The organism is Streptomyces sp. NPDC051310, assembly GCF_044455245.1.
Lineage (GTDB): Bacteria > Actinomycetota > Actinomycetes > Streptomycetales > Streptomycetaceae > Streptomyces.
In genome coordinates, this window is sequence record NZ_JBITEO010000009.1 from 168,340 (window position 1) to 280,216 (window position 111,877).

At 74.2% G+C, this 111,877-nt stretch carries 98 protein-coding genes, 1 rRNA gene and 1 pseudogene (1 of these 100 cut by a window edge); 34 read left to right on the forward strand and 66 right to left on the reverse strand.

Annotated elements, in window-relative coordinates:
* From ACIA79_RS15660 to ACIA79_RS15680, 5 genes and pseudogenes are all read right to left on the reverse strand, one after another.
* Window positions 1-706, reverse strand: the 5' end (the start) of a protein-coding gene (locus ACIA79_RS15660; protein ID WP_399428788.1) for a molybdopterin oxidoreductase family protein. It extends 1,505 nt beyond the left edge of the window; 706 of the gene's 2,211 nt are visible here — the first part of the coding sequence; the start codon lies at window positions 704-706; its stop codon lies beyond the left edge, outside the window.
* 144 nt (window positions 707-850) lie between these two features.
* Window positions 851-1,627, reverse strand: coding sequence for a TetR family transcriptional regulator (locus ACIA79_RS15665; protein WP_399428886.1), 777 nt, complete (start codon window positions 1,625-1,627; stop codon window positions 851-853).
* Window positions 1,628-1,660: 33 nt separating this feature from the next.
* Window positions 1,661-2,959: a hypothetical protein gene (locus ACIA79_RS15670; RefSeq protein ID WP_399428887.1), complete on the reverse strand. Its 1,299-nt coding sequence runs from the start codon at window positions 2,957-2,959 to the stop codon at window positions 1,661-1,663.
* An 86-nt stretch (window positions 2,960-3,045) separates the two neighbouring features.
* A complete protein-coding gene (locus ACIA79_RS15675) occupies window positions 3,046-3,786 on the reverse strand; it encodes a hypothetical protein (protein ID WP_399428888.1) in 741 nt (246 codons plus the stop codon).
* A 423-nt stretch (window positions 3,787-4,209) separates the two neighbouring features.
* Window positions 4,210-6,264 (reverse strand): annotated as a pseudogene (locus tag ACIA79_RS15680) (right-handed parallel beta-helix repeat-containing protein); the annotation flags it as partial.
* Between the two features lie 157 nt (window positions 6,265-6,421).
* On the opposite strand from ACIA79_RS15680, the gene hmgA reads away from it, so the two are divergent.
* The 3 genes from hmgA to ACIA79_RS15695 all read left to right on the forward strand — a co-directional run bounded on the left by hmgA (window position 6,422) and on the right by ACIA79_RS15695 (window position 9,819).
* Window positions 6,422-7,738 carry a homogentisate 1,2-dioxygenase gene (gene hmgA / locus ACIA79_RS15685; protein ID WP_399428889.1) on the forward strand — a complete coding sequence of 439 codons (1,317 nt, stop codon included), beginning with the start codon at window positions 6,422-6,424 and terminating at the stop codon, window positions 7,736-7,738.
* 47 nt (window positions 7,739-7,785) lie between these two features.
* Entirely contained in the window at window positions 7,786-8,547 is a 762-nt protein-coding gene (locus ACIA79_RS15690; RefSeq protein WP_399428789.1) for a GntR family transcriptional regulator, read from the forward strand.
* A gap of 75 nt (window positions 8,548-8,622) precedes the next feature.
* Window positions 8,623-9,819: a type ISP restriction/modification enzyme gene (locus ACIA79_RS15695; RefSeq protein WP_399428790.1), complete on the forward strand. Its 1,197-nt coding sequence runs from the start codon at window positions 8,623-8,625 to the stop codon at window positions 9,817-9,819.
* A 22-nt stretch (window positions 9,820-9,841) separates the two neighbouring features.
* Here ACIA79_RS15695 and ACIA79_RS15700 read toward each other — a convergent pair whose 3' ends face one another.
* A complete protein-coding gene (locus tag ACIA79_RS15700; RefSeq protein ID WP_399428791.1) occupies window positions 9,842-10,549 on the reverse strand; it encodes a TetR/AcrR family transcriptional regulator in 708 nt (235 codons plus the stop codon).
* Between the two features lie 63 nt (window positions 10,550-10,612).
* On the opposite strand from ACIA79_RS15700, the gene ACIA79_RS15705 reads away from it, so the two are divergent.
* Genes ACIA79_RS15705 through ACIA79_RS15715 form a run of 3 tightly spaced genes read left to right on the forward strand, consistent with a single transcriptional unit; the run spans window position 10,613 to window position 13,560 of the window.
* Window positions 10,613-11,551: an ATP-binding cassette domain-containing protein gene (locus ACIA79_RS15705; protein ID WP_399428792.1), complete on the forward strand. Its 939-nt coding sequence runs from the start codon at window positions 10,613-10,615 to the stop codon at window positions 11,549-11,551.
* Complete coding sequence (locus ACIA79_RS15710) at window positions 11,548-12,330, forward strand: ABC transporter permease (RefSeq protein WP_399428793.1); 783 nt, start codon at window positions 11,548-11,550, stop codon at window positions 12,328-12,330. Before ACIA79_RS15705 ends, ACIA79_RS15710 begins: the two co-directional genes overlap by 4 nt.
* A 33-nt stretch (window positions 12,331-12,363) precedes the next feature.
* Window positions 12,364-13,560: a CaiB/BaiF CoA transferase family protein gene (locus tag ACIA79_RS15715; protein WP_399428794.1), complete on the forward strand. Its 1,197-nt coding sequence runs from the start codon at window positions 12,364-12,366 to the stop codon at window positions 13,558-13,560.
* Window positions 13,561-13,863: 303 nt separating this feature from the next.
* On the opposite strand, the gene ACIA79_RS15720 is transcribed toward ACIA79_RS15715, so the two are convergent.
* Complete coding sequence (locus ACIA79_RS15720) at window positions 13,864-14,127, reverse strand: hypothetical protein (protein WP_399428795.1); 264 nt, start codon at window positions 14,125-14,127, stop codon at window positions 13,864-13,866.
* A gap of 223 nt (window positions 14,128-14,350) precedes the next feature.
* Between ACIA79_RS15720 and ACIA79_RS15725 the strand changes: the two genes are divergently transcribed.
* Window positions 14,351-15,964, forward strand: coding sequence for a protein kinase (locus ACIA79_RS15725; protein ID WP_399428796.1), 1,614 nt, complete (start codon window positions 14,351-14,353; stop codon window positions 15,962-15,964).
* On the opposite strand, the gene ACIA79_RS15730 is transcribed toward ACIA79_RS15725, so the two are convergent.
* Window positions 15,948-16,754 carry an SGNH/GDSL hydrolase family protein gene (locus ACIA79_RS15730; RefSeq protein WP_399428797.1) on the reverse strand — a complete coding sequence of 269 codons (807 nt, stop codon included), beginning with the start codon at window positions 16,752-16,754 and terminating at the stop codon, window positions 15,948-15,950. The two genes, ACIA79_RS15725 and ACIA79_RS15730, sit on opposite strands and share 17 nt — an antisense overlap.
* A 332-nt stretch (window positions 16,755-17,086) precedes the next feature.
* Between ACIA79_RS15730 and ACIA79_RS15735 the strand changes: the two genes are divergently transcribed.
* From ACIA79_RS15735 to ACIA79_RS15755, 5 genes are all read left to right on the forward strand, one after another.
* Window positions 17,087-17,314 carry a hypothetical protein gene (locus tag ACIA79_RS15735; protein ID WP_399428798.1) on the forward strand — a complete coding sequence of 76 codons (228 nt, stop codon included), beginning with the start codon at window positions 17,087-17,089 and terminating at the stop codon, window positions 17,312-17,314.
* Window positions 17,315-17,861: 547 nt separating this feature from the next.
* A complete protein-coding gene (locus tag ACIA79_RS15740; RefSeq protein WP_399428799.1) occupies window positions 17,862-18,695 on the forward strand; it encodes a glycosyltransferase family 2 protein in 834 nt (277 codons plus the stop codon).
* Window positions 18,692-19,786 carry a glycosyltransferase family 2 protein gene (locus ACIA79_RS15745; protein ID WP_399428800.1) on the forward strand — a complete coding sequence of 365 codons (1,095 nt, stop codon included), beginning with the start codon at window positions 18,692-18,694 and terminating at the stop codon, window positions 19,784-19,786. Before ACIA79_RS15740 ends, ACIA79_RS15745 begins: the two co-directional genes overlap by 4 nt.
* 65 nt (window positions 19,787-19,851) lie before the next feature.
* On the forward strand, window positions 19,852-20,658 hold the full coding sequence (locus ACIA79_RS15750; RefSeq protein WP_399428890.1) for a polysaccharide deacetylase family protein: 807 nt from the start codon (window positions 19,852-19,854) through the stop codon (window positions 20,656-20,658).
* Between the two features lie 40 nt (window positions 20,659-20,698).
* Window positions 20,699-21,802, forward strand: coding sequence for a DUF5925 domain-containing protein (locus tag ACIA79_RS15755; RefSeq protein ID WP_399428801.1), 1,104 nt, complete (start codon window positions 20,699-20,701; stop codon window positions 21,800-21,802).
* Window positions 21,803-21,858: 56 nt separating this feature from the next.
* On the opposite strand, the gene ACIA79_RS15760 is transcribed toward ACIA79_RS15755, so the two are convergent.
* Complete coding sequence (locus ACIA79_RS15760) at window positions 21,859-23,052, reverse strand: hypothetical protein (protein WP_399428802.1); 1,194 nt, start codon at window positions 23,050-23,052, stop codon at window positions 21,859-21,861.
* Window positions 23,049-23,696 (reverse strand): RNA polymerase sigma factor, encoded by a 648-nt coding sequence (locus tag ACIA79_RS15765; protein ID WP_399428803.1) that lies wholly within the window; start codon window positions 23,694-23,696, stop codon window positions 23,049-23,051. The genes ACIA79_RS15760 and ACIA79_RS15765 overlap by 4 nt, the downstream gene beginning before the upstream one ends.
* 200 nt (window positions 23,697-23,896) lie before the next feature.
* Here ACIA79_RS15765 and ACIA79_RS15770 point away from each other — a divergent pair, with 200 nt between their 5' ends.
* On the forward strand, window positions 23,897-24,274 hold the full coding sequence (locus tag ACIA79_RS15770; RefSeq protein ID WP_399428804.1) for an antibiotic biosynthesis monooxygenase family protein: 378 nt from the start codon (window positions 23,897-23,899) through the stop codon (window positions 24,272-24,274).
* 26 nt (window positions 24,275-24,300) lie between these two features.
* Here the strand turns inward: ACIA79_RS15770 and ACIA79_RS15775 are convergent, their stop codons facing one another.
* Window positions 24,301-24,675, reverse strand: coding sequence for a GntR family transcriptional regulator (locus tag ACIA79_RS15775; protein ID WP_399428805.1), 375 nt, complete (start codon window positions 24,673-24,675; stop codon window positions 24,301-24,303).
* Between the two features lie 72 nt (window positions 24,676-24,747).
* On the opposite strand from ACIA79_RS15775, the gene ACIA79_RS15780 reads away from it, so the two are divergent.
* On the forward strand, window positions 24,748-25,671 hold the full coding sequence (locus ACIA79_RS15780; RefSeq protein WP_399428806.1) for a GNAT family N-acetyltransferase: 924 nt from the start codon (window positions 24,748-24,750) through the stop codon (window positions 25,669-25,671).
* A complete protein-coding gene (locus ACIA79_RS15785) occupies window positions 25,652-26,152 on the forward strand; it encodes a DUF402 domain-containing protein (RefSeq protein ID WP_399428807.1) in 501 nt (166 codons plus the stop codon). The genes ACIA79_RS15780 and ACIA79_RS15785 overlap by 20 nt, the downstream gene beginning before the upstream one ends.
* An 84-nt stretch (window positions 26,153-26,236) precedes the next feature.
* Here the strand turns inward: ACIA79_RS15785 and ACIA79_RS15790 are convergent, their stop codons facing one another.
* Genes ACIA79_RS15790 through ACIA79_RS15800 form a run of 3 tightly spaced genes read right to left on the reverse strand, consistent with a single transcriptional unit; the run spans window position 26,237 to window position 29,231 of the window.
* On the reverse strand, window positions 26,237-27,733 hold the full coding sequence (locus tag ACIA79_RS15790; protein WP_399428808.1) for a tripartite tricarboxylate transporter permease: 1,497 nt from the start codon (window positions 27,731-27,733) through the stop codon (window positions 26,237-26,239).
* On the reverse strand, window positions 27,733-28,251 hold the full coding sequence (locus tag ACIA79_RS15795) for a tripartite tricarboxylate transporter TctB family protein (protein WP_399428810.1): 519 nt from the start codon (window positions 28,249-28,251) through the stop codon (window positions 27,733-27,735). The genes ACIA79_RS15790 and ACIA79_RS15795 overlap by 1 nt, the downstream gene beginning before the upstream one ends.
* Entirely contained in the window at window positions 28,248-29,231 is a 984-nt protein-coding gene (locus ACIA79_RS15800) for a Bug family tripartite tricarboxylate transporter substrate binding protein (RefSeq protein ID WP_399428811.1), read from the reverse strand. Before ACIA79_RS15800 ends, ACIA79_RS15795 begins: the two co-directional genes overlap by 4 nt.
* A gap of 125 nt (window positions 29,232-29,356) precedes the next feature.
* Here ACIA79_RS15800 and ACIA79_RS15805 point away from each other — a divergent pair, with 125 nt between their 5' ends.
* Together ACIA79_RS15805 and ACIA79_RS15810 are read left to right on the forward strand one after the other, a co-directional pair.
* The gene (locus tag ACIA79_RS15805; RefSeq protein ID WP_399428812.1) at window positions 29,357-30,025 is read left to right on the forward strand and encodes a response regulator; all 669 of its coding nucleotides are present in this window, start codon (window positions 29,357-29,359) and stop codon (window positions 30,023-30,025) included.
* Window positions 30,026-30,546: 521 nt separating this feature from the next.
* Window positions 30,547-31,581: a lytic polysaccharide monooxygenase gene (locus tag ACIA79_RS15810; protein WP_399428813.1), complete on the forward strand. Its 1,035-nt coding sequence runs from the start codon at window positions 30,547-30,549 to the stop codon at window positions 31,579-31,581.
* Window positions 31,582-31,652: 71 nt separating this feature from the next.
* Here ACIA79_RS15810 and ACIA79_RS15815 read toward each other — a convergent pair whose 3' ends face one another.
* From ACIA79_RS15815 to ACIA79_RS15825, 3 genes are all read right to left on the reverse strand, one after another.
* Window positions 31,653-32,516 carry an esterase/lipase family protein gene (locus ACIA79_RS15815; protein ID WP_399428814.1) on the reverse strand — a complete coding sequence of 288 codons (864 nt, stop codon included), beginning with the start codon at window positions 32,514-32,516 and terminating at the stop codon, window positions 31,653-31,655.
* Window positions 32,517-32,829: 313 nt separating this feature from the next.
* Window positions 32,830-33,789 (reverse strand): hypothetical protein, encoded by a 960-nt coding sequence (locus tag ACIA79_RS15820; RefSeq protein ID WP_399428815.1) that lies wholly within the window; start codon window positions 33,787-33,789, stop codon window positions 32,830-32,832.
* Complete coding sequence (locus ACIA79_RS15825; protein WP_399428816.1) at window positions 33,786-37,316, reverse strand: DNA polymerase III subunit alpha; 3,531 nt, start codon at window positions 37,314-37,316, stop codon at window positions 33,786-33,788. The genes ACIA79_RS15820 and ACIA79_RS15825 overlap by 4 nt, the downstream gene beginning before the upstream one ends.
* Window positions 37,317-37,457: 141 nt before the next feature.
* On the opposite strand from ACIA79_RS15825, the gene ACIA79_RS15830 reads away from it, so the two are divergent.
* Window positions 37,458-38,480, forward strand: coding sequence for a DUF3533 domain-containing protein (locus ACIA79_RS15830; protein WP_399428817.1), 1,023 nt, complete (start codon window positions 37,458-37,460; stop codon window positions 38,478-38,480).
* 179 nt (window positions 38,481-38,659) lie between these two features.
* On the opposite strand, the gene ACIA79_RS15835 is transcribed toward ACIA79_RS15830, so the two are convergent.
* Window positions 38,660-39,745: a S1 family peptidase gene (locus ACIA79_RS15835; protein WP_399428818.1), complete on the reverse strand. Its 1,086-nt coding sequence runs from the start codon at window positions 39,743-39,745 to the stop codon at window positions 38,660-38,662.
* 232 nt (window positions 39,746-39,977) lie between these two features.
* On the opposite strand from ACIA79_RS15835, the gene ACIA79_RS15840 reads away from it, so the two are divergent.
* Window positions 39,978-40,844: an alpha/beta fold hydrolase gene (locus ACIA79_RS15840; RefSeq protein WP_399428819.1), complete on the forward strand. Its 867-nt coding sequence runs from the start codon at window positions 39,978-39,980 to the stop codon at window positions 40,842-40,844.
* A 94-nt stretch (window positions 40,845-40,938) separates the two neighbouring features.
* On the opposite strand, the gene fxsT is transcribed toward ACIA79_RS15840, so the two are convergent.
* The 4 genes from fxsT to fxsA all read right to left on the reverse strand — a co-directional run bounded on the left by fxsT (window position 40,939) and on the right by fxsA (window position 48,732).
* Window positions 40,939-44,871: an FxSxx-COOH system tetratricopeptide repeat protein gene (gene fxsT / locus ACIA79_RS15845; RefSeq protein ID WP_399428820.1), complete on the reverse strand. Its 3,933-nt coding sequence runs from the start codon at window positions 44,869-44,871 to the stop codon at window positions 40,939-40,941.
* Window positions 44,855-46,186, reverse strand: a complete 1,332-nt coding sequence (locus ACIA79_RS15850; protein ID WP_399428821.1) for a TIR-like protein FxsC — start codon at window positions 46,184-46,186, stop codon at window positions 44,855-44,857. Before ACIA79_RS15850 ends, fxsT begins: the two co-directional genes overlap by 17 nt.
* Window positions 46,187-46,308: 122 nt before the next feature.
* Window positions 46,309-48,555: a radical SAM/SPASM protein FxsBH, inactivated beta-hydroxylase extension form gene (fxsBH, locus tag ACIA79_RS15855; protein ID WP_399428822.1), complete on the reverse strand. Its 2,247-nt coding sequence runs from the start codon at window positions 48,553-48,555 to the stop codon at window positions 46,309-46,311.
* Window positions 48,556-48,585: 30 nt separating this feature from the next.
* The gene (gene fxsA, locus ACIA79_RS15860) at window positions 48,586-48,732 is read right to left on the reverse strand and encodes an FxSxx-COOH cyclophane-containing RiPP peptide (RefSeq protein WP_399428823.1); all 147 of its coding nucleotides are present in this window, start codon (window positions 48,730-48,732) and stop codon (window positions 48,586-48,588) included.
* A 220-nt stretch (window positions 48,733-48,952) separates the two neighbouring features.
* On the opposite strand from fxsA, the gene ACIA79_RS15865 reads away from it, so the two are divergent.
* Window positions 48,953-49,882, forward strand: a complete 930-nt coding sequence (locus ACIA79_RS15865; RefSeq protein ID WP_399428825.1) for a DUF4231 domain-containing protein — start codon at window positions 48,953-48,955, stop codon at window positions 49,880-49,882.
* 17 nt (window positions 49,883-49,899) lie between these two features.
* Here the strand turns inward: ACIA79_RS15865 and ACIA79_RS15870 are convergent, their stop codons facing one another.
* From ACIA79_RS15870 to ACIA79_RS15880, 3 genes are all read right to left on the reverse strand, one after another.
* Window positions 49,900-50,379, reverse strand: coding sequence for a hypothetical protein (locus tag ACIA79_RS15870; RefSeq protein ID WP_399428826.1), 480 nt, complete (start codon window positions 50,377-50,379; stop codon window positions 49,900-49,902).
* A 119-nt stretch (window positions 50,380-50,498) separates the two neighbouring features.
* Window positions 50,499-51,401: a S1 family peptidase gene (locus ACIA79_RS15875; RefSeq protein WP_399428828.1), complete on the reverse strand. Its 903-nt coding sequence runs from the start codon at window positions 51,399-51,401 to the stop codon at window positions 50,499-50,501.
* 535 nt (window positions 51,402-51,936) lie between these two features.
* Entirely contained in the window at window positions 51,937-53,220 is a 1,284-nt protein-coding gene (locus tag ACIA79_RS15880) for a DUF5685 family protein (protein ID WP_399428829.1), read from the reverse strand.
* Between the two features lie 296 nt (window positions 53,221-53,516).
* Between ACIA79_RS15880 and ACIA79_RS15885 the strand changes: the two genes are divergently transcribed.
* Entirely contained in the window at window positions 53,517-53,951 is a 435-nt protein-coding gene (locus tag ACIA79_RS15885) for a cell division protein SepF (protein ID WP_399428830.1), read from the forward strand.
* A 38-nt stretch (window positions 53,952-53,989) separates the two neighbouring features.
* Here the strand turns inward: ACIA79_RS15885 and ACIA79_RS15890 are convergent, their stop codons facing one another.
* Window positions 53,990-55,180 carry an acyl-CoA dehydrogenase family protein gene (locus ACIA79_RS15890; protein ID WP_399428832.1) on the reverse strand — a complete coding sequence of 397 codons (1,191 nt, stop codon included), beginning with the start codon at window positions 55,178-55,180 and terminating at the stop codon, window positions 53,990-53,992.
* 140 nt (window positions 55,181-55,320) lie between these two features.
* Window positions 55,321-57,090: an MFS transporter gene (locus tag ACIA79_RS15895; protein ID WP_399428833.1), complete on the reverse strand. Its 1,770-nt coding sequence runs from the start codon at window positions 57,088-57,090 to the stop codon at window positions 55,321-55,323.
* A gap of 411 nt (window positions 57,091-57,501) precedes the next feature.
* Between ACIA79_RS15895 and ACIA79_RS15900 the strand changes: the two genes are divergently transcribed.
* Window positions 57,502-58,539 carry a phosphatase PAP2 family protein gene (locus tag ACIA79_RS15900; RefSeq protein ID WP_399428834.1) on the forward strand — a complete coding sequence of 346 codons (1,038 nt, stop codon included), beginning with the start codon at window positions 57,502-57,504 and terminating at the stop codon, window positions 58,537-58,539.
* Window positions 58,540-58,602: 63 nt separating this feature from the next.
* Here ACIA79_RS15900 and ACIA79_RS15905 read toward each other — a convergent pair whose 3' ends face one another.
* The 6 genes from ACIA79_RS15905 to ACIA79_RS15930 form a co-directional block, all read right to left on the reverse strand.
* Window positions 58,603-58,818 (reverse strand): I78 family peptidase inhibitor, encoded by a 216-nt coding sequence (locus ACIA79_RS15905; protein ID WP_399428835.1) that lies wholly within the window; start codon window positions 58,816-58,818, stop codon window positions 58,603-58,605.
* A 337-nt stretch (window positions 58,819-59,155) separates the two neighbouring features.
* Entirely contained in the window at window positions 59,156-60,163 is a 1,008-nt protein-coding gene (locus ACIA79_RS15910; protein ID WP_399428836.1) for a helix-turn-helix transcriptional regulator, read from the reverse strand.
* A 107-nt stretch (window positions 60,164-60,270) separates the two neighbouring features.
* Window positions 60,271-61,068: a hypothetical protein gene (locus ACIA79_RS15915; protein ID WP_399428837.1), complete on the reverse strand. Its 798-nt coding sequence runs from the start codon at window positions 61,066-61,068 to the stop codon at window positions 60,271-60,273.
* A complete protein-coding gene (locus ACIA79_RS15920; RefSeq protein ID WP_399428891.1) occupies window positions 61,065-62,348 on the reverse strand; it encodes a glycosyltransferase family 4 protein in 1,284 nt (427 codons plus the stop codon). Before ACIA79_RS15920 ends, ACIA79_RS15915 begins: the two co-directional genes overlap by 4 nt.
* A gap of 99 nt (window positions 62,349-62,447) precedes the next feature.
* The gene (locus ACIA79_RS15925; RefSeq protein WP_399428838.1) at window positions 62,448-63,704 is read right to left on the reverse strand and encodes an ABC transporter substrate-binding protein; all 1,257 of its coding nucleotides are present in this window, start codon (window positions 63,702-63,704) and stop codon (window positions 62,448-62,450) included.
* Between the two features lie 10 nt (window positions 63,705-63,714).
* Window positions 63,715-64,242, reverse strand: coding sequence for a hypothetical protein (locus ACIA79_RS15930; protein ID WP_399428839.1), 528 nt, complete (start codon window positions 64,240-64,242; stop codon window positions 63,715-63,717).
* Window positions 64,243-64,334: 92 nt separating this feature from the next.
* On the opposite strand from ACIA79_RS15930, the gene ACIA79_RS15935 reads away from it, so the two are divergent.
* The 3 genes from ACIA79_RS15935 to ACIA79_RS15945 are packed head-to-tail and all read left to right on the forward strand — an operon-like array spanning window position 64,335 to window position 68,221.
* Window positions 64,335-64,739, forward strand: coding sequence for a hypothetical protein (locus tag ACIA79_RS15935; RefSeq protein ID WP_399428840.1), 405 nt, complete (start codon window positions 64,335-64,337; stop codon window positions 64,737-64,739).
* Window positions 64,740-64,742: 3 nt separating this feature from the next.
* Entirely contained in the window at window positions 64,743-67,568 is a 2,826-nt protein-coding gene (locus ACIA79_RS15940; protein WP_399428841.1) for an ATP-binding cassette domain-containing protein, read from the forward strand.
* Window positions 67,565-68,221, forward strand: a complete 657-nt coding sequence (locus ACIA79_RS15945; protein ID WP_399428842.1) for an ABC transporter ATP-binding protein — start codon at window positions 67,565-67,567, stop codon at window positions 68,219-68,221. Before ACIA79_RS15940 ends, ACIA79_RS15945 begins: the two co-directional genes overlap by 4 nt.
* Before the next feature lie 18 nt (window positions 68,222-68,239).
* Here ACIA79_RS15945 and ACIA79_RS15950 read toward each other — a convergent pair whose 3' ends face one another.
* Entirely contained in the window at window positions 68,240-68,791 is a 552-nt protein-coding gene (locus ACIA79_RS15950; RefSeq protein ID WP_399428843.1) for a transglycosylase family protein, read from the reverse strand.
* A 186-nt stretch (window positions 68,792-68,977) separates the two neighbouring features.
* Between ACIA79_RS15950 and ACIA79_RS15955 the strand changes: the two genes are divergently transcribed.
* Complete coding sequence (locus ACIA79_RS15955) at window positions 68,978-69,781, forward strand: hypothetical protein (protein ID WP_399428844.1); 804 nt, start codon at window positions 68,978-68,980, stop codon at window positions 69,779-69,781.
* Between the two features lie 44 nt (window positions 69,782-69,825).
* A complete protein-coding gene (locus tag ACIA79_RS15960) occupies window positions 69,826-70,149 on the forward strand; it encodes a hypothetical protein (protein ID WP_399428845.1) in 324 nt (107 codons plus the stop codon).
* A 214-nt stretch (window positions 70,150-70,363) separates the two neighbouring features.
* On the opposite strand, the gene der is transcribed toward ACIA79_RS15960, so the two are convergent.
* The 5 genes from der to aroH all read right to left on the reverse strand — a co-directional run bounded on the left by der (window position 70,364) and on the right by aroH (window position 74,794).
* Window positions 70,364-71,812: a ribosome biogenesis GTPase Der gene (der, locus tag ACIA79_RS15965; RefSeq protein ID WP_399428846.1), complete on the reverse strand. Its 1,449-nt coding sequence runs from the start codon at window positions 71,810-71,812 to the stop codon at window positions 70,364-70,366.
* Window positions 71,813-71,869: 57 nt separating this feature from the next.
* A complete protein-coding gene (locus tag ACIA79_RS15970) occupies window positions 71,870-72,556 on the reverse strand; it encodes a lysophospholipid acyltransferase family protein (RefSeq protein WP_399428847.1) in 687 nt (228 codons plus the stop codon).
* Window positions 72,514-73,176 (reverse strand): (d)CMP kinase, encoded by a 663-nt coding sequence (gene cmk, locus ACIA79_RS15975; RefSeq protein WP_399428892.1) that lies wholly within the window; start codon window positions 73,174-73,176, stop codon window positions 72,514-72,516. Before cmk ends, ACIA79_RS15970 begins: the two co-directional genes overlap by 43 nt.
* A gap of 173 nt (window positions 73,177-73,349) precedes the next feature.
* Window positions 73,350-74,435, reverse strand: coding sequence for a prephenate dehydrogenase (locus tag ACIA79_RS15980; RefSeq protein WP_399428848.1), 1,086 nt, complete (start codon window positions 74,433-74,435; stop codon window positions 73,350-73,352).
* Window positions 74,432-74,794, reverse strand: coding sequence for a chorismate mutase (gene aroH, locus ACIA79_RS15985; RefSeq protein ID WP_399428849.1), 363 nt, complete (start codon window positions 74,792-74,794; stop codon window positions 74,432-74,434). Before aroH ends, ACIA79_RS15980 begins: the two co-directional genes overlap by 4 nt.
* 74 nt (window positions 74,795-74,868) lie before the next feature.
* Here aroH and ACIA79_RS15990 point away from each other — a divergent pair, with 74 nt between their 5' ends.
* The 3 genes from ACIA79_RS15990 (at window position 74,869) to ACIA79_RS16000 (ending at window position 76,424) form a co-directional block, all read left to right on the forward strand.
* Complete coding sequence (locus ACIA79_RS15990; protein ID WP_399428850.1) at window positions 74,869-75,195, forward strand: DUF952 domain-containing protein; 327 nt, start codon at window positions 74,869-74,871, stop codon at window positions 75,193-75,195.
* A 62-nt stretch (window positions 75,196-75,257) separates the two neighbouring features.
* Window positions 75,258-75,713, forward strand: a complete 456-nt coding sequence (locus ACIA79_RS15995; protein ID WP_399428851.1) for a Rieske (2Fe-2S) protein — start codon at window positions 75,258-75,260, stop codon at window positions 75,711-75,713.
* 9 nt (window positions 75,714-75,722) lie between these two features.
* Complete coding sequence (locus tag ACIA79_RS16000) at window positions 75,723-76,424, forward strand: DNA polymerase beta superfamily protein (protein ID WP_399428852.1); 702 nt, start codon at window positions 75,723-75,725, stop codon at window positions 76,422-76,424.
* A 55-nt stretch (window positions 76,425-76,479) separates the two neighbouring features.
* Here the strand turns inward: ACIA79_RS16000 and ACIA79_RS16005 are convergent, their stop codons facing one another.
* The 12 genes from ACIA79_RS16005 to ACIA79_RS16060 all read right to left on the reverse strand — a co-directional run bounded on the left by ACIA79_RS16005 (window position 76,480) and on the right by ACIA79_RS16060 (window position 90,001).
* A complete protein-coding gene (locus ACIA79_RS16005) occupies window positions 76,480-77,241 on the reverse strand; it encodes a DNA polymerase beta superfamily protein (RefSeq protein ID WP_399428893.1) in 762 nt (253 codons plus the stop codon).
* A gap of 66 nt (window positions 77,242-77,307) precedes the next feature.
* Window positions 77,308-78,330 (reverse strand): ADP-ribosylglycohydrolase family protein, encoded by a 1,023-nt coding sequence (locus ACIA79_RS16010; RefSeq protein ID WP_399428853.1) that lies wholly within the window; start codon window positions 78,328-78,330, stop codon window positions 77,308-77,310.
* A complete protein-coding gene (locus tag ACIA79_RS16015) occupies window positions 78,327-79,088 on the reverse strand; it encodes an NUDIX hydrolase (protein WP_399428854.1) in 762 nt (253 codons plus the stop codon). The genes ACIA79_RS16010 and ACIA79_RS16015 overlap by 4 nt, the downstream gene beginning before the upstream one ends.
* 209 nt (window positions 79,089-79,297) lie before the next feature.
* A complete protein-coding gene (locus ACIA79_RS16020; RefSeq protein ID WP_399428855.1) occupies window positions 79,298-80,419 on the reverse strand; it encodes a pseudouridine synthase in 1,122 nt (373 codons plus the stop codon).
* A complete protein-coding gene (gene scpB / locus ACIA79_RS16025) occupies window positions 80,419-81,021 on the reverse strand; it encodes an SMC-Scp complex subunit ScpB (RefSeq protein WP_399428856.1) in 603 nt (200 codons plus the stop codon). The genes ACIA79_RS16020 and scpB overlap by 1 nt, the downstream gene beginning before the upstream one ends.
* Window positions 81,021-82,130 (reverse strand): segregation and condensation protein A, encoded by a 1,110-nt coding sequence (locus tag ACIA79_RS16030; RefSeq protein WP_399428857.1) that lies wholly within the window; start codon window positions 82,128-82,130, stop codon window positions 81,021-81,023. Before ACIA79_RS16030 ends, scpB begins: the two co-directional genes overlap by 1 nt.
* An 87-nt stretch (window positions 82,131-82,217) precedes the next feature.
* A complete protein-coding gene (locus ACIA79_RS16035; RefSeq protein WP_399428894.1) occupies window positions 82,218-82,709 on the reverse strand; it encodes a hypothetical protein in 492 nt (163 codons plus the stop codon).
* Window positions 82,706-83,731 carry a ParA family protein gene (locus tag ACIA79_RS16040; protein WP_031075687.1) on the reverse strand — a complete coding sequence of 342 codons (1,026 nt, stop codon included), beginning with the start codon at window positions 83,729-83,731 and terminating at the stop codon, window positions 82,706-82,708. The genes ACIA79_RS16035 and ACIA79_RS16040 overlap by 4 nt, the downstream gene beginning before the upstream one ends.
* Before the next feature lie 466 nt (window positions 83,732-84,197).
* A complete protein-coding gene (gene ald, locus ACIA79_RS16045; RefSeq protein WP_399428895.1) occupies window positions 84,198-85,313 on the reverse strand; it encodes an alanine dehydrogenase in 1,116 nt (371 codons plus the stop codon).
* Between the two features lie 143 nt (window positions 85,314-85,456).
* Window positions 85,457-87,490: a tetratricopeptide repeat protein gene (locus ACIA79_RS16050; protein ID WP_399428859.1), complete on the reverse strand. Its 2,034-nt coding sequence runs from the start codon at window positions 87,488-87,490 to the stop codon at window positions 85,457-85,459.
* 142 nt (window positions 87,491-87,632) lie between these two features.
* Entirely contained in the window at window positions 87,633-88,256 is a 624-nt protein-coding gene (locus ACIA79_RS16055) for an NUDIX domain-containing protein (RefSeq protein ID WP_399428860.1), read from the reverse strand.
* An 80-nt stretch (window positions 88,257-88,336) separates the two neighbouring features.
* Window positions 88,337-90,001 (reverse strand): CTP synthase, encoded by a 1,665-nt coding sequence (locus ACIA79_RS16060; protein WP_399428861.1) that lies wholly within the window; start codon window positions 89,999-90,001, stop codon window positions 88,337-88,339.
* Window positions 90,002-90,368: 367 nt separating this feature from the next.
* On the opposite strand from ACIA79_RS16060, the gene ACIA79_RS16065 reads away from it, so the two are divergent.
* Window positions 90,369-92,174 carry a glycoside hydrolase family 15 protein gene (locus tag ACIA79_RS16065; RefSeq protein WP_399428896.1) on the forward strand — a complete coding sequence of 602 codons (1,806 nt, stop codon included), beginning with the start codon at window positions 90,369-90,371 and terminating at the stop codon, window positions 92,172-92,174.
* Between the two features lie 15 nt (window positions 92,175-92,189).
* Here ACIA79_RS16065 and ACIA79_RS16070 read toward each other — a convergent pair whose 3' ends face one another.
* Together ACIA79_RS16070 and ACIA79_RS16075 are read right to left on the reverse strand one after the other, a co-directional pair.
* Complete coding sequence (locus tag ACIA79_RS16070) at window positions 92,190-93,809, reverse strand: flavin monoamine oxidase family protein (RefSeq protein WP_399428862.1); 1,620 nt, start codon at window positions 93,807-93,809, stop codon at window positions 92,190-92,192.
* A gap of 11 nt (window positions 93,810-93,820) precedes the next feature.
* Window positions 93,821-95,335 (reverse strand): APC family permease, encoded by a 1,515-nt coding sequence (locus tag ACIA79_RS16075; RefSeq protein WP_399428863.1) that lies wholly within the window; start codon window positions 95,333-95,335, stop codon window positions 93,821-93,823.
* A gap of 151 nt (window positions 95,336-95,486) precedes the next feature.
* On the opposite strand from ACIA79_RS16075, the gene ACIA79_RS16080 reads away from it, so the two are divergent.
* Window positions 95,487-97,115 carry a PucR family transcriptional regulator gene (locus tag ACIA79_RS16080; protein ID WP_399428864.1) on the forward strand — a complete coding sequence of 543 codons (1,629 nt, stop codon included), beginning with the start codon at window positions 95,487-95,489 and terminating at the stop codon, window positions 97,113-97,115.
* 422 nt (window positions 97,116-97,537) lie between these two features.
* Here the strand turns inward: ACIA79_RS16080 and ACIA79_RS16085 are convergent, their stop codons facing one another.
* The 6 genes from ACIA79_RS16085 to ACIA79_RS16110 all read right to left on the reverse strand — a co-directional run bounded on the left by ACIA79_RS16085 (window position 97,538) and on the right by ACIA79_RS16110 (window position 103,657).
* Window positions 97,538-98,632: a glycosyltransferase family 4 protein gene (locus tag ACIA79_RS16085; protein ID WP_399428865.1), complete on the reverse strand. Its 1,095-nt coding sequence runs from the start codon at window positions 98,630-98,632 to the stop codon at window positions 97,538-97,540.
* Window positions 98,633-98,722: 90 nt separating this feature from the next.
* Window positions 98,723-99,484: a hypothetical protein gene (locus ACIA79_RS16090; RefSeq protein WP_399428866.1), complete on the reverse strand. Its 762-nt coding sequence runs from the start codon at window positions 99,482-99,484 to the stop codon at window positions 98,723-98,725.
* A gap of 186 nt (window positions 99,485-99,670) precedes the next feature.
* The gene (gene recN / locus ACIA79_RS16095) at window positions 99,671-101,389 is read right to left on the reverse strand and encodes a DNA repair protein RecN (protein ID WP_399428897.1); all 1,719 of its coding nucleotides are present in this window, start codon (window positions 101,387-101,389) and stop codon (window positions 99,671-99,673) included.
* Window positions 101,390-101,650: 261 nt separating this feature from the next.
* Window positions 101,651-102,562 carry an NAD kinase gene (locus tag ACIA79_RS16100; protein ID WP_399428867.1) on the reverse strand — a complete coding sequence of 304 codons (912 nt, stop codon included), beginning with the start codon at window positions 102,560-102,562 and terminating at the stop codon, window positions 101,651-101,653.
* On the reverse strand, window positions 102,559-103,374 hold the full coding sequence (locus ACIA79_RS16105) for a TlyA family RNA methyltransferase (protein ID WP_031075717.1): 816 nt from the start codon (window positions 103,372-103,374) through the stop codon (window positions 102,559-102,561). The genes ACIA79_RS16100 and ACIA79_RS16105 overlap by 4 nt, the downstream gene beginning before the upstream one ends.
* Before the next feature lie 7 nt (window positions 103,375-103,381).
* Window positions 103,382-103,657 (reverse strand): hypothetical protein, encoded by a 276-nt coding sequence (locus tag ACIA79_RS16110; RefSeq protein ID WP_399428868.1) that lies wholly within the window; start codon window positions 103,655-103,657, stop codon window positions 103,382-103,384.
* Window positions 103,658-103,699: 42 nt separating this feature from the next.
* Here ACIA79_RS16110 and ACIA79_RS16115 point away from each other — a divergent pair, with 42 nt between their 5' ends.
* Window positions 103,700-104,047, forward strand: coding sequence for an SCP2 sterol-binding domain-containing protein (locus ACIA79_RS16115; protein ID WP_399428869.1), 348 nt, complete (start codon window positions 103,700-103,702; stop codon window positions 104,045-104,047).
* Here the strand turns inward: ACIA79_RS16115 and ACIA79_RS16120 are convergent.
* The 4 genes from ACIA79_RS16120 to ACIA79_RS16135 form a co-directional block, all read right to left on the reverse strand.
* Entirely contained in the window at window positions 104,036-104,893 is an 858-nt protein-coding gene (locus tag ACIA79_RS16120) for an ABC transporter ATP-binding protein (RefSeq protein WP_399428898.1), read from the reverse strand. The genes ACIA79_RS16115 and ACIA79_RS16120 overlap by 12 nt on opposite strands.
* 5 nt (window positions 104,894-104,898) lie before the next feature.
* Window positions 104,899-105,912: a FecCD family ABC transporter permease gene (locus tag ACIA79_RS16125; RefSeq protein WP_399428899.1), complete on the reverse strand. Its 1,014-nt coding sequence runs from the start codon at window positions 105,910-105,912 to the stop codon at window positions 104,899-104,901.
* Window positions 105,913-105,923: 11 nt separating this feature from the next.
* Window positions 105,924-106,979: a FecCD family ABC transporter permease gene (locus ACIA79_RS16130; RefSeq protein WP_399428870.1), complete on the reverse strand. Its 1,056-nt coding sequence runs from the start codon at window positions 106,977-106,979 to the stop codon at window positions 105,924-105,926.
* A 274-nt stretch (window positions 106,980-107,253) separates the two neighbouring features.
* The gene (locus tag ACIA79_RS16135) at window positions 107,254-108,309 is read right to left on the reverse strand and encodes an HAD-IIA family hydrolase (protein WP_399428871.1); all 1,056 of its coding nucleotides are present in this window, start codon (window positions 108,307-108,309) and stop codon (window positions 107,254-107,256) included.
* 160 nt (window positions 108,310-108,469) lie between these two features.
* Here ACIA79_RS16135 and ACIA79_RS16140 point away from each other — a divergent pair, with 160 nt between their 5' ends.
* The gene (locus tag ACIA79_RS16140) at window positions 108,470-109,759 is read left to right on the forward strand and encodes a DUF1015 domain-containing protein (RefSeq protein ID WP_399428872.1); all 1,290 of its coding nucleotides are present in this window, start codon (window positions 108,470-108,472) and stop codon (window positions 109,757-109,759) included.
* Window positions 109,760-109,843: 84 nt separating this feature from the next.
* Here the strand turns inward: ACIA79_RS16140 and ACIA79_RS16145 are convergent, their stop codons facing one another.
* The 3 genes from ACIA79_RS16145 to rrf form a co-directional block, all read right to left on the reverse strand.
* Window positions 109,844-110,503: a tetratricopeptide repeat protein gene (locus ACIA79_RS16145; protein WP_399428873.1), complete on the reverse strand. Its 660-nt coding sequence runs from the start codon at window positions 110,501-110,503 to the stop codon at window positions 109,844-109,846.
* Window positions 110,503-111,417, reverse strand: a complete 915-nt coding sequence (locus ACIA79_RS16150) for a hypothetical protein (protein ID WP_399428874.1) — start codon at window positions 111,415-111,417, stop codon at window positions 110,503-110,505. The genes ACIA79_RS16145 and ACIA79_RS16150 overlap by 1 nt, the downstream gene beginning before the upstream one ends.
* Before the next feature lie 368 nt (window positions 111,418-111,785).
* Window positions 111,786-111,877 (reverse strand): 5S ribosomal RNA (gene rrf, locus ACIA79_RS16155); the annotation flags it as partial.

Sequence of the window (111,877 nt, forward strand, 5' to 3'; positions counted from 1 at the left end):
CGAGGATCGTGGTGGCGAGGGCGGCCAGCAGCAGCGCGTCCGTACCCGGGCGGATGGCCACGTGCCGGTCGGCGAGGCGGGCCGTGCGGGTGCGGCGCGGGTCGACGACGGTAAGGGTGCCGCCGCGTTTACGCAATTCCTTGAGCCTGCCGGGGAAGTCGGGGGCGGTGCACAGACTGCCGTTGGACTCCAGGGGGTTGGCGCCGATCATCAGCAGGTGGGCCGTGCGGTCCAGGTCGGGGACCGGGATGGCGAACGCGTCCCCGAAGAGCAGCCCGCTGGAGACGTGCTTGGGCATCTGGTCGAGCGTGGAGGCGGTGAAGAGGTTGCGGGTGCGCAGGGCGCCGAGCAGCACGGGCGGGTAGAGGGCGCCGGCCATGGTGTGCACGTTGGGGTTGCCGAGAACGACGCCGAGGGCGTTCGGGCCGTACTGCTCGACGAGCGGCGGCAGGCGGCGGGCGATGGTGTCGAACGCCTCGTCCCAGGTCGCTTCCCGCAGCTCGCCGTCCGTGCGGACGAGGGGGGTGCGCAGCCGGTCGGGATCGGCGTCGACCTCGCCGAACGCGGCTCCCTTGGGGCAGATGAACCCCTGGCTGAACACGTCGTCCCGGTCGCCGCGGGCTCCGGTGACGCGGGTGCCGTCGAGGGTGAGGGTCAGCCCGCAGGTGGCTTCGCAGAGCGGGCAGATGCGCAGGGCGGTGGGCATGGGGCCTCCCGGGACGGCGGCAGCGGCGGTGGCGCACGGATACCGGGAGCATACCGACCGGTAGGCATGCTGGCGATGCCGTGCGCGGGGTGCGGTGATACGGGGGCGCGGTGGCGCCGGCGGGCGGGGGCGGGCCGGCGGGCGTCAGGCGAGGACGGGCGCGAGGTAGGCGTGGAGCAGGGCCCGGGTCTCGGCGACCAGCGCGGGGTCGCCCGAGGGGTGCGTGCGGAAGGCGAGCTGGAGGAGCGCGTCGGTCGCCTCGACGCCGACGAGCACCTTGCGGCGGAGCGCCGTGTCGGGGGTGCGCCCGAGGTGCGTGGCGAGCAGGTCGCAGAGCCGGTCGGCGACACGGTGGTTGGGGTGCTGCTCGCCGGTGTGACCGTGGTGCGCCCCGGTGGGCCCGGCGGCTCGGGCGGCCTCCGCGGCCGGGGAGGCACCGCGGCCGCCGGGGGCGTCGGCACCGGCAGGGCCCTCGACACCCGCAGGGCCGTCGGGTGCCTCGGCGGCGTCCGGATCCCGGGGCTCCCGCGGGCTTCCCACGGGCGCCGGGACGCCGAAGTCGACCAGCCCGAAGCCCGGGACGGTCCGTTTCATGGCGAGGTACTCGTCGAGCACGGCGTCGATGGCCGCGTACGCGCCCGGGCGGGGCAGCGCGGCGAGGCGGGCGGCGACGCGCTCGGCGTAACGGTCCAGGTTGCGGTGGGCGAGCGCGGCGGCCATCGCGCGCTTGTTGGAGAAGAAGCGGTAGACGGACCCGATCGGGACGCCGGCGCGGACGGCGACGGCCCGGGTGCTCAGGCCTTCGTAACCGGTCTCGTCGAGGAGTTCGGCGCACGCGTCGAGGATCCGGGCCAGGCGCTCGGCGCTGCGCTGCTGCACGGGGGTGCGGCGGAGGGAGCTGGGCTGGGGCACGGGCTCCATCATGCCCCGTGGGGCCCCGGCCCGGGACGGACGTCACGCGACGAGCAGGCCGATGCCGCCGAGGGTGTACGCGATCATCAGCGCGAGCAGCGGGAGCTGCCCCATGACGGCGCGGTGCGGCGGGAAGAGGCGGACGGCGCGGTCGTGCGCGGCGACGACGCCGAGGACGTGGCCGGTGACGACAGCGCCGATCTGCAGCGCGGCTATCCCGCCGGGGCCCAGGGGTGGAGCGGCCGGAGGTGGATGGTCGTAGCCGAGCGCCATGCTGACGGTGCGCGGCCCTTCGGTGACGAGGAGTGTGGCGTAGTGGGCGACGAGATAGCCGAGCGCGATGGGGAGGAGGGAGTGGGCGAAGGCGCCCAGCGGGTGGGCGAGCGGCCCGGAGAGGAGCCGTACGGCGCCGGCGCAGAGGCAGTAGAGCGTGGCGACGAGGGCGACGGCCGCGCACAGTCCGAGGGTGGCTGTGGCGGTGCGGCCGAGGGGTGAGGTCTGGAGCGTGGTGATCCAGGCGGGGGTGTCGCGGATGCCGTCGTAGGTGGTGGAACCGAGCAGGACGCAGACGGTGGCGACGAGGCCGGGGGCGGGCGGGGTGGAGTCGAGGCCGTGGAGGGGGTGGCGCAGGACGAGCAGGCCGTCGGCGCGGCGGCCGAACGGCGAGAGCCGGGCCAGAAGGGTGGAGTACGCCTCGAAGGGGTCGGCGTGCGTGAACCAGCGCTCGCCGTAGCGGGCGGCGCAGGCGAGGTGGACGACGGCGTGGACGGCCAGGAAGGCGAGGAGGGAGGCGCGGGACGCCGGGTGCGGGGAGGCCAGCTCCAGCCAGGTGAAGGCGAGCAGGCCGGTGGCGGCGGGCCACATGCCGAGGCGGGGCGGCAGCGGGCGGACGGCCCGCCGGCGGGGAAGGAGCGCGTGCAGGGTGCGCAGGGGGTTGAGGAGGCGCCAGACCGGTCCGAGGAGGAGGGAGGCGGGGACGAGACCGACCCAGAACAGGACGTGGACGGCGCCGGCGGCGGGGTTGCGGGCAGGGTCGTCGGGCCCGAGGAGGAGGTGGAGGACCACGAACAGGCAGGCCGCCGCCCCCAGTCCGCGCAGGGCGGCGCGCACGGGCCGTGCGTCGGCGGCGCGTTGCACCGGGGCGGGAAGCGCACGGCCCGAGCGGTCGCCGCGGAAGCGGGACACCGACCACAGCAGGCCCAGCGCGAGGAAGGAGACGAACAACGCGGCGAACGCACCGGCGAAGGCGTAGAACGGCGGGACCGGCAGGTCGTGCGCGGATCCCACCCCGTGGGCCAGCGGCAGGTCGTGCCCCTGTCCCGCCCCGTGGGCCGGCGGCAGGTCGTGCGCGGATCCCACCCCGTGGGCCGGCGCCAGGTCGTGCCCCTGTCCCGCCCCGTGGGCCGGCCGCAGCGGCGCCAACGGCGTCACCGTACGGCGAGTTGCACGAGGACCAGGCCGGACGCGTGGGTCTCGACCTCGAACAGCCCGGCGCGGTCCGCCGTGAGCGTGAGCGTGGTGGGCCGGCCGGCGCGCAGCGGCGCCTCCTTGTCGTAGCCGTGGACGTGGAGGGTGTCGTCGCGGTCGCTGGTGACGGTGAGGGCGAGGCGCTCCCCCCGCTCCACCTCGACCCGGCGCGTCGGCGGCTGCACGGCGCCTGCGGTGACGGTGATGTCCAGCGTCCGGTCGGCAGGGGCTTCGCCCGCGGGCCCGAGCACGGCCGTGGCCTCGACGGGTTTGCCGTGCACGGCCCAGGCGGTGTGGTCGTCGGCGTGCAGGCGGGCGGTGAGGGTGCGGGCGCCCGCCGGCAGCGCGCTGCTCGGCAGGTGGTGCCAGGGGCCGTAGACCCGGGCCACCGGCCGGCCGTCGAGGAGGAGGCGGGCGTGGCCGCGGCCGGGCAGCGCGGCGCCGCCGGCGCTCTGCGGCGTGAAGCGGAAGTCCCGTACGTCGAGGTGGACGTTCCAGCCGTCCTCGGAGTCGGGCCGGGCGGTGAGCCGTATCGCGGGCGCGCCCTCCGGCGGCACCTGCCGCAGCCGGTGCCCGGTCCCGTCCTCCGCGTCCAGCAGCGTTCCCGTGGAGCCGGTCGCCTCCTGGTGGCTCGTGCCGGGCTTGTGGTGCGTGGTGGCGGGGCCGCCGCACCCGGCGACCACGGCCATGGCCACCGCCATGGCCACGGCGGAGGCGACCACCGGCGAGGCGGCCGGCGACCAGGGCCGCCTGCCGGCGCTCCGGGCCGGGCGCCCGGGCCCCCGGTGGGCCCGGCCCGCCGGCGGCGGCGACCCGTTCGGGCCGCGCGGCCCGCCCGGGTCCCGGTCCGGCGCCGCACCGCGGGCAGGTTCCCGGTCCGGGGCCGGCGCCACGCCGCGGGCGGGGTGAGGGTCTCCGTCCGGAGCCGCCGCCCCGGGGACGCGATCCCGGTCTCCCTCCGGACCCGCCGCCGCGCCGGGGGCAAGCTCCCGGTCCGGACCCGCCGCCGCGCCGCCGGTGTGCGCGCCTCCGTCGGGAGCCACCGCCGCCCTGGGGGAAACCTCCCGACCCGCCGCCCCGGGGGCAGCATCCCGCTCTCCCCCCGGACCCCCCGCCGCCCCCGCAGCGGGGTCCCGGTCCGGAACCCCGCCGGGGCGCTCGACCGCCTCGCCGCGCCCCGGTCCCGGGGCCGACGCGGCGACCGCCCCGAGCACCCACACCACCGCGAGCAGGGTGCGCAGCCAGGCCGGGCTCACCGGGGTCCAGGGGATCATGAGGACTGCCTTGTCGAAGGCGTCGAGGAGCGTGAGGACGCCCAGCGCCACGGTCGTTCCGCCCAGGCCGCGGCGGCCGGCGCGCCGCAGTGCGAGGCCCAGCCCGGTCCACCCCGCGCCGAGGAGCACCAGCGCGAGGGCCGGGACGTACCCGGCGGTGAGGCCCGTCGTCGAGCCGGCGACGTCCAGCGCGAGCCCCGCCGCACCCGCCGCCGCGGCCGCCCCGGCGAGCCGGCCGGGGCGCAGCCGGCGCCACCACAGGACGCCCCCCACGAGGCCGAGGACGGCGGCGGCGCCGAGGGCGAGCTGGGTCTCGACACGGGCGATGCCGCGGGCGCCGTACCAGTCGCAGCCGGCCGGCAGCCGCCGCGCCTGGACGTCGTAGTCGGCGCAGACGAGGAGCTGGACGAGCTTGACGGGCTCCCCGACGAGCCGGTGGGACCCGCCGGAGACCTCGCCGCGCCGGGCTCCGCAGGTGGGCAGGGTGCGGGGCGTCGAGGAACCGGTGCCCGGCTGCCAGCAGTTGCCGGTGCCCTGCCCGTCCCACCACACGTCGGTGCGGTTCGGCCGCGGGTTGCCGGCCTTGTCGACGCCGAGCCGGTTGCCCGCGTACCGGTTGCGGTGCGAGGTGTCGGCCTGTTTCGACCAGGCGCCCTCGCCCCGGACGAAGGCCGGGACGGCGCTCAGGTAGAAGGCCGTGCGCCGGTGGCCGTGGATCCAGTTGTCCTCGTACAGGTTCCAGTTGCCGCCGGCGGTGATGATGCCGGAGCCGGGCGGCATGGAGATCTGCGGGCAGACGACGCCCTGTTCGTAGCCCCGTTCGGCGGGCGGCCGGGCGCAGGTGCCGTCGGCGACGTACCGGTAGTAGTCCTGGTTGTTGTCGTGGATGTCGTTGCGTGCGAAGCGGGCGTGGTTCTGCGGAAGTCCGGGATGCCCGGGGAAGGCGCTGTCCATCGAGGCGCCGCCCATGTTGTGGTCGAACTCGTTGTCGTGGACGTACACGGAGTCCCCGGCCGTGCCCGAGTAGCCGACCATGTTGTGGTGGCTCCGGCAGCCCGTGATCTCGATCGAGTAGCGGGGGACGTCGTAGCCGCGGCCGTCGTTGATGTCCGACGCGCTGCCCGGGTAGATGCCGGAGTCGCCGTTGCCGTACGACTCGCAGTTCTTGTACAGGCCGTGGTCGCTGGCGAAGGTGAGGAAGCCGTACTCGTCGTTCCACCGGGTCAGCACGTCGTCGATGACGAAGCCGTCGGCGGCGAGGACGTACAGGGAGTTGAAGGTGGTGCGCTGGGCGGTGAAGTTGCGGAAGTAGACACCGTCGGAGCCGTCGGCCCGGACCGCGTTGAGCTTGCGGTACTTCGCGTCGATGACGACGTCGGTGCGGTCCGCTCCGGTGCCCTCGATCTGGAGGTCCTTCTTGCCGAGGATCGCGACGAGGTTCTGATTGTGGGGGCACTGCCGCTGCTGGGCGTAGGACAGCACCTGGTAGCCGAACGACGACCGCGGGGCGTCCAGCGCGGCGCACGCCCCGGCGGGCGGCGGCAGGGAGGGCTCCTCCTCGTACAGCCCGGGCAGGATCGCGATGGTCATGCCGGGGCGGTCGACGGCGTCGACGGCCTGCTGCACGTGCCGGTACCCCTCGCGGAGGCAGCGGGCGAAGAGCCGTGCGTTGCGTTCCCGGAGCGGGGCCGGGAAGCGGGCGGTGCGGCGGGCGAAGCCGGCCCGGTCGGTCTTGCACACCAGCAGGTCGGGCTCCCCGGTGCGCAGCACGGGCACGCTGCCCGAGCCGTCGGGGAAGGCGACGGGGCGCTCCTCGTGGGCCCGGGCGGCGGGAGCGCCCGCCAGGACCAGGAGCGTGGCGGAGACGACGGCGAGGAGCCTGGCTGTCCACGGCGAGCGGGCCATGCCGGTGAGAGTAGAGCTTTGTTCATCTTTGGGAACCCCTCGTGCACGGGTTTCGTCCCAGCCCCACCCGAGCCGCGCCCCGCGCCGTTGACGTGGGCGCCACGGAATCCTACGGTTTTACATAGGATTCCTTCTGAGCAGGAAGCGGTCGATGACGATGAACGACACCGAACAGGCGCGGAAGCTCGCCGAGGGCCTGGAGTACTCCTCGGGCTTCGGCAACGAGCACAGCTCCGAGGCCGTGCCCGGCGCCCTGCCGCTCGGCCGGAACTCCCCCCAGCGGGCCCCGCTCGGCCTGTACGCCGAGCAGCTCAGCGGCTCCGCCTTCACCGAGCCGCGCGCCCACAACCGCCGCTCGTGGCTCTACCGGATCCGCCCTTCGGCCGCGCACCCGCCCTTCGTGCGCACCGACAACGGCGCCCTGCGGACCGCGCCCTTCACCGAGACCGTCCCCGACCCGAACCGGCTGCGCTGGAACCCGCTCCCGGACCCGGCGCCCGGCACGGACTGGCTGGCCGGCCTGTGGACCCTGGGCGGCAACGGCGACGCCGCGCAGCGCACCGGCATGGCCGTGCACCTCTACCACGCCGACACCTCCATGGAGCGGGTCTTCAGCGACGCCGACGGCGAGCTGCTGATCGTCCCCGAGCGGGGCGGCCTGCTGCTCCGCACCGAGCTGGGCATCCTCGCCGCCCGCCCCGGCGAGGTGGCGCTGATCCCGCGCGGCGTGCGCTTCCGCGTGGAGCTGCTGGACGAGACCGCGCGCGGCTACGTGTGCGAGAACTACGGCCAGCCGTTCCAGCTGCCCGACCTCGGCCCGATCGGCGCCAACGGCCTGGCCAACCCGCGGGACTTCCGGGCGCCGGTCGCCGCGTACGAGGACGTCGAGGGCGAGGTGGAGGTGGTCAACAAGTACTGCGGCAACCTGTGGACCGCGACGTACGGCCACTCCCCGCTGGACGTCGTCGCCTGGCACGGCAACCACGTCCCGTACGTCTACGACCTGCGCACCTTCAACGTCATCGGGACCATCTCGTACGACCACCCCGACCCGTCGATCTTCACCGTGCTCACCTCCCCGTCCGACACACCCGGCCTCGCGGGCGTCGACTTCGTCGTCTTCGCGCCGCGCTGGCTGGTCGGCGAGGACACCTTCCGGCCGCCGTACTTCCACCGCAACGTGATGAGCGAGTACATGGGCCTGATCGAGGGCGCGTACGACGCCAAGGCCGAGGGCTTCGTCCCCGGGGGCGGCTCGCTGCACAACATGATGTCGGCGCACGGCCCGGACCGTGAGACCTTCGACAAGGCGAGCGCCGCCGAGCTGAAGCCGCAGAAGATCGACGACGGACTGGCCTTCATGTTCGAGACGCGGTGGCCGCTGACGACGACCGCCCAGGCGGCGAACGCCGACCACCTGCAGCGCGCGTACGACGACGTGTGGCAGGGTCTTGAGCGCCACTTCCGGCCATAGGCCCGCCGCCCGCCGGGCCGCACTCGTCGCAGTCGTACGGAGTTGCCGTGACCGCCTTCGCCCCCGACTCGCTGGTCCTGAACCGCAAGCTGCCGCTCTGGTACCAGGTCTCGCAGTCCCTGCGCGCCTCCATACTCGGACGGGCGCCGGACGCGTCGCTGCGCCTGCCCACCGAGGAGCAGCTGGCCGCGCACTACGGCGTGAGCGTGCTGACCATGCGGCAGGCGCTCAAGGAGCTGGAGGCCGAGGGCCTGATCAGCCGGCACCGGCGGCGCGGCACGTTCATCGAGCCGGGCGCCCGGCGCTCCACCCCGCGCCGGCTGCTCGGCTCGATCGACGCGATCGTGGCCCAGCAGTCGGGTGAGCGGACGACGATTCTCGGCCACGGGACGGCGGCGGTGCCCGGCGGGCTCCCGGCGGAGCTCGCCGAGCACTTCCCGGACGTGGCGGAGGTCGTCACGTACCGGCGGCTGCGCTGCGACGGCGAGAGCGGTGAGCCCACCAACTGGGCGGAGAACGCCGTCCGCCCGGACGTCGCGGCCGGCATCGACCTCGCCGACCTGGAGCGGTGGCCGATGACGAAGGTCCTCCGCGACACGGTCGGGGTGCGGATCAGCCGCATCACCGACACCGTGGAGGCCCGGCTGGCCGACCCCGAGACGGCCGAGCTCCTGCAGGTCCCACTGCTGTCGCCGATCCTGCACTACACGGGCGTGACGTACGGCGAGGACGGCCGGGTGGTGGACGTGGCGCGGATCCGCTACCGCGGCGACCGGTTCTCCTTCACCGTCACGGTGGAGGCGGACTGACCCCCCTGGGGGGGGTGTCTTGCCGATCACGCCGGGCTCGCGACGCCCGGCGTGATCGGACCGACACCCCCTAGCATGCGGCGGGTGACGGATGACGTGCTCCTCGACGACGTGATGCCGTGGTCGGTGGCGCCGCTGCGGCCGGGGCGGGCCTGGGTCGTCGCCCCGGACGCGGCGACGCTGCGCGCCCGCTGGGACGCGCTGGTGCGGGCCGGCCGGGACGAGCGGGAGGCGCTGTTCCGTCCCAGCCGGGCGCGGACGCTGTCGAGTTCGGTCCCCGCGCTGCCCGGGCAGCGCACCGGGACGGCCCGGCTGGCGCGGGAGGCGGGGCCGTGCCCGGAGCCGGTGCGGCTGGCGCACGGGCCGTTCGACGAGCAGTGGCTGCTGCCCGACCACCGGCTGCTGGACGCGGCGAGGCCGGAGCTGTGGCGGGTGGCCGACGAGCGGCAGCTGTTCGCCGTCGAGCAGGGGTACGTCCCGCAGGCGCCGGGGCCCGCGCTGCTGGTGTCGGCCGTGCTGCCCGACGGGCGCTCCCCCGCGGGCCGCCCGGGCCGCATCCGGCCGCTGTACCGGCGCCCCGGCGGCCGGGAGCCGAACGTGGCACCGGGACTGCCCGAGGTGCTGAGCGGGCGGTACGGCACCGAGGTCACCGCCGAGGACGTGCTGGCGTGGGCGCTGGCCGCCGCCCGCCCCTCCCCCGCCGGGTGCGTCGTCCCGCTGCCCGCCGACCCGCTCGTCTGGGCGTCGGGCGTGGCGCTGGGCCGCCGCATGACGGCGGTGCAGGTGCGCGGCGCCCGGGGCGGCGAGCGCCCCCGGCTGCCCGGCGGGCGGCGGCCCTACGTGCGTGCCGCGCTGCCGCCGCACCCGCGGACGCTGGCGTACGACGCGGCCGGGGAGGTCCTCCTGGTGGGTGACACGGGCCGGGTGGCGCCCGTACCGGCCGAGGCGTGGGACTACCGCGTGGGCGGGATCCGGATGCTGGAGCTGTGGTTCGAGCGGCGCACCTCCCCCGCCGAGCCGGGCACCCTGGAGGCGATCGGACGGGCCGCCTGGCCCCAGGGGTGGACGTCCGAGCTGCTGGAGCTGATCACGGTGCTGGCGCTCCAGGCCCGGCTGGAGTCCGAACGGCCCGCCCTGTCCGGGGCCGGGACGATCACCGCCGCCGAGCTGCGCGCGGCCGGCGTGCTCCCCGTGCCCGGCGCGGCCCGCCGGCCCGCTTCCGTCCTGGACCGGGAGGAGGAGGGGCCGGAGGGCCAGCTGGCCCTGCTGTAGCGGGCTCGGCCGCAGGAGCGGCTCAGCCGAAGGAGTCCAGTACCCGCCGGAGCGTGCGCTCGAAGACCTCGTCGGCGTCGATGGCCGCCGGTGCCTGCGCGAGGACCTCCGCGAGCCGCGGGTACGCTCCGCTCGCCAGCTCCCGCGTCAGGTACGCGGCGCGCACCGCCTGTTCCTGCTCCTGCGACCACGGCAGCGAGCGGCTGCGCTCGGCCATGGCCAGCTCGTTGGCGACCACGGCCATGACCGTTCCGTTGACCGCCCCGATCACCTCCATCCTGGTGCCGCCCGGCACCTCCAGCGGAGCCAGGCAGGCCAGGCAGAACTCCAGGTAGCGCAGGGCGTTGGGGCTGAAGCCGTACACGGTCGACATCACCCGGGTCAGCCAGGGGTGGCGGTACATGATGCCGCGGGTCTGGCGCGCCAGGGCCAGCATGTCGGCCTTCCAGTCGCCGCTCGGCCGGTCCGGCAGTTCGTACTCGCCGCTGACCGCGTCGACCATCAGCTCGTACAGGTCGGCCTTGCAGGTCACGTAGTTGTAGAGCGACATCGTGCCGCAGCCCAGCTCGGTCGCCACGCGCCGCATCGAGACGGCGTCGATGCCCTCGGCGTCGGCGATCCGCACCCCCGCCGCCGCGATGTCGGCGCGGCGGTACGCGGGCCTGGGGCCCCGGCCCGTGCGCTCGGGGCGCGCCCAGATCACTTCCGGTTCGGCCGCTCGGCCCGCCATGGATCATCACCTCGCCCCCCATCGTAGTTACGTACACCGTACGTAGTGCGGTACGGTGCCGCCATGACTTCTACGTACGCTGTACTTAGTGAGGGCCTGGAGAAGCGGTACGGGGACGTGCACGCCCTGCGCGGGCTCGATCTCGCCGTCCCCGAGGGAACGGTGTGCGGGGTGCTCGGTCCGAACGGTGCCGGCAAGACCACCGCCGTACGGGTCCTGACCACGCTCACCACCCCCGACGCCGGCAGCGCCCGGGTCGCCGGACACGACGTGGTGCGCGACCCCGCCTCCGTACGCCGCCGCATCGGCGTCACCGGCCAGTACGCCTCCGTCGACGGCGACCTCACCGGCCGCGAGAACCTGCGGCTGTTCGCCCGCCTGCTGCGCGCCCCGCGCGCCCGCGCCGACGAACTGCTGGAGCGGTTCGGGCTCGTGGCGGCCGCGGGTCGCCCGGCCAGGACCTACTCCGGCGGCATGCGGCGCCGCCTGGACCTGGCCGCCAGCCTGCTCGTGCCGCCCACGGTGCTCTTCCTCGACGAGCCGACGACCGGCCTGGACCCGCACAGCCGGAACGCCGTATGGGACGCCGTACGGGGGCTGGCGTCCCAGGGCACCACCGTGCTGCTCACCACCCAGTACCTGGAGGAGGCGGACCAGCTCGCCGACGACATCGTCCTCGTCGACGAAGGACGGGCGGCGCACAGCGGCACACCGGCCCAGCTCAAGGCCATGATCGGCAGCTACGCCGAGGTCGTCGTCGCCGACCCGTCCGCCCTGGACGCGGCCGCTGCGGTGCTGGACCGGCTCACCGGCTCGCAGCCGGCCCTGGACGCCGATGCGCGCACCGCCGGGGCGGTCACGACGGACCGGACCCTCACGCTGCCCCGGCTCGTCCGCGCACTGGACGCGGCGGGCGTGCTGATCGTCGACGCCTCGCTGCGTCCGCCCACGCTCGACGAGGTCTTCCTCCGCCTCACCGCCCGACAGGGGCTCGCCGCATGAGCGCGGTCCTGCACGACGGCGCCGCCGTCCTCGGACGCCACCTCCGGCGCGTCCGGCACGCGCCGGCGCTGCTCGTCATGACGCAGACGATGCCGATCGTCTTCCTGCTCTTCTTCGGGTACGTCCTCGGCGGCGCGCTCGCCATGCCGGGCACCGAGTACCGCCCCTACCTGGTGCCGGGGCTGCTGGTCGCCACCGCCGCCAACGGCGTCATGACCGGCATGTTCGCCGCGGCACAGGACTCCCACCGGGGCGTGATGGACCGCTTCCGCTCGATGCCCGTGAGCCGGGCGGCCGTGCCGCTGGGGCAGGCCCTGGCCGACCTGCTGACCACGGCCGTGGGGCTGGTGCCGCTGATGCTGGTGGGGCTGGCGATGGGGTGGCGGATCGACGGCGGGGCGCCGGCCGCGGTGGGCGCCTTCGGGCTGCTGCTGCTGTTCCGGTTCGCCATGACGTGGGTGGGGATTCTGCTGGGCCTCGCCTCGCGCAGCGAGGAGGCGGCGGGCCAGCTCGGCAGCGCCACCTTCATGGTGCCGCTGCTGTCGAACGCGTACATCCCGACCGACGGCATGCCGGGCTGGCTGCGCACGGTCGCCGAGTGGAACCCGGTCTCGGCGGTGACGACCGCGCTGCGGGACCTGTTCGGCAACGCGCCCGTACCCGAGGGCGCGGCGTGGCCGGTGGCGCACCCGGTCGCGGGGGCGCTGTGCTGGTCGCTGGCACTGCTGGCGGTGTGCGTACCGCTGGCGGTGCGCAGGTACGCGGCACCCGGGGGGTGACAAAGGTGGTACGTACACGATAGGTACGGCTGCATGAGCACTCTGCCGCCGCCCCTGGAGGGCGTCACCGTCGTCGCCGTCGAGCAGGCCGTCTCCGCGCCCTTCGCCACCCGGCAGCTCGCCGACCTCGGGGCGCGGGTCATCAAGATCGAGCGCCCGGACGGCGGTGACTTCGCCCGCGGTTACGACACGGCGGCGGCAGGTCTGGCCTCCCACTTCGTGTGGTGCAACCGGGGCAAGGAGTCCGTCGCCCTGGACCTCAAGGACCCCCGCGGCCTGGAGCTGGCACGCCGGCTCGTGGCGGGCGCCGACGTCTTCGTGCAGAACCTGGCGCAGGGCGCGGCGGCGCGGCTCGGCCTGGACGCGGCGACGCTCTGCGCCGCCGACCCCAGGCTGATCGCGGTGGACATCTCCGGGTACGGGGCCGGCGGCCCGTACGCGCACAAGCGGGCGTACGACATGCTCGTGCAGTGCGAGGCGGGGCTGGTGTCGGTGACCGGGACGCCGGAGCAGCCGGTCAAGGCGGGGATCCCGGCAGCCGACATCGCGGCGGCGATGTACGCGTTCTCCGGAGTGCTGGCGGCGCTCGTGCGGCGGGCGGCGACGGGGCGCGGCGGACCGGTGGAGATCTCCATGCTGGAGTCGCTCGCGGAGTGGATGGGGCATCCGCTGCACCACGGGATGCACGGGGGCGAGGCCCCGGCGCGCACGGGGGTCGCGCACGCCGTCATCGCGCCCTACGACGCCTACCCGACGGCCGACGGGGGCCAGGTGCTGCTGTCGGTGCAGAACGACCGCGAGTGGCGCCGGCTGGCCGAGCAGGTGCTGGGGCGGCCGGAGCTGGGCGACGATCCGGCCTTCGCGACGAACACCGCCCGCGTGGCGCACCGCGGGAAGACGGACGCGGTGGTGGCGGAGGCACTGGCCCGGCTGGGCACGGCGGAGGCCGTCGAGCGCCTGGAGGCGGCGGGTATCGCGTGCGCCCGGCTGAACACGGTGGCGGACGTGGCGGCCCACCCGCAGCTCGCCGCGCGGGAGCGGTGGCGGGAGGTGGACACGGCGGTGGGGCCCCTGCGGGCGATGCTGCCGCCGATCACGCTGCCCGGCGGGGCGGAGCCCCGGATGGGGGCGGTGCCGGCCCTCGGCGAGCACACGGAGGCGGTCCTCGACGAGCTGGGCGTCCCGGCCGGGCTGCGCGCGGAGCTGCGCCGGGCGGGCGTGACCGCCTGACACGACGCACCGGCCCCGGCGGCCGCCCCTCGGCGGTCCGCCGGCCCCGCTCCGGCCGGATCCGGCGGCCCACCGGGCCGGAGGGACGTTTCACCGCGGCCGGCGGAGCGGACCGGCGCGCAGGCACGCGCGTTCGGCACGATGGACCCCGTCGGGGCCGGCCGGGCCGCGGCGTCGTACGGCGGCGCACCTGAGGACTGCTGGCTGTGCGCCGTGTCACCGGGGACGCGGGTGGGTTCCGGGAGCGTGCGGGCGGGCCGGGCGCACGGAGCCGTCAGGGCCGGGAGGGCCCTGCGCCCGGGGTCAGCCGTGGTTGCCGAACAGCGAGCGCCGCAGACGGCGCAGCGGAGCGAAGAGCCGCACACGCGCACTCTTGCTCATACGGGTGTGCGCGACATCACGCGTCGTCAGTTCCCGCATGAGCAGCGTCGCCTCGGCCGCCTCACGCTGCGGGACGGCCGGGCCGCCGAGCACCGAGAGGTGGCGGTCGAGCCGCGAACTGGTCGCGCTGCTCCCGCAGGTGATCGCGGGCACACGTGCCCTGCTGCGCACTGTTATCTGATCCATGTCACTCCCCACCCGTACGAAGTCACCCGGCCCGGGCAGGTTAACCCTATCTCCCCGGCCTCACACTCGTGTATCCCGGTGAACGTGATTCACCACCCACGTACGGGTGTTGACGATTACTCTCCGAATACATCTGATTCCAGGGCGAGTTGGACACGTTCCCCGCCGCCCCCACTTCGGCTAGCTTGGAAGGGTTTCCGCCACACCGTCTGAAGGGGGCGCTGTGACCGAAAGGCCCGGTGGGGAACGGCTGGTGGCGGGGCGTTACCGATTGCTGGACCCGCTGGGCGAGGGCGGGATGGGGGTCGTGTGGCGCGCCCGTGACGAGGTGCTGGGCCGCGAGGTGGCCGTCAAGGAGGTGCGCGCGCCGGCCGGTCTTGCCGCGGCGGACGAGCAGCGCCTGTACGCGCGGCTGGAGCGGGAGGCATGGGCGGCCGCCCGGGTTTCGCACCGCAATGTGGTCACGGTCTACGACGTGGCCACCGAGGGCGGCCGGCCGTGGATCGTGATGGAGCTGGTCCGCGGGGTGACCCTGTCGGACGCGCTCGACGCCGAGGGCCCGGTGCCGCCCCGGCGGGCCGCGCACATCGGGGCGGAGGTGCTGGCGGCCCTGCGCGCGGCGCACGGGGCGGGGGTGCTGCACCGGGACGTCAAGCCGGGCAACGTACTGCTGGCCAACGACGGCCGGGTGGTGCTGACGGACTTCGGCGTCGCGGCGGTGGAGGGCACCTCCCCCCTCACCATGACGGGCGAACTGATCGGCTCGCCCGAGTTCCTTGCGCCCGAGCGCGCGTTGGGGCGGACGCCCGGTCCCGCCTCCGACCTGTGGTCGCTCGGCGTCCTGCTGTACGCGGCGGTCGAGGGCAACTCCCCCTTCCGCCGGAACACCCCGCTGAGCACCCTGCGCGCCGCGGTGGACGAGGAGCTGCCGCCGCCGCGCCGGGCCGGGCCGCTGGCCCCGGTGATCGAAGGGCTGCTGCGCAAGGACCCGGCCGAGCGGCTCTCCGCCGACGAGGCGGCACACCGGCTGCGGGTCGTCGGCGCGGGCGGCGGCGCGCGTACCGGCCCGGTCGCGGCGTCGGACACGTCCGCGGCCACGGTCGCGGCGTTCCCGCCGGAGGGCACGGCGGGCCCCGCGGGACCGCGGGCTTCCGGCTCGACGGTTCCGGCGGCGCAGCAGTCGCGGCGCGCGGTCGCCGTCCTCGTGGCGGGGGCGGCCTTCCTGCTGCTGGCGGTCGGCGGCCTCGTGTACGGACTGCTGCGCGAACAGGACCCGGGCGGCACCGGGGGCGGCGGCGCGGCGGGGGGTGCGGGCGCGCCGGGGAGCACCGGCCCCACCGGTACGGCGCCGGCGCAGACGTCACCGGATGCGTCCGCCTCCGCCGGCACGCCCTCGGAGCCGGCTCCGTCCACCGCGACGCGCACTCCCCCGCCGCACCGGACGGTCCTGGTCCACGTCCGGGCGGAGCGCGGTGACCACAGCGGGACGTGCCCGCCGCCGGCCGGGCGCGCTCCGGCCTTCACCGGCACCATCACGGTGGGGCGCACCCCCGTCTCCGTCGGCTACCGCTGGGTGGGCGAGAGCCACGAGGAGTCCGGATCGGCGTGGCGGACGCTGGAGTTCGGCGCCGGCGAGCACACGGAGCAGCAGGTCGGGCACACCGTGGCGGCGACGCACGGCGAGGGCGGGACGTACCGCGACCGGGTCCGGCTGGAGGTCCGGAGCCCGGTCGCGGCACGGTCGAACTGGGTGGGGTTCTCGGTCACGTGCGACGACGGGAGCCCGACGGGCGGCCCGCCGTCGTCGCCCGGTCACACGGTCACGCCGTCGCCCTGAAGACGGGCAGGTAGCCACCGGACTGGCCGGCGGCGGTGGGGTGGTAGGACTCGCCGATGTTGAGCCAGTTCACGCTGTGCAGCCAGGAGGCGCCCGAGCAGATCTCGTGGCCGGTGAAGGCCGCGGCGACGTCCGCGTAGGCGAAGCCGTGGTCGGCCGCGCGTTTGGCGGTGGCGGCGTTGAGGTGGTCGGCGCCGCCGTTGATGGCGCGGCGTTCGTTCTCGGTGAGGCCGGCGACGCAGCTGCCGCCCAGTTTGTAGAAGCGCGGGTAGCCGAGGACGACGACCCGGGCCGATGGCGCCTTGCTCCTGATGGCCGTGTACACGGTGTCGAGGCGGGCGGGCAGGGTGCTGTCGACGTACCGCTTGGCCTCCTCGACCCGCGCGATGCAGGTGGCTTCGGACTGCAGGACGCAGGTGGTCATCACGTCGGCGAACCCGGCGTCGTTGCCGCCGACGGTGAGGGAGACGAGGTCGGTGGCGGAGGAGAGGGGGCCCAGCTGGTTGGCCGTCACGTCGTTCGTACGGGCGCCTGAGCAGGCGGTGAAGGCGAACGAGGAGGGGGAGTTGGCGGCCGCCCACAAGGCGGGGTAGGCGCGGGGGGTGCGCTTGCAGTTGCCGCTCGCACTGTCGTAGTTCCCGGCTCCGACTCCGGAGGAGTAGGAGTCGCCGAGGGCCACGTAGTCGACGGCCGCCGACGAAGCGGCCTGCGCCGCGCCCGCCCCGGTCAGGGCGAGGACGGCGCTCAGGAGGAGTGAGGAGGATAATGCCGCGGCTCGGGACAGTTTCATGGAACCTCCCTGTGAGCAGGATTTCTGCCTGAATTGTTCGTAGCAGCGTGGGGTGTCCATGCCAAGACTTGCGGGTAACTTGCGGCTGATCCCGGGAAGTCCGGTCGGCGCCACGGCGACTGACGGCCCGTCGGGCCGTTGTGGCCGCGGCCCCGCGGGGAGCCGGGCCCGCGTCACCGCGAGGACACCTCGGCCGTGCCGGGCGTGAGGTGCCGCGGCGACGCGCTGCACGTGCTCGCGGGCGCGGCGGCCGCCGTCGCGGGCACGGGTGCCGTACTGGCGCTGAGCGGCTCGACACGCCGCTGCGCGCGCCGTTCGGCCTCTTCTTCCTGGTGGCCGCACCGGCGGCGGGCCTCGCCGCGGCGCTGCACCGGCTGGAGCCGGCGACCCGCACGGTCCTCGCCGTGGCGGGCGCGGTCGCGGTGGACGTGCTCGTCGCCGCGGTGATGGCGGCGCTGCACATGTGGTCCGTACGGGGCGCGGTGGCGGCCGTCGCCGCCCTCTCCGTACTGCTCGGGGCGGTTTCCGGCGTGCGGCGCGCGAAAGGGCCCCGCACCTGAACGCAGAAGGGCGCGACGGAAGGATCTCCTTCTGTTTTTCCGGCGCATGATCGGGAATTCGGCCGGAACCGGGTGACCCTTCCCCTGCGTCTTTCGCCAAAGATCGAAGAAATGCGATCGGGATGGGCCAAAGAAGCAAAAAGGTGACCCAGGGCCCAGGTCTTGCCATACAGTCGCATTTATCAATACCGTCGTACATCACCCGCATCGGTCCCGCGTATGCCGGCTCAGGGGAGGGCCAGAGGCCGCGAGGGACACGGGCGGGGCGCGGTAGGGGGTTTCTTCCGCACCAGGCCGGTCCGACGAGCGTGCACGGTGTGCGCCCGCAGGTCCGGCAGGTCACCGGACGAGACCCTCCCGAGGGGGGTGCCGTGCACGGTGCGTATCTGTGCCGAGGCGTGTCCGCGTGCGGCCGGCAATATCAGCTCACCCCATTCCGTACGGAGATCCATTCCGTCATGACCGGGGTGAGACCCCCCCTTTCGAACCGGAAACTCATCGGGACCGCCCGGGGCGGGCGGTCCACCGGACGAGAGGGAACCGACTCATGAGCGACTCCGCCGTCGCGTCAGCCGAGTCCGGCCGGCGTGCACCGAGCCGAATATCCGCCCGCTACCGGGCGATCACGTCGCACCTGGCCATCGCGCCGCCGGTGAGCGTGGTCATTCCCGCCATGAACGAGGCGGAGAACCTTCCGTACGTCTTCAAGACCCTGCCCGACTGGATCCACGAGGTCGTGCTGGTCGACGGCAACTCCACCGACGCCACCGTCGACGTCGCCCGCGAGCTGCGGCCGGACGTCAAGGTCGTCAAGCAGGTCGGCAGGGGCAAGGGGGACGCCCTGATCAGCGGCTTCGCCGCCTGCACCGGCGACATCATCGTGATGGTCGACGCGGACGGCTCCGCGGACGGGCAGGAGATCGTCAGTTACGTCTCCGCGCTGGTCGGCGGCGCCGACTTCGCCAAGGGCTCCCGCTTCGCCAACGGCGGCGGCACGGACGACATGACCTTCGTCCGCCGCCTCGGCAACCGCGCCCTGTGCGCCATCGTCAACGCCAAGTTCGGCGCCCGCTACACCGACCTCTGCTACGGCTACAACGCCTTCTGGCGCCACTGCCTCGACAGGATCACCCTGGACTGCACCGGCTTCGAGATCGAGACGCTGATCAACATCCGGGTCGTCAAGGCGGGCCTGCGGGTCCAGGAGGTGCCCAGCCACGAATACCTGCGCATCCACGGCGTCAGCAACCTCAACGCCCTGCGCGACGGCATCCGCGTCCTGAGGGTGATCCTCCGCGAGAAGGGCGTCCGGGGCGCCGCGCGCCGCCGCACGGCCGACTTCTCGGTCGGCGTGCCGCGCGGAGAGGTGGCCGGACCGTGAGCGGTCGCCGGTTCTCCGTGGTGATCTGCGCGTACACCGAGGACCGCTGGGAGGACATCCTCGCGGCGGTCGGATCGGTGCGCCGGCAGTCCCGGCCGGCCCTGGAGACGCTGCTCGTGGTCGACCACAACGCGGCGCTGCTGGAGCGGCTCGGCCGGGAGTACGCGGACGCCGGGGAGGAGGTGCGGGTGCTCGCGAACGCGGGCCCCCGCGGCCTCTCGGCCGGCCGCAACACCGGCATCGCGGCGGCCCGCGGCGACATCGTCGCCTTCCTCGACGACGACGCCGTCGCCGAGCGGGACTGGCTGCGCCGCTTCGACGAGGCGTACGGCGACCCGCGCGTGGTGGCGGTCGGCGGCCGGACCGTGCCCGCCTGGGCGTCGGGCCGGCGCCCGGCCTGGTTCCCCGAGGAGTTCGACTGGGTCGTCGGCTGCACGTACCGGGGGCTCCCGCCGGGTCGGGTCCGCGTCCGCAACGTCCTGGGCGGCAACGCCTCCTTCCGGCGGACCGCCTTCGACGCGGCGGGCGGCTTCGCCACCGGCATCGGGCGGGACGGCGGCAAGCGGCCGCTGGGCTGCGAGGAGACCGAGCTGTGCATCCGGCTCGGCCAGGCCCTGCCGGACGCGGTCCTGCTCATCGACGACCGCGCGGTCATCCACCACAAGGTCCCGGCCGCCCGCGCGACGTACCGCTACTTCCGCGCCCGGGTCTGGGCCGAGGGCCTGTCCAAGGCGCTCGTGGCCCGCAGCGTGGGCGCGGACAAGGGCCTGGAGACCGAACGGCACTACACCTCGCGGGTGCTGCCCGCCGGAGTGGCGCGCGGCGTACGGGACTTCGTGCTCGGCCGGCCGGGCGGCGCGGGACGGGCGGGCGCGATCGTCACCGGTGTGGCGGTGGCGGCGGGCGGCTACCTCCGGGGGACGTGGCAGTTTCGCCGCCGCGGCGGCACGGCCTTCGCGGGCGGCCCGATCGGCGGCGCCCCCGCGGCGGACGGGCCGCCCGGAGGGGCTCCTGCGGACCGCGGACCGGCCGCGCAGGCACCCGCCGACGACGTACCGGCCGCGCAGGCGCCCACGGGAGTGGTGCCGTGAGCGCTTCCGGGTCCTGCTCGTGCTCCGTGCCCGGCGTGCCCGCCGCACCCGCCGTGCCGATCCTGATGTACCACGCCGTCGGCCACCGGCCCGCGCGGGCGGCGTACGGGCTGTCCGTCGCGCCGGAGGCGTTCGCCGCGCAGATGGAGCTGCTCGGCGCACGCGGGTTCACCCCCGTCACGACGGCGCGTCTGGGCGGCGCCTGGCGGACCGGGGCGGCGCTGCCGGAGCGCCCCGTGCTGATCACCTTCGACGACGGGTACGAGGGCGTGCACCGGCACGCCCTGCCCGTCCTGGCCCGGTACGGCTTCACCGCCACCCTGTTCGTCTCGACGGGGTGGCTGCGGGGCGCGTACGACGAGGGCGGCGCGCTGGACACCATGCTCGACTGGGACCAGGTGCGCGAGCTCGCCGCCGCCGGGACGGAGATCGGCGGCCACACCCACACCCATCCGCAGCTGGACCAACTCGACGACCGGCGCCTGGCGTTCGAGACCCTACGATGCAGGGAGATCATCACCGGCGAACTCGGCACCGCGCCCGTCTCGTTCGCCTACCCCTACGGCTACTCCAGCCGCCGGGTGCGGCACGCGGTGCGGGCGGCCGGCTTCGCGCAGGCGCTCGCCGTGGGCAACGCGCTCGCCCGGCGGGCGCAGGGGCCGTACGCGCTGCGCCGGGTGACCGTGCGGCGCGCCACGGGCATCGAGGAGTTCGGGCGGCTCCTGGAGGGCGTGGCGATCGGCCGGTCCTTCGCCAAGGACCGGGCGCTCACCAAGGGGTACGCGGTGGTGCGCCGCGCCCGGTGGGCCGCCCGCCGGACCGGGGGCGTGCTGCGCGGCGTCCCGGAAGGGAGCGCACCGGCGCGCGCATAAACACCGTGCGGGGAGGACGCGCGTGGCAGATCATGGGCGCATGTCTGCCACGCCATCCCCGCCGCAGGACGCCCTGCCGATCCGGCTCACCGTCGACGACAGCGATTCCCCTTCCGATGTCCTCGACGCGCTGTTCCTCGGGCGCTTCGCGACGGGCGAGCAGCCGTACGCGCACGGCGTCACCATCGAGCGCGTACGGTCCGGCGCGACGCTCCTCCCGCCGGGGGCCGCGGTGCTGCGCGCCACCCGCGACGACGACCGCAGCGCGACCCTCGCCGAGGGCGACGGCTGGACACTGCTGGTCTCCCGCTGGAACCGCGGCGCGGACGTGACCGTGACCGCGGTCGACTCCGAACTGGCCGAACGGATCCTGAAGCAGGCGACGGACGGCGCGCAGGACGAGCCGGAACCGCAGCCGGACAACGTGACCATGGGCTTCTGGTACGTGTCCCCGCGCCGGGGCCCGCACCGCACGACACGGCAGATCGCCGCCGGGTCGTGGGACGAGGTGCGCCCCAACTACACGGCTCCGGTGGCGGAGGCGATGGACCGGCTGATGAAGGTCACGCCCGACGACATCGCGGGCCGGCTGCTGCTCCTGCACGGCCCTCCCGGCACCGGCAAGACCTCCGCGCTGCGCACGCTCGCCCGGTCGTGGCGGGACTGGTGCCAGGTGGACTGCGTGCTCGACCCGGAGCGGCTCTTCAACGACGTCGGCTACCTGATGGACATCGCGATCGGCGAGGACGACGGCACCGCGAAGGGCCGCTGGCGGCTGCTGCTCCTGGAGGACTGCGACGAGCTCATCCGCGGCGAGGCCAGGCACACGGCGGGCCAGGCCCTGTCGCGGCTGCTGAACCTGACGGACGGCCTGCTGGGGCAGGGCCGCAACGTCCTGGTGGGCGTCACCACGAACGAGGACCTGGAGCGGCTCCACCCGGCGGTGGTGCGCCCCGGCCGCTGCCTGGCCCGCATCGAGGTCGGTCGCCTGACGCGCGAGGAGTCGGTGGCGTGGCTCGGCACCGAGGAAGGTGTCGGCCGCGAGGGGGCGACCCTGGCGGAGCTGTTCGCCCTGCGCCGCGGCACCTCCCCCGCCGCGGTTCCCGACCAGGCCCGGGGCCGCGAGGCGGGTCTGTACCTCTGACCGGCCCGTGAGGTCCCGTCCGCCCGGGCGGGCGGACGGGACCTCACGGACTCGGCTCAGGGGGCCGTGTGGGACCACTCCGCCGCGCTCACCGTGCGGGAGGCGACCACCGTCCCGGGGCGCAGCGACGCGGGGGTGCCCGGGTCGGAGCGCACGAGTACGGTCTCGGCCGCCAGGGCCCTGGACGAGGCGGGGTCGAAGACCAGCCGCTCCTCCACCCGGCCCATGGGCGGCTGGAAGGCCGGCAGGGAGACCGCGGTGCCCTCGCGGCCCGCCTCGTCCTTCACGTGCTCCGTGACCTTCACCTTCGGCAGTCCGGCCAGCAGGCGGAAGGCGGCCGCGCGTGCGCCCGGCTCGGCCGGCAGGTCCAGGACGATGTCCCGGGCGGCGGCGAACAGCCGCCGGTTCAGCGTCCTCTCCTCGAGAAGCCTTCGGGCCTCCTCCGGCGAGAGGCCGCGGAGCTCGTCCAGCGGACCGATGTCGTACGCTTTGACGCCCTTGTCGTACCGGGGATGCAGCTTCTTCGACAGCAGTGCTTTCAGCTTCTCCGGCGAGTCGGGCAGCGCACGCACCTCCTCCAGCGGCAGCAGGGCCCTGCCGACGGGGAACATGGCCCCGTCGCCCGGTCCCCGTACGAGTTCCCGGGTGGAGTTCTCGCCCTTGACGACGGTCCGGCCGCCGGCCGTGTTGGCGAAGGTGGCGGGTGAACCGGCCTGCTTCCAGGCCGCCGTGTCCGCCGGCGTGAGCCCGCGGCAGCCCTGGCCCTCGACCGAGGTGGTGGTCCGCCCCCGCTTCCCGGCCGCGGTGTCCACCGTCACCGTCACCGTGTCCGTGCAGGTGAAGGCGAAGCGGGTCGGGAGCCCCTTGGCGACGACCACCTGCCGGTCGGTGCTGGTGGTCTGCCAGTAGCGCTTGCCGCCGGGCTGCCGGGCCGCCTGGTCCGCCGCGGCGGCCAGGAGGAAGGTGGGCGAGTCCGTGCGCGGGGGCGCCGCCTCGGGCTGCTGCGCCAGCGGTACCGCCACGGCGAGGGCCGCGGTGGCCGCCGCGCCCGCGAGCAGCGCCCGGCGGACCCGGGGCACGGGGCGGACACGGGCGGTGTGTTCGTCGGCCCGGCCGGTGCGGGACCGGTGTATCTCGCTCATCAGATGCCTCTCCATCGAAGACTTGCGGTCGGGGGGCAGCACCGGGTCGCCCGGCGGCGGCAGGAGCCGGCCGAGTTCTTCCTCGGGGGTGAGGGCGTCGTACGTCATCGGTGTGCCTTCCTCAGTGACCGGGCCACCAGGGGGTGGCCATCCCGTACCTGTCCGCGGGCGGCGGGCGGTTCCGTGTTCCGCCGCCCCGATCGTGCGCTCAGCTCCTCCGCGGAGAGCTTGAGCAGGCGCTTGCGTGCACGGGCGAGACGTGAGCGCACCGTGCCCACCGCGACGCCCAGCGCCTCGGCGGCCTCCGCGTAGCTCAGGCCGCTCCAGACGCACAGGGTGAAGACCTCCCGCTCGCCGCGCCGGAGACGGGCGAGGGCGCGCTGTGCCGCGGCGAGTTCGTCGGCGTCGTCGAGGCGCCCGGCCAGCTCATCCGCGAAGTCCGGCAGTGCCCGGCTCGCCGGCACACGCCGGAGGGCCGCCTCGTGCCGGCGTGCCGCGCGGGCCGTGTTGCGCAGCACGTTCGTGCAGATGCCGAACAGCCACGGCCGCAGCGGCTCCTCGGATTCGGGCCGGACGCCCTCGCGCAGTCGCCACGCCTCGAGGAAGACGAGGGAGGTGACGTCCTCGGCCGCTGCCCAGTCGCCCAGGACTCGCACGGCGTGCCGGTACACCGTCTGGCTGTGTTCGTCGAACAGGACCCGGAACGCCTCCGGGTCACCGGCCCTGATCCGGGCACGCAAGGAATGATTCACACTCGGACCTGTCCGCTCCCGCTGCGGGGTTCCGGTGACCCCGCTCACACCTGACGCGTCGACAGGCAATGGCAGCGGCCGGACCGGACGCCTTCGGTATCGTCCCCGGTACGGGGACCGCCCGGCCCCCGGCCGACCCTGCCGTACGGCGGTGGTTACCGGGCCTGCGCGGCGTCGGCACATCCGATCCGGGAGTTCCCATGACCGAGGACAGCCGGCAGGCCGACGCGACGCGGACGCCCGTCACCTTCATCAACATCTTCGAGATAGCAGCCGACCAGGTCGACGGGTTCGTCGCCCGGTGGGAGGAGCGCGCCGCGCTGATGAGCGCCAAACCGGGGTTCCTGGACTCCCGGCTGCACCGGGCGCGTTCGTCGGAGACCCGGTACCAGCTCGTCAACGTGTCGCACTGGGAGAGCCAGGAGGCGTGGGAAGCCGCCACCGCGGACGCCGGGTTCCAGGAGCGCACCCGCGCCGCGGCCGGGGACCCGCGCACGCCCGTCACGTCCAGCCCGGGCGTCTACGACGTCGCCGTCGAGTTCTCCGCGGTGACCCCGGAGGCGCGGCGCTCCCGCTGACCCCCGCCCGGCGGGATCGGCAGGGCCTAGTCGCCGTACGCCGCGCGCAGCGCGTCCGTCACCGCGGTGAGCGCGTCGGTCCGGGTGAGGCCCAGGCGGCGGGCCTCCGCGGCGTAGGCGGCGGCCGCCGAAGCGGCCTGGCGGGCCGCGGCGTCGGCCGCCGGGGCGACGAACGTGCCGCCCCGGCCGCGCGTCTCGATCACGCCGTCGGCCTCCAGCACCCGGTACGCCTTGGCGACCGTGTTCGCGGCGAGGCCCAGCTCCTCCGCGAGGCCCCGGACCGTCGGCAGCTTGTAGCCGACCGGCAGCCGCCCGGAGCGGGCCTGCTCCGAGATCTGGGCGCGCAGCTGTTCGTACGGGGCGGTGGAGGAGCCCGCGTCGATGGAGATCTTCAGGGTCACGGGCCCGATTCTCCCCCACCGCGCGGAAATTGGGAGGCGACGGGGCGGGGGGTCCGCGTAGCGTGCGGCACCATGACAGTGATCGTGCGTGATTTCCGGCCCCGGGACGCCGAGGCCGTGGCCCGGTCCCGGCGGGCGGCCGTCCCCTTCATGGCGGTGACGCCCCGCTCCGTCCTCTTCGACGTCGAGACGGCGAACCCCGCCAAGAAGCTCCGTCTGCTCGTCGCCGAGAAGGACGGCGAGATCATCGGCACGGTCTACGCCGGCATCGCGTACGACAGCAGCGAGCCCGGGCAGGCGTACGCGACCCCGCAGGTCGCCGCCGGCCACCGGGGCGCGGGCGCGGGCGGCCTGCTGCTGCGCGCCGCCGAGGAGCACCTGGCGGCCGAGGGCGCCACGACGGTCTACGCCTGGGTGATGGACGAACCGCGGAACCTGGAGTTCGCCGCGAAGCGCGGCTACCGCCCCACCCGCTCGGCGCACTTCCAGCGCCTGGACCTGGCGGGCGCCACCCTCCCCGAGCTCCCCGGCACGCTCCCGCCGGGTGTCGAACTGCGCACCGCGGCCGACTACCTGGCCGACCCGCGGCCGATGTTCGAGGCCGACGCGGAGGCGACCTCGGACGAGCCGAGCGACATCGGGACGGACTTCGACGACTACGAGGACTGGCTCGGCCACACCTGGAACAACCCGCTGCTGGACCACGGCCTGTCCAGCGTCGTCACCGTGGACGGCAAGGTGGCGGCCTTCACCGCCGCCTACACCGACGGCGGGACCACGTACGTCTCGGGCATGACCGGCACGCTGCGCGACCACCGCGGCCGGGGCCTGGCGAAGCTCGCGAAGACCGACTCGCTGCGCCGGGCCCGCGCCGCCGGGTACACCGACGCGTACACCAGCAACGACGGCGCCAACGAGCCGATGCTGGCGATCAACAAGTGGTTCGGTTACGAGATCTGCGGCACCGAGGTACGGCATGTCCGCACGCTCGGTTGACATCCGCCTGGTGAAGGCCGGGCGGACGAAGATCCGCTATCCCGCGGCGGTGGTCGCGGACGACGGCACCCGGCTGACCGTCCGCGCCCCGTGGGCGGCCGAGGGGGTGCGGGACTTCGGCTTCGTGCGGTTCGAGCCGGGTGACGTCTTCGTCGAGCACTACTGGCGGGACCGGTGGTACGCGGTGAAGGAGGTCCGGGCGGCGGACGGCTCCCTGAAGGGCTGGTACTGCGACATCACCCGGCCCGCCGTGGTCGACGCCGGCGCCGGTGAGGTGGTCGTCGAGGACCTGGACCTGGACCTGTGGGTGCCGGCGGACGGCGGCGACGTGCTGCGCCTGGACGAGGACGAGTTCACGGCGAGCGGCCTTGCGGAGCGGGACCCCGCCGCGGCGGCCGCCGCCCGGGAGGCGCTGGACACGCTGGAGGCCCTCGCCCGGCAGGGCCGCCTGCCGGGTGGTCAGGAGACCGGTTCGCGGTAGGGGACGCGGACGTCGGCCGTCCTCGCGGCGTCCGGCGACCGCGTGGCCGTACCGGTCGGGCATCGCCCGGTTCCTCCCCCCCGCTCATGACGGCGCGTGACGACGGCGGAGGAACACCTTCCGCAGCAGCGGCCAGGCCAGCAGCAGCACGATCACGGCGTACACGGTCACCGAGAACGGCGTGTCGGCCAGACCGGTGACGCTGCCGTCGCTGATCTGCAGCGCCCGGCGCAGCTGCTGCTCGGCGGCCGGGCCGAGGATCACGCCGATGACGGCCGGCAGCACCGGCAGGCCGTAGCGCCGCATCCCGAACCCGATGAGCCCGATGACCAGCAGGATGACCAGGTCGAGGGCCTCGCCGCCGACCGCGTACGCACCGGTCGCCGCGAAGAACAGGATGCCCGCGTACAGGTACGGGCGCGGCACGCGCAGCAGCTTGGCCCATACGGGCGCGAGCGGCAGGTTCAGCGCGAGCAGCAGCACCATGCCGACGAAGAGCGAGGCGATCAGGCCCCACACGAGCTCGGGTTCGCGTTCGAAGAGCAGGGGTCCCGGCTGGATGCCGTACTGCTGGAAGGCGGCGAGCATCACGGCGGCGACGGCCGTCGTGGGCAGGCCGAGGGTGAGCATCGACACGAGGGTGCCGGCCGCCGAGGCGGAGGCGGCCGCCTCGGGTCCGGCGACGCCTTCGATGGCGCCGCGACCGAACTCGTCCTTGTGCCGCGAGAGCCGCTTCTCGGTGACGTACGACAGGAAGGTGGGGATCTCCGCGCCGCCGGCGGGGATCGCACCGAACGGGAAGCCGATCAGCGGGCCGCGCAGCCACGGCTTCCAGGTGCGCCCGATGTCCTCCCGGGCCAGCCACGGCCGGCCGACGGGGATGGCGTCGCCGCCGGTGCGCCGCAGGTGGGCGGCGACCCACAGGGCCTCGCCGATCGCGAAGAGGCCGACCGCGACGATGACGACGTCGATGCCGTCGGCGAGCTGGAGCGAGCCGAAGGTGAGCCGCTGCTGGCCGGTCATCCCGTCGAGCCCGACGAGCCCGAGGGTGAGGCCGATGAGCAGCGAGGCGAGGCCCCGGATGCGGGAGGAGCCCAGGACCGACGTCACGGCGATGAACGCGAGCACCATGAGGGCGAAGTAGTCGGGCGCGCCGATGCCGACGGCCAGTCCGGCGACGACCGGGGCGAGCGCGACCAGCAGGACGGTGCCGATCAGGCCGCCGACGAAGTGGCCGCCGGCCGCGGCGGCGAGCGCCTGGGCGCCGCGGCCCGACTTCGCCATCGGGTTGCCTTCGATGGCGGCGACGACGGCGGCGCTCTCGCCGGGGGTGTTGAGCAGGATGGAGGTGGTGGAGCCGCCGAACATCGCGCCGTAGTAGATGCCCGCGAACATGATGAACGCGCCGGTCGGCTCCAGTCCGTAGGTGACGGGGAGCAGCAGGGCGACCGCCATGGCCGGGCCGATGCCGGGCAGGACGCCGATGGCCGTGCCGAGCAGCACCCCGAGAGCGGCCCACAGCAGGTTCATGGGGGTCAGGGCGGTGCCGAACCCGTCGAGGAGTGAGGAGAAGGCATCCATCAGAGCACTCCCATCAGCGGGCCGCCGGGGAGCGGGACGCCGAGCAGGTTGTTGAAGACGACGTAGGTGACGAGGGAGAGGGCGGCCGCGATCAGCGGGTCCCGGCCGGGTCGGCGGCTGCCGAGCGCGTACGCGGAGCCCCAGAAGAGCAGCGCGCCGGAGACCGGGAAGCCGAGCGGTCCGATGAGGACGGCGGTGGCCAGGAACACGCCGGCGAGCAGCAGGACCGTGCGCCGGTCGGCGGGCTCGGACAGGTCGATGTCCTCGCCGCCTTCGGCTTGGCCGCGGCCGCCGCGCAGGACGTCGACGGCGAGGAGGACGGCGACGGCGAGGAGGCCGGTGCCGACGACGAGGGGGACGGTCCTGGGGCCGACGGGGCCGCGCTGGGTGATGTCCACGTCCATGGTGAGCGCGTCCGTCAGGACGAGGACGCCGAGGGCCAGGAGCAGCAGGCTGACGCCGAGTTCGGAGTGGTCGCGCAGCCAGGAGCGGCGGCTTTCGGTGACGGGTGGGTTCACAGTCCCAGCTCCTTCAGGACGGAGTCGACGCGTTCGTCCTGGGCGTCGAGGAAGGCGCCGAAGGCGTCCCCGGCGAGAAAGGCGTCGTTCCAGCCGTTCTTCTTCAGCGATGCCTGCCACTGCGCGGAGTCGCGCAGTGCGGTGACGAGGCCGATGAGCTTGTCGCGCTCGGCGGCGGACAGGCCCGGTGGGGCGACGATGCCGCGCCAGTTGGTGAACTCGGTGTCGAGGCCCGCTTCGCGCAGGGTGGGTGCGTCCAGGCCGGGGACGCGCCGCGGCCCGGTGACGGCCAGCAGGCGCAGCTCGCCGGCCTCGATCTGGTCGAGGTACTCGCCGACGCCGGAGACGCCGAAGGCGACCTTGTTGCCGAGGATGGAGGCGAGCAGTTCACCGCCGCCGTCGTAGGGGACGTAGTTGACCTCCTTCGGGGCGATGCCGGCGGCCTGCGCCATCAGCATGGGCGCGAGGTGGTCGGGCCCGCCGGGCGAGGAGCCGCCGCCGACGGGCAGCCGGGCGGGGTTCTTCCGCCAGGCGGCGAGCAGGTCCTGGATGGTCCGGTACGGGGAGTGCTTGCCGACGACGACGATGTCCTGCTCCTCGGTGAGCCGGGCGATCGGGGTGGTGTCGGCGAGGGTCGCGGGCGTCCTGTTGGTGTGGACCGCTCCGACGACGCCGAGGCCCATGGACATGGCGAGCCGGCCGTTGCCGTGTTCGCCGACGAGCCGGGTCAGGCCGACGGTGCCGCCGGCGCCGGGCAGGTTGAAGACCTCGACGCCGTGGGTGAGGCCGGCGTCCTCGGCGTCCTCGGCCGCGGTGCGGGCGGTGATGTCGTACCCGCCACCGGGGGTGTTGGGCACCATGAGGCGTAGGCCGGGGATCTGCGTGCCGGTGCCGGAGCCGCTGCCGGGGGTGAGCAGCGGCGGCCCGGCGAGCAGCAGCAGCGCCGCTCCGAGCGGGGCGAGGAGGGTGCGCAATCGCACGGGTCCGCCTTTCGTACGGGCGTATCTGTGAGGTGGCCCACATGTTGCCCGTGCGTTAAGAAGCTGTCTCCCTTCCGCAATCAACGGACGTTGTGGTCGTTGTGGTCGCGACCTAGCGTGGCGCCGTGACGAAGGTGCTGGTGGTGGACGACGACTTCATGGTCGCGAAGCTGCACAGCCGCTATGTGTCCGCGGTGGACGGTTTCACGGTCGTCGGGGTGGCGCACAGCGGCGCCGAGGCGCTGCGTGCGGCCGGGGCCCTGCACCCCGACCTGCTCCTGCTGGACATCTACCTGCCCGACATGGACGGGATCGGTGTGCTGCGCTCCCTGCGGGCGGCGGGGCACGGCGTCGACGCGCTGTTCATCACGGCCGCCCGGGACGCGGGCACGATCCGCTCGGCGCTGCGCGCCGGGGCCCTGCACTACCTGATCAAGCCGTTCGACCGGGCGGCGCTGCGGGAGCAGCTGCTGCACGTGGCGTCGCTGCGCTCGCGCCTGGACGGGCTGGACGAGGCGCGGCAGGAGGACGTCGACCAGATCTTCGGCACCCGCCCGCCGGGCTCGCGCGAGCTGCCGAAGGGCCTGGCGGTGCACACCGCGGAGCTGGTGGACCGCATCCTGCGGGAGCACCCCTCGGGCCTGTCGGCCACGGAGTGCGCCCGGGCCGGCTCGCTGTCCCGCGTGAGCGCCCGGCGGTACCTGGAGTACTTCGCGGAGACGGGCCGCGCGGAAGTCACCCTCCGCTACGGCGGCACGGGCCGGCCGGAGCGGCGCTACCGCGGGGTGGGCTGAGCGGGGCGGTCAGTTGGTCCGGTGCCTGCGCGTGGACCCTCACCTCACTCAGCGAAGAACAACAGTTGCCGCAGAGCAACCGTCCCGCAGGCCGGGGACCCCACGCAACCACCCCGGCCCGCTCCCCCGCGGCGGGACGCCGTGGCGACGGGCGCCTGCCCCCGGAACAAGGGGAATCGCCCTCTTAGGACCGCCGGGGAGCGAGCCCAACATCCACATGGTGCACAGCGCCGAGCGACGGCCCACGGGCGCGGCGGACCGGCGGTGGTGCCGCCCCGCGCAGCGCGAGGACCACCCGGGAAGCGTCTACCTGAGGGGCCTCTTAGCGCTTCCTTAAACGCAGCATAAGGATCGCCGCCGGCCGCCTCCGGCCGGCGGATTCGGGCTTCCGGCGGGCTAGTTTGCTGGTCACCGGGACTGGTCCGGACCGTCGGCGCCGAAGCCGGGGGGCTGCGCCGCCCCTTCCGGCCCCCGTCCCGCAACCCCCCACTCTGCACTTCCCGTCGAAGGAGAACGCCATCATGACCGCTCGCCGCACGGCAGCCGCCGCCGTCGCCCTGGGCATCGCGCCGCTCGCGCTGACCGGACTGGCCACCGCTCCGGCCGCCGCGCACGGGACGATGACGGACCCCGTCAGCCGGGTGTCCGCCTGTTACGCCGAGGGGCCCGAGAGCCCCGACTCGGCGGCCTGCAAGGCGGCGCTGGCGGCCAGCGGTCCGCAGGCGTTCTACGACTGGAACGAGGTGAACATCGCCAACGCCGCCGGGAAGCACAAGGAGCTCATCCCCGACGGCAAGCTGTGCAGCGCGAACCGCGACAAGTACAAGGGCCTCGACCTGCCCCGCGGTGACTGGCCGTCCTCGCCGCTCGCGGCCGGCAAGCACACCTTCCGCTACAAGGCGACCGCGCCGCACAGGGGTTCCTTCGAGCTGTACCTCACCAAGGACGGCTACGACCCGTCCAAGCCGCTGAAGTGGTCGGACCTGGAGGCGAAGCCGTTCGCGAAGGTCACCGACCCGAAGCTGGAGAACGGGGCGTACGTCTTCGACGGCGTCGTCCCGGCGCGGTCCGGCCGCCACCTGGTCTACTCGATCTGGCAGCGCTCGGACTCGCCGGAGGCGTTCTACACCTGCTCCGACGTGGTCTTCGGCAAGGACAACGGACAGGCGGGCGGCGCCCCGGCGCCGACCGCGTCGGCCCCCAGCGACGAGCAGATCGCGGACGGCGCGGACCAGTCGACGGTGGACCACGGCGGACACGGCGGTGACGACCACGCCGGGCAGCCGCCGCAGGGCGGGGCGGCCCCGGCCGGCCCGAAGGCGGCGGAGCCGCTGCGGGACACGGACACCACCGGGGCGAACGCGCCCGCGGCGCACGGTGCGGGCACCCCCGCGCCCGCCGCGGCGGCGGCCGGCGACAACCTCGCGGAGACCGGTGGCAACGGCATGACGCCGTACGTCGCGGCCGGTGGCGCGGCCGTCCTGGCAGCCGGTGCCGCGCTGCTGTTCGGCACGGCGCGCCGCAGGGCCGCCGCGGGCGGGCGGCACGGCCGCTGACGACCGTCGGTGCCGGGGTCCGCGCGGAGGCGGGCCCCGGCACCGTCATGCCGGCCCGGGGCGCCGGTCCGTCAGCCGACGACCGAGGCGCACGTCGTCGGTGTCGCGTGCGCCGGGTCGAGCGCGTTGACGACCTCGTGGTACGCGATCCGGTCGACCAGCCCGATCGCCACATGCTCGGAGAGGTCCAGCGGGCACAGGTCCTGCAGCAGCACGTTGCGGACGCCGGGGCCGTCGAGGAACTGGGACCGGTACGGGGTGACGACCTGGTCGTACCGGGTGGCGATGACGGTGTAGCGGACGCCGGGGACGGTGTCGCCGCCCTCGTTGAGCTTGCGCAGGAACGGCGAGCCGGCCACCTGGTCGGCGAGGGCCGGGGTCTTCTCGTCCAGCAGGTCCGCCGCGCCGGGGAAGTACGGCAGCAGCCTGGTGAGGCCGAGCAGCGTGGTGCCGTGGTTGTCGGGGGCGAGGCCGACAAGTGCGTTCACCTCGTCGGCGCCGCCGAGGAACTTGAGGTAGTAGCGGGGCATCATGCCGCCCTGCGAGTGGCCGACGAGGTCGGTCTCGGCGGCGCCGGTCGCGGCGAGGACCTTGTCGACGAACGCGTCGAGCTGTTCGGCCGACTTCTCGATGGGGCCGAGGCCGTGGAACAGCGGCACGCCGGGCAGTTGCCCGTAGTCGAGGGAGAAGACGCAGTAGCCGCGCTTGACCAGGTAGGGCGCCAGGGCGAGCCAGTTGTCGACGGAATTGGCGAAGGTGCCGTGGACGAGGACGACCGGCCGGGGGTGTGCGGCGGACGGCTTGCAGGACCAGTTGTTCCAGCCGCTGCTGGGGGCGGTGGCATGGGCGGTGCCCACGGGGGCGAGGGTCGCGGCGGCGGCGAGGGCCAGGACGGCGAGCGCTCTGAAGGCTCGCCGTAGGCGTGAGGGCAGCATCGAGTGGTCTCCCTGCGGCTCAAGGAATGGGTGGGGCGTCGGCGGGACGCCCCGTGGCCCGGACCACTCATGGGGTGGCGCGGCATGGGGGTTGCCGCGCTCATGCCAAGTTACGTACGGGTAGCGCGCAGAGGGAAGTTACGCGTCGGTAAAAAGAAGCGGAGCCACCGCCTCGTCCGGGAACCCGCCCCGCGCCGCCCCGGCCCGGGCGGAGCACCGCCTCGTCCGGGAACCCGCCCCGCGCCGCCCGAGCTTCCCCGGGAGCCCGGGCCGCCCCGGCTTCCCGCGGAGCCCCGCGCCCGCGCCGGACCTCCTACGCCGCCAGCGAGCCGGGGCCGATGACCCCCGGGCCGAAGCGGGCGCGGGCCCGGTCCGCCACCGCCTCCAGTCGCCGGGCCTTTTCGTCCGCCGGGTCGAACGAGAGCTGGTGCGCGGCCTGTTCGGCGGGCATCAGCCCCTCGGCGCGCAGCGCCAGGGCCCGCACTCGGGCACGCTGGAGCCCGAGCGCCTCGTGCAGCGCGTACGCGGTGGCGGCCAGGTCCGCCGAGTGGGCGGTCGGCTCGCGCAGGGCACGGGTCCGGACGGTGGCGGACCGGTCGGCGTACCGCACGGTCAGCGTCAGTGAGCGGCACACCTGCTCCTCGCCCCGCATCCGCGCGCCCAGCTCCCCGGCGAGGGACAGCAGGGCGCGCCGGTGCCGGTCCCGGTCCAGCTCGTCGCGGTCGAAGGCCCGTTCGGCGGCGACCGACCGGGAGGCGGCGTTCGGGACGACGGCCGTACGGTCGATGCCCCGCGCCCGCTCCCACACCTCGCGCCCGGCCCGCGCGCCCAGGATCCGCTGGAGCACGGCGAGCGGCGCGGCGGCGACGCGCCCGGCGGAGTCGAGCCCGTACGAGCAGAGCGTCCGCGCGGTGGCGGGCCCGACGCCGTACAGCGCGGCGACCGGCTTGTCGCGCAGGAACGCCTCCGGGTCGTCGACCACCAGGGTCCTGCCGGGCGCCGCGTCCCGCGCCGCCATGCGGGCGAGCAGCGGGTTGGGGCCCGCCCCGATGGCGCACTCCACGCCGTACAGGGCGAGCGCCCTGACCCGGATCACGGCGGCCAGCTCGGCGGGGCCGCGCCCGAAGTACCGTACGGCGCCGCGCACGTCGGCGAGCGCGGCGTCCGGCGGGGCCGCCTCGACAACGGGGGTGAACCCGCCGAGCAGGCCCACCAGGTGCGGAAGCAGGGCCTCGTGCATCGGCTCCAGCCGGAATCGTACGTAGAGGATCATCCCGCGCTCCCCTGGCTCTGGTGCCACAGTTTCTTCGGTACCGCCGTTCCCTCGCCCGCCGGACGGAGGTCCGCCCAGGGGTTCATCCGGAACCCGGTGGGCATGGTGATCCGGCGTCCGTCGTCCGCCGGGGCCGCCGGCTCACCGCCCGGCATCGGCTCGGCCAGCCGTGCCGCCACCGCGTCCAGACCGCCCTCGCGCCGCAGCTCCACCAGTTCGGCGAGGTTCCAGGCGGCCGAGGCGACCACGCTGTAGCTGCGCGGGCCGCGCCGCTGCACCACACCGCGCACCAGCAGCAGCCAGGAGTGGAAGACGGTGTGCGCGCACCGCTCGTGGCTGTCGTCGAAGAAGGCCAGGTCGACCAGGCCCGTCCCGTCGTCGAGGGTGGTGAAGATGACGCGCCTGCCGGACCGGATGGGCGGGGTCTGGGTGGCCGCCTTGGCGCCCGCGACCAGCACGGTCTGCCCGTTCCGGACGGTCCGCAACTGCTGGGCGGAGACCACGCCGAGCTCCGCCAGGAAGGCGTGGTGGTCGCTCATCAGGTTGCGCGAGGCGTCCATGGACAGCACGCCCAGCTCGGCGCTGAGCCGTTCGGCGTCGTCCAGGTCCGGCAGCCCGATGGGCGCGGACCTCCGGCCGCCCGCGAGCGGGAGCTGGTCGCCGTACGCACCGGACCCGCGCTGCATGCGGTGGAGTTCGGCGAGGTGCAGCAGCAGGTCGCGGCGGTTGCCGCCGAACGCGTCGAGCGCGCCGACCTGGGCGAGCCGTTCGGCGACGGGACGGCTGGGCCTGGCCCGCTCCCAGAAGTCCAGCAGCGAGGCGTACGGCCGGCCGGCCTCGATCCGCGCGGCCTCCGCCTCACTGATGCCGTGGACGTCGGAGAGCGCCAGCCGCAGGCCCCACTTCCCCAGCGAACCGGACACCAGTTCGATCCTGTGTGCGACCCCCGATCGGTTCACGTCCACCGGCAGCACGGGCACCCCGCGCCGCCGCGCGTCCGCCAGCAGCAGCCGCTTGGGGTACATGCCGGGATCGTGGGTGAGCAACCCCGCGTAGAAGGCGGCCGGGTGATGCGCCTTCAGCCACGCGGACTGGTACGTCGGGACGGCGAAGGCGACGGCGTGCGCCTTGCAGAAGCCGTAACTGCCGAACGCCTCCACGATCTCCCACGTCCGCGCGACCACGTCGTCCGCGTACCCCTTCGCCTTCGCGTGCCGGCCGAACCAGACCTTGATGCGGCTCTGCGACTCGGGGTCGGACAGCCCGCGCCGTACCGCGTCGGCCTCCTCGCGGCCGCAGCCGGTCATGATGTCGAGGATCTTGATGATCTGCTCGTGGAAGACGACGACTCCGTACGTCTCCTTCAGCGCGTCCTCGAGGTCGGGGTGCGGATAGCGGGCCGGCGCGCGGCCGTGCCGGGCCTCGATGAACGGCCGCACCATGTCGGCCGCGACCGGTCCCGGGCGGAAGAGCGAGATGTCCACGACCAGGTCGTGGAAGGTGGCCGGCTGGAGCCGGCCGACCAGGTCGCGCTGGCCCGGCGACTCGATCTGGAAGCAGCCGAGCGTCTCGGCCGACTGGATCAGCCGGTACGTGGCGGGGTCGCCGGGGCGCACCTGCCGCGGGTCGTCGAGGTCGACCACGTCGCCGGTCGCCCGCTCGATCTCGGCGACCGCGTGCGCCATCGCCGACTGCATCCGTACGCCGAGGACGTCGAGCTTGAGCAGTCCCAGCTCCTCCACGTCGTCCTTGTCGAACTGGGACATCGGGAAGCTCTCGCCGCTGGTCGGCACCACCGGGGTGCGCCGCAGCAGCGAGGCGTCGGAGAGCAGCACCCCGCACGGGTGCATGGCGACGCCGCGCGGCAGCGCGTCCAGCGCCTCGACCAGCTCCCACAGCTTCCCGTACCGCTCCTTCTCACCGGCGAGCGCGCGCAGCTCGGGCAGTTCGTCCAGCGCGGCGCGGGCGTCCCGGGCGCGGATGTGCGGGAAGGACTTGGCGATGCGGTCGATCTCGGCCGGGTCCATGGACAGGGCTGCGCCCACGTCCCGTACCGCATGGCGCACCCGGTACGTCTCGGGCATGGCGACGGCGGCCACGCGCTCGGGGCCGAAGCGGCCGAGGATCGCGCGGTACACCTCCAGGCGCCGCGCGGACTCCACGTCGATGTCGATGTCGGGCAGCACGGGCCGCCGTACGGACAGGAAGCGCTCCATCAGCAGGTCCTGCTCGACGGGGTCGGCGTGGGCGATGCCGAGGAGGTGGTTGACCAGGGACCCGGCGCCGGAGCCGCGCGCGGCCACGCGGATGCCCATGGCCCGGGTGTCGTCGACGACCTGGGCGACGGTGAGGAAGTACGTGGCGAAGCCGAGCCGCTCGATGGTGCGCAGCTCGTCCTCCAGCCGGGTCCAGTACGCCCGCTTCCGGTCGTGGCCGCGCAGCACCATCCCGGCGGCGCAGCGCGAGCGCAGCACCCGCTCGGCGGTGCGCCGGTCCGCGCCGACCAGGTGCGCCTCGGGGAAGTGCACGGTGCCGATGCCCAGGTCGTCCTCGGGGTCGACCCGGCACGCGGCGGCGGTCTCCTCGGTCAGGGCGAGGAGCCGGTGCGCGGTGTCGCGGCCCAGCCCGGCGGCCTCGGCGACCCGCTCGGCGTTCGCCGCCATCGCGGCCGGGTCCTTCAGCCAGCGCTCACCGCTGTCGAGACCCTTGCGCGGGTCGATGGGGACCAGGCGGCGCGCCGCGTCGAGGACGTCGGCGACCGGTCCGAGGCCGGGGTCGGCGTACCGCACGGCGTTGGTGAGCACGGCCCGCACGCCCTGTTCGGCGGCGAAGCCGAGGGTGCGCGCGGCCTGCCGCAGGGAGCCGGGGCCGGTGCCGGTGCGGCCGTGGTGGACGACCTCCAGGCGCAGGCCGGTGCCGTACACCTCGCGCCAGAGGGCGAGGAGCCGGGCCGCGCGGTCGGGCCGGCCGGCGGCGAGGGCGCGGCCGACGTCGGAGTCGGGGCCGAGGAGGACGGTCACGTCGTCGCCGTGGTTGTCCGCCCAGGAGAGCAGCGGCGATCCGCTCCCGGCACCGGACGCGGCGCCTCTCCCGGGGCGCGCGCCGGCACCCGTCCCCGCGGTGCCTTCCGGTCCGGTCGCGCCCGTGGTGGCCTCGGCGGCGTGCGCCGCGGTGATCAGCCGGCACAGGGTGGCCCAGCCCTCCCGGGAGCGGGCCAGGTAGAGCGCGCGGGGCGCGGACTCGTCGACGAAGGCGCCGCCGCGCACGGGGGTGCGGCGCCGCCCGGTGGGTGCCCCGTCCTCCCGCCCCGGGCTGTCGACGGCGAGGTCGACCCCGAAGAGCGGCCGGACGCCCTCCTTGGCGCAGGCCGTGGCGAACCGGACCGCGCCCGCGACGGTGTCGCGGTCGGTCAGGGCGACGGCCTCCATGCCGCGCTCGGCGGCGCGCGCCGCCAGCCGCTCCGGGTGGGACGCCCCGTACCGCAGGGAGAAGCCCGAAACGGTGTGCAGATGCGTGAAGCCTGGCACCCGCACCTCCTGGATCAATCCGGTCTCACCTCCCCCACTACCACCATAGACCAAGTTCGAACGCGTGTACGACACGAAGGGCATCCGCCATTCGGACCGTCCCCACCTGCGCGAACACGGCCCGCCCCGGAGCGTGGGGGCATGAGGTTCGCCGACGAGGTCAAGAACGCCGTCACCCCCCGGGCCGCGCTGCTGGTCATCGGCGTACTCGCCCTGCAGCTGCTGTTCATCGCCTCCTACGTGGGCGCGCTGCACCACCCGAGACCCACGGACGTCCCCTTCGGCGTGGTGGCTCCCGGCCCCGCCGCCGACCGGACCGCCGACCGGCTGGCGAAGCTGCCCGGCGACCCGCTCGACCCCCGCGTGGTGCGGGACGCGGCCGCCGCCCGCAGGCTGATCATGGAACGGGAGATCGACGGGGCCCTGCTCGTCGACCCCCGGGGCACCACCGACACCCTGCTGGTCGCCTCGGGCGGCGGCGCCGCCCTCGCCAACGCCCTGACGACGATCACCACCGGGGCCGAGCAGGCCCAGCGGCGCACGGTGCGGACCGTCGACGTGGCCGCGGCCTCGCGCGAGGACTTCAACGGCCTGTCGGCGTTCTACCTCGTCGTGGGATGGTGCGTGGGCGGCTACCTCTGCGCGTCGATCCTGGCGATCAGCGCGGGCTCACGGCCCTCGAGCCCGCAGCGCGCGGTCATCCGGCTCACCGTCATCGCGCTCTCGGCGATCGCCGGGGGCCTCGGCGGCGCGCTGATCGTCGGCCCGCTCCTCGGCGCCCTGCCCGGCAGCGTGGCCGCCCTGTGGGGCCTGGGCGCCCTGGTGGTCTTCGCGGTGGGCGCGGCCACCCTCGCGCTCCAGGCGCTCACCGGCGTCGTGGGCATCGGCCTGGCGGTCCTGCTGATCGTGATCGCCGGCAATCCGAGCGCCGGCGGCGCCTTCCCCGGCCCGATGCTCCCCGGCTTCTGGCGGACGATCGGGCCCGGCCTGCCGCCGGGCGCGGGCACGTGGGCGGCGCGCTCGATCGCGTACTTCAAGGGGAACGCGATCTCCGGCTCGATGCAGGTGCTCGCCATCTGGGCGGTGATCGGCACCGCGGTCACCCTGGTGGCGTCCTCGCTGCACCGGCGCGACGGGCCCCGGCCGGCCGGGGCCCGCAGCTGAACCCGGACCCGGCCCCGCATCAGGACCCGGATCCGTGATCAGGACCCGGACCCGCACCTGAACCCGGACCCGCATCAGGGCCAGGACCCGTATCAGGGCCTGGGGACGACAAGGCTCCGGGCCGCCACCAAGCCGGCCCGGAGCTGCTTGTGCGGGGCTCGTCCGGCGAGCCCGCGGGGTCAGCCGATCTGCGCGCCGAAGGCTTCCAGCGCCTCCGGGACCGGCTGGAAGAAGGTCACCCCGCCCGAGGTGCAGTCACCGCTGCCGCCCGAGGTCAGGCCGATGGCGGTGTCGCCCGCGAAGAGCGCGCCGCCGCTGTCGCCCGGCTCGGCGCAGACCGTGGTCTGGATCAGGCCCTCGACGACCTGGCCGCTGCCGTAGTTCACGGTGGCGTTCAGACCGGTGACCTCGCCGTCGTGCACCTGGGTGGTCGAGCCGCTGCGGGTCACCTTCATGCCGACGGTCGCCTCGCCCGCCTTGGTGATCTGCTGCGTGCTGCCGTTGTACAGGTCGACCTCGCTCGGGTGCGCGGTGTCGCCGTCGTACTTGACCAGGGCGAAGTCGTTGCCCGGGAACCGCGAGTCGACCATCGTGCCGATCGCCGCGCCGCCCTGGGTCTCGGACCACTGGCTGTCGGCCTCACCGCAGTGGCCGGCGGTGATGAAGTGGGGCTGTCCGTCCTTGACGACGTTGAAGCCCAGCGAGCAGCGCCCGCCACCGCTGTGGATGGCGTCACCGCCCGCGATGAACGGCCGGAACACCCCGGCGGCACGCCTGAGTTCCGCCTTCCCGCCCAGGTTCTTCACGACCTGGGTGAGCTTGTCGAAGGACGTCCCTTGGACCGTGCGGTCGGCCGTGACGACCACCTTGTTGGTCACCGGGTCGACGGCCCACGAGGTGCCGGGCATGGTCGCCCGGGTCTTCAGGGTCTGCCGCGCCTGGGTGAGCTCGGCCAGGCTGTGCTCGACGATTCTCGCCCGGCCGCCGGCCTCGCGCACGGCGTCGGCCGCGGTCTCGTCGACCACGTTGACCACGAGGGCGCGCGACGTCACGTCGTAGTACGCGCCGGCCGCGTCACCGCCGAGCCGCTCCGCGAGCGTCGAGGCGAGACTTCCGGCCGCGGTCGCCGACAGCGCCTTCACCGCGGGCTCGGGCTTCTCCTCGCTCGCGCTCGCGGTCTGGAACGTGATGCCCGCTCCCAGCAGGGCCACCGCGGCTCCGCCGGCCAGCGCCGCACGCCTTTTGGGTATGCGCCGGTGCTTCAACTTCGACCTCCTGTGGGGGCCGTATCAGGACAAGTGGGGTGCCCTGACACGGAGGATGGGCGTTCACTATCCCGATACCGACCGGTAGCACACAAGGTCGACTTCAGGACGCGCACGCGACCTTCACTCCACACCCCCCGCGCGCGCACGCCGGTAAGGCGACAAAGCGACCCCCACGGACCGCCCCTGATGGGTCATCATCGGACGGGGGACGAGCGGAGGAGGCGGGCGCTTGCGACGTCGCGTACGCACGGCGGACGACCGGCATCTGATGGTGGAACGCCTCGGGGACCCCCGGGGCCGCCCGGTCTTCCTGCTGCACGGGACCCCCGGCAGCAGACTCGGCCCCGCCCCCCGGGGCATGGTCCTCTACCAGCGGGGCATGCAGCTGATCGCCTACGACCGCCCCGGCTACGGCGGCTCGGACCGGTTGCCCGGCCGCAGTGTGGCGGATGTGGTCCAGGACGTGTCGGCCATCGCCGACGCGCTCGGCCTGGAGCGGTTCGCGGTGGTGGGCCGCTCCGGCGGCGCGCCCCACGCGCTGGCCTGCGCGGCCCTCATACCCGACCGGGTGACACGTACCGCCGCGCTGGTGACGCTGGCACCGCGGGACGCGGACGGGCTGGACTGGTTCGAGGGCATGGCCGCGTCCAACGTCATCGAGTACACGGCCGCGACGGTCGACCCGGAGGGCGTCGCCGCCCGCCTGACCCCGCGCGCCGACGAGATCCGCAAGGACCCGGTCCGGCTCCTGGACGACCTGCGCCGGGAGCTGACCGCCTCCGACCGGATGGTGGTCTCGGACGCGGGTGTCCGGTCGATGCTGCTGCGCAACTACCAGGAGGCGCTGCGCACCTCCGCGTGGGGCTGGATCGACGACGCGCTGGCCTTCTGCAGCCCGTGGGGCTTCGACCCGGCGGACATCCCGGGCGAAGTGCTGCTCTGGCACGGGGAGCAGGACGTCTTCTCGCCGGTCGGCCACTCCCGCTGGCTCGCCCAGCGGATCCCCTGCGCGACGGCCGTCCTCGAACCCGCCGCGGCCCACTTCGACGCGCTGCACGCGCTGCCCCGCGTCCTGACCTGGCTCCTGGAACGCTGAGCTCCCGCGGCACACCGTGGCCGCGGGAGCACCGGGCCGCGGGAGCACCGGGCCGCGGGAGCGCCGGCCGGGGCCCGGCGCGGGCCGGCCGGCGTCACACCGCCAGCGGCTCCAGGTCCCGGTGGACCCGGCGCTCCTCGCGGGCCAGCCGGGTCAGCGCGTGCTCGTCGCCCAGCAGCCGCGACAGCGCCTCCGCGGTCTCGGCGCGCAGGTACGCCGCCTCGTCCTTGCGGCCCAGCGCGCCGAGGGTGACCGACATGTTCGACGCGACGGCGAGCACCTCGGGATGGTGTCCGCCGAGCACGTCGCGCAGCGCGCCGACCGCCCGCCGCTCGATGCGCAGCGCCTCCTCCAGCTCACCGAGGTCCGCCTTGGCGTTGGCGAAGTTCACCGTGCAGAACAGCACGTGCGGGTGCCGGTCCCCCAGCACCTCCTCGAGGACCTGGAGCGCGCCCCGCAGCGTCTCCTCGGCCGTCTCGGGCATCCCGCAGCCCCACTGGTAGATGCCGAGGTTGGTGAGGGCGGCGAGGGTGTACGGGTGCCGCTCCCCCGGCACCTTCATGTACTGGTCCACGACCTCCTGGGCCAGCTCCTTGGCCGCCACCGGCTCCCCGGCCGCGTACAGGTCCGCCGCCAGGTTCAGGTCGCAGGCCAGCGAGTCGGGGTTGGCGGAGGTGTACTTGGCGCGGTACCGGTTGCGGGTGGCCGTGGTCAGCCGCCGCGCGTCCTCCAGCCGCCCCGCCCTGCGCAGCGACACGGCGAGCGACTTCGCCGCGGCGAGCGTGCCGGGGAAGGCCCGCCCGAGGGTGTCCTTGTAGATCGCGTACGTCCGGCTGAGCAGCGTCACGGAGTCGTCGTACCGTCCGACCTCCCGCAGGTCCCGGGCGAGGGAGGTGGCCGAGGAGAGGGTGTACGGGTGCTCGGGCCCGAGGACCTCGGTGCGCCGGTCGAAGACCTCCTGGTCGATCTCGCGGGCGCGGGCGTACTGCCCGACCATCCGCAGGTTCAGCGCCAGGTTGTTGGCGGCGGCCAGGGTCCGCGGGTGCGCCTCGTGGAAGATCTGGCTGAATCCCTCGTGCGCCTCGGTCGCCAGCTCCATCGCCCTGCCGTACTCGCCGAGGGTGCCCAGGTCCATGGCGAGACCGCTGGTCGTCATGTACGTGTGCGGGTGGGAGGCCCCCAGCACCTCCCGCTGCCGCTCCAGCGTCACCTCGTCGAGCTCCCGCGCCTCCACGTAGCGGCCCTGCGAGCGCAGGATGTTCGACAGGTGGAAGCGGAGGTACAGGTACTGGAGGTCGTCGTTGCCGAGCATCTCCCGCCACGCGTCGCGCAGGTCGCTGCCGAGCGACCACGCGGTCTGCCAGTCGCCGCGCTTCCACAGGTAGCGCACCCGGTCGATGAGCAGCCGCCGGGTCTCGGGGTCGCGGCAGAACCGCGCCTCCGACGGCCCGAGGTGCGGCCAGATGGTGGCGAACCGCGGCCAGGTCTCGGGGTTGTCGATCGGTTCGTCGTCGTCCGGCCGGGCGCCGGCGAGGATGCGGTGCACCGCGTGCCGGGCCTCGCGCTGCTCCTCCTCCGACAGCTGGGCGCGGATGACGGCCTGCACCAGCCGGTGCACCTGGATGGAGTTGGACACCTGGTCGACCTTGGCCAGCGCGAACCGCCCGATCTCCCGGATCACCCGCCCCAGGACCAGCTTCTCCTGGAGGGAGGCGTCGTACGGCTTGAGCGCCTCGATCATCTGCTTGCTGTACAGCAGGTTGGCGTGGATCGGCTCGGGTGCGAAGAACGCGCACAGCTGGAGCAGCCGCACCGCCGCCGGTGAGCGCTCCTGGAGCCGTTCGATGGAGACGTTCCAGGTGGCGGCGACCGGTTCGGGGTAGCCGGCCGGCTGGTTGAGCGCCAGGGTGCGGGCGGCCGCCTGCTCCAGCTGCTCCAGGTAGGCGGCGACGGGCGTGGCGGTCTCGGCGATCCAGGCCGCCGCCTGCTCCACGGCGAGCGGCAGGTCGCCGACGGCCTCGGCGACCTTGTCGGCGTCCTCGGCGTTCAGCCCCTTGGCGCGGCGCTGGAGGTGCTCGACGGACTCCTCCCGCAGGAACACGTCGACGGGCAGCGCGTCGCCGTACTGCGACCAGGTCTGGTTCCTGGAGGTGACCAGGATGTGGCCGCCGGTGGGGAAGAACCGCTTCAGCGCGTCGGGGTCGTCGGCGTTGTCGAAGACCAGCAGCCAGCGGTGGGAGGGCACCCCGCGCCGCAGCAGGTCGACGGCCTCCTGGGAGGCGGTGGCCATGTCCTCGCCGCCCTGGGCGCCGAGCCGCACGGCGAGTTCGGCGAGCGAGGCGATGACGTCGTCGGTCTGCTCGGCGGAGATCCACCAGACCAGGTCGTAGTCGGCCATGAAGCGGTGCACGTACTCCAGCGCCACCTGCGTCTTGCCGACGCCGCCGAGCCCGTACAGCGTCTGCGGCTGGGGCAGGACGACGGCCAGTCCGCCGCCGAGCTGGTCGCGCATCCGCTCCAGGACGACGGAGCGGCCGGTGAAGCCGGGGTTGCGGGGCGGCGCGTTCCAGATCTTCGGCACGGTGCCCGGGAACCTCGGCCCGGGCGGTACGCCCTCGTTGAGCTTGACCGGCCGGTCCAGGGCGCGCAGCAGCGACGTGGTGGCGTTGACCTCGTCGAGCCGGAACAGGTCGACGGGGTTGCGGTCGATGTACGGCGTGGTGAGGCGGACGTCCCCGACGCGCACCGGCAGCAGGTGGCGCCGTCCGCCGCCGGGGTCCTCGGCCGCGGCGCGCTCCCACACCTCCACCGCGCGGGCTGACTTCAGGTACGCGCTGGACAGCAGCACCACGGTGCGGGCGGCGTTCTCGGCGGCCTGGAGGACGTCGGTGCCGGAGACCTCCGGGTCGGCGGAGACGTCGCGGGGCACGACGCGGAAACCGGCCCGGGTGAGGACGGACTCGATCCAGTCGGCCCACATGCGGTTCTCGGCGACGTACGACAGGAACAGGTCGGCGGGCAGGGCGGGGCGGCGGCGGGTGAAGGCGTCGCGGATCCGCAGCCGCACGTCCTCGCCGATCGAGGGCATGGTGGTGACCTCGCCCTCGGTGACCACGGCGGTGAGCCGCTCGAAGGCGGACAGCAGCGAGTTGGCGATGCCGGCGTCGTCGCCGAAGGTGGCGAGGGTCTCCTCGTACGCGTAGTAGGGCCGGTACGGGATCTCGACGGCGCCCCAGTAGGCGGCGAGCTCCTCCCCGGTGAGGCCGCTCGGGAAGCCGTCGAACTTCAGCCGGGCCAGCGCCCGTCCCGCGTCCGCCTTCTCCTTCTCGCCCTCGTCGATGCGCATCGGCACGGGGAAGATCCGGATGCCGCGGCCGCCGTACCGCTCGTCGATCTGCCGGGCGACGGCGGCGGCACCGTCCAGGGACTGGTCGCTGAGGGTGAAGCAGTCCACCAGCGCGTCGGGCAGGTGCACGGTGCAGATGTCGGCGATGTCGCTGAGGCCGGTGCGGCTGTCGATGAGGACGTAGTCGTAGTTCGCCTTCATGTCGTCGCGCAGCGCGTCGAAGAAGTGCCCGCCGCCGAGCCGGTCGTAGAAGTTGTCCCAGTCGAAGGTGGAGACGGTCGCGGAGTACTCGCGGTTCTGCCGGCCGGCCGAGACGAAGTCGAGCGTGCCGCCGTCGGGAAACGCCCAGCCGAGGTTCTCGGGGGTGAGGGAGACGGCGTGCGGCTGGATGCGGGCGTAGTCGCGGTGCCAGTCGTCGGGGCGCTGCACGGGGCTGGTCGCGGCCCAGGCGTACTCGGTGATCAGGTCGATGACACCGGTGGTGGCGCCGAGCGTGGAGGGGTCGAGGAACGGGTGGAAGAACCGGTGCAGGCCGGGGGCCTCCAGGTCCCAGTCGACGGCCAGGACCCGCTTGCCGTTCGCGGCGAGTATCCAGGCCGTGTTGGCCAGGGCCATCGTCCGTCCCGTACCACCCTTGTACGAGTAGAAGGTGACGATGCGTCCGTCACGACTGGCGGTCATCCAAGTCCTCCGCTTCGGGCGCGTGTCCGTGCGTGCCGGGGATGAAGTGCGTGGTCGCGTGGTCGGTCCCCATGGGGCCGCGCAGCCGTGGCCGTTCGGTGTGGCGGCCGCCCGCCGGGGGGTAGACCGCGGCGTGCCGCAGGTATTGCTGGGCGGCCGCTTCCACCACCTGGGGGAGGATCTGACCGAAGGCCTCCATGCTCGGTACGCCGCGGGCGGCGGCGCGGCTGGCCGCCCTGCCCTGGCTCATCTGGACGGGCATGGTCGCCTCCAGCTGCTGGGTGAGCTCGGCGTCGGCGGCGCGGGTCTGGTGGTCCAGCTGGTTGCGCGGGACGACCACGCTGACCCACGGGCGGTGTTCGGCGTCGAAGGCGGCGAGCCGCTCGCGGCGGTCCTCGTCCTTCAGGGCCCAGCGGTCGACCAGCAGGATCTCGGGGCGGGTGGGCGGTTGCTTGGCGTCCAGCGGCCCGGTGTCGTGGTCGAAGGAGGCGACGGTCGCCTGGTAGTTGAGCGAGCGGACCAGGTCCTGGGCGACGTAGGCGATCGGCCGGGCGGATTCGGGGTGGTAGGGGTTCCAGTCCTGCGGCATGTCGCCGTAGTACTCGGGGGCGCGGCCCTCGGGCAGGTCGTGCAGGGTGGGGGCGGCGACGGTGACCTGGATGGGGCGGGGGCCGCCGCCGGGCGGGCCGAACGCGCTGGGGGCGAGCCGGTAGTCGACGGGGCGGCCGGGGCCGATGGCGGTGGTGTCGGCGACGGAGACGATCCGTTTGGCGAGTTCGTAGACCGCCCGCTCGTACTCCTCGGCGAATATCCGCAGTTTGATCAGGCCGTACAGCCCATCGGTGACGTAGCGGTCGCCGAAGGCCCGGTGGTTGAACTGGAGCCGTTCGGCGGGGCCGGGCAGCTGTTCGGGCGGGACGGGGACCCACAATGCGGGCACGATGGCATCGGCGGGCCTGTTGTGTTTGGCGTGGTGGTAGATCGCGCGCTGGGCGAAGGCGTACCACTCCTTGCCGCACATCTCGCTGGCGAAATAGCGCGGTGAGAAGAGCGGGACGAACACCCGGCAGGTGGCCAGGACGTCGCCGAGCCGTTCCGACCAGCCTTCGCCGGAGCGTATCTCCCGGTCCATGAATCCGGCTTCGGCCCCCGCCGGGAGGTCGGTCATCGCCATCACGTGGCCGCACAGATCGCGGAAGAGCCGCTCGACCCACATGTCCGGATCCGGGCCGCCGGCGCCGTACCTCGGCGTGTGCGCGTAGCTGAGGAAGAAATACGGCCGATGGTCCGCCGCTCGCCGCTGCGGTGACGTCACGCGACCCCCGTCCTGTGTGAACCACTCGCATCGAGGATGGGAAGGATACGAGCGAATTAATCATTCCGGAGCAGGTATCGCTCCGCCCCCATGACGTTCAGTCAATCAACGGTGCTTTTCGGTCATCCCCGGCTCAGCATGACGGACGGCTTTCTTGATCGGCACTGCCGCGATCGGAGCAGTTCCTTGCGCAGTGCGGCGACGAGCACCTTGCCGCTGACGGTGAGCTCGGCGGCGCCTTCCAGCCGGTCCAGGGCCCGCTCGGCCTGGTCGGCGTACGGGACGCCGCCCGGTTCGTACGCCGCGAGCCCCGTGCGCTCGTACGCCCCGGCAAGCAGCGCGGAGACCGGGACCGGCGTGTCCTGCCAGGGGGCGGGGTGGCTCCAGGCGCCGTCCTGCGCGTAGAGGTCCGTCACGTCGAGCAGGGCCCGCAGCTTGGCGCGCCGGAAGCCGCGCAGCAGGGCCCGCGCCAGCGCGCCGGCGTCGCCGCGCAGCGGCAGGCCGAGTGCGCCGTAGCCGTGCCGGCCGACGCCGGGCGCCGTGCCGGTGAGCGGGGTGAGCGTGGTCAGGTGTGCGGCGGCCTCGGCGGCCTGGTCGGGCACGGCGCTGCGCAGCAGCCGCCAGGCGCCGTCGAGCCGTCCGCTCCAGTCGGCGGCGGCGCCGGCGGTGAGCCGCCCGGTGGCGGGCGCCGGGAAGCGGTCGCGGTAGGGGTCGAGGTCGTCCAGCGCGCGGCCGGCGGCGGTGTGGCGGCGCACCGGCCGCCAGTCCGGGCCTTCCTCGTCGAGCCGTTCGACGCGCTGTTCGGCGGAGCCGGTGCGGACGACGAAGCCGTTCCCGGTCGCCCGGACCTCGGCCGGGCCCCCGGCGCCGCCGAGGCTCAGCGCGCCGAGGGTGGGCAGGTGCAGTGTCCCGTCGGCGGGTGTGACGCGGACGGCGGTGTCGACCCGGCCGCGGACGGCGGCGGCGGCGACGTACCGCGACAGCTGCCGGGCCAGGCCGGGCGCCGTGGCGCGGTCCTCGCGCAGGGCGTCGAGGCAGTCGAGGAGCCAGGTGCGCGTGTAGGGGTGGGCCAGTACCTCGTCGAGGCCGTCGGAGCGCCGCTCGACGGCGCCCGCGAGCTCCCATGCCTCGGCCCACGGTTCGCCGCCGCGTCCGGCGAGCTCGCTGTGCAGCTCGGCGAGCAGGACGCGGGTCAGGTCGTGCTGGTCGGCGGCGAGGGCGGCGGGGTCGGTCACCGCGGGGGAGGCGGTCTGCGCCGCCGTGCGGTCCTCGATGCCGCGGATGAGCGCTTCGAGGTCGGCGCAGTAGACGGACGGGTTGCCGAAGCCGCTGTCGGCACGGTAGCGGTGGGTGTAGAGGCCTCCCCCGCAGGACCGGACGACGGGGCAGCGCCGGCAGGTGTCGCCGACGCCGGCGAGGCCGAGCTGGCGGATGCGGACGCCGGGGTGGGCGGCGACGTCGTCGAGGGAGTGCCGGAACACGTCGAAGCCGGTGGCGGCGGCGCCCTCGTAGGCGCTCTTGAGGGAATCGACCTGTTCGAGCGTCCCGTCGGTCTCGACGACGACGAGGTCGGTGGGGGCGAGGCCGAGGGATTCGGTGAGGCTGGGGCCGCCGCTCAGGGTGGACAGCACGGAGTCGAAGAGGCGGACGGGCATGGGCCTGCCCTCGTCGTTCCACCGGTCGAAGACGGTGAGGATCCAGTCGGCGTACGCGGTGGGCGAGCCGTCCGGGCGCGGCGGCGGGTCCTCCCAGGTGGCGTGCGGCAGGAGGAAGTCGATGCGCGGCGGTTCGAGGGCGGCGAGGGCCTCGTAGACGGCGACGGGGTCGTTGGCCACGTCGATGGTGCAGAGCAGGCCGAGGTCGAGGTGGCGGTAGCGGTCCTGGTGCAGGAGGGCGACGGCCTTGAGGACGAGGGGGTGGCTGCTGCGGCCGTCGGCGAAGCGGCGGTGGCGGTCGTTGGCGGCCTTGTCGCCGTCGAGGGAGATGCCGACCCGCACGCCGTACTCGTCGAAGAGGTCGAGGTAGCGGGGGCCGAGCTGGAGGCCGTTGGTGTGGATGCGCAGGTCGAGCGCGGTGCGGGGGGCGAGCGTCCGGGTGAGTTCCTCGCAGACGCGCCGCAGCCGGGCCGGCCCCGCGAGCAGCGGCTCCCCTCCGTGCAGGATCACTGACACGGAGGGCAGGGCATGTTTCTCGGCATGCTCGGCCAGTCGCAGAGCTGTCCGGGAAATCGCCTCGTCAGAGATTGCCCTCGGGCGTGTCCGCCAGCTCTGATCAGCGTGTTCGTACACATAGCAGTGGTCACATGCGAGATCGCACCTGCTATGGACTTTCAGGACGATCTCGCGGAATGGGACCAGCGGTCCGGTCATTCCGCCAGTTTAAAGCTACTTCCAGCCGCTTCAGAGCGCGGAGTTGAACGTGGCTCCGCGTCCGGTACGGTCACCGGTGGCGGGCAGGACGCGGCCGAGCTTCTTGGCGGCGTCCGCGCCGCGTACGTCGATCTCGGCGAGAGGAACGCGATTCTTCTTCGCGGCAGCGAATGTCATGGAGTTCGGAAAGCTCACGGCGGCCGTCCTTGGTGATATGTGACGTTTCGAGGGGAACCGCACCGTTGCAGTGTCGGCGGCACGACTTTACTCTCATGCCCACCTACGGCAAATCAGCGCGAGTACGTGAAACAAAAGCGTTGCGCCAGTATTCCCCGACCGTCCCGGAACGAGCCATTCCACCGAAAGAGTGACGACAAAACCGCAGACGGGGGTGCGCATGAGCGGGTATCAGGGTCCGTTGCAGAGCATGGTCTTCCGGAACGAGGACCTGCCCGCACTGTTCCACCGCGCCGACGGTACGGCGATCGCCCGGCAGCGGGAGGCCGTCCGGGACACACGGCTCCAGCTGCTGCTGCTGGTGCTCGGCGCCTGCCTGGCGGCGATGCCGGGGGGCTGGCGGATCGGCGCGTCCTTCCAACTCGCCGGCGCGCTCAGCGCGTCGGCGTACGCCGGCGTGCTCCTGGTCGGCTCCCGCGCCACCAGGCGCCGTGCGAAATCGCAGTGGCAACTGAACCGCTCCGCCGCCGAGTTCATCAAGTCCATGTGCTGGCGGTACGCGGTCCACGGCGCCCCCTTCGACGCCGACTCCCGCGACCCGGACGGGATCTTCCTCCTCCAGATGGAGGCCGGGCTGGGCGAGCTGCGCAAGGTCGGCTGGGAGGACCCGCGGGAGCAGGGTCACGACCCCGGAGCGGCACTCATCACCCCGGCCATGCGGATGCTGCGCGACAAGCCCTTCCGGGTTCGCAAGGAGACGTACGTCAGGGACCGGCTGATCGAGCAGCGCAACTGGTACCACAGGCGTACGGAGGTGTCGCGCCGGGCCACGGCCCTGTGGCGGGCGACCACCGCCGTGGTCACCCTCGCCGCGCTGTTCCTGGGGCTGCTGCAGACCTTCTCGGCCGGCGGATCGGCCGCCCTCGCCGGGCTGCTGTCGGCCACGGCGGCGTCCTGCGTCGCCTGGGGCGAGATCCGCCGCCACCAGCCGCTGATCGCGGCGCACAGCCTGGTGGAGGAGGACCTGGCGGCGATGCACACCGCGATGGAGACGATGGTGGACGAGGACCGGTGGCCGGCGGCCGTGTACGAGACCGAGCGCATCGTCTCGCCGCAGCACACCGACTGGCTGGTGCAGCACCGCCGCTAGGCCGCCACCGCGCCGCCTCAGCGGCGCTCGACGCCCGCGCGCCAGATGACCGTCACCGGTTTTCCCAGCGCGCGGGCGTAGTGCACGATGTCGCCGGTGCCGCCCAGACCGCGCGCCGGACGGCCGTCCCACACCGCGAGCAGCCGGTCGCAGTGGTCCGCGATGTACGCGCCGGCCGCGTAGTACGCCTCGTCGGTGGAGTGCGCGAACGCCATCCGCACCTCCCTGGTGGCCCGCTTCCTCAGGCACCGGTAGCGGGCCCGTTCGGCGGCGTCCGCGAAGCCCTCCTCGTAGTCGCCGCTGGGGATGACGGCGGTCAGCTCGGCCCCGCAGGCCAGGGCGATGTCCGCGAAGAGCTGGTCCGCTCCGGCGGCCAGGCTGGACAGCGCCTCCAGGGTTCCGTCGTGGCTCAGGAACGCCGCGTACATCGAGGCCCGGACATGGGCCCGCAGTTCGTCGGGGATGTCCCTGTGGCCGGTCACTCCGATGCGCTTCATCCGCCCCCGCCCCCTGTGGCCGACCGTACTACTCACACCCCCTCAAATGTGGTCGCTCGGGGACAGGACGTCGAGTCCCCGGCCGGGATTCCGGCCGGGGACCCTCCTTCGATGGCCGGTCAGTAGACGCTGACGCGGTACGCGTTCAGTGCCTCGGTCACCGGCTGGAAGAAGGTCGTGCCGCCGGAGGAGCAGTTGCCGCTGCCGCCGGAGGTGAGACCGATGGCGCGGCTGCCGGAGTAGAGCGGGCCGCCGCTGTCACCGGGCTCGGCGCACACGTTCGTGCGGATCATGCCGTAGACGATGTCGCCGCCGCCGTAGTTGACCGTGGCGTTGAGGCCCGTCACGGAGCCGCTGTGGGTGCCCGTGGTGGAGCCGCGGCGGGTGACCGACATGCCGACGGTGGCGTTGGCGGCGCTGGTGATGTCGACGTTGCCGACGGTGCCGGACTTGGTGATGGAGCTGTTGGTGTAGCGGACGATCCCGTAGTCGTTGTTCGGGAAGCTGGAGCCCGATGTCGAACCGAGGACGGTGGTGCGGCCCGAGTTGGCGTACCAGGTGCCCGCGCCGTCGGTGCAGTGACCGGCGGTGAGGAAGTAGTAGGCGCCCGCGCTGTCGCGGACGTTGAAGCCGAGGGAGCAGCGCCAGCTGCTGGCGTAGATGGCGTCGCCGCCCGAGATGAGCTTGGTGAACTTGCCCGGGGTGCGCTCGATGCGCAGCGCGCCGGCCTGGGCGCCGGCCTCGCGCTTGATCCTGGCGATCTCGTCCCGGGAGACGGTCGAGTCGGCGGTGACGACCAGGGTGTTGGTCGTGGGGTCGACGTGCCAGGCGGTGCCCGGTACGTCGGCCGCCAGGACGGCCGAACCGGCGGCGGACAGGTCGGCTGCGCTGTAGGTCCGGGGGGAGTCCGCGTTCGCGGCGGGGACCGCGAGGGCGGCGGCGGAGACCAGACCGACGGAGACGGCGAGCAGACGGGTCCGTCTGGCTATGCCGCTGCGGGGGGTGGTGCGCTTGATCCTCACTTCACGTTCCTCCGAGGGAATCGGGGGCCCGCCGTGGGGTGCCGGGCCCGTGAGGCGCAGTCAGGACGTGACGAGGCCGGGTACGCCTCGGGACCGCGCTGCCCGGGTTCCGGACATGCCGTGATCCTGACAAGCGCTGCTTCGGGAGTATTCGTGGCGGGAACTACCGCGCGCAAGGGTGCCTTTCGGCCGTACCGGGCCGGCGGGTGAGAACGTCCCGCTCCCCCGCCGGACGGCTCGCGGGCAGGGTGTGGCCGGGCGGCCGGTGGCGGGGGGAAGGGGGCGGAGGAAGGCCGGGTGGAGGGGCCGGCGAGGGTGCCCGGCGGCAGCGGCGGCCGGTGGGCGCCGACCGGCCCGCGGTCCGTCGCGCCGCCGCCCGTGACCCGCACGAGGGCCGCGGGGAGCGGCAGCGGACGTGTCCCGGCCGCTTCCGGTGCCGGCACGGAACGGCCGGGATTCGCCCTTCCGGGTGGCGGAGAGCCGGCAGGTGCCGACCGGGGGGCGCCGCTCGTGCGGCGGCCCCGCGGTTCACCGGTCAGCAGCCGTCACAGGGGCAGCAGCAGTCGCAGTTGGGCCCGCAGTCGCAGCTGCGGCAGCAGCCCTCGCGCTTCTTGCGGGACCACGGCCCCTCGTACTCGCTGGCGCAGCAGATCTGGCAGGTGCAGAAGAGCCAGGTGAAGGCCGCGCAGCCGGCCCAGAAGCCGCGCTTGCCGGGCCGGGAGGGCTGCTGGCCGGGCCCGCCGAAGGGCGGCATGCCGCCGCCGGACCCGCCGCCCCCGCCCGGGCCGCCGTATCCGCCGGGGCCACCGGCGTGCGGCCCGCCGGGGTGGCCGCCGTACGGGTTCTGCCCGCCGTACGGGTTCTGCCCGTACGGGTTCTGCCCGCCGTAGGGGCCGGGCGCGCCGTACGGGCCCTGGGGGCCGCCCTGCTGGGGGCCGCCGCCGTACCCCTGGTGCGAGCAGCCGGCCGTGCCGAACGCCCGGTCCACGGCCTGGCGCAGCTCGTGCGCCAGCAGCACGTGCAGCAGCTTGTCGTCGGCGAACTCCGCGTCCCGCAGCGCCAGCCGGATGCCGTGCAGCGCGTCGTCCGCGAGCCGCCGCGCCTCGGCGAGCGAGGTCCCGGTGGCGGTGAGCGGGTTCCAGGCGCCTGACGCGGCGTCGGCTTCGCGGTCCTCCACGGCGTCCAGCAGGTGCGCGAGCCGTCCGAAGAGCCGGCCGGCCTCCGCGAGCGGCTCGGTGTTCTGCGGCTTGCCGGCCAGCACCGCGGTGTGCGCGAAGGCGGCCGCGGTGGCCGTCTCGGTCGGCTCGGTGACGGTCAGCAGCGGCGTCCCGGGGCCGGCCAGCGCCTCGATCCCGGTCTGCCGGTCCACCGCGTCGACCAGGAGGGCGGTGTCGAAGCCCAGCTCGCGCCCGGCCCGTGCGCCCGCCCGGTCCCAGCCGCGGGCGACGCGCCGCGCGGCAGCGGCCATCGGACGGCGCGCCAGCAGCCCGTCCCGGTCGGCGACGTGGTCGCGCATCTTCGCGGACGCGAGGACCAGTGAGACGGCGGCGGCCAGCCGGGCGCCCTCGCCGCGGGCCACCGGCGCGGTCCGCATGGCGCGCAGGGGGCAAGGCCCTGCCGTGCGGCGCGCGGCCGGCGTGCGCTCCGTCTGAGCCTCCGTCAGCACCGAGACGATGAGCCCGTCGTAGTTGGTGGCGATCCGGGCGAACTGCCCGTGGTCCGCCCGCAGGGCGAGGCAGAGCCCGCAGAGGTGAGCCATCCACTCCGTCTTGAGCCCGTCCGTGAGCCTGTGCGTACAGGGCCTGACGATTCCGAACACGTGCTTCCCCCGCTCCCCCGAGTGTCGTTCGACTGTGCGGCGGGCATCGTATCGGCCGGATCAGTTCACCCGTACGTCCGCCCGCTCACCCATCCGGCCCGAATGTCATATATGAGTTGCGGAACCCCTCCTTCAGGTGCCTTACGCCTGCTGAATCTTGACGAATCGCCACATCTTCTGCACCAGTACCGTCACGAATCGCCTGCGCGGCGACTATCCACTTGGCGCACGATCCGCATGATGGTCGACCATAGGGATAGCGGAACCACAAGTGACCGCGATGAAAGGAGGCGTCCATGGGATCGGTGCGCAAGGCGAGTGCATGGCTGGGTCTCGTCGAGGACAACGACGATCGTTACTACGACGACGACGAGTACGCCGAGAGCGACCGTGGCGACGCCTGGGTGACCGACCCGCGGGTGCGGGTGGCCTCCGAGACCGCCGAGGAGGAGGGCCGCCGGATCGCCACGGTCTCCCCGGACGGCTTCCGGGACGCCCGGGCGATCGGCGAGCTCTTCCGGGACGGCGTCCCCGTCATCATGAACCTCACCTCCATGGAACCCGCCGACGCCAAGCGCGTCGTCGACTTCGCCGCCGGGCTGACCTTCGGCCTGCGCGGGTCGATCGAGCGCGTGGCGACCCGTGTCTTCCTGCTGACGCCCGCGAACACGGAGATCGTCAACGGGGAGGCCGGGTCGCGCACCGAGGACGGCTTCTTCAACCAGAGCTGAGGGGAGGGCCGCTCACCGCGGACCGGTCGTCCGACGGCTCACCGGAAGGCGTCGAGTCCGGTGAGCGCCTTGCCCAGCACGAGCTGGTGCATCTCGACGGTGCCCTCGTAGGTGAGCACCGACTCGAGGTTGGTGGCGTGCCGCATCACGGGGTATTCGAGGGAGATCCCGTTCGCGCCGAGGATGGTGCGCGAGGTGCGGCAGATCTCGATCGCCTCCCGTACGTTGTTCAGCTTGCCGAAGCTGACCTGCTCGGGGCGCAGCCTTCCCGCATCCAGCCGCCGCCCGAGGTGGTGGGCGAGCAGGATCCCCTTGTGCAGCTCCACCGCCATGTCCGCGAGCTTGGCCTGGGTCAGCTGGAAGCCCCCGATGGGGCGGCCGAACTGCTCGCGGCTCCGCGCGTACGCCAGCGCCGCCTCGAACGACGAGCGCGCGGCGCCCATGGCACCCCAGACGATCCCGTACCGCGCGTGCGACAGGCAGCTGAGCGGCCCCTTGAGCCCGGTGACGCCCGGCAGCACGGCGTCGGCCGGGAGCCGGACGTCGTCCATGACGAGCTCGCTGGTGACGCTGGCGCGCAGCGACCACTTGTGCTTGATCTCGGGCGCCGAGAATCCGTCGCTGTCGGTCGGTACGGCGAAGCCGCGGATGCCCTCGTCGGTCTGCGCCCAGACGACGGCGACCCCCGCCACCGAGCCGTTGGTGATCCACATCTTGCGGCCGTTGAGCACCCAGTCGCCACCGTCCTTCTTGGCGTACGTCCGCATCGCGGCCGGGTCCGAGCCGATGTCGGGCTCGGTCAGACCGAAGCAGCCGATGGTGTCGCCCGCCGCCATGGACGGCAGCCAGCGCTGCTTCTGCTCCTCCGAGCCGAACCGGTGGATCGCGTACATGGCCAGCGAGCCCTGCACGGAGACGAGGGAGCGGATGCCGGAGTCGGCGGCCTCCAGCTCCAGGCAGGCGAGCCCGTACTGGACGGCGCTCGCGCCGGCGCAGCCGTACCCCTCCAGGGACATGCCGAGGGCGCCGATCGAGCCGAGCTCGCGGGCGAGCTCGCGGATGCCGGGCAGCTCGCCCTTCTCGTACCACTCGGCGATGTGCGGCAGCACCCGGTCGGCGGCCCAGCTCCGGACGGTGTCGCGGACCGCGAGGTCCTCCGGCGAGAGGAGGTCGTCGATGCCGAGGGGGTCGCTGGGGTCGAAGGGCGGGAGCTTCGCTGATGCGGACATGGCGGGGACCTCCGGGCGGCCACTAAAACTAGCGGTGTTAGTTACGCTCGCCGCCGAACGTTACGACGCACCGTCCCGCACGTCCAGACCGTCCGGGCGCGGCGTGCGCCACCCCGGCCGGGCGGGGGGGCGCCCGGCACTCAGTGTGCCGTACGCCCCGTCCGGGCCGACTCCACCGGCGCGCGGCGCGCGGGGACGTGGGCTTCCGGCCCGGTGCCGCAGGTCTCGCGCCGGGACTCCGGGCGGGCGGCCCGCGCCCCCGGCACGCCGCCCGGGGCGGCGGTGCGCGGCTCCGGCTCCCGGGCCGGCTGCGCCGCGGCCGGCGCCTGCGGGGGGGCGTCCGCGCCACCGAGCCGGGCGTCGGCGTCCGGCTGGCACTCCATGACCCGGGGGAGGCGCAGCGCCATCAGGCCGCCCGCCAGCAGCAGGGCCGCGCTGACGACGAGCGTGACGTGCAGACCGTGGACGAAGGAGTGCCGCGCGGCCGTCCGCAGGGCCTCCCCCGCGGGCCCGCCGAGCTGGGCCGCCACCTGGTACGCCTCCCCCAGCGAGTTCGCCGCGGCCGAGCCGGCGGACGCGGGCACGCCCGCGACGGAGGTGAGGCCGGGGGCGTAGGCGGCGTTCATGACGCTGCCGAGCAGCGCGATGCCCATGCCCGCGCCCAGCTGGTAGGAGGTCTCGCCGATCGCCGCCGCGCCGCCCGCGCTGTGCGCCGGGGCCTCGCTGAGCATCGACTCGTACGCCCCGAACAGCGTGGTCTGCAGACCGAAGCCGAGCAGGACGAAACCGGTGGTGAGCAGCAGCGGGCGGTCGTGGTGGCCCATGAGCACCAGCAGCAGCACCGCGCCGGCCGTGAGCACGAAGCCCCAGCCGACCATCCGGCGCGGCCCGACGCGGCGCAGCGTGTACGAGCCGGTGGCGCCGGCGGCCATCGCGGCGAAGGTCAGCGGCAGCAGCCGCAGGCCCGTCTCGACCGGGCTCAATTCCAGCACGAGCTGGAGGTACTGGACGGCGATCAGCTCCAGGCCGACCAGCGCCAGCATCGCGAGCACGATGCAGCCGACGGACGTGGTGAAGGCGGCGCGGGCGAACATCCGCATGTCGATCAGCGGGTGCGGCCGCCGGCGCTGCCGCCGTACGAACAGCACCAGCAGGGCGGCGCCGACCAGCAGGGGACCGACCGTCGCCGGGCTCAGCGGGGAGTCGTCCCCGGCGCCGAGCCGCTTCACGCCCAGCACCATCCCCATCACGCCGGCCGCCGCCATGAGGGCGCCGAGGACGTCCCACGGGCCCTCTCCGCTGCCGCGGGACTCGGGCAGCAGCCACCGGCCGGCCGGCAGTATCACCGCCATCAGCGGGATGTTGATCAGGAAGACCGAGCCCCACCAGAAGTGCTCGAGCAGGAAACCGCCGAGGACGGGCCCGGTCGCGGCGCCGACGGCGGCGACGGCGGTCCAGATGCCGATGGCGGTGGCCCGCTCCCGCCGGTCGGGGAAGACCGCGCGGAGGATCGACAGCGTCGCCGGCATGATCATGGCGCCGCCGACGCCCAGCAGGGCGCGCGCGGCGATCAGCACACCGGGGGTGTCGGCGAACGCGGCGACCGCGGACGCCACGCCGAACAGCGCGTACCCGGCGAGCAGGACTCTGCGCCGGCCGAGCCGGTCGCCGAGCGTGCCGAAGAGGATCAGCAGCGAGGCGCACACCAGCGGATACGCGTCCACGATCCACAGCAGCGCCGTGGAGCTGGGGCGCAGGTCCTCGGTGACGGCGGGAACGGCGACGTGCAGCACCGTCGCGTCGAGCGCGACGAGCAGCAGGCTGACGCAGAGGACGAAGAGGACGACCCAGCGGTTGGCACCGCCGGATGCGGCACGCAGTCGTGCTGCGGCCGTGGTCGTCCCGGACATGTACGTACCTCCCACAGATGGATCCCTCGCGCTCGGTGGGCACTGACCGGAGGGAGGGACGTCCTCCGGCGGCCCGGCATCGACGGGCGAGTGAGCCGTCAGCGTACGCGAGTTCACGGCGGGGGCGCGTGGTCCACCTCTCACGCGGGCGGGCGCGGGAGTGTGGCGTACGCCACTCCGGCGCGAGCGGCGCGGAGGGAAGAATTCCGGCCGAGCTGCTCCCCGGGTGTTTTCCGGGTCGGACAAACACACTTCCGCCGGCGGGTCCGGCGGTAATAGGACCCGAGCCGCTCGGGCTTTATGGATAAGCAGCGAATAAGCAGGTGACTGAGACACACTCCACATCACATCGTCATCACAAAGAGACCGGATGCGCCTGGGCCGGCACTCACTCGCTGTAACGTCGATTGGGTGCGTACCGACATCTTCGCCCGGCTGGACCGGGAGCCGGAACCGCCGAAGATTGAGATCCCGCGGATGAGCCGCACCCGTCTCGCCCTCTTCGGCGGGACGTCGGCGTTCTACGGGGCGATCGTGGTGGCCGTGCTCGTCTCGTCCTGGCTGGTGACCCTCGACTGGAAGGTCATGCTCTTCCGGCCGTATCAGCAGTGGCCGGAAGTGCACGCGACGCTCGACTACTTCGTGGTGCTGGGCCAGCGCGGACCGACGGCCGTGATGGTGGCGGCCTGGCTGGGCTGGCGCTCGTGGCGCCAGCACACGCTGCGGCCGCTGCTGGTGCTCGGCGCCGCGCTGCTGCTGCTGAACGTCACGGTGGGCGCGGTCAAGATCGGCCTCGGCAGGCTCGGGCCCCATTACGCGACACAGATCGGCTCGGCCGAGCTGTTCGCGGGCGGCGATATATTTCCTTCCGGACACACCGCCAACGCGGTGGTGACCTGGGGAATCCTCTCCTATCTGGCCACCACCCCGCGGGCGCGCCGCTATCTGTCGGCCCTGTCGGCCGTGGTCGCCCTCGGCGTCGGACTGACCACCGTCTACCTCGGTACGCACTGGCTGAGCGATGTGCTGCTGGGCTGGGCCGCCGGTCTGCTGATCCTGCTGGGGCTGCCCTGGTGCGAGCCGGTGATCGCGCGCGCCGAGGCGATGATCCTGGGTGCCCGCGACGCCCTGTGGGCGCGCCGGCGCCGGGTGGCTCCGGTGCCCGTGGCGGTGGGCGGGCCGCGGCCGGCCATATACGCGCAGCGCGGGGCGCCCGCCCCGGAGGCCGGGCCGGCCGCCGAACCGGTGCCGGCCGAGCCGGTGGGCGAGCCCGTGGGCGCGGGGACCGGAGCGGCCGCGACGGGCGGCCGTACGGGGAACGTGCGCGCCACGCTCACGCAGCCGCGGCCGCACGCGGTGGTCCGCTCGGAGCGGACGCCGGTCACCCCGGCGGGCAGCCGGCGGCCGCCGCACGCGCGGCCGTACGACGGGCGGCTCACGGGCGGCTGAGCCCCGCCCCTGTCCATGACGAAGGCCCCGGCTTCTCGGCCGGGGCCTTTCGCGTGGGCGGCGTCAGCCGACCCAGCAGCGGGTGACGGTGTGGTCGTCCACCTCGAAGTTGATGCGGCCGGCCACGTACTCCATGGTGATGATCGCGCCGGGCGGGAGCGAGCGCACCGTGGTCCAGCCGCGGGAGCGGGCCACCTGCTCGGCGTCGCGCTCGTCGAGGCCCACGTACGCCTCGGGGGTGTCGTCGGGCTGTGCGGGAGGGGTCGGAAGGGATGCCATGCCCTTCACCGTAGGCGGCGGCGCACAGTGACGGAAGCGCGGGGCTCCTGGTACCCACCGGCCCCCTGTACCTCACCGGTCACACTTCCGTCACAGGATGACGACAGGCGTTTGAAGGGAATTCGCCGCCCTTCCGGGCCGTGCCATTACCCGTACCCGCCGAATTGCACGCGCTGCCGCGCCGGGCACGCGGCGTAATTGCGATGAACCGCCGATGTGCCTTTCGGCACATCGGCACGGAAATCGAAAGGGCGGGGGAAATCCACCGTTCCCGCACCGAATTCACACACCGGCCACCCCGCCCGGGAACCGCGCCGCGTTGACGGCGCACCGGGCGTCACGGGCCGCCGGGCCCGCCGTCGTCCGGTGTTCCGGCGGGCCGTCCGGACCGGTCCAAAGCCCGGGAGAGGCGGTCGCGAACCGCTCCGATGCGGTCGTCGAGCGCGGGCGGCTCGATCACCTCGAACTCCAGCCCCATCAACACCACGTGGATCACGAGGACATCCAGGCTCGCGGCGCCCGTGTGCAGCAGGCAGGTGGTGGCACTCTCGGGCTCCAGCACGCCGTCGGAGGGGCCGACGACCCGGGCGGCCTCGGCAGCGGGGGCGTGCAGCCGGATCACCGCTCTCGCCGCGTACGCCGCCGTGGACACCCCCTGCGAGACGTAGGCGGCCAGGTCCTCGGCGGGCGGGTCGCGGGGCACGAAGCGCGGCCCGTGGGGCGGCTTCGGCACGACGCGGTCCACCCGGAACGTACGCCAGTCCGCTCGGTCCACGTCCCACGCCACCAGGTACCAGCGGCGCTCCGTGCACACCAGGCGGTGCGGCTCGGCGGTGCGGCGCGTGGCGGAGCCGTTGTGGTCGCGGTACTCGAAGCGGAGCCGTTCGCTGTCCCGGCAGGCGTGGGCCAGCTCGGTGAGGACCGCCGGGTCCACCGCGGTCTCGGGCGTGCGCAGCATGGGCACGGTGTAGGCGGTCAGGGCGCCGACGCGCCGGCGCAGCCGGTCGGGCAGCACCTGCTCCAGCTTGGCCAGGGCGCGTACGGAGGTCTCGCCGACGCCCTCGATGCCGCCGCCCGCCGCGGTGCGCAGCCCGACGGCGACCGCGACCGCCTCGTCGTCCTCCAGGAGCAGCGGGGGCAGCGACGCTCCGGCGCCCAGCTGGTAGCCGCCGCCGGTGCCGGGGGCGGCGTGGACGGGGTAGCCCAGCCCGCGCAGCCGGTCGACGTCCCGGCGCACGGTGCGCGCGGTGACGCCGAGCCGCTCGGCGAGGTCGGCGCCGGACCATTCGCGATGGGCCTGGAGCAGGGACAGCAGGCGCAGGAGTCGTGCGGAGGTCTCGACCATGCGGCGAGTCTGCCACCGGTTGCGGACAGGTCCGGTCCGCGAGGGGGGGGAGGGAGCGGAGAGAGCGACGGCCGGAGGGGCCGGGGGCCGCAGGGGCCGACGGGCGGTTACGCGGTCAGCCGGACGCAGAGGTCGTTGTCGGTCGTGTAGCAGGGCGCGGCCCGGTAGCCCTCGCGCCGCTGCACCGGGTAGACGTGGATGCTCTTGCGGTCCCAGATGTCGTCCAGGAGGCGGGAGATCCGCACCGGTCCGGCGTCCTCGCCGGGGCGCAGCCACAGTTCCCACAGGTGCTGCTTGCCGGCGGGCGGCGGCGTCCGGGCGAGGTCGTCGTACGGGAGGGTGAAGGTGAAGCGCCCCTTCCCGCCGTCGGCGGGCACCTGGTGGACCCGGTCGCCCAGCCGGGCCTCGGCGACCGCCCCGGGCCCGAGCTCGGCCCCGTACAGCACGCCCTCGACGGTGCAGGTCCCGTCCCCGAGGCCGATGTCGCCGGCCTCGGCGTGCACGGCGCGCAGCCAGCTGCGCACGGCGAGCCGCCCGTCGGCCGTGGGGTAGGGGATGCGGACGGCCAGGGGTCCGTGCTCGTCGGGGACCCGGTCGACGAGGGACCGCACGTCCCGGATGCCGGGCTCGACGGCCCGCTCGTCCAGGAACAGGTCCCAGCGGCCCTCGGCCAGCTCCATGGTGCTGGGCAGCACGGCGCGCGCCCGGCCCTCGCCGGCCGGGGTGAGCGGCAGCCGGGCCTCGTCCGCCGGCCCGCCCGTGCCGCCGCGCCGTCCGAGGACGAGGACGGGCGCGGTGGCCTCGTGGACCGCCACGTCGAAGGTGAGGCCGCCGGCGGCGTCCGCGACGCAGTCCGCACGGGGCGGCGTGCCGGGCGCGGGGGCCGGGGTCGTGGCGTCGGTCATGCGGACTTTCCCTTCCGGAGCACGTCGGCGGCCTTGTAGCGCGCCGTGTACGCGGCGTCGAGGAGCGCGCCGCGGGTGCGGTGCAGGGTGTCGCGGACCCGGCTGCGGGAGCGGCCGTTGGTCCCCTGCGCGACCAGCTCGGCGAAGATCGCCTCGTGGCGCTCGGCGATCCGGACGGGGTCGAAGCGCTGCGACGCGGCGAGCGCCGCCCGCCCGGTGCGGCGCCGCAGGTCGTCGTCCTGGATCAGGCCGAGCAGCGCGCCGGCGATCGCGTCCACGTCGCCGACGGGTACGAGCCGTCCGTCGACGCCGTCCTCGATGATCTCGCCCGGCCCGTGCGGGCAGTCCGTGGAGACCACGGGCAGGCCGCAGCGCATCGCCTCGACGATGGTCATCCCGAACGCTTCGAGGCGGGAGGTGACGGCCGCGATGGAGCCCTTGACCCACTCGGGCTCCAGCGGGTTGGCCGGGCCCATCAGGAAGACGTGGTTGTGCAGGCCGCGCTCCTCGATGAGGGCGCGCAGCGCGTTCTTCTCGTTGCCCGTCGCGTCGCCGGAGCCGTAGATCCGCAGCCGCCAGTCGGGCCGGGTGGCGGCCACCTTCGCGAACGCCTCGACCAGCAGGTCGTAGCGCTTGACCCGGGTCAGCCGGCCGGCGGCGATCACCCACTTGGCGGTGGAGTCGGCGGGCTCGACGCGCGGCGCGGGGACGCTGTTGGGCACGGCGTCGATGCGGACGCCGGGCAGCCTGAGCCTGCTCCGGTAGGAGCGGGCGTCGGCCTCGGTGACGGTGGTGATCGCGTCGAGGAGCGCGTACCGGTGGCCGATCTCGCGGCGCAGCCGGTAGCCGTGGCTGTCCAGCGTCAGGTGTTCCTGGCCGACGCGGACCGCGCCGCGGCGGGCCTGGCGGGCGATGTGCACGTTGAGGCCGGGGCGGGTGCCGACGACGACATCGGCCTGAAGGGTCTTCAGGTGCGCGGCGATGCGGGCGTCGGTCAGGCGGCTGTACTGCTTCCAGCGTCCGTCACCGCGCGGGAAGACCCTGGCGGGCTTCTTGTAGTCGGGGTGGTCGCCGTCGTACGAGGGGCTGTTCCTGCGCAGGTCGACCAGGTGCTTCATGGTCACGCCGGCGGGGGCGCCGAGGGTCGGCTCCTCGCGGTGGCGGAAGACGGACACGATCTCGACCTCGTGCCGTTCGGCGAGGGCCGCGGCGAGGTTGAACGTCGTGCGGATCGTGCCGCCGATGCCGTACGCGTTGTGGAGCAGAAATGAGATGTGCATCGCGTTCGCCGCGTCCCCCTGGATCCTGGTCCGACAGGTGTCCGATGTGTCGATGGTCGTCAAGGGTGGACTGTACTTGCCTTCCGGGACGGCGGGCCTTCAGGGCCGGTAGCCGAGCTGTGGCACGGTGGCGCAGTTGGTGGTCATGTCGCCGCCCCGGGTGACCCACCCGCGGCCGTCCTGCCAGCGGGCGACGGAGAGGCAGGTGCGGCTCGTCCTCGGCGGTTCGGGGAGCCGCTCGAAGGTGACGGGCAGGAGCAGTCCGCGGGCGGTGTACGGCTTTGGCCGGTCGAGGAAGCGCTCGACGCACGCGCGCGTGAGGCCCGGCGCGGTGCAGGAGGCGGCGGCATCCGTGAACCACATGGCGGCGGCCCAGCCCTCCAGCGCCCACTGGGACAGCGGCCTGCCCCTCATGGCGTCGCGGAACTCGCGTACGGCCGGGTGGGAGGTCTCGTCGTGGTTGCGGCTGGCGCCGGTCACCCAGAGGGCGTTGCGGCAGTGCGGGGCGTCCTCGAAGTCGCGCGGCACGGTCTGGTTCCAGTTCTGCACGTTGGTGACCTTGGCGGCCACCCGCAGCCCGACGGCGTCCATGGCCGCGCACAGGCGGGCGTTGCCGTGGGTGTCGAGGGCGTCGAAGACGACGTCCACGCCCTGTTCACGCAGGTCGGCGGCGACGGCCCGGTAGTTGGGCAGCGCGAAGTCGACCTGCTCGGCGACGACCCGGTAGCCCTCGGCCTCCAGGCCGCGCCGGACGTGCCGGGCGTAGGCGGCGGAGGACGCCTGGTTGTACGCGACGACGGCGGCGGTGCGGGCGCCGAGCTCGCGCTTGAACCAGCGGTACACCTCGGTGCCGCCGTACAGGACGCCGTTCCAGCCGGGCTTGCCGCCCTCGCGCGGGGCGGAGCTGCCGTAGATGCCGTACAGGTGCGGATAGGTGTCGTACGCCGGGCCGAGGGGCTGGCCGCCGATGTCGGGGACGCCGGCGGCGGCGACGCGCGGGGCGCCCGCGTAGGCGAAGGCGGTGGTGGCGACGAGCGCGAAGACCTTGTCCTCGTCGAGGAGTTCGTGCACGCACGCGTCGTTGCCCACGCCGCTGCCGCCGTCGTCGCAGGTGATGACCTCCACGCGGCGGCCGTCGATGCCGCCGCGCGCGTTGAGGGCGTCGAAGTACGCCTGCGCGCCGTCCCGGGGCCCGGTGAAGGCGGCGCCGCCCACGGGGCTGGTGGCGCTGGCGATGATGCCGACGCGGATCGGCGGGCCGGCCGCGGTCGCGGCGGGCGGGGTGCGCCGCACGTCGGAGGCGCTCTCCGGCAGGCGGCTGCCGCAGGCGGCGCTCAGCACCAGGAGCGCCGCCATCAGGAGGGCTTCAGCAACCCGGCACGGCGGTCGCATCGGGGCTGAGCCGGACGAGGGCGCAGAGCGTGTTGACGGACACCTTCCAGGTGCCCTCGTGGTGCACGGCGGTGCCCTTGGCGCCGGGCAGGGCGGGGCTGCCGCCGACGAGCACGTCGTAGGTGACGTCGGCCCGGTCGGCCGCGGTGAAGGTGACGTCCTGGACCTTCACCGACGTCCGCGCGGCCTGCGGGTCGGCGGCGAACGCCTGGAGCACCGGCCGTATCCGGTCGCCGTTCTCCAGCAGTTCGGCCTTCCGGTCGACCGGTGTGGCGGGGTCGAAGAACGCCGTCCAGTTCTTCTCGATCTGCTGGCGGGCCGCGGCCGCGTCGGCCGGCCGGTCCGTGGCCTGCGGCACGGTGGCGGTCGCCGTGGGCGAGCTCTCCGACTGGCCGTTGCCGTTGCCGCCGCCGCACGCCGCGGCGGCCGGTACGACGAGCAGGACCCCCGCGGCGGCCAGCGCCGCTGTGCGCCGATGCGTACGGAGACTCTCGTGGACCATCTGGCTCACCACCGGGTTCCGGGGTCTGTGCCTTTTTTGGCCTTATTGGGCATAGTGCAAGGAATTGCCCTGTATCGCCAGCGGAGGCCGGGATGCCCACATCGCGACTGCTGTGGTGGGGCGGGATCGTGGCCGCCGCCGCGGGCGCGGTGCTGTGCGCGGCCGGCTGGTACGGGGTGTCGGGCGAGCGCTTCGCGGAGCGGCAGCTGCCCTACCTGGCGTCGTGCACCGTGCCGGGGGCGGCCCTGGTCGTGGCGGGCGCGGTGCTGCTCGGCGCGGCTCCGGCGCGGCGCCCGCCCCCGGAGGCGGACGGCGCGGGCCCGGCGCAGCCCCCGGCCGTGCCCGCGCGCCCCGTATCCGGCGCCCCGCCCCTGCGGGTCCCGGGCGGGACACTGGCGCACCGCCCGGACTGCCCGCTGGTGGCGGGCAGGGCGGACGCGGTACCGGCGGGGGGCGCGCGCCTGGATCCCTGCCCGGTCTGCGAGCCCGAGAGCTGACGCGTGTCCTCGCTGACGTACGAGCTCGTGCTGTCCGGTCTCGCCGTGGGCAGCGCGGCGGCCCTGACCGGCATCGGCCTGATCGTCACCTACCGGGCCACGGGGGTGCTCAACCTGGCGCACGGCGCCGTCGCGATGGTCTGCGCGTACGTGCTGCGCCAGCTGGTGGTCGAGTGGGGCTGGCCGCTGCCGCTCGCCGCCTGCGTGACGGTGCTGCTGTTCGCTCCCGGTATCGGGCTGGCCCTGGACCGGGTGGTGTTCCGACCGGCGGCGGTGCTCGGGTCGGACCCCGCGACGACGCTGGTGGCCTCCATCGGTGTGTTCGTGCTCCTCGTCGGGGCCGCGGCCCTGCTGTGGGGCGGCGGGGCGCGGGACGACGCACCGGTGCTGCTGGGGGACGACCCGTGGCTGCACCTGTCGGCGGCCGTGCTGCTGGCGGTCGCGGTGGGGGCCGCCACCCGCTGGACGCGGCCGGGGCGGGAGCTGCGCGCGGTGGTGGACAACCGCGCGCTGGCCGCGCTGGGCGGCATCGACGCCGACCGGATGGCGGCGGTGGGCTGGGCGTTCGGGTCGTTCACGGCGGGGCTGACGGGTGTGCTGCTCGCCCCGTACGTACGGCTCGACCCGTACGGGCTGCCGCTGCTGGTCGTCGAGGTCGTCGCGGTGGCGGTGGCGGCCCGCATGCGGAGCCTGCCGGTGGCGGTGCTGACCGCGCTGGCGATCGGGGTGGGCCAGGCCCAGCTGACCCGCTTCCACCCGGCCGGATGGGCGGGGCCGCTGCTCCAGGCCGTCGCCACGAACCTGTTCGTCGTCGCCCTGCTCGTCGCCGCGCTGGTGCTGCCGGGCGTGGGGGCGCGCGACGCGCTGCCGCGCGCGTCGACGGCGGGGGCCCGGGTTCCGCCGGGGGTGTGGGTGGTCGCCGGGGTGCTGTTCCTGCTGCCGCTGGTGTTCGCGGGCCCGGACCTGCACACCGCGATCCAGGTCCCCGCGCTGTCGGTGATCCTGCTGTCCCTGGTGGTGGTCACCGGCCGCGGCGGCCAGATCTCCCTCGGGCAGGCGGCCTACGCGGGCCTGGGAGCGCTGTTCACCGCGCTGCTGGCGGCGGGGCGCTTCCCGGGCCTGCCCCGGGTGCCGGAGCTCGGCGCGCTGCCGGTGGCCGCCCTCCTCGTCGCCCCGCTGGGCCTGCTGACGGGCTGGCCCGCCGTCCGCCGTCACGGGCTCGCACTGGCGCTGGCGACCCTGGCGGTCGGCGTGGCCGTGAGCCGCTTCGTCCTCACGCAGCCGTACGCGACGGCGGGCCTGTCGCTGTCGCGGCCGGCCGCCCTCGCGTCGGACCGGGCCTTCTACACCGCGGAGCTGGCGGTCCTCTCGGCCGCGCTCCTGCTGGTGGCGGCGCTGCGCCGGGGCCGGGCGGGCCGGGCGCTGGCCGCTCTGCGCGACCACGAGGCGGGCGCGTCGGCGTCGGGCGTCCCGGTGCCCGCGCTCAAGGTCCTGGCCTGCGTGGCGGGCGCCGCGCTGGCGGCGCTGGGCGGGGGGCTGCTGGGCATGGGCCTGCGCGCCTTCGACCCGGCGGCCTTCGACCCGGTGCGCGGCCTGCTGTGGTTCGCTGCGGTCCTGGTGCTGGGCGCGGACAGCCTGCTCTCGCCGCTGCTGGCGGCGGTCCTCCTGGTCGGCCTGGACGCGGGGGCGCGGGGCGGCGCCGCGGCGGCCCTGATCGGTCTGCTGGCCGCCCTGGCGTCCCGCGTCCCGCCGCTGACGTCCCTGCTGCCGTCCGCCCCGCCCCGCCGGCCCGCGAAACGCCCCGCACCGGCCGAAGCCGTCGCGTTCCAGCGACCCCCCTCCGAGCCACTCCCACCGCACCGCACACCACCACCCCCACCCGGCCCGCACCCCGGCACCGCGCAGGGCGAGCGGCCACTCACGGAGCCACCTCCACCCGGCTCGCACCCCGAGGTCGCCGAGGGCGAGCGGCTCCGGATGGAGCCGCCACCCACCGGAGAACCCGCGCCCGGCCGGCCCGCCCCGGCCGGGGCACCGCGGCGACCCGGGGCACGGGCGCACGCCTCCCGGCCGCCGGGCGCCCGGGGGACGGAGCCGCCCACCCGGCAGGGCGTGCAGCGCCCCCAGGGCCCGCCCGCACCCGCGCGGGAACCGCGGGGGGCCGCGGCCGAGCCGCCCCGGGGGCTGCGCGCCCACGGCCTCACCCTCCGCCACCCCGGCGGCTCAACCGCCCTCGACGGCGTCGACCTGCACGTCCCGCCGGGCCGCCTCACGGCCCTCGTGGGGCCGAACGGCGCCGGCAAGAGCACGCTCTTCGACTGCCTGGCCGGCACCGCGCGCCCCACGTCCGGCCGCGTCACCCTCGACGGCGCCGACATCACCCGGCGTCCCGCGCACGCCCGCACCCGCCTGGGCATCGCCCGGACGTTCCAGGAGCTCGCCGTGTTCCCTTCCCTCACCGTCGAGGAGAACGTGCGCACCGGCGCCGAACAGGGCCGTGCCCGCCGCGCCCGCGACCCGCACCACGTCGAGCGCACGCTGCGGCTCCTCGGGCTGACCCCGGTGCGCCGGCTCCCCGCCGCGGGCCTGTCCACGGGCACCCTGCGGCGCGTGGAGGTGGCCCGCGCCCTCGCGGGGCAGCCGCACACACTGCTGCTCGACGAGCCCTCCGCCGGGCTGGACGCCGACGAGACGGACGCGCTCGCCCGCGTGCTGAGGGCCCTCGCGGCGGACGGCACCGCCGTACTGCTCGTGGAGCACGACCCGGATCTCGTCGCGGGCATCGCGGACACCGTGCACGTCATGGAGGCGGGGCGGATCGTGTCATGACCATCGAGATGGCACTGCGCTCCGCCCGGGTGCGCTACGGCCCCCTGGAGGCGCTGCACGGCGTCGACCTGCCCGTCCCGGCCGCCACGGTGACCGTCCTGCTGGGCCGCAACGGATCCGGCCGCACGACCGTGCTGCGCGCCCTCGCGGGGACGGTGCCGCTGGCCGCCGGGCGCGTGCTGTGGCGGGGCGCCGACGTCACACGCCTGCGCGCCCACGAGCGGGCCCGCCGCGGCCTGTGCTTCGTACCGGACCGGCGCGCCGTCCACCCCACCCTCACGGTGGCGGAGAACCTCGGCCTCGCGGCCCGGGGCGGCGACGCGGCGCCCGCCCTCGACGCGTACCCGGAGCTGCGCCCGCTGCTCGCGCGCCGCGCCGGCACGCTCTCCGGAGGCGAGCAACGGATGCTGGCCCTCTCCCGCGCGCTCCTGGCGCCCGCCCGTGTGGTGCTCGTCGACGAACCGGCCCTCGGCCTCTCCCCCGCCGCCGCGGCCCGCACGTACGAGCGCCTGGGCGCACTCGGCGCCGCGGTCGTCCTCGCCGAGCAGCGCCTCCCGGCCGGTCTGCCGCCCGGCGCGCTCGTGCACGAACTGCGGCGCGGCACCGTCGGCTTCAGCGGCGAGGCGGCGGAGGAGCGGTTGCGTCCGGCGTGACCGCGGCGCCGGGAGGGCTCACACGGGGAGCGAGAGCATCATCCCGGGGCTGATCCGGTTCGGGTCCGCCCCGATGAGGGCCTCGTTGGCCTTGTGCAGCGCCTTCCAGCCGCCCATGACCCCGAACCGGTCGGCGATGGCCGACAGCGTGTCCCCGGGCTGCACCACATGGGCGCGGCCGGACAGCCCGTACCGCTGGGAGCAGGTGGGCCAGGCGCCCCAGCCCTGCCACCGCAGCACCTCCTCGGCGACCAGGATCTGCTGCTCACGGGTGGCCAGGTCGGCGCGCGGGGCGTAGGACAGCCCGCCGTACGCCTCCCACGTGGACTGCCGGAACTGCAGCCCGCCGTAGAAGCCGTTGCCGGTGTTCAGGTGCCAGCGGCCGCTGCTCTCGCAGTGGGCGACGCAGCCCCACGGCCACTGGTCGCCGGCGCAGTCGGCGAGGGTGTGCGCCGGGCCCGGCCCGGGGGCGGGGGGCGGCGGATGATGACCGGCCACGGCCACGCCGGCGCCCTGCAGGAGCAGCACCGACGACACCAGGACCGACGGCCAGAAACGGTTCTTCAGCACCCGCACACGCTAGGCACCGGCCCGCCCCCGGCCGGGCCGCCGCGCGGGGCGGGGTGCGAACCCCCACCCGGTCGGACGCGTGGCGGCCGGCGCGTGACCCCTGCCGCCCGTCACCCGTTGAGCTCTTCATAAGAAGTGCCGGGAACCGCCCGGCAACGACACGCACACGAGTCCGAGGAGTCACCCGTGCCGCGCATGCTCGACGTCAGCGAGGACGTACGCGCCGAGATCGGCGACGAAGAAGCCGACCGGCTGCTCGCCGGCGAGAACGCACCGGGCAGTTACGACTGCACCTCCTGCCGCACCCCGGGCGACTCCGAGCAGGAACGCACCAGCACCGTGCTGTTCGTCGGCGAGGAGACCGCTGTCCTGGCCTTCGCCCACGCCACCTGCATCCCCTCCCAGGTGGTCAGGGTCGCCGAGGAGCAGCTCCAGGGCGCGGTCCGGTCCATCACCGGCCAGGAGCAGCCGCCCGCCCCCGGCGGCCCGGCCGCGACGCCGGTCGCCGCCACCGGGGAGCAGGCGGTCCTCGGCGTCACCAGCGGTCTCGTACTGATCGGCAACGAACTGCACCCCGCGCTGGTCGTCGAACCGACGGCCCCCATCGCCCGCCCCGGCTCCACCGGCCAGGGCGACGAGTTCCTGCCGCTGCTGATGGAGCAGGGCTTCCTGCCGGTCAACGACGTCAACCGCAAGCCGAGCCCGCTGCCCGGCTGGTCCGTGCTGCTCGCCATGGGCCAGCTGCACGCCATCCTCCAGCCCGGCACCGGCGGCGGCTCCCCCGTCGCCTGGTGGCAGGCGCACCAGCCGCTGCAGGTGACGGAGGGCTGGCGGGCCGCGGCGAACAAGTCGCACACCGTGCTGGTCTTCGCCGCCCCGGTCGGCTCCATCGGCCAGCAGCCGCGCGAGGACCTGCTGCGCGACGCGCTGGAGAAGGCGTCGGCCGACGGGCGTCTGGTGGCCGCCGCGCTGCCGCTGGCGGGCACGTGAGGCCGAGGCCGCATCCGACGGGCGGCGAGGTCGTTGGCACCTACGTGCACGCATACGAGACCTCCCGCCAGCCGTACCACCAGATCCCCGCGATGCGCCCGGCGCAGGACGGCCTGTCAGGCGTCTCGGCCACGCCGATCTACGACGCGCTGTACTCCGAGTACCTGCGGTCGTTCCGGACGCTGCCGGGCGACCGCAGCGGCGAGGAGGACCTGGGGTTCAAGTCCTTCGCCGTGGCCGGGGGCCACCGGCCGGGCGGCGCGTACCCGGCCCAGCACCCGGTCGCGGCACCGGTCCACACGGGGTCGTGGCAGCGGCAGCACCACCACGTCCCGGCGGCCCTGCCACCGGCCCGCAGAGGCCTGTGAGAACCGGGCACGGAGTCGGGCACGGGGCGCCGTACCGGGAACGGGGGGGGGGGGGGGGGGGGGGGGGGGGGGGGGGGGGGGGGGGGGGGGCGGGGGCGCGCGCGCGGCGGGCGCGCGGCCGCGCGGGGGGGGCCCCCCCCGCCGCGCGCCGCCGCCCCCCCCCCCCCCCCCCCCCCCCCCCCCCCCCCCCCCCCCCCGCTGCCGTGCTGCGGAACTACTTCTTCCGGCCGCGCTTCTCGCGCACCCGGACGGAGATGTGGATCGGGGTGCCCTCGAAGCCGAACTCCTCGCGCAGGCGCCGCTCCACGAACCGCCGGTAGCCGTGCTCCAGGAAGCCGGAGGCGAAGAGCACGAACCGGGGCGGCTTGGTGCCCGCCTGTGTGCCGAAGAGGATGCGGGGCTGCTTGCCGCCGCGGATCGGGTGCGGGTGGGCGGCGACCAGCTCGCCGAGGAAGGCGTTCAGCCGGCCGGTGGGGACGCGGGTCTCCCAGCCCTCCAGCGCGGTCTCGATGGCCGGGACGAGCCGGTCCATGTGGCGGCCGGTGCGGGCGGAGACGTTGACGCGCGGCGCCCAGGCGACCTGCTGCATCTCGGTCTCGATCTCGCGCTCCAGGTAGTACCGGCGCTCCTCGTCGAGCTCGTCCCACTTGTTGTACGCGATGACCAGCGCGCGGCCGGCCTCGACCGCCATGGTGATGATCCGCTGGTCCTGGACGGAGATCGACTCGGTGGTGTCGATGAGGACGACGGCCACCTCGGCCTTCTCCACGGCGGCGGCGGTGCGCAGGGAGGCGTAGTAGTCCGCGCCCTCCTGGAGGTGGACCTTCTTGCGGATGCCCGCGGTGTCCACGAACTTCCAGGTGATGCCGCCGAGCTCGATCAGCTCGTCGACCGGGTCACGGGTGGTGCCGGCCATCTCGTTGACGACGACCCGCTCCTCGCCCGCGAGCTTGTTGAGCAGGGAGGACTTGCCGACGTTCGGGCGGCCGATCAGCGCGATGCGGCGCGGGCCGCCGAGGGCGGCGCCGAAGGTCTGCTCGGGGGCCTCGGGGAGGGCCTTGAGGACCTCGTCCAGCAGGTCGCCGGTGCCGCGGCCGTGCAGCGCGGAGACCGGGAACGGCTCGCCCAGGCCCAGCGACCACAGCATGGCGGCGTCGGCCTCGCCGGAGAGGCCGTCGACCTTGTTGGCGGCGAGGACGACGGGCTTGCCGGACCGGCGCAGCAGCTTGACGACGGCCTCGTCGGTGTCGGTGGCGCCGACGGTGGAGTCCACCACGAAGACGACGGCGTCGGCGGCGTCGATCGCGTACTCCGCCTGGGCGGCGACGGAGGCGTCGATGCCGAGGACGTCCTGCTCCCAGCCGCCGGTGTCGACGACCTTGAAGCGGCGGCCGGCCCACTCGGCCTCGTAGGTGACGCGGTCGCGGGTGACGCCGGGCTTGTCCTCGACGACGGCCTCGCGGCGGCCGATGATGCGGTTCACCAGGGTCGACTTGCCGACGTTCGGCCGGCCGACGACGGCGAGCACGGGGAGCGGGCCGTGCCCGGCCTCCTCGATCGCGCCTTCGACGTCCTCGATGTCGAAGCCCTCTTCGGCGGCGAGCTCCATGAACTCCGCGTACTCGGTGTCGCCGAGTGCCCCGTGGTCGTGCTGGTCGTTCATGAAGTCCGTTCCTCGTTCATCATCGGCGGATCGAGTGATCCGCTACTCAAGTCTCGCTCAGCGCCCGGTGAGGCGCCTGGCGTTTTCCAGGTGGGCGGTGAGCCGCTCCTGGATCCGTACGGTGGCGTCGTCCAGCGCCCGGCGGGTGCGGGGGCCGGAACCGCCCTCCTGCGCCTCGAAGGCGTCGCCGAAGACGACGTCCACGCCGCTGCGCAGCGGGGGCAGCGCCCTTATCAACCGTCCGCGGCGTTCGGTGCTTCCCAGCACGGCGACCGGCACGATGGGCGCGCCGCTGCGCACGGCGAAGTACGCGAGGCCGCTGCGCAGCGAGGCGAAGTCGCCCTGGCCGCGGGTGCCCTCGGGGAAGATGCCGAGCACACCGCCGGAGGCCAGCACGTCCAGGGCGCCGGTGATGGCGGTGCGGTCGGGCGCCGTGCGGTCGACCTTCAGCTGCCCGATCTTCTCCAGGAAGGGGCCGAGGGGGCCGATGAAGGCCTCCTTCTTGATCAGGAAGTGCACGGGCCGGGGCGCGGTGCCCATGAGCATGGGGCCGTCGAGGTTGTGCGCGTGGTTGACGGCGAGGATCACCGGCCCCGAGGACGGGACGCGCCAGGCGCCCAGGACGCGCGGCTTCCACAGCCCGTACATCAGGCCGATGCCGATCCCCCGTCCGATCGCGGCGCCCTTCTCCGAGGGAGGGGTCACGGGGCGGCTCGCTTCTCCTCGACCAGGGTGACGACGCACTCGATGACCTGCTGGAGGGTGAGGTCCGTGGTGTCGACCTCGACGGCGTCGTCCGCCTTGGCGAGCGGCGAGGTCTTGCGGCTGGAGTCCGCCGCGTCGCGCTTGATCAGGGCCTCGCGGGTGGCGTGGACGTCGGCGCCCTGGAGCTCGCCGGAGCGGCGGGCGGCACGGGCCTCGGGGGAGGCGGTCAGGAAGATCTTGAGGTCCGCGTCCGGGAGGACGGTCGTACCGATGTCCCGGCCCTCGACGACGATGCCGTGCTCCGCGCCGGCGGCGATGGACCGCTGCAGGTCGGTGATCAGGGCGCGCACCTCGGGCACCGCGCTGACGGCGCTGACCTTGGAGGTGACCTCCTGGGTGCGGATGGGGCCGGAGGCGTCCACGCCGTCGACGGTGATCGTCGGGTGCGACGGGTCGGTCCCGGAGACGATGACGGGCTTGCCGGCGGCCGACGCGACGGCGTCGGCGTCCTCGACGTCCACGCCGTTGCTGATCATCCACCAGGTGATCGCCCGGTACTGCGCGCCGGTGTCCAGGTAGCTGAGCCCCAGCTTGGCGGCGACCGCCTTGGAGGTGCTCGACTTGCCCGTGCCGGAGGGCCCGTCGATGGCGACGATCACGGATTCCACGGTGTCGGACACCTTCCTGGTACGTGGGAGAGGGGCCGGCCGGATGGCAAGGGGCCCTGCACAAGGTTACCGACTGCTGCCCCCGCCCCTTGCACCCGTTCGGACTACGCCCCGGGATCGCGGGGGCGCGGCCCGGAGCCCCCCGGCGCGCGGGGGGCTCCGGCTCACGGGCGCAGGGCCCAGCCCCGCTCGCGCAGGGCCGCCGCGAGGGCCGTCGCCGCCGCGGGCTCCACGAGGAGCTGGATCAGACCGGCCTGCTGGCCGGTGGCGTGCTCGATGCGGACGTCCTCGATGTTCACGCCCGCCCGGCCCGCGTCGGCGAAGATCCGCGCCAGCTCGCCGGGCTGGTCGCTGAGCAGGACCGCCACCGTCTCGTAGGCCACCGGGCCGCCGCCGTGCTTGCCGGGCACCCGGGCGCGGCCCGCGTTGCCGCGGCGCAGCACGCCCTCGACGCCGGTCGCGCCGTCGCGCCGCTTGTCGTCGTCGGAGGACTGCAGCGACCGCAGCGCCTGGACCGTCTCCTCCAGGTCGGCGGCGACGCCGGCCAGGACGTCGGCGACCGGCCCGGGGTTGGCCGCGAGGATCTCGACCCACATGCGCGGGTCGGACGCCGCGATCCGCGTCACGTCCCGGATGCCCTGACCGCAGAGCCGTACGGCCGTCTCGTCGGCGTCCGCGAGCCGCGCGGCGACCATGGAGGAGACCAGCTGGGGCGTGTGCGAGACGAGGGCGACCGCCCGGTCGTGGGCGTCGGCGTCCATGACGACCGGCACCGCCCGGCACAGCGCGACCAGCTCCAGCGCCAGGTTCAGCACCTCGGTGTCGGTGTCCCGGGTGGGCGTCAGCACCCAGGGGCGCCCTTCGAAGAGGTCGGCCGTCGCGGCCATCGGCCCCGACTGCTCCTTGCCGGACATCGGGTGCGTGCCGATGTAGCCGGCGAGGTCCAGACCCAGCGCCTCCAGCTCCCGCTTGGGCCCGCCCTTGACGCTGGCGACGTCCAGGTAGCCGCGGGCCAGTCCGCGGCGCATCGCGTCGGCCAGGGTGGCCGCGACGTGCGCCGGCGGTACGGCGACGATCGCGAGGTCGACGGGGCCCGCGGGGGCCTCGTCCGTACCGGCGCCGCGGGCCGCGGCGGTGCGTGCCCGGGCCGGGTCGTGGTCCACGAGGTGGACGGTGACGCCGCGCCCGGTCAGCGCGAGGGCGGCCGAGGTGCCGATCAGTCCGGTTCCGATGACGAGAGCGGTTCTCACTGGGCGATGTCCTTGCGCAGGGCGGCCGCGGCACCGAGGTAGACGTGCGCGACGGCGGATTTGGGCAGATCGGTCTCGACGTGCGCGAGGACGCGGACGACGCGCGGCATGGCGCCCTCGATGTCCAGCTCCTGCGCGCAGATCAGCGGCACGTCGACGATGCCGAGGGCGCGGGCCGCCACGGCGGGGAAGTCGCTGTGCAGGTCGGAGGTGGCGGTGAACCAGACGCTGATCAGGTCGTCGGGCGTCAGGCCGTTGCGGTCCAGCACGGCGGTGAGCAGCTCGCCGACCCGGTCCCGCATGTGCCCGGCGTCGTCCCGCTCCAGCTGGACGGCCCCTCGGACCGCTCGTACCGCCACGTCCCGCTCCTTCGTCGGCCTGGTGTGCTGCTGCTGTGCAGCCTAGTCAGCCGCGGTCCGCTAGAAATGTCCGCATGCTGTTTCACCTCGTTCCCCTCTCCCGGTGGTCCGCCGCGCCGGAGGCCCCGTACGCGCCGGCGTCGCTCGCGGCGGAGGGCTTCGTGCACTGCTCGCCCGACGAGGCGACGGCGCTCGCCGTCGCCGACGCCCACTACCGGGACGTCTCCGAGCCGCTGCTGGTGCTGCGCATCGACGAGGAGCGGCTGGGCGGCGTCGAGGTCCGCTGGGAAGGGCCGTACCCGCACCTGTACGGGCCGGTCGACCGTGCCGCCGTCGTCGGGGTGCTCCAGGTGCGCCGGGACGCGGACGGCCGCGCCGTGGGCCTGTTTCCGCGGGTGTGAGCACGGGCGGCGCCCCCGCGCGGCTGCTTCACCCGGAGGGGGCCGGACGCCAGGATGCCGGCATGAACGCAGCCCCCACCCCCCGCCGTACCGTCCTGGCGGCCGCCGCCGCTGCCGCCGCCACCGCCTCGCTGCTCACCGGCTGCGGCGACGGCGGCGGCGATGACGCCGCCAGCCCCGCCCCCACGACCCCGGAGCAGTCGCCCGCCTCCTCGCCGGCGCGTACCGCCGGGCAGCGGCTGGCCTCGACGGCGGACATCCCGTCCGGGGGCGGCACCGTCTTCAAGGAGCAGCAGGTCGTCGTCACGCAGCCGCAGGCAGGCGAGTTCCAGGCCTTCTCGGCGGTCTGCACCCACCAGCGGTGCGTCGTGGCGGCGGTGGAGGACGGCACCATCCACTGCGCCTGCCACGGCAGCCGGTTCCGCATCACCGACGGCTCGGTCGTCCGGGGGCCCGCGACCCGGCCGCTCCCCGCCGAGGACATCACCGTCTCGGGGGACACGATCTCCCTGGCATGATCGGGGGCCATGACTCCCCTGACCCCCGAAGAACTGGTGCGCGACCACACCGTCTACTCCTGCGTCATGGGGTCGCGTGCCTTCGGGCTGGCCACGGACGACAGCGACACCGACCGCCGCGGTGTGTTCCTCGCACCCACTCCGCTCCAGTGGCGCTTCGACAAACCGCCCACGCACATAGAGGGCCCGGCTGAGGAGCAGTTCAGCTGGGAGCTGGAGCGCTTCTGCGAGCTCGCCCTGCGGGCGAACCCGACCGTCCTGGAGTGCCTGCACTCCCCGCTCGTCGAGCACGCCGACGACACCGGCCGCGAGCTGCTCGCCCTGCGGGGCGCGTTCCTCTCCCGGCAGGCCCACGGGACCTTCGTCCGGTACGCGACCGCCCAGCGCAAGAAGCTGGACGCGGACGTCCGACGGCACGGAGCGCCGCGCTGGAAGCACGTCATGCACCTCGTCCGGCTGCTGGTGAGCTGCCGCGACCTGCTGCGTACCGGCGAGCTGGTCGTCGATGTCGGCGGCGAGCGCGAGCGGCTGCTGGCGGTCAGGCGCGGCGAGGTGCCGTGGCCGCGCGTGGAGGCGTGGATGGACCGCCTCGCCACGGAGGCGGACGCGGCGGACGCGGTCTCCCCGCTCCCCGCCGAGCCGGACCGCCGGGCCGTCGAGGACTTCCTCTTCCGCACGCGCCGCGCCTCGGCGGCCCGCGCCGTCGCCTGACCCCGCGCCGTCGCCCGACCCCGCTCCGAAACCGGGCCCCGGGCTGGGCGTGCGGTCAGCGCGCCGTCCCGCCGGCCACCCGGACGCGTACGACGAAGTCGTGCAGGGCGTCGTAGGCGACGGGCGCGTCCGGCAGCGACGAGTCCGCCTGCGCCTCGTCGAGGGCCGCGTGGAGCGCCTCGACGTCGGCGCGTGCCCGCTCGGTGCCGACGGCTTCCCCGGCCGGGCCGTGTTCCGCCGCCGCCTTGGCCTCGATCAGCTCGGGCAGGTAGGCGGGTGCGGCCACCTCTCCGAGCAGCGTGGGCAGGTGCGCCCGCACCTCGCCGGCGCGCATGAGGTGGATCCCGGTGAGCAGCGCCCGGAAGGTGTACAGCAGCGGCTTCAGCTCGCCGCTGCGCTCGTACAGCCGCCACTGCGTGCCCGCGAACCCCCGGTAGTGGTGGGCGTGGTGGGTGGTCAGGACGCCCGGCGCGAGGGAGACCAGCTCCGCGTGCGCGTCCGTGGTGTGCACCACCAGCGGCGACAGGAGCTGCTCCAGCACGTAGCCGTTGCGCCGCAGCATCAGCCGTACGAACTTGCGGACGTCGTGGGTGACGAGGTCCATCTCGACGCCGTCCCGGTCCCCCATGCTCGACCGGGTCTCCTCCGGTTCGCGCAGCCCGATCAGGTCCGGGAGCGGCAGGACGTGGACGCCCCGCAGGTCCACGTCCGAGTCGCGGGAGGGGAAGCCGTACAGGTGGGCGCCGGAGACGGTCGCGAACAGCACCGGGTCGGTCTGCTCGGCGACGACGGCCCGGAGGTCGGTCGGGGCGGGCAGTCCCGGCACGTCGGGGAGGCCGGGCACGCGCGGCGCGGCGGTGGGGTCCACGAGATCGGTCACCGGTCAAGCATCCCAGAGCGCCCCCAGCGTCAGCAGCTCACTTCGGTACTCGACCCGCTCCGCCCACTCCTTGGGCCATGCCCCGGCGCCCAGGTGCGCGCCCGCGAAGGCGCCGGCCAGGCAGGCGATCGAGTCGGAGTCGCCGCTCGTGCAGGCGGCCCGGCGCAGGGCGGTGACCGGATCCGCGGGGAAGAGCAGGAAGCACAGCAGCCCGGTGGCGAGCGCCTCTTCGGCGATCCAGCCCGCGCCCGTGGCCAGGCAAGGGTCGCTCTCCGGCTCGGCGGTGCGCAGCGCGGACCGCAGGGTGGTGAGCGCGCCGATGCACTCGTCCCAGCCGCGCTCGATGAAGTGCTGCGGCGTGGGGTCCTGGGAGTAGGTCCACAGGTCGCCGAGCCACTTGGCGTGGTAGCGGGAGCGGTTCTCCCGCGCGTACGCGAGCAGGTGCTCGACCAGGCCGGCCGGGTCCCCGCCCCGCGCCAGCTCGTACACCGCCCGGGCGGTCAGGTCTGAGGCGGCCAGCGCGGTGGGGTGGCCGTGGGTGAGCGCGGCCTGGAGCTGCGCGGCGCCCGCGCGCTGCTCGGCGTCCAGCCGCGGGACGAGGCCGAGAGGGGCGACCCGCATGTTGGCGCCGCACCCCTTGGAGCCGATCTGGCTGGCCTCCTGCCAGGGCCGGTCGCCGTCGAGCTTCCGGCAGGCGACCAGGCAGGTGCGGCCGGGCGCGCGGTTGTTCTCCGGCGAGTGGTACCAGTCGACGAACTCGTCGCGCACCGGCCGGATGAGCCGCTGGGGCGCGAGCGGCCCGCGGTCCATGGCGGTGCGGATGCCGCGCGCCAGGGCCAGGGTCATCTGGGTGTCGTCCGTGACGACGGCGGGCCTGGGCAGCTCCATCTCCCGCCAGGGCCCGCACTTCGCGAGGATGGACGGTACGTCGCTGAACTCGGTGGGGAAGCCCAGCGCGTCGCCGAGCGCGAGCCCGATGAGCGATCCGGTCGCCGCCTGCCTGGTGGTGGTCCTTGCCGTGATCATCCCTGTCGTCCTTCCGGTCGCAGCAGCGGCGGGTGCAGGCTCGTGGCCGGGCCCGCCCGGTAGAGGGCGGCCGGTTTCCCCCGTCCGCCGGTGAGGCGCGGCGGCCCCTCCACGGCCTCGACGAAGCCGGGCGTGGCGAGAACCTTGCGCCGGAAGTTGGGGCGGTCGAGCTCGACGCCCCACACCGTCTCGTACACCTGGCGCAGCTCGCCGAGGGTGAATTCGGGCGGGCAGAAGGCGGTGGCGAGGCAGCTGTACTCCAGCTTGGCGCCGACGCGTTCGTGCGCGTCGGCGAGGATCGTGTCGTGGTCGAAGGCGAGGGGCCCGTACGAGCCGTACGGCAGCCACTGCGCGTGCTCCGCGTCGCCGCCGCCGCGCGGTTCGGGCGGGTCCGGTACGAGCGCGGTGTACGCGACCGAGACGACCCGCATCCGCGGGTCGCGGTCGGGGTCGCTGTAGGTGCGCAGCTGTTCCAGGTGCAGGCCGGCGACGCCCGCGCCGGACAGCCCGGTCTCCTCGGCCAGTTCGCGCCGCGCGGCCTGCCCGGCGGACTCGCGGGGCAGCACGAAGCCGCCGGGCAGCGCCCAGTGGCCCTGGTAGGGCTCCTGCCCCCGCCGTACGAGCAGCACGTGCAGCCGTTCCTCGCGGATGGTGAAGACGGCGAGGTCGACGGTGACGGCGAACGGCTCGAAGGCGTAGGGGTCGTATCCCTCGGGACGCGGTTCGGGCCGGGCGCCGGGGCCGGGCCGGGTGCTCATGCCCCCCTCACCCCCACCACGCGGCCGTCGGGGCCTGGTCCACCCCCGTGGGTCCAGGTGCACCGGCCGTGTGCGGCACGGATGAGGGGGAATCGCACCACCGCCTCCTTAAGAGTCACTATGACTATAAAGGCTGACGGCCCGTCCGGGCAAGGGAAGAGCCCGCGCTCCCTGGCGGGAACGCGGGCTCCTTCGTACGGGTCCGGCCGTTACAGACCGACTTCCTTCATCAGCATGCCGACCTCGGTGTTGGTCAGGCGCCGCAGCCAGCCGGACTTCTGGTCGCCCAGCTGGATCGGACCGAAGGCGGTCCGCACGAGCTTGTCGACCGGGAAGCCCGCCTCGGCGAGCATGCGGCGCACGATGTGCTTGCGGCCCTCGTGGAGGGTCACCTCGACCAGGTAGTTCTTGCCGGTCTGCTCCACGACCCGGAAGTGGTCGGCGCGGGCGTAGCCGTCCTCCAGCTGGATGCCTTCCTTGAGCCGCTTGCCGACCTCGCGCGGCAGCGGGCCCTGGATGGCCGCCAGGTAGGTCTTCTGCACGCCGTACTTCGGGTGGGTGAGGCGGTGGGCCAGCTCACCGTGGTTGGTGAGCAGGATGAGGCCCTCGGTCTCGGTGTCGAGCCGGCCGACGTGGAAGAGGCGGGTCTCGCGGTTGGTGACGTAGTCACCGAGGCACTGGCGGCCGTCGGGGTCCTCCATCGTGGAGACGACGCCCGCGGGCTTGTTCAGCGCGAAGAAGAGGTACGACTGGGTGGCGACGGTCAGGCCGTCGACCTTGATCTCGTCCTTCTCCGGGTCGACGCGCGTGCCCTGCTCGATCACGATCTTGCCGTTGACCTCGACGCGGCCGGCGTCGATCAGCTCCTCGCAGGCGCGGCGCGAGCCCATGCCGGCCCTGGCCAGCACCTTCTGGAGGCGCTCGCCCTCCTGGTCGCCGAACGTCTTCGGGGTCTTGATCTGCGGCTTGTTCGCGTACCGCTCCCGGTTGCGCTCCTCGATCCGGGCGTCCAGTTCTCGCGGACGCGCCGGGGTCGTGCGGCCGCCGCCCCGCTGGGGGGACTGCCGGGGGCCGCCCTTGGCGCCTCCGCGGGCCGCCGCGCCGCGTCCGCGCTTGGGAGCGCCCTCGCCGGGGCCGCCCACGTCGTAGCTGCGCTCCTCGGGGCGGGGGCGGCGCGGGTTGCTCCCGCGCTGGGGGTTCTGGCGGTCGTCGCGGCTGTTACCGGCACCCCGGTAATTGCCGCGGCCGCCGCTGCTGCCGCGGCCGCCGCTGTTGCCACCACGGCTCCCGCCGTTGTTTCCGCTGCTGTTCCTGCCGCTGCTGCTTCGCATCACATGTCCGTCTTGTCGTCTGCGTCCTCGGAATCCGGAGCGTCCGGATCGAACGACGGGACTCCCTCCTGGCTCTCCGCCTCGATCGCCTCCGCCTCGGGGAGGAAGGGCGCGAGCTCCGGGAGCTCGTCCAGGCCGCGCAGGCCCATCCGCTCCAGGAAGTAGTTCGTCGTCCTGTACAGGATCGCACCTGTTTCGGGTTCCGTGCCCGCCTCCTCGACCAGACCCCGCTGGAGGAGGGTGCGCATGACCCCGTCGCAGTTCACCCCGCGCACCGCCGAGACGCGCGAGCGGCTGACCGGCTGGCGGTACGCGACGACCGCGAGGGTCTCCAGGGCGGCCTGCGTGAGCCGGGCCTGCTGGCCGTCCAGCACGAAGCTCTCCACCGCCGGCGCGTACCGGGGCCGGGTGTAGAAGCGCCAGCCGCCCGCGACCAGCCGCAGCTCGAAGCCGCGCCGCTGCGCGTCGTACTCGTCGGCCAGTTCGCGCAGCGCGTCGGCGACCTCGCGGCGCGGGCGGTCCAGGACTTTGGCGAGGTGTTCCTCGGTCGCGGGCTCGTCGACCACCATGAGGACGGCCTCCAGGGCCGGCTTCAGCTCCATCACTCCTCCTCCGGGCCGCTGTCGCGGTCGAACTCGTCGGTCACGGCGACGTCCCCGGTGCCCGTCCACCGCACGGTGAGCTCCCCGAGCGGGTCGTCCTGCTCCAGCGCGACGGCCTTCTCCCGGTACAGCTCCAGCAGCGCGAGGAACCGCGCGACGACGGTGAGGGTGTCCGGCGCGTCCGCGGCGAGGTCGCGGAAGCTCGCCTCGCCCCGCTCCCGCAGCAGCGCCGCCACGATCCCGGCCTGCTCGCGGACGCTGACCAGGGGCGCGTGGATGTGGTCCACGTAGACCTGGGGTCTGGCCTTGGGCTGCATGGCCTTGACGGCGAGCCGGGCGAATCCCTCGGCACCGATGCTGATGACCACGTCGGGCAGCAGCTCGGCGTGGTGCGGCTCCAGTCCGACGGTACGCGGGTAGCGCCGGCCCTCGCTCTGAAGCCGCTCGCTGAAGATGTCGGCGACCTGCTTGTACGCCCGGTACTGGAGCAGCCGCGCGAAGAGCAGGTCCCGCGCCTCCAGCAGCGCCAGGTCGGCCTCGTCCTCCACCTCGGCCGCGGGCAGCAGGCGGGCGGCCTTCAGGTCGAGCAGCGTCGCCGCGACGACGAGGAACTCCGTGGTCTGGTCAAGGTCCCAGTCCGGGCCCATGGCGCGGATGTGCGCCATGAACTCGTCGGTGACCTTGGACAGGGCGACCTCGGTGACGTCGAGCTTGTGCTTGGCGATCAGCTGCAGCAGCAGGTCGAAGGGCCCCTCGAAGTTCGCCAGCCGCACGGTGAAGCGCCCGTCGCCCCCGCGCTCCCCCGCCTCCGCGCCCGGCTCGCCGGGCGGGGGCTCGGGCGCTGGCAGAGGCGGGGTCGGGGGCTCGGGCTCGGGCTCGGGCAGAGTCTCGGGCGCGAGGGCCTGCGGGACGGCCTCGTCCTCCGGTCCGGACGCCGGAGGTGCGTCCGCCGTCCGCGGTCCGGGGGTCGCGGGTTCGTCCGCCGCCGGGGGTTCGTCCGCCGGTGGCGGGGGTTGCGTGCGGGGGGACGGCTCCCCGCGGGCGGGCGAGGTCCCGGGGCCGCGGCCCAGCGGGCGGCGTCGGCGGGCGGGGTCGTCGGTCGGGGGCATCGTGGTCCAGGAGCGAGGCGAGCGGAGCTCGGCGGGGGTCCCCGGCCGGAGGCGGGGGGAGGCGGCGAGGCCCCGCGCAGGCTACCGTCAGCGCCCGCGCAGGCGCCGGACGAGGATGCTCGCGTCGCCCCGCGACTCCAGGTCCGCCAGGACCACGGCGACGGCCTCGCGGACGATCCGCCCGCGGTCCACGGCCAGCCCGTGCTCGCCGCGCAGGACCAGGCGGGCGTGCTCCAGGTCCATGAGCTCCTCGGCGGAGACGTACACCGTGATCTTCTCGTCGTGGCGTTCGCGCCCGCTGGGCCGGCGGTTCGCCGAGCGCCCGCGGCGCCGCGCCGGAGCGGCCTTCGCGGGGGCCTCGCCCTCACGGGCGCGCGGCTCGGCCGCGGTCTCCTCGGCGGCCGCGTGCTCCTCCGGGGCGGGGGCGGGCGCCGCGGCGGCGGCCGGGTCGCTCTCGCCCGCGGGAGCCGGCACGCGGGGCTCGCCGTTCGCGGTGCTCGCCTGGCGGCGGGGGGTCGACGCCTGCAGCGCCATGCCCCCGGTCGTACGGAACAGCTCGTCGGCACCGGGCAGACTCACTCGGCGTGACACCGGGCGAGCACCTCCCTGGCGAGCTGGCGGTAGGCGGCCGCGCCGACCGAGTTCGAGGCGTACGTGGTGATCGGCTCACCGGCGACCGTGGTCTCCGGGAAGCGCACGGTCCGGCCGATCACGGTGTGGTAGACGTGGTCGTCGAACGCCTCCACCACGCGCGCCAGCACCTCCCGGCTGTGCACGGTCCGCGAGTCGTACATCGTGGCGAGGATGCCGTCGAGCTCCAGGTCCGGGTTGAGCCTCTCCTGGACCTTCTCGATCGTCTCGGTCAGCAGCGCCACACCGCGCAGCGCGAAGAACTCGCACTCGAGCGGCACTATCACCTTGTGCGCCGCCGTCAGCGCGTTGACGGTCAGCAGACCGAGCGACGGCTGGCAGTCGATCACGATGTAGTCGTAGTCGTTGAGCAGCGGCTTCAGGGCGCGCTGCAGCGTCGACTCGCGCGCGACCTCGCTCACCAGCTGCACTTCCGCCGCCGACAGGTCGATGTTGCTGGGCAGCAGGTCCATGTTGGGCACGGCGGTCTTCAGCAGGACCTCGTCCGCCGACATGCCCCGCTCCATGAGCAGGTTGTAGACGGTGAGGTCGAGCTCCATCGGGTTCACGCCGAGGCCGACCGACAGGGCTCCCTGCGGGTCGAAGTCGACGAGCAGCACCCGGCGGCCGTACTCCGCGAGCGCGGCACCCAGGTTGATGGTCGACGTGGTCTTTCCCACGCCGCCCTTCTGGTTGCACATCGCGATGATCTTCGCGGGTCCGTGGTCGGTCAGCGGCCCGGGGATCGGGAAGTAGGGCAGGGGGCGGCCGGTGGGGCCGATCCGCTCGCGGCGCTGGCGGGCAGCGTCCGGGGCGAGGGTGGCCGCGTACTCCGGATCGGGCTCGTACTCGGCGTCGGGGTCGTAGAAGTGCCCCTCGGGCACCTCGTCGTAGGCGGCGAAGTGGGTGGACTCTCGGCCACTCTCGTTGCCGGCCATGGCGTTCACGTGTTGGCCGTCCATCATCTTCATCGTGTGGGCTGTCGTCATGTGCTGCTGGCCGGCCGCGAAGGAGCGGACAGCGACCGAGCCGGCATCGCCGACCGTTCCTGGCTGACCACCCCCGGGAGTAAATGTCGACTCATTCACAAGTCGTCTTACCTCCTTGGAAGTGGCCAGGAAACTTATCGATAGGTCAGCGTGGCACTATGCCGACGGTTGGCGACTCTATGGCGTGTCACCGCTCCGCAGCAACACAATCGCCCGGACGCGGGCCGATGTGTCGGCAAAGAAACACTGCCCTGTCAAGGGCGCACGGCCATCCATCGACACGTTTCGCGGGTGTGCGAAACGGTTGAAGGGTTACGTTCGAGACGACTTGAGCGAGGGTCAGGTGCACGCCGGACACACGTCCGGCCGGACCTCGTCGAGCAAGGTCCGGCCGGATGTGTGAGGTTGACGGCAACCGTTGACGGTCGGCCGGCGGTTCGGCTGCGGCTCAGCCGATGAAGGTGGCGGGGTCCACGTACTCGAGACCGTGGGCCTCGGCGACCTCCTTGTAGACGACCTTGCCGTCGTGGGTGTTGAGGCCCCGGGCGAGGGCGGCGTCGCGGCGCAGCGCCTCGGCCCAGCCGTTGTTGGCCAGCGACACGATGTACGGCAGCGTGGCGTTGGTCAGCGCGTACGTCGAGGTGTTCGGGACCGCGCCCGGCATGTTGGCGACGCAGTAGAAGACCGACTCGTGGACGCGGAAGGTCGGCTCGGCGTGCGTGGTCGGACGCGAGTCCTCGAAGCAGCCGCCCTGGTCGATCGCGATGTCGACAAGGACACTTCCGGGCTTCATCCGGGCGACGAGCTCGTTGGTGACCAGCTTCGGGGCCTTGGCGCCGGGGATCAGGACGGCACCGATGACGAGGTCGGCCTCGAGGACGGCCTTCTCCAGCTCGAAGGAGTTGGACATGACGGCCTTGACCTTCGTACCGAAGATCTTGTCGGCCTCGCGCAGCTTGTTGATGTCGCGGTCGAGCAGCGTCACGTCGAAGCCCATGCCGACGGCGATCTGCGCGGCGTTCCAGCCGGAGACGCCACCGCCGATGACGACGGCCTTGGCCGGGATCACGCCGGGGACGCCGCCCGGGAGCACACCACGGCCGCCGGCCGCGCGCATCAGGTGGTAGGCGCCGACCTGCGGGGCCAGCCGGCCCGCGACCTCGGACATCGGGGCGAGCAGCGGCAGCGCGCGGTTGGCGGTCTCGACCGTCTCGTACGCGATGGCGGTGGTGCCGGACTCCAGGAGGGCGTCCGTGCACTCGCGAGAGGCGGCGAGGTGCAGGTAGGTGAAGAGCGTCTGGTCCTTGCGGAGGCGGTGGTACTCCTCGGCGATGGGCTCCTTGACCTTGAGCAGCAGGTCGGCGATGGCCCAGACCTCGTCGGCGGTGGGCAGGATCTGCGCACCGGCAGCCACGTACTCGTCGTCCGTGATCGAGGAGCCGACACCGGCGTTCTGCTCGATGAAGACCTGGTGGCCGTTGCGGACGAGCTCGTGCACGCCGGCCGGGGTGATGGCCACCCGGAACTCGTTGTTCTTGACCTCGCGGGGGATGCCGACCTTCACGTCGATCACGGTCCTTGGCTCGGGGGGGTACTGGGGCAATGCAATACATACCCGGATGCAGCGGACGCATCGGGATAGACCGCGGTCAATCGCGGCTCACCCAGTCTATTGAAGGACTTCCCGTTGTCTAGCCTTGCAAAGACCTAATCTTTGGCGGAAGCACTGCGGATTTCGTAGGTAGATCCTTCGGATCCCAGAAGACGTTCCGCGGCCACCCGGTGCAGCCGGGCCGCGGCCGGATCGCCGAGCCGGTCGAGCGTGTCCGCCAGCCGCAGCTGCAGCGCCGCGAGCAGCCGCATGTCCTTCGCCTGCCGCGCCAGTTCGATGGCCTCCTCGCAGGTGCGCAGCGCCTCGTGCGGCCGCCCCGCGTACTCCTGCACCCGGGCCGCCTCGCTCAACGCCCGCGCGTGGCCCGGCACATCACCGAGGCGGCGGTGCCCGGCCGCGGCCGCCCGCCAGCTGCGCAGCGCCTCGCCGTACCGCCCTGCGTAGGTCTGCACCGCGCCGAGCCTGCCGTAGAGCCGCGCCTGGTCGGGGCGCTCGTCACGCGCCAGCCGCTGCGAGAGCGCGCGTCCGTACCAGTCGGCGGCGCGCTGCCAGTCCCCCAGCTCCTGATAGGCGCCACCTACGGATTCCATCGCGCGACCGATGGCGTACGGATCATTTGCGTCGCGTCCAGCGTCCAATGCCGACCGATATCGCAGCAGAGCGTCCTCCGTGCGGCCCGTCGTGGCATCCAGGTCGGCCAGGTTCAGCAGGGCGGCGGCACGCTCCCGGTGCAGGCCGCGCCGCTCGGCGACGTCCAGCACGAGCCGGTGCAGCCCGTACAGCTCGGGCGCGGCCTCCTCGGCGCCGCGGTGCGCGGTCAGCGCCCGCACCAGCGCGGCGATCAGGCGCCGGGCCAGGGTGTCCAGCTCCCCGTCGGCGACGGCGAGGCGGGCCGAGGCCAGCAGGGCGGGCTGCCGGGTGCGCAGCCACTGGCTGGCGGTGCCGACGCTGGGGAAGCGCAGGGCCCGCGGCAGCCCGGCGAGCCTGCGGCGCGCGGCCGAACCTTCCGGCTCGGTGACGGCCCGGCACGACTGGAGCAGGCGTACGGCCCGCTCCAGCATCCGCGCCCGGGCGAGCTGCACCTCGGCGGGCCGGTCCTCGCTCTCCAGCAGCTCCCGCAGCAGCGGTACCAGACAGCCGGGCACCTCGTACTGGCCACTGCGCTCGCCGTCCCGGAGCAGCCCGAAGGCGACGAAGCCCTCCAGCATGGAGCGGGCGGCGGACACCGAGCAGCCGGCCAGCGCCGATGCGGTGTGCGCGTCGGCGAGGCCGAGCGGCGCGAGGGCGAGCAGCCGCAGCATCCGCGCGGCGGACGGCGGCAGGGCCTCGTACGCGAGGCGGAAGGCGCGGGCGAGCGGGCGGCCGGCGTCCGGACGGTCCGGGTCGTCGGGCAGCGCGCGCAGCCGCTTGGTGAGGTCGGCCACGGAGGACATGGGGCGGGCGGCGAGCCAGCCGCCGGCGAGGACGAGCGCGGCGGGCTGACCGCCGCACAGCTCGGTGAGCGTCTCGGCGGCCTGCGGATCGACGGTGATGCGCACCGAGCCGGTGAAGGAGTCCAGGAGCTCGATCGCCGACTTGGCGTCCAGCCCGCCGAGGGTGCAGGGCCGCACGCCGGGGATGCCGGTGAGCGGCCCCGCGGCGACGGCCACCACCAGGCAGTCCGCGTGGTCCGGCAGCAGCGGTTCGACCTGCCCGGCGTCGGTGGCGTCGTCCAGGAGGAGCACCATGCGGCGGCCCGCGAGGATGCCGCGCAGCCGCTGCGCCAGATCGTCCCCGTCCGCCCCCGCGGGCGCGGTGATCCCGAGGTCGGCGAGCAGTTCCCGTGCGGTGCGCTCGGTGGGGACGGGCTCGCCCCCGGGCTCGGTCAGCCGGGCCCGCAGCACCCCGTCCTCGTACCGCCCTTCCGCGACGAGCCCGCGCACCAGCTCGGCGGCGAGGGCGCTGCGGCCGCTGCCCGGCCGTCCGGCGATCAGCAGGACCCGGGGGCGCGCCGACTTGCGTCCGGCGATGGTGTCGAGTCCGGCGTCCTCGATGTCGGCACGCAGCGCCTTCAACTCGCGCTGGCGGCCGAAGAACCGGCCGCGCCCCGCCTCAGCGCCTTCGTCGAAGTCCACCGCCTGCTCCGCCACGGGTCACGCTCCCGTCCACCTGCGCCACGTGCTGTCCCGCCGGATCTTCGGGCGGGTGATCCGAGCGTAGTTCAGCCGGGTGGTCCACCCTTGCGGAGCACGGCGGACAGGTCGCCCGTTCGGATCACCGGATCGTCGGTTTTTAGGAGAACGGCCGGGCGGGCCAGGGGGCGTCGGCGGGGCGGAGGGCGTCCAGGCCGTCGCCCGCCTGCGCGGCCAGCACCGACAGGACGCCGACGACCAGGCAGTTGTTGTGCAGCTCGCCCGCCAGCACGCCCCGCGCCAGCTCGTCGAGCGGTACGCGGGCGACCTCCATGTCGGCCTCCTCCTCGGCGACCTCGAAGCGCTCGCCCTCCGCCGTGGACAGGCCGCGCGCCAGGAAGATCCGCACGGCTTCGTCGCAGCCGCCGGGCGTGGTGTAGACGTCGGAGAGGACGTGCCACCGCTCGGCCTTGACGTGCGCCTCCTCGTACAGCTCGCGCACCGCCGCGTTCAGCGGGTTCTCGCCGGGCACGTCGAGCAGGCCGGCCGGGATCTCCCACAGCTTGTGCCGCACGGGGTGGCGGTACTGGCGCAGCACGAGGACCTGGTTGTCGTCGTCGAGGGCGAGGACCGCGACCGAGCCGGGGTGGACCTGGTAGTCGCGTCGTACGACGGTCCCGTCCGGCATGACCACGTCGTCGGTGCGGACACTGGTCTTGTTGCCCTTGAACGGCACGTCGGTCGCGGTGACCCGCCACTCCTCGGGCGTGTCCTTGATGGTCATGAAAGACGTCCTCCCTCGCAGAAAACCGGGGTACGTGCCCTGATCAGGCACGTACCCCGGTCAACCGTATCGCTAGCGCATCACTTGTCCGTCGTGCGCGCGGCCTGCTGCCGCTCGACGGCCGCCTTCACCAGGCCCGCGAAGAGCGGGTGGGGGCGGGTGGGGCGGGAGCGCAGCTCCGGGTGGGCCTGGGTGGCCACCAGGTAGGGGTGCACCTCGCGCGGATACTCGACGTACTCGACGAGCTTGTTGTCCGGGGACGTGCCGGAGAAGAGGATGCCGGCCTTCTTCTCCAGCTCCGCGCGGTAGGCGTTGTTCACCTCGTAGCGGTGGCGGTGGCGCTCCTCGACGTACGGCTGGTCGCCGTAGACCTCGCGGACGATGGAGCCCTCGGCGAGTTTGGCCGGGTACATGCCCAGGCGCATGGTGCCGCCCAGGTCGCCCGCGCCCTCGACGTACGCCAGCTGCTCCTCCATCGTCGAGATGACGGGGTGGGAGGTGGCCGGGTCGAACTCGGTGGAGTTGGCGTCGGCGATGCCGGCGAGGTTGCGCGCGGCCTCGACCACGATGCACTGCAGGCCCAGGCACAGACCCAGCAGCGGGATCCTGTTCTCGCGGGCGTACTGGATCGCGCCGACCTTGCCGTTCACGCCGCGCTCGCCGAAGCCGCCGGGAATGACGATCGCGTCGACGTCGCCGAGCTGCCTGGCCGCGCCCGCCTGCGTCTTGCAGTCGTCGGAGGTGACCCACTTGACCTTGACGCGCGCCTTGTTGGCGAAGCCGCCGGCGCGCATGGCCTCGGTGACCGAGAGGTAGGCGTCGGGCAGGTCGATGTACTTGCCGACGAGCGCGACGGTGACCTCGTGGTCGGGGTTGTGGACACGGTCCAGCAGGTCGTCCCACGTCGTCCAGTCGACGTCGCGGAACGGCAGGTCGAGCTTGCGCACGACGTAGGCGTCCAGGCCCTCGGTGTGCAGCACCTTCGGGATGTCGTAGATCGACTTGGCGTCGATGGCCGCGACCACGGCCGCCTCGTCGACGTCGCACATCAGCGAGATCTTGCGCTTGATCGCGGTCGGCACGTCGCGGTCGGCGCGCAGCACGATCGCGTCGGGCTGGATGCCGATGTTCCGCAGCGCCGCGACGCTGTGCTGGGTCGGCTTGGTCTTCAGCTCGCCGGAGGGGCCGATGTAGGGCAGCAGCGAGATGTGCACGACGAAGACGTTGTCCCGGCCCACCTCGTGGCGGACCTGGCGGACGGTCTCCAGGAACGGCAGCGACTCGATGTCGCCGACGGTGCCGCCGACCTCCGTGATCACGACGTCGACGTCGTCCGTCGCCATGCGGCGGATGCGGTGCTTGATCTCGTTGGTGATGTGCGGGATGACCTGGACGGTGTCGCCGAGGTACTCGCCGCGCCGCTCCTTGGCGATGACCGTGGAGTAGACCTGGCCGGTGGTGACGTTGGCCGAGCCGTCGAGGTCGACGTCGAGGAACCGCTCGTAGTGGCCGATGTCCAGGTCGGTCTCGGCGCCGTCGTTGGTGACGAACACCTCACCGTGCTGGAAGGGGTTCATCGTGCCGGGGTCGACGTTGAGGTACGGGTCGAGCTTCTGCATGGTGACCCGCAGACCCCGCGCCTTGAGGAGCGCACCCAGGCTGGAGGCGGTCAGCCCCTTGCCGAGGGAGGACGCGACACCCCCGGTGACGAAGATGTGCTTGGTCGTCGTGGATTTGGGCGGCATGGCCAAGAGGGGGCTCCCGTGGTCGCGGTCTGGAGGTGCGTACCGGCGTCCGGTCCGAAATTCTCCGGGGAGTTCCGGGGGTGCCGTCGCTGCGGTTCGGGGGCCGCCGATTCGTTGTGCGGCGCCCACCGGTCCACGGGCTACCAGGGTATCAGCGCCGCGGAGAGCCCGCTTCCGACCACGCGCCGCACGCGGATTCGTACAGCCTGCTACGGGCTCACCCGTTCGGCTCAGCCGGCCGAGGGGCCTCCCACTGGACGATCACCCGGTGGACCTGGCAGCGTCGTATTCTGCTCTGACACTCTCCCTCACCCCCAGACCGTAAGCGCCCCGCGGGGCGAACGTGGCCGTTCGACTGGAGATGCACGTGGCCGGGCGCATCGAAGACTACGCACTCATCGGAGACATGCAGACCGCCGCGCTGGTCTGCCGGGACGGCACGGCCGACTGGCTGTGCCTGCCCCGCTTCGATTCGCACGCCGTCTTCGCAGGACTCCTCGGGACCGAGGAGCACGGTTTCTGGCGGATCGGACCGGCGCACGCCGACGACGCCGAACCGGCCGTCGCCGACCGGCGGCGTTACGTCGGCGACTCGCTCATCCTGGAATCGGAGTGGGACACCCCGGGCCGTGGCACCGTGCGCGTCACCGACTTCATGCCGCCGCGTGACGGTGCCCCGCAGCTGGTGCGGATCGTGGAAGGCGTCAGCGGCCGGGTGCGGATGCGGTCCGCGCTGCGGATGCGGTTCAGCTACGGGCGGGTCGTGCCCTGGGTCCACAAGGTCGACGGGCGCACGGTCGCCGTCGCGGGCCCCGACTCGGTCTGGCTCGACACGGACGCCGAGACGCACGGCGAGCACCTGACCACGTACTCCGACTTCACCGTCTCGGCCGGCGAGAAGGTCGCCTTCACCATCAGCTGGCAGCCCTCGCACCACCAGCAGCCGCCGCTGCCGGACCCGCAGGCCGCGCTGAAGGCGACGGCCGACTTCTGGCGCGAGTGGGTCGACCACTGCACCTACCGCGGGCCGTACCGCGAGGCCGTCGTCCGCTCGCTGATCACGCTGAAGGCGCTGACGTACGCCCCCACGGGCGGCATCGTCGCCGCGCCGACCACCTCGCTGCCCGAGGACATCGGCGGCGTCCGCAACTGGGACTACCGCTACACCTGGCTGCGCGACGCCGCGATCACCCTCTCCTCGCTGCTGCGCACCGGCTACCGCGACGAGGCCCGCGCCTGGCGCGAGTGGCTGCTGCGCGCGGTCGCCGGCGACCCGGAGAACCTCCAGATCATGTACGGCATCGCGGGCGAGCGCGAGCTGGGCGAGGCCGAGCTGGACTGGCTGCCGGGCTACGAGAACTCCGCCCCGGTCCGGGTCGGCAACGGTGCCGCGGCGCAGCTCCAGCTCGATGTCTACGGCGAGGTCACCGAGGCGCTGCACCTGGCCCACATGACGGGCCTGGCGCGCAACGACTACGCCTCGCTGCTGCAGCTGAAGCTGATCAAGTACCTCGAGGGGCACTGGAACCAGCCCGACGAGGGCATCTGGGAGGTCCGCGGTCCGCGCCGCCACTTCGTGCACTCGAAGGTGATGGCCTGGGTCGCCGTCGACCGGACGATCAAGCTGATCGAGTCGGGGGACGCGGACGGCCCCCTGGAGCAGTGGCGCGACCTGCGCGACGAGATCCACCGGGACGTGTGCGAGAAGGGCTACGACTCGGAGCGCAACACCTTCACGCAGTCGTACGGCTCGAAGGAGCTGGACGCCTCGCTGCTGCTGATCCCGCAGGTGGGCTTCCTGCCGCCGGACGACAAGCGCGTCATCGGCACGATCGAGGCGATCCAGCGGGAGCTGTCCACGGAGGACGGCTTCATCCTGCGCTACCCGACCGAGGGCTCCGAGGAGGGCGTGGACGGGCTGCCGGGCGACGAGGGCGCGTTCCTGGCGTGCTCGTTCTGGATGGCCGACGACCTGGCGATGATCGGGCGGGTCGACGAGGCGCGCAAGCTGTTCGAGAAGCTGCTGGGGCTGCGGAACGACCTGGGGCTGCTGGCGGAGGAGTGGGATCCGCGCCTGCAGCGCCAGGTCGGGAACTTCCCGCAGGCGTTCAGCCACGTGCCGCTGATCGACACGGCCCTGCGGCTGACGGCCTCGGGGGCGTACGGGGGCTGAGGGCGCCCGGGCCGGTCACGCCACCGCGTCGATCACCTCCCGGGCGGCGCGCTCGCCCTCGGTCGCGCCGCCCTCCATGAAGCCCTGGAAGTCGTAGCTGCAGTGCTCGCCGCCGATGTGCACATTGCCCTGCGCGGTGCCCTCGTACCCGGCGTACCGGTGCAGGTAGCCGACGGGCCAGTACGAGTAGGCGCCGAGCGCGTACGGGTTGTGGTGCCAGGCGGAGAGCTGGGCGCGGCCGGTCCACGCCCGGGAGGTGCCGGGGAAGAAGGCGTCGATGCCGCGCAGGCGGCGGGCGACGAGGTCGCGGACGTACGGGTCGGACTCGGTGGAGAACGGCCCGGCGGGGCTCAGTTCCCGGGCCGGGGTGCCGCCGGCGTACTGGATGAGGATGCCGCCCGTGCCGGGCTGGATCTTGGTGGTGTCCCAGGTCTGCTGGACGTCGGTGTCGGTGAAGCAGTCCCCGGCGGAGACGCCCGGCCAGGGGCCGGTGCCGCGCCAGGGGCGGGTGCCGAACTGCATGTTGAGCTTGGTGCAGTGGCCCATGCGCGCGTCGCGCAGCAGGTCGCGCATGAGCGGGTCGAAGCCGGCCCGGGTCAGGTCCAGCCGCTTGAGGACCGGCAGCGGGACGCACAGGATCGTGTGGTCGGCGGTGACCGTACGCGTGGTGCCGCCCTCGGTGAAGGTGAGGGTCTGCGTGCCGCCGGCTTCGGCGCGTACGGCGGTCAGGGACCACCCCATGCGCAGGGTGCCGGAGGGCAATGAGGCGGCGATGGCGCGCGGGAGCCGGTCGTTGCCGCCGGCGATGTGGTAGCGCTCGTTGGACAGGCCCCAGACGTTGAAGTTCCCCGGATTGGTCTGATAGCCCATCAGCAGCACGAGGGCGAGGGACGACTGCTCGGTGGTGTCGGCGCCGTACTCGACGCTGTAGGCGACGTCGATGAACCGGCCGAGGGGCGAGGAGTGGCCGCCGGGCACGCGGCTGTCGATCCATTCGTATATCGACATGGTGTCGAGGGCGGTGCCGTGCGGGGTGGTCCGGTCCCACGTCACCTCCCCGGCCTCCTGCAGGTCCCGGTGGAGCTGCTGGTAGACGGCCTTGAAGTCCTCGTCGGCCTGGTGGCGCGGGTAGTAGGCGCCGTTGAACCACAGCACCTCCTCGGCTCCGGCGGGCCCGCCGCCGAGGAAGTCCTCGACGGCGAGGCCGAAGCGGCGGCACAGTCCGAGGATCTTCTTGTGGCTGGTGTCGATGAGTTCGCCGCCGATCTCGGAGGTCTGGCCGTACGCCCAGTGGCCGCGCTGCGTCCACATGCGGCCGCCCACGCGGGACGGATCGGCCTCGTACAGCGTGCAGTTCAGTCCGGCGTCGCGGAGGGTGAGGGCGGCGGTGAGGCCGGCGATGCCGGCGCCGACGACGGCGATGCGGGGTGCGCTCGCGGTCGCCGCGCGCGCCGGGGCCGGGGCGGCGGCCACGGCTGTGCCGACACCGGCGGCGAGGCCGAGGGCCGCGGCGCGCTGCAGGAGTTCGCGGCGGGTGGAGCCGCGGACGGCGGCGACGGGCATACCGAGCCGGTCGGCGGCGGCGCGGTGGGCGGCGATGTCGCGCAGCGCGCGCATCAGGGGCGTACGGGACATGGGGCGGCTCCTCAGAGGGTGGCGGGCTGCGGAGTGGGGTCTTCGCGCTCGGCCGCGTCCTCCAGGACGATCCGGCCGATGATCTCGTAGCGTTCGGGCCGTTTGGCCCGCAGGTAGAGGCCGAGGCCCAGGCCGCCGAGGAAGACCGCGCCGACGATCCACGGGATCAGCGCGAAGAAGAGGGAGTCGGCGGCGAGTCCCGCGGCGGTCTCCATGTTCAGCACGAGCAGGACGACGACCGCCGTCATGCCGATGCCGCCGAGCAGCGGGGCGGTGAGGGTCCTGAACCAGTGCCGGTCCTCGGGGTGGTTCGTACGGAAGTAGCCGATGACGGCGAACGAGCACAGGGTCTGGACGATGAGGATCGCCATCGTGCCGAGGATGGCGAGCAGGGTGTACAGGTGGATGTACGGGTCCTGCCCGGTGAGCCAGAACGCTCCGACGAGCACGACGGCGATGGCGCTCTGGACGTAGGAGGCGATGTGGGGCGAACCGTGCTCGGGGTGCGTACGGCCGAGGGCGGGGTGGAGGAAGCCCTCGCGGCCGATGGCGTAGAGGTAGCGCGAGGCGCACTGGTGGAAGGCCATGCCGCAGGCGAACGAGCCGGTGAGCAGCAGCCATTGGAAGGCGTCGACGGCCCAGGCGCCGATGAAGGACCGGGTGGGGTCGAAGAAGAGGTCGAGGGGGTTCGCGGACGCGGACACCCCGGCCGCGCCGTCGAGGCCGTTGCCGGCGATCGTCATCCACGAGACGTAGACGTAGAAGACGCCGACGCCGATGACGGAGGCGAGCGTGGCGCGCGGGATGACGCGCTTGGGGTCGCGGGACTCCTCGCCGTACATCGCCGTCGACTCGAAGCCGACCCAGGACCAGAAGGCGAAGAAGAGGCCGAGGCCGGCCGAGGTGCCGGTGAAGGCGTTGGCGGGGTTGACGGGCGCGAAGGGGACGCCGTCCGGGCCGCCGCCCTTCACCAATACCGCCGTGGCGACGGCGAAGAGGACCGCGACCTCGGCGACGAGCATCACGCCGAGCGCCTTGGCGGTGAGGTTGATGTCGAAGTACGCGAGGACGGCGGTGACGGCGAGCATGGCGGCCGCGTACAGGATCCACGGGAGGTCCACGCCCAGCTGGGCCGAGACGGTGGTGCGGGCGAAGTAGGCGAACACGCCGACGATCGACGCCTCGAAGACGATGTACGCGAGGACCGCCAGCAGGCCCGAGGCCATACCGGCGATCCGGCCGAGGCCGTGCGAGATGTAGCCGTAGAAGGCGCCCGCCGCGGTGATCCGCTTCGCCATGGCGACATAGCCGACGGAGAAGACGGTCAGGACGAGCGTCGCGAAGAGGTATCCGGCGGGGGCGCCGGTGCCGTTGCCGAAGCCGACCGCTATGGGGAGGTTGCCGGTCATCGCGGTGATCGGCGCGGCGGTGGCGACGGCCATGAAGACGACGCCGACGAGCCCGACGGAGCCGGCCTTGAGCCGCTGCACCTCGGGGGTGCGGTTCCGGGAGAGGTTCTCTGCCATGCCGGGACACCTTCCTCCGGGGTGACGTACGCCACAATCGACAGTCGGTCGCGCAAACGGCGGGCGGGGGCGACGAGTTGTCCAGGGGTGCGACAGGTCGTCACCCCGGTGTGATGTCGCCGGAACACGCGGACGGGTAGCGTCCGGCCGTATGAACGAGCAGGGCGGAATCACCGTGCAGCGGGCGCTGGAGCTGCCCGGGCTGCGCGGCGGGCTTCCGGAGGTGGTGACCGGCGCGGACCGGCTGCACCGCACGGTGCGCTGGGTGCACGCCGGCGAGGTGCCCAACATCGCGTCGCTGCTGAAGGGCGGCGAGCTGCTGCTGACGACCGGGCTGGGGCTGGGGACACGGCCGGCCGATCAGCGGGCGTTCGTGCGGCGGCTGGCGGAGCGCGGGATCGCGGCGCTGGTGGTCGAGCTGGGGCCGCGGTTCTCCCGCCTGCCGGCGACGATCGTGGAGACGGCCCGGGCGGCGGGCCTGCCGCTGGTGCAGCTGCACCGTGAGGTCCCCTTCGTGTCCGTCACGGAGGAGGTCCACACCGAGATCGTCAACGGGCACTACGCGATGCTGCGGCAGGCCGAGGAGGTGCACCGGCGGTGCACGGAGGCGGTCCTGGGCGGGGGCGGGGTGCCGCAGGTGCTGGGCATCCTCGCCGACTTCGCCGCGAACCCGGTGTTCCTGGAGACCGCGGACGGGCAGCTGCTGTACGCCGCGGGCAGCGGGACGGGACCGTCGTGCGCCGACCCGCTGCAGGTGTGGGACGGGCTGCGCGGCCAGCGGGCGGCACGGGAGGCGGGCCCGCCGGCGGGTGCGGTGCTGGTGGACGTGCCGGGCGGCGGTCCGGGGGCGGCCTCGGTGCGCGCCCGCCTCGTCCTGCCGGCTGTGTCCGCGGGCCTGCTGCCCGTCCACCGCATGGCCGCGGAGCGGGCGGCGGGCATCCTCGCCGTGGTGCTGATGCAGGCGCGGCAGGAGGAGGAGCTGGCGGCGCGTGGCCGGGGTGACTTCCTGTCGGACCTCGCGGAGGGACGCATCTCGGCCGAGGACGCGCCGGCGCAGGCCCGGGTGCTCGGCTTCCGGCCGGGCGACGGTCCGCTGCTGCCGGTCGTGATGCGCCTCGCCTCGGAGCTCTCCCCCTCCGGCAACTGGTCCCTCCTCGCCCGCGCGGTGCTGGAGGAGCTGGCCTCGGTGGGTGTGCCCGTCCTGCTGGGCGTACGGCCGGTGGAGGGCAGGGTGCCGTTGCTGCTGGGCCTGCGCGGCGAGTCCGAGCGCACGGCGGTGGCCGACCGGGTCGCGGCGGCGCTGCGGGCGGGGGTGGCGCGCGCGGGCCTGGAGCGGGCCGGGGCGCACCCGCCGGTCGTGGTGGTGGGCGTCGCGGGCGGCTGGGCCGCGGCCTCGGCGGGCCTGCGCCACGCGGCGGAGACGGCGACGGCCGCGCAGGGCCTCCCGGACCGGCCCTGGTACGACGCGCGGCGCCTCGACATCGACCTGCTGCTGTGGCGGCTGCGGGACCATCCCGACCTGGCGGCCTTCGTGGACCGCGCGATCGGCCCGCTGCGCGACCACGACCGCACCTCGCGCCCGCCGCTGCTGCCCACCCTGGAGACGTACCTGGCGCACGCGGGCCGCAAGGCGGAGACGGCGCGCGAACTGCACCTCAACCGCCAGACGCTCTACAACCGCCTGGCCCGCATAGGCGACCTCCTCGGCACGGACCTCGACGACCCCCAGACGGTCCTGGCCCTCTCCCTGGCGCTCCGCGCCCGCCGCCACACCCCCTGAGGCGCCGGAAGGCCCACGGGGACGGCCCTGCGGGCCCGGGGGCCGCCCCCGGCCCGCCCTGGTTCACCCGCGTGTGCGGGGCGGCGATCCGCGCGGCGCGCGGTACGGGAGCGGCGGTACTGGCGTGGCGGGAGCGGCGGACGAGCGGGCGGCGCCCACCGTCGGCCCGGGGGCCCGGGGCACAGGGCACGGGGCCCGGGGCACGGGCGACCGGGGAGACCGCACACGCGCCGGGGCGCCACGGCGGATCACCCGCGCGGGCGGGGCAGGGGACCGCGCGGGCGGGGCAGGGTGCCGGTCGGGCGGAGCAGGGGGCCGCGCAGGCGGGGCAGGGGACCGCGCGGGCGGGGCAGGGTGCCGGTCGGGCGGAGCAGGGGGCCGCGCAGGCGGGGCAGGGGACCGCGCGGGCGGGGCGACGGCCGTCAGGCCGACCCGCACAGTTCGTCGTAGACGCTCAGCACCTGCGCGATCGTCTCGTCCTCCGTCGGCCACGTCGCCGCCTGCGCGCGTCCCGCCGCGGCGAGGTCCGCCCGTCGCACCGGGTCGGCGAGCAGCTCCGTCACCGCCGCGGCCAGCGCCCCCGCGTCGCCGTACGGCACGAGCACCGCCGCGTCACCGACGAGCTCCGGAACCCCGCCCACCGCCGTCGCGACCAGCGGGACGCCGAGCCGCAGCGCCTCCTGGGCCAGCGGGGCGCGGGCCTCCCAGCGGCTCGGGAGGAGCGCCACGTCGGCGGACGCCAGCAGGGACGTGACGTCGTCGCGGCGGCCGAGCAGCCGCACCGGCAGGCCCTCCGCGTCGATGCGCCGCTGCAGCGCGCCCCGCTGCCGCCCCTCCCCCGCGACGGCGACGAGCGGCACCGGGTCCCGGCCGAGCCACAGCCGTGAGGCGTCGAGCAGCGTCCCGTACCCCCGGTACGGCTCCAGCGCGCCCACCGCCACCAGCAACGGCCGGTCCATGACGCCGAGTTCCGCGCGCGCCTTGCCGCCGTCGGTCACCTCGGCGCCCCGGCGCGGCGCGGGGATGGAGACCGGACCGAGCCGCGCGTCCCGCGCACCGCGCCGCCGCGCCCGGTCCACGAGTTCGGACGACGTTCCGAGCACGACGGCCGCCGTGCGTGCGGCCTTGCGCTCCATCAGCCGGAGCAGGTGCGCCCGGGCGCCCTCCGCGTGCGTGCGCGTGTGCCAGGTGACGACGAGCGGCACGCGGCCCTGGTGGGCCTGCGCGCCGAGCGCCAGTGCCGCCCGGACCGCGGCGTGCACCCCGTGCGCGTGCACGACGTCCGCGCCGGCGCACGCCGCGCGCAGCGCGCCGATCGCGACGGGGTCGCTGCGCCGCGGCACGGGCACGAAATGGGCGCCGGTGCCGAGAAAGTCGTAGTCGTGGTCGAGTTCGGCCGGAGCGCACACGGTCACCCGCACGCCCCTCGCCACGAGCCCGGCGGCCAGTGATCTGACATGAGCGCTGCTGCCCGCGCTGCCGCCGCCCAGCACTTGGACCGTACGCAGCTGTGTCACACGCCCAAGAATGCCAGTCCGCACGCGCGTTCCGGCACCGGCGAGGCCACGTTGCCGTGTCCGGTGGCGTATCCCCGCACCACGTATCACTCACATGGGTGAATCAGCGGCCCAACGGCTGACGTCGTCGCCGTACACGGCCGCCATGACGACCGCGGCGGCGTGGGCCGCGAGGCCGAGGCGACCGCTGCCGGCGGCCATGGCGGTGCCGAGCACGGCGCCCAGCGCGTGGGCGCCCGCGTCGCCGAGCATGGTCCGCTCACCCAGGTCGTCGGCGGCGACGGCCGCGGCGGCACCCATCGGCACGGCGGCGAGCGGGCCGCGCGGCAGGCCGGGCACGGCGAGCCCGAGGACGGCGAGGACGGCGCGCCCGGGCCGTACGTCGACGAGGTTGACGGCGTGCGCCGTCCCGGCGATCACCACGCCGGCCAGCACCTTGTCCAGGGGCCGCTCCTTGAGCAGCGCACCCGCGGCGAGCCCGGCGGCCCCGATTCCGAACAGCTTGACGGCACCGCTGGTGATCTCGCCGCCGCGCAGGGCACCGAGGTGCGCCCGGAGACCGCGGCGGTCGTCGCCGTACCGGTCGTCGTACGCGCCGCAGGCACCCGCGGCGAGGACGGCGAGCGCGGCGGCGCCCCGCCGCTCGGCCCGCAGCGCCCCGAGGAGGGCGCCGACGGCCACGGCGGGGCCGGCGTACAGATCGACGGTCCGCCCGGCGTGGTTCCGCCGCTGCCACCGCTCATGGCCGCCCTGACGCCGCCGCAGCCCGGCGTACACGACCCGGGTGGCTCCGGCGGCGACCGCGAAGGCGGCGAGGCGCCCGCCGATGGCCTTGCTGCACTTCTCGATCATGGCCCTCACCCTACGAGGGGACCCGACGACCACACTCCGTGGGGCGGAACCGGCCCCCGGCCCGGCGACGCACGGCCCCGCACGGCGCAGCCGCACCGGGCGAGGGCCGCCACGCCGCCACAGGTACATCGGAGTCCGCGGCGCCGCAGGCCGCACGGTCCGGGCGCCACCGCCAAGGACGGCCCGTCAGGCGTCCGCGCGGGCCGCCGCCAGGAGTTCCTCCGCGTGGGCCCGTGCCGTCTGCGAGTCCTCCTGGCCCGCCAGCATGCGGGACAGCTCGCGCACGCGGTCCTCGCCCTCCAGGACCGTGACGCCGGAGCGGGTCACGGACCCGTCGTTCGTCTTCTCGACCAGCAGCTGCCGGTCGGCGAACGCCGCCACCTGCGGCAGGTGCGTGACGACGACGACCTGCGCGGACTTGGCGAGCCTGGCCAGCCGGCGCCCGATCTCGACGGCCGCCTTGCCGCCGACCCCGGCGTCCACCTCGTCGAAGAGGTACGTCGGCACCGGGTCGGTACCGGCGAAGACCACCTCGACGGCGAGCATCACGCGGGAGAGCTCACCGCCCGAGGCGCCCTTGGCGATGGGCCGCGGCGGCGCGCCCGGGTGCGGGGCGAGCAGCAGTTCGACCTCGTCGGCCCCGTGCGGCCCGTACGCGACGGTGCGGCCGCCGACCTCGACGCCCTCGGGGTCCTCGGTCTGCCGGATGGCGAACGACACGCGTGCGTGCGGCATGGCGAGCGACGCGAGCTCCGCGGTGACCGCGTCGGCGAACCGCGCCGCCGCCTCGGTCCGCGCGTCCGTCAGCGTCTGTGCGAGGACCGACAGCTCCGCGCGCAGTGCGTCCCGCTCGGCCGTCAGCTCGCCGATCCGGTCGTCGTCGCCGTCCAGCTCGGTGAGCCGGGACGCGCCCTCCTCGGCCCACGCCAGTACGGCGTCGATGTCCTCGCCGTACTTGCGGGTGAGCGAGGTCAGCGCGGCACGCCGCTCCTCGACGGCGGCCAGCCGCCGCGGGTCGGCGTCCAGGTTGTCGGCGTACCCGGCGAGCTCACCCGCCACGTCCGCCAGGAGGATCGAGATCTCGCCGATCCGGTCCGCGAGGGCCGCGAGGGCCGGGTCGTGCGACCGTACGGCCTCCAGGGTCCGTCCCGCGCCCGCGACCAGGGTCGTGGCGTCGAGGATTTCCGGGTCCTCGGGGTTGCCCGCGAGCGCCCCGTGGGCGAGCGCGGCGGCCGACGCGAGGGCCTCGGCGTGGCCGAGCCGCTCGGCCTCGGCGGCGAGCTCCGCGTCCTCGCCCGCACGCGGTGCGACGGCCTCGATCTCGGCCAGCCCGAAGCGCAGCAGGTCGGCCTCCTGCGCCCGCTCCCGCGCGCGCGTGGTCAGCTCCTCCAGCTCCGCGGAGACGGCCCGCAGCCTGCGATAGGCCTGGCTGTACTCGGCGAGCGGCCCGGCGACCGCCCCGCCGGCGTACCGGTCGAGCGCGCCGCGCTGCCGCGCCGGCTTGAGCAGGCCCTGCTGGTCGGTCTGGCCGTGGACGGCGACGAGGTCGTCGGCGAGTTCGGCGAGCATCCCGACCGGCACGGAGCGCCCGCCCAGGTGGGCCCGCGAGCGGCCCTCCGCCGAGATGGTGCGGCTGATGATGAGCGCGCCGTCGTCGAGTTCGGCACCCGCCTCCTCGGCGCGCTTCGCCGCGGCGTCGCCCGGCGCCACGCTGATCCGGCCCTCGACGACGGCCGACGGCGAACCGATCCGCACCAGGGCGGCGTCGGCGCGCCCGCCGAGCAGCAGCCCGAGGCTCGTCACCACCATGGTCTTGCCCGCGCCGGTCTCGCCGGTCACCGCGGTGAAACCGGGTGACAGCTCGACCACCGCGTCGTCGATGACTCCGAGCGACCGTATCCGCATCTCCTCCAACACGGAGAAGACCTTACGAGGTCCGGACCCCGGTGTGCGACGGCCCCCGCCTCGCGTCGCGGAACCCGCAGGTCGTGACGGAGGCTCCGGCGGCGGGTGTCACTCCCCGGAGTGGGTCCGGCGCACCCCGCGGAGGCCGGCCGCGGACGGTGCGGGACGCCCGCCGGGCTCACCGCCGGACACCGCGCCGGGCTCGCCGCAAACACCTCTGACACCGCGCGGAACGCCTTGCCCGGCCCCGCGGCGCCGGCCTCAGTGCGGCGCGCCCCGCCACCCCGACACCGGCAGGGCGAACTTCGCCACCAGGCGGTCCGTGAAGGACGCGTGGTGCAGCCGCGCGAGCCGTACCGGCACCGCCCCGCGCCGCACCTCCACCCGTGCGCCCGCGGGCAGTTCGACGGTGCGGCGCCCGTCGCACCACAGCACCCCGTGCGGGGTGTGCGGCTCGACCTCCACCGCCAGGACCGAGTCCGGCGTGGTGACCAGCGGCTTGGCGAACAGCGCGTGCGCCCCGATCGGCACCATCAGCAGCGCCTCGACCTCGGGCCAGATCACCGGGCCGCCCGCCGAGAAGGCGTACGCCGTCGAACCGGTCGGCGTGGCGCAAATGACGCCGTCGCAGCCGAACCCGGTGACCGGACGGCCGTCGATCGCGAGGACGACCTCCAGCATCCGCTCCGCGGACACCTTCTGGACGGCGGCCTCGTTGAGCGCCCAGTCGCTGTGGAGCACGTCGCCGTTCTGGTACACGGCGACGTCGAGGGTCATGCGCTCCTCGACCTCGTACGCCCGTGTCACGACCCGGTCCACGACCTTGTCCAGGTCGTCCCGCTCGGCCTCGGCGAGGAAGCCGACCCGGCCCAGGTTGACGCCGAGCATCGGCACCCCGGAGGCGCGGGCGAACTCGGCGCCGCGCAGCAGCGTCCCGTCACCGCCCAGGACGATGAGCAGCTCGCAGCCGTCGAGCACGTCGGGGGTCGCCTCGGGCACCGTCTCGACCGCCGACGGCAGCGGCAGGTCGGCCGCCTCGGCCGCCAGGACGCGTACGCCGATGCCGTTGCGCAGCAACCCGAGGACGACCAGTTCGGCGCTGCGCACCGCGGCCGGCCGGCCGGTGTGCGCCAGCAGGAAGACGGTGCGCGGTGCTGCTGTCGTCGATGTCAACGAGGTCCCTCCGCCACGGCGCGGTCCACATCCGCCGGATCCAGCGCGGGCGCCCCGGCCCGCAGCCACAGAAAGTACTCGACGTTCCCGGACGGCCCGGGCAGCGGGCTCGCGGTGACGCCGAGCACGCCCAGTCCCAGCCGGGCCGCCTGTGCCGCCACGCCGCGCACCGCCTCGGCGCGCAGCTCGGGGCTGCGTACGACCCCGCCGCTGCCGAGCCGCTCCTTGCCCACCTCGAACTGCGGCTTCACCATCAGCACCAGGTCGGCGTCGGGGGCGCACACGCCCACCAGGGCGGGCAGCACGAGCCCCAGCGGGATGAAGGACAGGTCCCCCACGACCAGGTCCACCGGTTCTCCGTCGATCACGTCCAGCGTCACCTCACGTACGTTCGTACGGTCCTTGACGGTGACGCGTTCATCGCTCTGCAGCGACCAGGCCAGCTGCCCGTACCCGACGTCGACGGCGACGACGTGCGCGGCCCCGGCGCGCAGCAGCACGTCGGTGAAGCCTCCGGTGGAGGCCCCGGCGTCCAGCGCCCGCCGCCCCTCGACCTTCAGGCCGAGCGGTACGAAGGCGGCGAGCGCCCCGGCCAGCTTGTGCCCGCCGCGCGAGACGTAGTCGGGGTCGGAGTCGTCCTGTGCCACCACGATGGCGGCGGCGGTCTCGACCTGGGTGGCGGCCTTGGTGGCGGTGGTGCCGCCGACGGTCACCCGCCCCGCCGCGATCAGCTGGCTCGCGTGCTCGCGCGAGCGCGCGAGCTTGCGGCGTACCAGCTCGGCGTCGAGACGGCGGCGTGCGACTCCTGCCACGTTCGGTTCAGCTCCTGTGTTCGTACGACGGGGACATCGGCGGGGGCGCCGGCGTGCGCGCGTCGAGCGCGGTCAGCGTGTCCCGCAGCCCCCGGTGTACATCCTCGTACACCTCCAGGTGCCCGTCCGCCGGGAGGTGGTCGGCGTCGGCCAGGCGCTCCAGTCCGGCGTCGACCCCGGGGTGCCCGGTGGGCACGCGCTCCACGCCGAGGGGCGCGGGCGGGGCCGGGTCGTGCGTCGTGGCCGCCTCGTCCTCGGCGGCCTCGGGCATCACGTCGCTCATGCCCAGACGCTACCGCGAAGCCGTCCGGTACGGTCGGTCCCGATGGCCACGATCGACGACTGCCGCGGCGCACTGGACCGCCTTGCCGACAACCTCACGCACGCGGACGGCGAGGTGCGCACCGCCGCCGCGCTCGACCGCACGCTGAGCTGCCACATCACGGACCTCGACGTCACCTTCACCGGCCGCCTCGCGGGCGGCCGGATCCAGGTGCTGGACCGGGTGGACGGGCCGCCGCCCGAGCGGGCGGAGATCCGGCTGGCGATGGCCGGCGACGACCTCCTGGCGCTGGTGGACGGCGAGCTGAACTTCGCGCGGGCCTGGGCCTCCGGCCGGGTCAGGCTGGAGGCGGGCTTCCGCGACCTGCTGCGGCTGCGGTCACTGCTGTAGCGCCGCCGCCGTCCCGGCGGACCGCGCCTTCCGGGCGGCCGGCACCACCAGCGGCGTCCCCGTCTCGGGGTCGTCGATGACCTGGCAGCGCAGCCCGAAGACGCGCTCGACCAGCTCCGCGGTGACGATCTCGGACGGCGGCCCCTCGGCGATGATCTCCCCGCCGCGTACGGCGATGAGGTGCGTGGCGTACCGCGCCGCGTGGTTCAGGTCGTGCAGCACGGCGACGAGGGTGCGGCCCTGCGTCTCGTGGAGCTCGGCGCACAGGTCCAGGACGTCGATCTGGTGCTGGATGTCGAGGAACGTCGTCGGCTCGTCGAGGAGCAGCAGCGGCGTCTGCTGGGCGAGGGCCATCGCGATCCAGACCCGCTGCCGCTGGCCGCCGGACAGCTCGTCGACGTACCGGTCGCCCAGCTCGCCGACGCCGGTCGCGTCCATCGACTCCTGGACGATCCGCTCGTCCTCGGGGGACCACTGGCGCAGCAGGCCCTGGTGCGGGTAGCGGCCGCGGGCAACGAGGTCGGCGACGGTGATGCCGTCGGGCGCGATGGACGACTGGGGCAGCAGGCCCAGCGTCCTGGCGACCTTCTTGGCGGGCATGGTGTGGATGGCCTGCCCGTCGAGGAGCACGCGGCCCTCGGCGGGCTTCAGCATCCGGGACAGGGCGCGCAGCAGGGTGGACTTGCCGCAGGCGTTGGGGCCGACGATCACCGTGAAGGAGTGGTCGGGGATCTCGACGGACAGGTCGCGGGCGATGATCCGCTGCTCGTAGGCGAGGGTCACGGATTCGGCGCTGAGCCGCTGGCGCTGCATGGACGGGGTACTCCTGTCGCTCTGGACGGTCATGGGGCTCATATCCGGCCTGCTCGCCGCTCGGTCACCAGCAGCCACAGCAGGTACACGCCGCCGACCACACCGGTCACGACGCCCACCGGGAGCTGTCGCTCGCCGAAGGCGTTGGTGGCCGCCCAGTCCGCGATCAGCAGCAGCGCGGCGCCCGTCAGCAGGGAGGCGGCCAGGTTGGGCCCGGGCGTGCGTGTGAGGCGGCGGGCGACCTGCGGTGCGCTCAGCGCGACGAAGCTGATCGGGCCCGCCGCGGCCGCGGCGGCGGCCACCAGCAGCACCGCCGAGCCCATCAGGACCATGCGCGTGCGCTCGACCTTCACCCCGAGCGCGTACGCGGCGTCGTCGCCCATCTCCAGCATGCGCAGCGGGCGGCCGTACGCCAGCACCACCGGCACGAGGACGCAGCACACCGCGAGCAGCGGCCCGAACTGGGTCCAGTCGCGCCCCTCGAGCGAGCCGGTCATCCAGACGGTGGCGCGGGTGGCGTCGACCAGGTTCGCCTTGGTGAGCAGGTAGTGGATGACGGCGGTCAGCATGGCCGCCACACCGATGCCGACGAGCACCAGCCGGAAACCGTGCACCCCGCGCTTCCAGGCCAGCAGGTAGACGGCGGCGCCGGTCACCAGCCCGCCGACGACGGCGCCGCCGGCGACCGCGGTGGCGTCGCCCTGGAACACCACGATGACGGTGAGCGCGCCCACGGTCGCGCCCTGCCCGAAGCCGAGCATGTCGGGGCTGCCGAGCGGGTTGCGGGTGAGGGACTGGAAGACCGCCCCGCCGAGGCCCAGCGCGGCGCCGACGAGCACCGCGACGAGGACCCTCGGCAGCCGCAGGTCGTGGACGACGAACTCCTGCGCCCCGGTGCCGTCGCCGCGGAGCGTGGCGACGACGTCGGCGGGGGCGATCGGGAAGTCCCCGCTGCCGATGAGGACGATCCCGGCCGCGAGGGTGAGCAGGACCAGGCCGGCGACGGCGGCGGCGCCGCGCGGCTCGACCCGCACCGACAGCCCGCCGGGCATGCGTATGGCTTTCACAGCTGGGCCATCCTCTTGCGACGTACGAGGTGGATGAAGACGGGGCCGCCGACGACCGCGGTGACGATGCCCACCTGGAGCTCCGACGGCCGGGCCACGACGCGGCCGATGACGTCGGCGCCCAGGAGCAGGACGGGCGAGAGCACGGCCGCGTACGGCAGGATCCAGCGCATGTCGGGACCGGTGAGGGCCCGTACGAGATAGGGCACCGCCAGTCCGACGAAGGTGATGGGCCCGCAGGCGGCGGTCGCGGCGCCGCACAGCAGCGTGACGGCGACCATCGCGAGCACGCGCGTGCGGTTCAGGTGGGCGCCCAGGGCCCTGGCCGTGTCGTCGCCCATCTCCATGGCGTTCAGCGGCCGGGCGATCAGCAGCGCGAGGACGACACCGGCGCCGACGAAGGGCGCGACCCGGCGGACGGTGTCCATGTCGGCGGTGGCGAGCGAGCCCACGGTCCAGAACCGCAGCCGGTCCAGGGCGGCGGAGTCCAGCAGCTGTACGGCGTTGACGTACCCGTACAGCGCGAAGGTGGCGGCCGTCCCGGCGAGCGCGAGCCGCACGGGGTTGGCGCTGCGGCTGCCGCCGAGCAGGTACACGAGGACGGAGACGACGGCGGCGCCGGCGAACGCGAACCACACGTAGCCGGTGAGGGAGGTGACGCCGAAGAAGCTGATGGCGGTGACGACGGCCGCGGCCGCGCCCGCGTTGACCCCCATGAGGCCGGGCTCGGCGAGCGGGTTGCGCGTGAGCGCCTGCATCACGGCTCCCGACAGCCCGAGCGCGACGCCGACGATCAGGCCCATCACGGTGCGCGGCATGCGCAGTTCGGCGATGACGACGTCCGTACCGGTGCCGGAGTTGTGGAACAGCCCGTGCCACACGTCCCCCACCGGGACCGGCTTGGCGCCGACCACGATGCTCGCGACACACACCAGCAGCAGGATCCCGACGGACACCAGCAGCCCCACCGCGCGCACGGAATGACGCCTGCGCGGCTGCTGCGTGGCGGATACCGGCTCCGCGCTCACTTCGGAAGGACTCTGGACCAACACCCGGTTAGGTTAGCCTACCCTGCACCGGTCCCCATCCGGAGCTCCCCAGGTCCGGCAAGCAGCGACCGGTCGGCGAAGGCCGTCGACAGCGGCTGTCCGACTGGACGAGGAGCCGGGGCGCGGCCGCATCACGACCACCACCCGTGACGAGAGCCCCAGACGCCCGCCCAGGGCCACCGGAGCCCCCCGGGCGTCCGGTCAGCGCCCGGATGTCCTCACGCACCCGGAGGGCGACGACGGCCGCCACCCCGGCGGTGGCACGCAGGCCCCGGAGTCACCACCCGAGCCGCGCCAGCGCCTTCCCCGCGTCCAGCCCGCACGCTCCCGGCCCCGCCTGCGTCCACGCGGCCGCGCACAACGCCCGCAGCCCGTCCAGCGGTTCCCCGCCCTCTCCCTCCAGCACCAGCGCTCCCCCGCTCACCGACGCCGTCCAGCCTCCACACGCGAACCCGCCGGCCGCATCGCCCGACGCCGCCGTCACCTCCGGCTGGCCCGTCAGCAGCCCCCGCAGGTCCGCGTCCACGTACGTCGGCCGGTGCTCCGGCACCGCCGCCAGCAACTGCGCGGGGTCCGTCACCCCGGTCAGCACGAGGATCGAATCCACGCCACCGTTGAACGCCCCCTCGATGTCGGTGTCCAGCCGGTCCCCCACCACCAGCGGCCGCCGCGCACCCGTGCGCAGGATCGTCTCGCGGTGCATCGGCGGCAGGGGCTTGCCCGCCACCTGCGGCTGCGCACCCGTGGCGATCCGCACCACCTCCACCGCCGCGCCGTTCCCCGGCGCGATCCCCCGCGCGCTGGGGATGGTCAGGTCGGTGTTGGAGGCGTACCACGGCACGCCCCGCGCGATCGCGTACGACGCCTCCGCGAACCGCCCCCACGGCAGCTCCGGCCCTCCGTACCCCTGCACCACGGCCACCGGCTCGTCGTCCGCCGACTCGACCGGCTCCAGCCCGCGCTCGCGCAGCGCGACCCGCAGCCCCTCACCGCCGATCACCAGGACCCGGGACCCCTGGGGCACCTGCTCCGCGATCAGCCGCGCCACCGCCTGCGCCGAGGTGATCACGTCCGTGGCCTCCGCGGGTACCCCCAGCTCCGTCAGGTGCGCGGCCACCGCCTCGGGCGTGCGCAGCGCGTTGTTCGTGACGTACGCCAGGTGCATCCCCCCGGCACGCGCCGCCTCCAGCGCCTCCACGGCGTGCGCGATCGCCTCCCCGCCCGCGTACACGACACCGTCCAGATCCAGCAGCGCGGTGTCGTACGCCTCGCTCAAGGCGACCGCACTGCCGCTCGGCCGGGTCCTGCCACCGTCTTCCTGCTGCTGCCCCATGTCCCGCCGTCCTCCCTCGAAGCTCGAACTCACGAACCCGAGACCCGTCGAACATGCCCCGTCCCGGCCCGGCCCCGCCGTGCCGGAGACCGCACGCCGATCTGCCTCAAAGCCGCTCCCCCGATCATCGCTCATGTCCCGACCCACATACGATGCTGGGATGAACAGCACGGGTCCTGCGGCCAACGACGGTCTGCACCTGCTCCCCTTCCGTGGGCTGCGTTACGACGCCCACCGGGTCGGGAGCCTCGCCGCGGTGACCTCCCCGCCGTACGACGTGGTCGTACGGCCCGACGGCCTGCACCACCTCGAATCGGCCGATCCCCACAACATCGTCCGGCTGATCCTTCCGCAGGCCGCCACCAACGGCGCCCGCCATCGCCAGGCGGCCCAGACCCTCGACAGCTGGCTCGCCGAAGGCGTCCTCGCCCCGGACCCGGAGCCCGCCCTGTACGTGTACGAGCAGCGCAAGGGCGACCTGCTCCAGCGCGGTCTCATCGGCGCCCTGGAGCTCTCCGCCCCGGCCGAGGGGGTCGTGCTGCCCCACGAGGACGTCATGCCGCACGTCGTCGAGGACCGTGCCGCCCTGATGCGCACGACCACCGCCAACCTGGAGCCTCTGCTCCTCACCTACCGAGGCAACGGCACCGCCACCGGCGCGACCGCCGTCATGGAGCGCACCGTGCTGCGCGCCCCTCTCCTCGCGACCACCACGGAGGACGGCTTCAGCCACCGCCTGTGGGCGGTCACCGAGCCGGCGGACATCGCCGAGATCGCCGACGACCTCGCCCACCACCAGGCCCTGATCGCCGACGGCCACCACCGCTGGGCGACGTACCTGCGGCTGCGCGAGGAACACCCGGAGCCCGGCCCGTGGAACTACGGACTCGTCCTCCTCGTGGACACGGCCCGCTACCCCCTGCAGGTCCGTGCCATCCACCGGCTGCTGAACCGCCTCCCCGTCACGGACGCGCTCAGCGCTCTCGGCCACCACTTCCGGATACGCACCCTGGAGGACGGCACCCCGCTGCCCGCGGCCATGGACGCCCTGGCCTCCGCGGCTTCCGAGAGCAACGCCTTCCTCCTCACCGGCGGCGACGGCCGCTTCCACCTGATCGACCGCCCCGACCCGGATCTGGTGGCCCGTACGGTCCCGGCCGACCGGCCGGAGTCATGGCGCACCCTGGACGCGACGGTCCTCCACGCCACACTGCTCGACCGCATCTGGAACATCCCGGACACGCCCGAGCACATCGCGTACATCCACGACACGGCGGCCGCCGTCACCCAAGCCGCACGCCGCGGCGGCACGGCGGTCCTGATGCACCCGGTGCGCGAGGACGTCGTCCGCGACCTCGCCCGTCAAGGCGTCACGATGCCCCGGAAGTCGACGTCCTTCGGACCCAAGCCGGCGACCGGCCTGGTACTCCGCAGCCTCACCCTGGACTGACGAGCAGCCGGAACGAAAAGAGGGCGGCACCCCGCGGGGTGCCGCCCTCCTCTCGTCATCGGTGCGGATCAGCGCAACGGACGATCAGCGCTCGTCACCGTCGGCCGCGTCCTGCTCCTCGTCCTCCACGGCAGCGTCCAGGAACTCGACGCCGTCCAGCTCGGCGAGACGGTCCGACGCGTCGGTCGCGCCGTCCTTGTCGGCCTCCAGCGCCTTGGCGAACCACTCCCGCGCCTCGTCCTCGCGTCCCGCCTCCAGCAGCGCGTCGGCGTACGCGTACCGCAGGCGGGCGGTCCACGGCTGGACGGAGTTGGACGCCAGCTCCGGGCTCTGGAGGGTCACGATGGCGGCGTCCAGCTGCCCCATGTCCCGCCGCGCCCCGGCGACGACGAGCCGCATCTCGACCTGGCCCGCCTTGTCGAGCTTCTGCACCTCGGGCTCACCGGCCATCGCCAGCGCCCGCTCGGGCCGGCCGAGCCCGCGCTCGCAGTCCGCCATCACGGGCCACAGCTCCACGCTGCCGGTCATCCGCCGCGCCGCCCGGAACTCGGCCAGCGCCTCGGCGTACTTCTGCGTCGCGTACGCGGCGAAGCCGGCGGCCTCCCGCACCGCTGCCACGCGCGAGGCGAGCCGCAGCGCGATACGCGAGTACGCGTACGCCTGCTCCGGGTCCTCGTCGATGAGCTTGGCGACCATCACGAGGTTCCTCGCGACGTCCTCGGCCAGGGTCTTGGGCAGGCTCATCAGCTCCTGCCGCACATCCTTGTCGATCTCGTCGCCGGTGACGTCCTCCGGGATGGGAAGCCGCTTGATGGGCTCACGCTCCCGCTCGTCGCGCCGGAAACCGCCACGGTCGTCCCGCCCGCGGAAACCACGCCGGTCCCGGTCCCGGTCGTCGCGACGCGGCCCCCGGGCACGGTCGTCGCGGCCACCCCGGAACCCGCCGCGGTCGCGGTCGTCACGGCGGTCGTCCCTGCGCTGCATGCGGTCGTCGCGCGGGAATCCGCCGCGATCCCGGTCGTCACGCCGCGGCGCCCGGTCGCGGTCACGGTCGTCACGCCGCGGCGCGCGGTCATCCCGCGGGAACGTGGGTCGGTCCCCGGAGCGCCGGAACCCACCGCGGTCCCGGTCCCGATCACGGTCCCGGTCGTCACGCCGGAAACCGGGACGGTCGTCCTGACGGAAGCCGGGACGGTCATCCCGACGGTCGTCGCGGCGGTCATCACGCCGGAAACCGCCACCGCGATTGTCATCACGCCGGTCATCACGCCGGAACCCACCACCGCGATTGTCATCACGCCGGTCATCACGCCGGAACCCACCACCGCGATTGTCATCACGGCGGTCATCACGCCGGAAACCGCCACGGTCGCGGTCGTCACGCCGGTCGTCACGCCGGTCATCGCGGCGGAACGTACCGCCACGGTTGTCGTCGCGCCGCTCGTCGCGCCGGGCACCGGGGCGATCGTCACGGCGGAAGGCGGGACGGTCATCCCGACGGTCGTCACGCCGGTCATCGCGCCGGAACCCACCGCCGCCGCCACGGTTGTCGTCACGGCGGTCGTCCCGCCGGAAACCGGGCCGGTCATCGCGCCGGAAACCGGGCCGGTCGTCGCGGTCGTCGCGGCGGAAGCCGCCACCAGCGGGGCGCCCACCACGGTCGTCGCGGTTTACGAAGCCGCCGCGGTCGTCGCTGCGGCGCGGTCCACGATCACGATCACGGTCACGGTCGTCGCGCCGGAACGCCGGCCGGTCGTCGCGGCGGAACGTACCGCCACGGTTGTCGTCCCGACGCGGCCCACGGTCGTCACGACGGAAGCCGCCCCGGTCACCGTCCCTGCGACGCGGCTCGCGCTCCGGACGATCGTCGGAGGAGTTGGTGGACATCGGTATGGCTCCTGTCTTCGGGTACCGCAGTCATTCTCGCGCAATCGGCGGTCCGACGCGCTTCGAGGAAATTCAAGTACAAACAAAAAGGACCCTTGGTCCCAGCATGAACGCTGGGACCAAGGGTCCTTGAAAGATTGTTCGGCGGCGTCCTACTCTCCCACAGGGTCCCCCCTGCAGTACCATCGGCGCTGAAAGGCTTAGCTTCCGGGTTCGGAATGTAACCGGGCG

Excerpts from the sequence above, each read along its gene's own strand:
- ACIA79_RS15910 (WP_399428836.1), bottom strand. The coding sequence starts at position 60,163 with ATGGTCGAGACCTCCGCACGACTCCTGCGCCTGCTGTCCCTGCTCCAG.
- ACIA79_RS15990 (WP_399428850.1), top strand. The coding sequence starts at position 74,869 with ATGCTGTTTCACCTCGTTCCCCTCTCCCGGTGGTCCGCCGCGCCGGAG.
- ACIA79_RS15925 (WP_399428838.1), bottom strand. The coding sequence starts at position 63,704 with ATGGCGGCGCTCCTGGTGCTGAGCGCCGCCTGCGGCAGCCGCCTGCCG.
- ACIA79_RS15920 (WP_399428891.1), bottom strand. The coding sequence starts at position 62,348 with ATGCACATCTCATTTCTGCTCCACAACGCGTACGGCATCGGCGGCACG.
- ACIA79_RS15780 (WP_399428806.1), top strand. The coding sequence starts at position 24,748 with ATGACAGTGATCGTGCGTGATTTCCGGCCCCGGGACGCCGAGGCCGTG.
- ACIA79_RS16015 (WP_399428854.1), bottom strand. The coding sequence starts at position 79,088 with ATGAGCACCCGGCCCGGCCCCGGCGCCCGGCCCGAACCGCGTCCCGAG.
- ACIA79_RS15820 (WP_399428815.1), bottom strand. The coding sequence starts at position 33,789 with ATGATCCTCTACGTACGATTCCGGCTGGAGCCGATGCACGAGGCCCTG.
- ACIA79_RS15675 (WP_399428888.1), bottom strand. The coding sequence starts at position 3,786 with ATGGCGGTGGCCATGGCCGTGGTCGCCGGGTGCGGCGGCCCCGCCACC.
- ACIA79_RS15935 (WP_399428840.1), top strand. The coding sequence starts at position 64,335 with ATGCCCACATCGCGACTGCTGTGGTGGGGCGGGATCGTGGCCGCCGCC.
- ACIA79_RS16135 (WP_399428871.1), bottom strand. The coding sequence starts at position 108,309 with ATGGGGCAGCAGCAGGAAGACGGTGGCAGGACCCGGCCGAGCGGCAGT.
- ACIA79_RS15915 (WP_399428837.1), bottom strand. The coding sequence starts at position 61,068 with ATGACCGACGCCACGACCCCGGCCCCCGCGCCCGGCACGCCGCCCCGT.
- ACIA79_RS15885 (WP_399428830.1), top strand. The coding sequence starts at position 53,517 with ATGGGATCGGTGCGCAAGGCGAGTGCATGGCTGGGTCTCGTCGAGGAC.
- ACIA79_RS15865 (WP_399428825.1), top strand. The coding sequence starts at position 48,953 with ATGAGCGGGTATCAGGGTCCGTTGCAGAGCATGGTCTTCCGGAACGAG.
- ACIA79_RS15705 (WP_399428792.1), top strand. The coding sequence starts at position 10,613 with ATGACTTCTACGTACGCTGTACTTAGTGAGGGCCTGGAGAAGCGGTAC.
- ACIA79_RS16125 (WP_399428899.1), bottom strand. The coding sequence starts at position 105,912 with ATGCCCGGCGGGCTGTCGGTGCGGGTCGAGCCGCGCGGCGCCGCCGCC.
- ACIA79_RS15815 (WP_399428814.1), bottom strand. The coding sequence starts at position 32,516 with ATGCTGCCCTCACGCCTACGGCGAGCCTTCAGAGCGCTCGCCGTCCTG.
- ACIA79_RS15710 (WP_399428793.1), top strand. The coding sequence starts at position 11,548 with ATGAGCGCGGTCCTGCACGACGGCGCCGCCGTCCTCGGACGCCACCTC.
- ACIA79_RS16070 (WP_399428862.1), bottom strand. The coding sequence starts at position 93,809 with ATGTCCCGTACGCCCCTGATGCGCGCGCTGCGCGACATCGCCGCCCAC.
- ACIA79_RS15895 (WP_399428833.1), bottom strand. The coding sequence starts at position 57,090 with ATGTCCGGGACGACCACGGCCGCAGCACGACTGCGTGCCGCATCCGGC.
- ACIA79_RS16110 (WP_399428868.1), bottom strand. The coding sequence starts at position 103,657 with ATGAGCGACGTGATGCCCGAGGCCGCCGAGGACGAGGCGGCCACGACG.
- ACIA79_RS15930 (WP_399428839.1), bottom strand. The coding sequence starts at position 64,242 with ATGGTCCACGAGAGTCTCCGTACGCATCGGCGCACAGCGGCGCTGGCC.
- ACIA79_RS15830 (WP_399428817.1), top strand. The coding sequence starts at position 37,458 with ATGAGGTTCGCCGACGAGGTCAAGAACGCCGTCACCCCCCGGGCCGCG.
- ACIA79_RS15755 (WP_399428801.1), top strand. The coding sequence starts at position 20,699 with ATGTCTGCCACGCCATCCCCGCCGCAGGACGCCCTGCCGATCCGGCTC.
- ACIA79_RS15995 (WP_399428851.1), top strand. The coding sequence starts at position 75,258 with ATGAACGCAGCCCCCACCCCCCGCCGTACCGTCCTGGCGGCCGCCGCC.
- ACIA79_RS16075 (WP_399428863.1), bottom strand. The coding sequence starts at position 95,335 with ATGGCAGAGAACCTCTCCCGGAACCGCACCCCCGAGGTGCAGCGGCTC.
- ACIA79_RS16000 (WP_399428852.1), top strand. The coding sequence starts at position 75,723 with ATGACTCCCCTGACCCCCGAAGAACTGGTGCGCGACCACACCGTCTAC.
- ACIA79_RS15700 (WP_399428791.1), bottom strand. The coding sequence starts at position 10,549 with ATGGCGGGCCGAGCGGCCGAACCGGAAGTGATCTGGGCGCGCCCCGAG.
- ACIA79_RS15730 (WP_399428797.1), bottom strand. The coding sequence starts at position 16,754 with ATGAAACTGTCCCGAGCCGCGGCATTATCCTCCTCACTCCTCCTGAGC.
- ACIA79_RS15750 (WP_399428890.1), top strand. The coding sequence starts at position 19,852 with ATGTACCACGCCGTCGGCCACCGGCCCGCGCGGGCGGCGTACGGGCTG.
- ACIA79_RS15905 (WP_399428835.1), bottom strand. The coding sequence starts at position 58,818 with ATGGCATCCCTTCCGACCCCTCCCGCACAGCCCGACGACACCCCCGAG.
- ACIA79_RS16030 (WP_399428857.1), bottom strand. The coding sequence starts at position 82,130 with ATGCCCCCGACCGACGACCCCGCCCGCCGACGCCGCCCGCTGGGCCGC.
- ACIA79_RS16140 (WP_399428872.1), top strand. The coding sequence starts at position 108,470 with ATGAACAGCACGGGTCCTGCGGCCAACGACGGTCTGCACCTGCTCCCC.
- ACIA79_RS16115 (WP_399428869.1), top strand. The coding sequence starts at position 103,700 with ATGGCCACGATCGACGACTGCCGCGGCGCACTGGACCGCCTTGCCGAC.
- fxsA (WP_399428823.1), bottom strand. The coding sequence starts at position 48,732 with ATGACATTCGCTGCCGCGAAGAAGAATCGCGTTCCTCTCGCCGAGATC.
- ACIA79_RS16020 (WP_399428855.1), bottom strand. The coding sequence starts at position 80,419 with ATGCGAAGCAGCAGCGGCAGGAACAGCAGCGGAAACAACGGCGGGAGC.
- der (WP_399428846.1), bottom strand. The coding sequence starts at position 71,812 with ATGAACGACCAGCACGACCACGGGGCACTCGGCGACACCGAGTACGCG.
- ACIA79_RS15945 (WP_399428842.1), top strand. The coding sequence starts at position 67,565 with ATGACCATCGAGATGGCACTGCGCTCCGCCCGGGTGCGCTACGGCCCC.
- ACIA79_RS15870 (WP_399428826.1), bottom strand. The coding sequence starts at position 50,379 with ATGAAGCGCATCGGAGTGACCGGCCACAGGGACATCCCCGACGAACTG.
- ACIA79_RS15790 (WP_399428808.1), bottom strand. The coding sequence starts at position 27,733 with ATGGATGCCTTCTCCTCACTCCTCGACGGGTTCGGCACCGCCCTGACC.
- ACIA79_RS16010 (WP_399428853.1), bottom strand. The coding sequence starts at position 78,330 with ATGATCACGGCAAGGACCACCACCAGGCAGGCGGCGACCGGATCGCTC.
- ACIA79_RS16090 (WP_399428866.1), bottom strand. The coding sequence starts at position 99,484 with ATGATCGAGAAGTGCAGCAAGGCCATCGGCGGGCGCCTCGCCGCCTTC.
- ACIA79_RS15785 (WP_399428807.1), top strand. The coding sequence starts at position 25,652 with ATGTCCGCACGCTCGGTTGACATCCGCCTGGTGAAGGCCGGGCGGACG.
- ACIA79_RS16080 (WP_399428864.1), top strand. The coding sequence starts at position 95,487 with ATGAACGAGCAGGGCGGAATCACCGTGCAGCGGGCGCTGGAGCTGCCC.
- ACIA79_RS15695 (WP_399428790.1), top strand. The coding sequence starts at position 8,623 with ATGCGGCGGGTGACGGATGACGTGCTCCTCGACGACGTGATGCCGTGG.
- ACIA79_RS15720 (WP_399428795.1), bottom strand. The coding sequence starts at position 14,127 with ATGGATCAGATAACAGTGCGCAGCAGGGCACGTGTGCCCGCGATCACC.
- ACIA79_RS16145 (WP_399428873.1), bottom strand. The coding sequence starts at position 110,503 with ATGAGCCTGCCCAAGACCCTGGCCGAGGACGTCGCGAGGAACCTCGTG.
- fxsT (WP_399428820.1), bottom strand. The coding sequence starts at position 44,871 with ATGACCGCCAGTCGTGACGGACGCATCGTCACCTTCTACTCGTACAAG.
- ACIA79_RS15770 (WP_399428804.1), top strand. The coding sequence starts at position 23,897 with ATGACCGAGGACAGCCGGCAGGCCGACGCGACGCGGACGCCCGTCACC.
- ACIA79_RS16120 (WP_399428898.1), bottom strand. The coding sequence starts at position 104,893 with ATGACCGTCCAGAGCGACAGGAGTACCCCGTCCATGCAGCGCCAGCGG.
- ACIA79_RS15665 (WP_399428886.1), bottom strand. The coding sequence starts at position 1,627 with ATGGAGCCCGTGCCCCAGCCCAGCTCCCTCCGCCGCACCCCCGTGCAG.
- ACIA79_RS16060 (WP_399428861.1), bottom strand. The coding sequence starts at position 90,001 with ATGCCGCCCAAATCCACGACGACCAAGCACATCTTCGTCACCGGGGGT.
- ACIA79_RS16055 (WP_399428860.1), bottom strand. The coding sequence starts at position 88,256 with ATGACCATCAAGGACACGCCCGAGGAGTGGCGGGTCACCGCGACCGAC.
- recN (WP_399428897.1), bottom strand. The coding sequence starts at position 101,389 with ATGCGGATACGGTCGCTCGGAGTCATCGACGACGCGGTGGTCGAGCTG.
- ACIA79_RS15740 (WP_399428799.1), top strand. The coding sequence starts at position 17,862 with ATGAGCGACTCCGCCGTCGCGTCAGCCGAGTCCGGCCGGCGTGCACCG.
- ACIA79_RS15760 (WP_399428802.1), bottom strand. The coding sequence starts at position 23,052 with ATGACGTACGACGCCCTCACCCCCGAGGAAGAACTCGGCCGGCTCCTG.
- ACIA79_RS15715 (WP_399428794.1), top strand. The coding sequence starts at position 12,364 with ATGAGCACTCTGCCGCCGCCCCTGGAGGGCGTCACCGTCGTCGCCGTC.
- ACIA79_RS16040 (WP_031075687.1), bottom strand. The coding sequence starts at position 83,731 with ATGAAGATGATGGACGGCCAACACGTGAACGCCATGGCCGGCAACGAG.
- ACIA79_RS15890 (WP_399428832.1), bottom strand. The coding sequence starts at position 55,180 with ATGTCCGCATCAGCGAAGCTCCCGCCCTTCGACCCCAGCGACCCCCTC.
- fxsBH (WP_399428822.1), bottom strand. The coding sequence starts at position 48,555 with ATGACCGGACCGCTGGTCCCATTCCGCGAGATCGTCCTGAAAGTCCAT.
- hmgA (WP_399428889.1), top strand. The coding sequence starts at position 6,422 with ATGAACGACACCGAACAGGCGCGGAAGCTCGCCGAGGGCCTGGAGTAC.
- scpB (WP_399428856.1), bottom strand. The coding sequence starts at position 81,021 with ATGGAGCTGAAGCCGGCCCTGGAGGCCGTCCTCATGGTGGTCGACGAG.
- ACIA79_RS15810 (WP_399428813.1), top strand. The coding sequence starts at position 30,547 with ATGACCGCTCGCCGCACGGCAGCCGCCGCCGTCGCCCTGGGCATCGCG.